Below are 104,340 nucleotides of genomic sequence, written 5' to 3' on the forward strand. Positions count from 1 at the left end.
TGCTCCACCAGGTGCTCGTGGACCAGTCGTTCAATCTTCGATTCCAGCGTCGCAGTGGGTTTCGTTTGCATCCGCCACGGGTTGCACACCGCGACGACGGCCTCAACACCACCCCTGAACGGTTACGGGGCGGTCGGTGAGTGAGATTGCCTATCTCCTGGGGTTCTCGGATGTGAGCACGTTCACCCGCGCGTTCCGGCGGTGGACCGGACAGCCTCCGAGCCGCTTCGGCACGCCGGCTCGAGCGCGCTCGGGTTCTTGAGCAGGACTCATTCGACGAAGGCCCCCTCCGTCGCGCGCAACGCGGCGAAGATGTCCCGCTGTACCTCCCGAAGCTCCTTCGGGACGCCACGGGCCATCGGCGCGAGGAGCCAGAGGGGTGGCCCTGCGTCGAGCTCCCTCTCGAACTGGAGCCGGGCGTCTCCGTGCGCGAGGAAGGCCGGGAGCGCGGCTCGTCCGAGGCCAGCGCAGCACGCGTCGCGCATGGCCAGCAGTGAGCTGCACGTCACGGCACCCGGGACGTCCTTGGGCACCTCGCGCCACCAGCTCATCGAGGCCCTGGCGCGCAGGTCCACGCTCGGTTGCAGCCAATCCTGCGCACCGCCTCGTGCGCGATAGACTCCGACCTTCAACCGTCCAAGCCGTCGACCGCGCAGCGCACCGCTCGGGTTTTGACCCGGACGCAGCGCGAGGTCGACCTGACCTGGCAGCAGTTCGAGTTCGTCGTCACTCACGAGCACCTCTACCGCCTGCACGGGCCTGGCCTTCGAGAGCGCGAGGAACAAGAGCGGAGCCAGCACGTCGCTCGTCGTGATGACCACGGTTCGTTCCCGGCCCCGTCTCTCGGCCCCTACGAAGTCCTCGATGTCCCTCGCGGCCATGCGCATGGTCGCGGCCCGCTCCGCGATTCGCAGCGTCAGCGCGCTGGGCACCAGGCGCGCGCCCCTGGCGAACAGCGCCGTGCCAAGGCGTGCCTCCAGCGCGGCAATCCGCCTCGACACCGAGGAGTGTCGAAGCGACAGCTCACGTCCTGCGGCTTCGACGCTGCCAGTGCGTACAAGCGCCTCGATGGTCTGAAGCTCGTCCCAGGAGATGTGCATTCACGCACATCTTCTGTGCGTCCATCTGGAGCTGTCAAACGAGTCGGGCCGGGCTAACTCTTCACCGCGCACCCCAGCGCGGGAGGAGACGAACATGGGCAGAGGGCCCGCCACATTCAAGACAAGGGCGTCGAGGCGCTCCTCCCGCTTGACGCCGACGACTCGCTTCTCGCCGCCGCTGGCGAGGCCGACGTCGTGAAGCTCTCACGTCGCACGTTCGTCGCCGGAAGCGCCGTGGCCCTCTCCGGTTGTCACACCGAAAGGAACCTGCCCATGCCGCGCCTCGAACACCGCACGCTCGCATCGCTGCCTCGCACCACGCTTTCGTGGCTCTCGCTCCGGGACCACTTCGTCGCGACGGTGGGACCCCACTCTGGCCAGGGTCGACCGCTGGGGCCGCTGCTTGTCCTCGCGGATGCGACGTTCGCGCCGAAATCGCGGTTCCCGCTTCACCCGCACGAGGAGATGGAGATCCTCAGCATCGTCGTGGACGGGACGCTCTCGCACCATGGAGACCAGGCTCACGGCGCGACGATGGAGCCACGGACCGCGCAGTTGATTTCGGCGCGGGACGGGATGATGCACGCCGAAGGAAACGACACGGACCGACCGACGCGGATGCTCCAGTTGTGGTTCCGGCCGCACACCTACGGTGGCCCCCCGGCCTACTACTCGCGCCAGCTCTCGGATGACGGGCGTCAGCTCATCGCGGGCGACGACGGGATGCCTCTGCGCGCCGATGTACGGGTCTGGTGGCTCCCGCTCGTCGCGGGCCGGCCCGAGCGGCTGACGCTCGACCGCGCCCGCAACGGATACCTGCTCGCGACGACGGGACCACTCCGGGTGGAGGCGCTCCAAGGTGGCTCGGGTGTGGACCTGGCGCTCGGCGAAGGCGCCGTGCTCGGTGAGGGTTCGGTCACGGTGACGGCGGACACCGCGAGCTCGGCGCTCTGGATTGACCTTCCTTGATGCGGTGGCTCTTCGGGCTCAGCGGGTTGGAAGCTCGCGGAACTTGAGGCCGTCCAGCTCCAGGCGGAGCACGGCGTCTTTGAAGCGCTCCGTGCCGACGACCATGGTGGCGAAGTTGCCCAGTCGGAACAGGTCCAGGTCCGTAGGCAGGGTGGCGGCGTCCAGAATGGGCTCGTCGGGCCGAGCGAAGCCAAACCGCCCGCAGGTCTGACACGGCGGCGGCGTGCCCGGGGGAATGCAGTCCGGGTGGAGCCTTCCTTCGAGGTCCACCTGGAGTTCCAGCAGCTCCGGCGGGTGCTTCTGCCGGAATCGCAAGGCCGTGGGATGACCTGTCAGGTGATTCACACCTTCTGCCTGGAGGCGCTCCATGGCTTCGCGGTGAACCAGCAGCACCGAAATCACCCAGGCGAACGCTGGCAGCTTCCCGAAAGATTTTCCCACCAGTGGCCCGAAGTGAGTACCCGGCGGAAGCATGACCTTCGGAGGTACCAACGGACGGACCAGCTCGCGCAGGCGCACGAACTCTGGAAACGGCTCGGGTCGGGCCTTCTCGAATTCTCGATGCTCCGGCAAGGATGACAGGTCGACACCAGGGTAGAAATGGCCGGTCCCCCCCCAGGTCACACCGCACGTGGGGCAGTTCTTCAAGCCGGGCAGCAGCCACCTGTGAACGCCCTCGACTTCCCCACCGTGCTTCGCCACCGCGGCGTTGTCCTCATCCACCCAGAAGAATCGACTCATGCGCCCTCACGCTCCAGGCTTCGAATAGTAGGGCTGGATGGGGCCACCGATGAGCTGGAAACGATAGATGAGTTCTCCTGCGTGCTTGAAAATGGCTTCTGGCGAAGCGTCGGGCTGTGCCAGTCGGAATTGGCGCCACGCCTCGTTCCACTCTCCTCCGCGTCCCCCCACTCTGTGAATGCGATGATGAAGTTCAACGGGAATGGGCATCGTGTAGTGGTGAATCTTGACGCCCTGAGTCTCGAACCACGCTCGCAGCACTGGGTCCTGGGGAAAGATGTGGTGCTTCTCCCAACGCCCTGGCGTGAGCTGGCGTGAAGGCGGGATGACGCGGTCCGGAGCACCGTTCCAGTTGGGGAACGTCATGATGGAACCCGGGGGCAGCTTCTGCGCTCCGCCCCAGTTTCTTCGAGGACCACTGCCCGGTGCCGCCGCGGCAGCGGGTGGGCGTGACGGCGGGAAGCGCGCCAGTTCCACTTCCGCGGGCGTGTCCTCGCAGCGATAGAAGCCGCAGGTGTCGCCCAGACACAGGAGGGTTACGCACTGGTCCTCCTCTGGAGCCTGACACTCCAGCTCGGCCTCTCCCCACACCTGCTGCGCGGAGGGCTTTTCAACCGTGGAGCAGCCCAGCCAGGACACCGCGACCAACGCAAGCCATTGGACGTGACGGATTCGCATGGGCCGAGCCCATCACGTCCGCGCCATCACCGGGAAGCGATTCGCTCCAGCGGGCAGTGAGAGATTGCGCACGAAGAGGTCCGCCTCCGTGTCCTCACCTTGAACCTCCGCACCAGGCCACCACCGCTCGGGCGTGAAGCCAAACTGGACTGTCTTCACTGGCTCTTCCACCAGCCGCGACAGATGCGGGCGCAAATCAAACCCCTCGCGCGCGAAGATGTCTTCGATGTAGAGCGTGCCGTCCTCCACTCCCGCGAAGACCCACGCATCCTCGCTCAACTTCCGCAGCGGCCGCGCGAAGTTCGCCGCCGCGTACCAGGTCGCGATGTGCCCGTGCCGCCGCGCTCCGAAGCGCTCCGTCACGGGCATGCCCTCCTCCGCCAGCTCGACCAGCCTTGCCCTCACCGACGCTTCGGACACGTCCAACACCGGCGCGGGCGCGCCTCCCGGCACCACGTCCCGCGTCACCCCGAACAACGTCTGCTCCCGGGGCACGAAGCCAAAGCGCGGATAGAAATCGAGCACCTTCTTGTTCGCGAACAACAACACCGGCGCATCTCCACACGCCTCCATCGCCGCCTCCATCGCCGCCCACGCCAGGCCCTGCCCCCGTCGCTCGGGCACGCAGCCCACCGCGCCGAGCTGATAGCCGACGACGTCCCTCCCCTCCACACGCAGGCACATCCGCATCACCGAGGCGTTCGCCACCACGCGGCCTTCCTCCACCACGCTGAACGCGCGGTAGTCGTCGGTCCACTCGCCCCACGCGCACCAGCGGCGGAAGTCCACCGTTCGGAAGACCTGGGGCACGTACTCGCAGAAGGCGGCTTGCAGCGCGGGAGCTCGGTGGTCGATGACCACGACCTGGGATGACTTCGACATGGGAGGCATGAACATCACGAACGCCCTCGTCTTGGGAAATTCCCGCATGGCGCCGCGTTTTTTCGGGACGCAGGCGCCTTCCGCGAGAACGCACGTCGTGGCCGCCCCACGTGCGATAGGCAACACGCCCGCCGAAGCCAGACCCGCGTGCGATTTCAACCCCCGGGATTCACTGACAGGACGTGGCTGGCGCGGCGACTGCAGAGGGCCGTCGCGCCAAACCCTCACAAGGAGCCGCCACATGTGCACCGACTTCCTCGTCGTCGCCTCGGACAAGACTGTCGTCAATGGCCGCAGCATGGAGTTCGGCGTCGACCTCGACTCGAAGCTCCTCGTCCGCGCCCCCGGTGAGAAGTTCATCTCCCCCTCCCCCAAGGGCCTCAATGGCCTGACGTGGACCTCCACCTACGGCTACGTCGGCCTCACCGCCAAGGGCAGCCTCCCCATCATGGTCGACGGACTCAACACCGCGGGCCTGTCCACCGGCAGCCTCTGGCTGCCCAACTCCCGCTACCCCAAGGTCACCGACAACTCCAAGGCCGTGTCCCTGGCGCTGTTCCCCGGCTGGGTGCTCGGCAACTTCGCCACCGTCGCCGAGGTGAAGACCGCCCTCCAGGAAGGCGCCGCCCAAATCTGGGAGAGCGACTGGCTGGCCCAGTACCTCCCCCTGCACTTCCCCATCCACGACGCCCAGGGCAACAGCCTGGTCGTCGAGTTCATCGACGGGGAGATGCACCTGCACGACAACCCCGTCGCCGTGCTCACCAACGCGCCGCCCTTCCCCGTGCAGCTCCAGAACCTCCGCGAATACGTGGGCCTGTCCCCCTGGGACGCCAAGGCCGTGGACCTGGGCAGCGAGACCTTCACCCAGCCCGGCCACGGCAGCGGCCTGCGCGGCCTGCCCGGCGACCCGATGCCGCCCTCCCGCTTCGTGCGCGCCGCGTACCTCAAGCAGTTCGCCCGCCCCGTCGCCAACGCCACCGAGGCCACCACCCTCGCCTTCCACCTGCTCAACACCGTCGACATCCCTCGCGGCACGGTCCGCTCGCTCGACGAGAAGTCCCTCAAGGAAGAGGACGACTACACCCAGTGGACCGTGGTCAAGGACCTCACCCACACCGTCCTCAACGTGCGCTTCTACGAGGACCTCCTCATCTACTCCGTGAATCTCAAGACGCTCGACTTCAAGGCCGCCAACGGAAAGACGTTCGCCGTGCCCACCAGCCCCACGTCCATCGACATCACCTCCAAGCTGACGACCTGAGCCCCACTCGCTCCTGACGGAGTCTCACGCTTCGAGACAGGCCCGTCCCTGGAGACTCCGGGGGCGGGCATTTTCGTGTCGGGAACGACTTCCGCCGGAGCCCCACTGCAGGGCCCCGGCGGTATGTCTCCGCGGGCATGTGCTTCGCCGCGCTTCAGTTGATGCGCAGGGCCAGCTTGCCCAGGTGGTGCTTGCCCACGTCCTCGTGCGCGCGGTTGACGTCATCCAGGCGGTAGACCTTGGAGACCTCGACGTGGAAGGACCCGGACTCGATGAGGCTGTTGAGGCGACCGAGCACCTTCGGGTTCGACTCGCCGTTGTAGGCGGTCGCCTTGACGCCCTCGGGGCCCTTGGGCGCGGGCTCGACGCCGTTGGGGAACGCGATGTGGCCGCCCTTCTTCACGGCGGTCTTGAGCAGGTCGTTCACCTTGTCTCCGCTCGCGAGCACCAGCGCCGCGTCGAGGCCGTCCGGAGCGAAGTCCCGCACCGCCTTCGCGACGTCGTCGGAGCGGCCGTCCACGGCCTTGTCAGCGCCGAGCTTCTTCATCAACTCCACGCCGTCCGCGCCTGACGCCACCGCGAGCACCTTCGCCCCGAGCCGCTTGGCGAGCTGCACCGCGAGGTGACCCACGCCGCCGCTCGCGCCGTAGACGAGCAGCGTGGTGCCCTGGCCGACCTTGAGGGTGTCCTCCACGCCTTGGAGGGCCGTGATTCCGTCCGCCGCCAGCACGCCCGCCTGCTCCGCGCTCAATCCCTTGGGAACGGGCGCGGTGTCCGCGGCCTTCACCGCGGTGTATTCCGCGTAGAAGCCTCCCTTGTCGTTCAGGAAGCCGAAGGCGTAGACCTTGTCGCCGACCTTGAGGTTCTTGACGCCTTCGCCCAGGGCCACGACGGTGCCCGCGCCATCCGTGCCGAGCACGTATGGGAAGGACGCCTTGCTCCCCGGCTTGTAGCCTTCCATCTCGCCCGCGCGCTCGGCGGGGTCCCACTGGCCGATGCCGGCGGTCTCCACCTGGATGAGCACCTCGCCGGGGCCTACCTGGGGGACGGGAATCGTCTTGGTGCCGAGTACTTCCGGTCCGCCGAAGCGGTCGATGGCGGCGGCCTTCATCTGAGAGGGAACGGAGGTCTTCATGGAAGTGGCTCCTCGCGGGTGGAGGCCCGCGTCGGACAGGGTTCCTCCGCAGGCTGGGCATGAGCGGGGCGGATTGCAGTCGGAGTGACGAAGCCCCGAGCCAGGGCACGGCCTCATGCTCGCCGTACAGGCACCGGAGGACACCAGGCTGGCGTACAGTCGAGCGGCGGATGTGACCTGACGGTTTCCGGAGGTGGAGATGTCGTCGCGAACGAAGCTGCGCTCGCTGCTCGTGAGTGGTGTCCTGTTGCTGTCCTCCACCGCCGGGAGCGCGAGTGCTCCGAGCGTGTCGCTGGGAGGAGTCGTGCTGCGGGTCTTCGACCGGCAGAAGGCCTCCATCGTCACGACGGACGAGGCCGCGGACCCGTATGGGATGAACGTGGACGCGCTGCTGCTGGTGAAGGTGCAGGGCACCTACGAGGGGGACAAGCCGCTGAAGCTGAAGCTCGTGGTGAGCGCGCCGAAGGAGGAGTCGGAGGCGGGCTCGCGGCGCGCGTGGAAGGTGACGCAGACGCGTGAACTGCATGCGCTCGCGGAGAAAGGCGAGACGACGGTGCCCTTCCTGCTGCCTTACGAGTGCTCCTCCTCCGTGAAGGTGGTCGTCACCCTGACGGGCCCGGGCATCAACGGGAGCAAGACGCTGGACACCGCGTTTCCTTGCGCGGAGTAGGCGCGTCCGCGCGTCCTCGAGGGTCTTTTTCCGAGGGGTATCCAAGACAACCCCTCGGATTGCCGCGTGTCAGACCGAACCGGTAGTTTGCACGCATGCCGGACATCCGACTGCCCGCCGAAGCGAAGTTCAAGACCGAGCTGGAAGCCCTCGCCGCCCATGACGACAAGCCCCGTCCTCCCGGATGGGCGCTGTCGCCTCGCGCCGTGGAGACGTACATCCTCGGCGCCTCCAAACCCGTGGGCGGCGTGACGATTACGCCCAAGTACGTCGGCGACAAGGGACTCATCCAGGTCTGCATCGCCACCCTCGCCTCGGACCGCGCGCTGATGCTCGTGGGCGAGCCCGGCACCGCGAAGAGCTGGCTGTCCGAACACCTGGCCGCCGCCGTCAGCGGCACCTCCGCCCTCATCGTCCAGGGCACCGCCGGCACCAGCGAGGACCACCTCAAGTACTCGTGGAACTACGCGCTGCTGCTCGCGCAGGGCCCCACCCCCGAGGCCCTCGTCCCCTCCCCCGTCCTGCGCGCCATGCGCACCGGCAAGTTCGCCCGCTTCGAGGAGGTCACCCGCACCTCCCCGGAGATTCAGGACGCGCTCATCTCCATCCTGTCGGAGAAGCAGGTCTCCATCCCCGAATTGGGCGAGGTGGTCAGCGCCCAGCGCGGCTTCAACCTCATCGCCACCGCGAACACGAGAGACCGAGGCGTCAACGAGATGAGCGCCGCCCTCAAGCGCCGCTTCAACTTCGTCACCGTTCCCGTCGTCGAGGACCTGGAGCAGGAAATCCAGATCGTGACGAAGCGCGAGGCGGAGCTGCGCAATGACTATCAGGTCGGCGTGCCCCCACCGGAGGAGCTGTCGCGAATCCTCCTGACGCTCTTCCAGGAGCTTCGCAAGGGCGTGACGAAGGACGGCAAGACGAAGGTCCGCACCCCGGGCGCCGTGCTGTCCACCGCGGAGGCCATCAGCGTGCTGTTCAACAGCTCCATCCTCGCGGAGCAGTTCGGCGGCGGGAAGGTCACTCCCCACGAGCTGGCCGCCTCGCTGGTGGGCGCCGTGGTGAAGGAGCAGGAGGACGACGTGAAGGCCCTGCGCGAATACATGGAGACCGTCGCCAAGGGCCGCACGGGTGCGTGGAAGGACCTCTACTCCGCCAGCAAGAAGCTCCTGAGGGGCTGATGGACCTGGACCTGCTCTCCCAGGTGCACCTGTTCCCGGTGCGCCACCACTCGCCGCGCACCACGGCGGTGCTCGGGCGCTGGCTGGAGCGCGTGAAGCCAGAGGTCGTCCTCATCGAGGGACCCTGTGATGCCTCCGACCTGATTGACGTGCTGTGTGACTCGGAGACGAAGCCACCCATCGCGCTGCTCGGCTATGGCACGGATGACACCCCGGGCTCGGCGCTGTGGCCCTTCGCTGACTACTCTCCCGAGTACGCGGCCCTGCGCTGGGCGAAGGTGAACCGCGCCCGCGCGTCGTTCATCGACATCCCCGTCGGCGTCAGCCTGGGCATGGACCGACACGCCGAGACGGCCGGCGTCGAGAGCGAGGATGTTCCGGAGGCCGAGCATCACGAGCACGTCCCTGACGAAGAGCCGCTCACCGAGCGCTTCGCTCGCGAGCAGGGCTACCGTTCCTTCGAGGAGCTCTGGGAGGCGCTGTTCGAGGCTCCCGACTGGACGCCCGAGGGCTTCCGTCCCGTGCTGCTCGCCTGGGCCGACGTGCTCAACGCGGGTCCCCGCCCGGACTACCACCGCTGGCGCGATGCCTTCATGGCTCGCAAGGTGCTGGAGGTGGTGGCCAGCGGAGTCGCGCCGGACAAGGTCGCAGTGGTGGCCGGCGCCGCGCACATCGCGGCCTTCCTGGCCCGCGACGTGGAGCCCGCGCTGGAGGCGAAGCTGCCCAAGGCCGTGCCCTGCGCGGTGACGGTGATTCCGTACAGCTTCCCCCGGCTGTCCGAGCAGCTCGGCTACGGCGCGGGCAATCGGGCGCCTCACTTCTACCAGAAGGCCCACGAGGCCCAGTGTGACTTCAAGCGCGCGACGCTGGAGGTGCTCATCGACTTCGCCGCGCACCTGCGCATGCGCGGCTTCACCGCGTCCCTGTCGGACGTGCTGGAGGCGTACCGGCTGGCGATGACACTGGCGGACCTGCGCGAGAAGAGCGCGCCAGGACTCGACGAACTGCGCGAGGCCACCGTGGCCACGCTGTGCCGCGGGGACGCGACGCATGTCGACTCCTTCCTGTGGAAGAGCGTCGTCGGTCATCAAGTGGGCCGGGTGGCCAGTCGCATCGGCAAGAACTCGCTCCAGGCGGAGTTCTGGCGGGAGCTGGACTCGCGCCGACTGCCGAGCACCGACAGCCCGGAGACCTTCACGCTGCGCTTGAACAACACCGTGGAGGTCGGCTCGTCGGTGTTCCTCCACCGCCTGCGCGTGGCTGGGATTCCGTATGCGACGCTGGCGGCCACGGGACAACAGCGCGCTTCCCCCGAAGAGGCCGGCGGACAGGCCGCGCTGACGCGGGTGCGCGAGTCCTGGCAGGCGCAGTGGACCCCGTCCACGGACGTGGCGCTGGTGGAGAAAATCGTCCTCGGCGACTCACTGGAAGCCGTGACGACCCGCGTCCTCCAGGAGCAACTGGACGCGGCGAAGACCACGGGCTCCGCCGCGGAGGTGCTGCTGGAGTCGGTGATTACCGGCTGCCCGCAGACGATGGCGTCGGCGCTGCGCGCCTGTGACACGCACGCGGCCACGGACGTGGACCTGCCGTCGCTCGCGTCGGCGGCGCGCGCGCTGTCCGGACTGGTGGCCTATGGCACCTCGCGCGCACACACGGACGCGGGCGACGAGGCGGTGACGGTGCTCTGCCAGAAGACCTTCTCCCGCGCGCTGCTGCGCGTGCGTGAGTCCTGCGACTGCGCTCCGGACGCCCTGCCTTCCGTGGTGGAGGCGCTGCGCACCCTGCACGAGGTGGCGCTGGCCCAGCCGCTCGCGGACAAGGCCGGGTGGCTGGCGGAGGCTCGCGAGCTGATGGGCAGCAGCACCGTGCACCCGGCGACGTCGGGCCTGGCCACGGGCCTGCTGTACCTGGCGCACGAGCTGAGCGAGGCGGAGGTGGCGACCATCGTCGGATTGCGGCTGTCGCTGGCGGTGGCTCCGGAGGAAGGCGCGTCCTGGCTGGAGGGCTTCCTGGGCGTCAACGCGCTGGTGCTGGTGAAGAACCGCGAGGTGGTGAAGGCCCTGGATGAATTCCTGACCAGCATCGACCCCGAGCGCTTCCGTCAGACCCTCCCGGTATTGAGACGGGCACTGGCCGTGCTGGGTACCACCGAGCGTCGCTACCTCATGGAGAACGTGGTGGCGGTGCGCCAGCTCGGAGAGAAGGGGCGGGCCGTGAAGACGGTGCTCGAGGAGAAGGACACGGCGAAGCTCAAGGACATGAGCGCCGAGCTGGGCAAGGCACTCGACGACCTGGATGACCTGCTATGAGCGTGGACCCCAAGGAGCTGGCGGAGAAGGACCGGGATGCGCTGCTGCGCTGGCGGCTCGCGCTGGGCCCGACGGCGGAGAAGACGGGGGCCTGTCCCTCGCTACGCGCCCTGGGCGCCCAGGCTGCCTCGGTGGGCGTGGGCCAGGGAGATTTGGAGGCGCTGGATGACGCGCTGTCCTTCGTCTACGGGGACAAGCGCGCGAGTTCGTCCGGCTCGCGCCCGTACATCCCCGAGTGGCTCGGCGCGCTGCGCGGCTTCTTCCGCGATGATGTGATTGCGCTCGTCCAGAAGGACGCCATCGAGAAGAAGGGGCTCACCCAGCTTCTGTTTGAGCCGGAGACGCTGCCCTTCCTCGACAAGAACGTGGAGCTGGTGACGACGCTGGTCAGCGCGCGCGGCCTCATCCCCGACGAGGCGAAGGCGATTGCCCGGCAGATTGTCCGCGAGGTGGTGGAGGAGCTGCGCAAGAAGCTGGAGTCCACCGTCCGCACGGCCGTGTTCGGCGCCCTGCGCAGGGACAGGACGAGCCCGCTGCCGATTGCACGCAACATCGACTGGAAGCGCACGATTCGGCAGAACCTGAAGGGCTGGGACGCGGAGCACAAGCGACTGGTGCCGGAGCGCTTCTACTTCTGGCCCAACCAGCGCCGTCACCATGAGTGGGACGTGACGCTGGTGGTGGACCAGTCCGGCTCCATGGCGCAGAGCGTGGTGTACAGCTCCGTCATGGCGGCCATCTTCGCGTCCCTGGATGTGCTGCGCACGCGCCTCATCCTGTTCGACACGGAGGTGGTGGACATGACGCCGCTCCTCACGGACCCGGTGGAGGTGCTGTTCACCGCGCAGCTCGGCGGCGGCACGGACATCAACCGCGCGGTGGCCTATGCGCAGGCGAACCACGTGCAACGGCCGGAGAAGACCCTCTTCCTGCTGATTACCGACCTCTATGAGGGCGGCGACGCGGAGGAGCTGGTGGCGCGGCTGCGCCAGCTCGTGGACTCGCGGGCAAAGGTGCTGTGCCTGCTGTCGCTGTCGGACGGGGGCCAGCCCACGTACGACCACGCGATGGCGGAGAGGCTCACCGCGCTGGGCATCCCCTGCTTCGGGTGCACGCCCAAGCGACTGGTGGAGGTGGTGGAGCGGGTGATGCGCAACCAGGACCTGACGCCGCTGCTGGCCGCACACAAGGAGTCTCGCCATGGCTGAGGTACGCAAGGTGGTGGCCAGCGTCGGAGGGCTGACCGAAATCATCGGGGACGCCTCCGAGGTGGCGAAAGGCTCGCGCATCTTCGATGACAAGCAACTCCTGCACCTGTCCCGCTTCGAGAACCGCCTGTTCGCGGACGCGCTGGGCTCGGGGGCCACGCCCTACAAGGTGTCGCTGGTGTTCGGGGACGGGCGTGAGGTGAAGGGGCGGTGCTCCTGCGTCGCCGCGCGCTCGCGGCCCTTCTGCAAGCACGCGGCGGCGCTGCTGGTGGCGTGGGCTCGCGCACCGGAGGCCTTCGTCACCACCGACTCGGCCCCGGCTGGCGCGGGAGGGCCCGCGAAGAAGAGCGTGAAGAAGGGGAAGACGGAGACGGGCGAGCTGATGAAGGCAGGCGTGGCGCAGGTGTCCACGCTGGTGCGGGAGCTGGGCCTGTCCGGCGTGGCGTCCCTCTCCGAGGACCGGGCCGAGCAGGTGCGGGCCCTCGCGGAGTCGCTGCGCGCCAACGGGCTGCGCCGGCTGGCGGCGCGCGCGGTGGAGGTGGCGGCCCTGCTGGAGCAGGCGGCGGCGCGCACGGGGACCTTCGAGCCGCCCGTCTTCACCGACCTGGTGGCGGACATGCTGCTCACCGCGCGCAAGGTGGAGAAGCACCTGGGCGGAGAGCCCCTGGAGGACCGCTACGTCGAGGAGCTGATTGGGAAGACGTGGACGAAGAAGGACCGCGCGCCCATCGAAGGACTGACGCTGGTGGAGTACGCGTTCACCACGCGCGTCACGCCCGACAACTTCCTCGTCCGGGAGAGCCGCTTCCTGGAGCTGGGCTCCGGGACACACTACACGGAGAAGCAGATCCTCCCCGCGTTCCTCAAGACGGTGGAGCCCAAGAAGAGCCACGCGGGCGTCGTCCTGGAGGAGGCCAAGGGCGGGCAGTACCCGGGCTTTCCTCCTCGACGATTGGATTTGGAGAGCACGAAGACGACGCATCCGCAGGATGACTCCGCGCTGCGGCAGTTGGTGAAGGCGGCGCTTCCGGACGTGGGTGCCGCGCTGGCGGCCTTCCAGGAGCATCGCAAGGACGTCTTCGCGCCGGACCTGCTGCCGGTGGCGCTGCGCGTGCAGACGCTCCTGGCGAGCGGACAGCGCTCACAGTTGGTGGACTCGGGCGAGCGCGGACTGTTCCTGCCGGCGGACCCGCGGCTGGAGGAGCCCTTCGCGGCGGCGCTGGAAGGGGCCACCCTGAAGGTGGTGCTGGGCGATGTGGGGCTGGAGGCGGCGCTCCCCACGCTGTTTCCGCTCGCGGTGGTGGTGGAGACTCCGGACGGGCTGGAGCTGCGCGGCCTGGGGCTGCGTGAAGCGCCGGAGGAGCCCACGCGGCGTCGGCGTCGGCGCGCGCGGCCGGAGGCGCCGGTGGCGGTGCCTCGCAGCGGGTGGGCGGAGGCGGCGCGCGCGGCGGGCGCGTCTCGCGCGGCCATCGCCCTGGCCGAAGTGCGGGACGAACTGGCGGAGAAGTTCTCCAACGGCCTGCCGTCACTGTCTCCTCGCGCGGTGGAGCCGCTGGTGGCTCGGATGCGAGAGCTGGGGCTGGAGAAGCCAGGTGCGCTGCTGGAGGCGCTGGCGCAGCGGCCCGACGCGGCGGAGCGACTGGACGACTTCATCAAGGTGTATCAGGTGCTCGGCATCGCCCTGGTGCGGCTGGCGGGCGCGGCACAGGTCCAGGCCGACACGCTGGAGCCGGTGCCCACGCACCCGAGCATCCACATCCGGAAGCCCGAGACACCGCTGCCTCCGGGCGAGGCGCTGCTGAAGCGGGCTCGAGGAGAGCTGTCGCGCTACGAGGCCACGGCCCATTCGGCGCACTACTACGCGAGCCTGGGCGCGGACTCGCTGCTGGAGTCGCTCTATCCAGCGTGGAGCGACGGAGCGGCGAGCACCGCCGTGGTCCGGGCGATGGCGTCATGCCCGAAGGAGCGCGTGCTGGAGGCGGCGCAACAGGCCCTGTCCGAGCATCACAGCCGGATGGTGCGCCGCACCGCCATGCAGGTGCTGGGACAGTTGGATGTCCATGCGGCGCGAGTGTTGCTGGACGGACTGACTCGCAAGGGCCACGACGCGGGATTGCGGCTCCATGCTCGCGAGGTGCTCAATGACATCCAGGCGCGGGAGACTGGCCCCGCGTCCGTGGCGGCGCTCGCGAAGGTGAGACATGGGCGAATCCGTCCGCTCGCGCAGCGGGCACTGTCGGAGCCGACCCGGGAGGCTCGACTGGCGGCGGTGGACCAGCTCGAGGGGCTGGGGCTGACGCAGGCCTGGCCGGTGCTGCGGCAGGTGTTCTACGGAGACCCGTCCAACGAGGTGCGGCGACGCGCGGCCATGGCCCTGGCGTGGCTGGGGGACGCGGAGGTGCTGGACAAGTACGTGCACAGCGTGGAGGCCCGCGACGCGGACGACGAGGAGGCGAAGACAGCGGTGTACGCGCTGGGCGTGCTGGGCGACGTGCGCGGGGCGGAGACGTTGCTGGCGGCGTTCGTCGACGGGTGGAAGCCGGGCGTCGTGTCCGACTCGCTCAAGACTTTCGGACTGGCGATGCTGGAGCCGGCCGTGCGACTGGCGGAGACCCGGCCGGAAGCGCTGGAGCGAAAGGCGCTGCTCAACCTGTTCGAGCGCTTCCCGGCGGACGCGCTCTCGAAGGTGCTGCTGGCCCATGTGGAGGCGGCGCGCTCGCACCCCGAGCGACTCACGCGCTTCGGGACGTACTTGAAGCTGGCGAACGAGAACATCCACGGCGCGGGCAAGGCGGTGGCGGCGGCGCTGCTCGACATCCCCGACGCGGCCGGGGACAAGACGCTCTCCCGCGCGGCGAAGAAGACGCTCGGGGTGAAGACCTAGGTTCGCCTCCGAGCGGGTTCCGCTCGCGCCTCAGACGCTCGCATCAGTCGCGAGCGTCGCCGGTGAGGACGGAGCGAGCCGCCAGCCTCATCGCGTCACCCCGCCCGCGAGGACGACACTGGCGGACTCACCCGCGACAGCCTCGCCGCTTCACCCCGCCTGCGTCGACGGCACGGGCGGACGCACCAGCGACTCCAGGAATGAGCCGAGCGCGGCGTTGACGAGCGCGGGCTCCTCCACCGTGGACGAGTGTCCCCCTCGTGGCAGCCGCGACAGCCGCGAGCCTGGAATCAACTGGTGGAGTCGTTCCGCCTTCGCCGGGACGGTGGCCACGTCCTCCTCCCCCACGACGATGAGCGTGGGCACGCGGATGTTCGGCACCTCGTGTGACACCGCGTTGCGGCGGATGACGCCGTTCACCGCGCGCCAGATGTCCCTCCGGTTCTCCAGGAGCCGCGCCCGCCACAGCGCCCGCTCCTCCGCGCGGTTCGGGTCCGACAGGAACGTCTTGCCGAACATGATGCGCATCACCGGGTCCACCACCGGCCGCAGCCCCGCCATCCGGGCGATGAGGTTCAGCAGCGTGTAGCGCGGCACGTTGGCCAGCGGCTCAGGGTCCGCCGACGTCTCCAGCAGGCTGAGCGAACGCAGGAGCTCCGGCCGGCGCGCGGCGATGCGCATGCCGATGAAGCCTCCCATCGACAGGCCGACGAAGTGACACGGGCCCAAATCCAACTTCTCCATCAACCCCACCGCGTCCAGGTACAGCGTCTCCATGTCGATGGTGCTCACCTCGGGCACCGCGCTGCGGCCCTGCCCCCGGTGGTCATACGCGATGCAGCGATAGCGCCCCCGCAGCGCATCCACCTGGGGGTCGAACAGCCGCGTGCTCCACAACAACCCATGGCTGAACAGGATGGGCTCTCCAGAGCCACCCGTATCCTCGTAATGCAACTCGGTTCCATTCACGGACAGCATCGGCATGGCGGTTCCCTCCCCACTCCCCGCAGGATAGGCCAGCCCGTGACGCGACATGGCAGCAGTCATGCCGCGGTGCGCCGGCTGTCGACTCGCGGACTCCCCCAGGAGAACGGACGTGCCCGGGTTACCAGAGCCCCTGGGCCTGGAGCAGGGCCCCCGTCTGACCAGGGGTGGAGGCGCTCGCGGTGAACAGTCGTTCGGCGGCCTCCGGCGACGGGTCCTCCCACGTCAACAGCCCCGTGGCCTCCTCGCGACGACACACCACCAGGCTCGCGCGCACGTGCTCGGCGGACTCGAAGACGAGCAGGTCCATCAACACGGGGCTCTGGCTGGTGAAGAAGCTCTGCCGCCCCTTGAGGGGCTCGACGCTGGCCCGCACCAGCTGAGGGTGGAGCGAGTGGGCGACCTCGTCCACGACGACAATGGCGCGCGCGCGGGCCAGGTAGTGCTGGAGGGCCAGCAGGCGCTTCTGGCCATGCCCCAGCTGACGCGCGGACACCCGCGTGCCCCCGGGCCCCAGGAAGTCCAGCTCCAGGCCCCCGAGCGTGAGGGACTCGTACTTGCCCTCGGGCGGGGCCTCCATGGGAACGAGGATGGCCTCCGCGGAGGTGAAGCCGAGCAGCCGTGCCGCGTCACCCAGGAAGGGCACCGCGTCCGACGGGACGACGTAGCGCGCGGAGCCCCACTGCGCCGCCGCCAGCCGACGCAGGCCGTCCAGCAGCGCCTCTGACGCGAGCCCCGTGCCCGTGGCCAGCACGCCCTCCGCCCTGCGGGAGAGGCGCAGCTCGACGTGATAGAGCTGCTCGAAGTAGGCCAGCCCCTCGTCGAAGCGGCGCAGCCCCGCCAGCGCGGACACCTCGCGGGCCATGGCCAAGAGCGGCTCCACCGTGGCCGCGCCCTCGCCCGTCTTCTCCACCCAGGCGATGCCTCCGGACATGAGGACCAGCCACAGCCGGCCGGCGACCTCGGGGGCCAGCCGCTCCTGGACGACGAGCGAGGTGTCACCCTCGCGGGAGACGGTGACTTGGAGCCCCTCGCGGCGGATGACCAGCGGCCAGGCCATGTCGCGCGGCGACACGACGATGTCCATGGACAGCCCCGCACCCGAAGGCCCGTCCTGGGGCGTCATGGGCACGTTGCGGACCCGCACCGTGATTCCGCCGGTGTCCGCGCTCAGCGCGTACTCCAGCTCGAAGGGCTCCTGCGCCATGGCCGTGAAGTCCGAGCTGGCGACGGCGGCGAGGAGGTCCAAGAGCAACGTCTTCCCCGTGCCGTTGCGGCCCAGCAACACGTTGAAGGACGGGCTGAACGTCAGCCGCGTGCCGGGCTTCACGGAGCGGTACTGGTGGACCTGGAGCCACTGGAGCTTGAGCATCGCCCGCGAGCCTCTCCCCCGGACACGCCAGGGTCAACCCCGCCTGTGACACAAAACGCCACTCCCGGAGAAGTCAATCAACACCCATTGTGAACAATTCCTGTGACAGTCAGGCTGCTGGTGCAACTCATTGACGGAGGTCACTCATGTTTCCTCAGCCGCGCCTGATTCGTTTCATGTCGAGGGTTTCATTGCTCGGGCTCCTGGCCACCCTGAGCGTCGTCACCTGGAGCACGCCGGCCCAGGCACGCAACATCGGTGGGGTCATCGGCTATGCAACCAACTCACATCAAGAACCGCCGAAGGGGTTCGAGTCGTGGTGCAAGTTCACGAAAAAGATTCCCTGCCATTGCCCGCCGCCCACCGTCACCAACTTCGACACCGCCATTGGCTGCTCCAACAAAGACCAGGAATGGGCGGACAAGGACGCGGAGAACACCTGTGACAACCTCTGCGCGCAGGCGGCCGAGAATTCGCCGCGGGCCGGGGGCAACAACAACACCGGCGGCGTCGTACGACCGGGGGGCTCGACGGGGGGCGGCGTGACGCTCACGGGCGCCGGCACCCTGGTCGGCCTGGAGGCGGGGGGCTATGTGGGGTTCGTCCCGTCCAGCCTCGAGCCGATTGGCCACGCCTCCGAGAAGGAGTGGCTGGCCGAGGTGCTCGTCCAGCACACCGCCGTACCCTGGGTCTTCCTCGAGGGCATGGGCGATTCCGTCCGGTGGGAGGACCCGAAGGGCCTGGCGGCCTTCATCCAGACCTATTGGAGTCACCAGGGCGCGCCAGCCCCTATCGGCCAGTGCCCCTACTCCGTCCAGCGCGCCTGTCCTCTCGAGGACGTGAAGGCCGGTGACAGCCTTCAGGTCTGCTCGGGCGAGAGCGAGGAGGACGCCCGGCACATCGCCAGGACGAGCTGTGCGCCGCTGCGCTACGACGCGCTGAGGCGCACCTGGGAGAGCTGGGCCGTCTACGGCATCCGGACGGAGGGCCCCTACCGGGCGCCTTCCGCGACCGTCCGCGCCGTGGGCCCCCAGCAATTCATCGGCTACGTGCCGTCCAGCCTGAAGGTCGTGGGCCCGCATGAGGACTGGGCCAAGCTGGCGGACGAGCTCCTGGAGAGCACGGCGGGCACCGCCGTGTGGCTCACGGGACCGGCGTCGTTCTACGAGCCCAAGGAGTAGCGACGCACCGCTCGCTCCCGCCCCGCTGCTCGCACGCGGGGCGGGGTGACGGACGGCCCGACCCGGGAGGACGGCTCAATCCCGCCATCCCTGGGAGCCCGGCTTGTCACGACAGGGCGCGACAGGCAGGCTCAAGGCACTTCCGACATGCGCCCCGCTCGTCCCGCCCTGCTCGCCCTCGTCCTCCTCGCTCTGCTTGGCACGGCCGCGGGAGTCACCTTCGCGCTGCGTACACCGGCTGCTCCGGCCACCGCGAGCGCCTCTACTCCCACGACTCCCAAGCCCGCTCCAGTGGCCCAGGCCACGCCGGCACCCGCGGAGGTGAAGGACGGGCACCCGCCGCGCGGTGTCTACGCCGGCGCCGAGGCGTGCGGTGAGTGCCACGAGGACGAGCACGCCGAATGGAGCAAGGGCTGGCACTCGCGCGCGCTGTCCCCCGCGACGTCGAAGTTCGTGGTGGGCGACTACCGGAAGAACACGCACTTCAAGGGAGACTCCAGCGAGGCGTGGATGCGCCGCGACGGTGAGCACCACTTCATGCGCACCAAGGGCGCGGACGGGCAGCTCGCGGAGTTCCCGGTGCAGTGGGTGGTGGGCGGCAAGCGCATGCAGGACCCCGTCACGGTGCTCGCCGACGGTCGCTGGCAGGTGCTGCCCGTCTACTACCACGTCACCGGCAAGAGCGAGTGGGTGGACTACTCGGAGACGAAGCAGGGCGCGCTCACGCCGGACCATCCGTTCTTCTGGGCCAACTTCCGTCGCAGCGCGCAGCACGCGTGTCTGGACTGTCACGTCACCGGGCTCGACGCGCGCCATGACCGCGCCACCCATACGTGGACCACGCGCTTCACCGACGCGGGCGTCGCGTGCGAGAGCTGCCACGGCCCCGGCGCGCGGCACGCCGACACGCAGGACCCGAAGGACATCGTCCAGCCGTCGAAGCTGTCCTCGGAGCTGGGCTTCGCGGTGTGCGCGCAGTGCCATGGCCCGCGCCGACCCCTCTTCCCCATCCTCGACGGCGCGCACCGCTTCCAGCCCGGCCAGAAGTACGAGGACTTCTACCAGCCCATCGTCCTCTTCGTGGGCAACGAGCGCTCCGGCGACTACTTCACCGACGGCCGCCCCAGCACCTCCAGCTTCGAGTACCAGGCCCTCATCCAGTCGCAGTGCCACCTCCAGGGCGGCGCCACCTGCCTCACCTGTCACACCGCGCCGCACGAGCCGCACGCGCCCAACGAGCTGAACCTCCCGGAGAAGACCGCCGCGAAGACCTCGGTGGGCTCGGCCACCTGTCAGCAATGCCACGCGGACCTGTTCGCCGCGGGCACGAAACACACCCAGCACACCGGGCGCGCCGCGCAGGACTGCCTGGCCTGTCACATGCCTCCTGTCGTCTCCGGCGTGCTCGACAAGTTCGCGGACCACGCGCTCGACGTGCCCGCGCCCAGGAACACCACGCGCCACGGCATCCCCAATGCCTGCAACACGTGTCACACGAAGCAGACACCCGAGGCCATGGACCAGGCCCTGGCGAAGCTGTGGCCGGACTCCGCGAAGCGACAGGAGCGGCGCGTGCGCCTGGCGGACGCCTTCGACGACAAGACGGCGGACACCGGCCGGCCCGCGCTGGAGGCCGTGCTCGCCGACACGAAGGAGGCGGCGTCGCTGCGCGGCGTGGCGGCGAAGGTGCTCGGGCGTCGTTACAAGAAGGAGGCCGTGCCGGCCCTGCGCGCCGCGCTGAAGGGGACACAGGACAGCCTGCTGCGCGCGGACATCATCGAGGCGCTGGGCGCCGTGGGCGGCAAGGAGGCCACGGAGGACCTGGCGGCGCTGCTCCAGGATGACTCCACGTGGGTGCGCCAGTCCGCGGCGCTGACGCTGGCGAGCTTCGGCGACGCGCGCGGCACCGCGGCCGTGGAGGCGCTGGCGTCGCGGCCGGAGACCTCCGGGCTGGTGCAGCCGCACATCATGCTGGGGCAGCTCGCCGTGCGCCGGAAGGACTTGCCCACCGCCATCCGCGAGTTCGAGCGAGCGTTGGATTTGCAGCCCTACAACGCCGACGCGCTCGTCCGTCTGGCCGACCTGTATGTCGTCCAGGGACAGGTGGAGAAGGGCAAGGAGCGGCTCGAGGACGCGCTGCGCTTCGACCCGCAGAGCCGCGCTGCGAAGCAGCGTCTGTCCATGCTCAAACAGGGTCGCTGAGCGGCAGCCACGCGGAGAACGCAAGCCCCGCGCGCTCCATTCACTGCTGAGCAGCCTCTCGCCCCTTCTGTCCGACAGGCGCGGACCCGCCCTGGGGTACGTGGCCGGTATCGGGTGCCTCCCCTACCTCAGGGCACCCGATATGAACGCCCTGCTGCTCGCCCTTCTTCTCTCGCACCCTGGCTCCGAGCCAGGGGTGCCGCTCGCCCAGGCCCGGCCGCCTACCGCCGTGCGACAGCGGACCCAGGGACACGGCGCGCCCAAGGTGCTGCCCATCCAGAATCCCGGCGCGCCCAGGCCGCCGTCGGCCCAAGGACAGGACACGCCCGCGAAGAACCCTGGAGCACCGTCACGTGCACCGAGCACGCCACGCCCCTCCGCGCAGGGGCAGGATGCTCCCGTCCAGGAGGCCGACGAAGCCACGGGGACAAGCGAGGAGCCACCCTCGCCTCCGCAGCCCGAGGTGTCGGACCCGCTCCTGACGCCCATGCCTCCCGCGCCCATCCAGGTGAAGTCCTGGGACGAGGCGCTGAACCTGGTGCGGCAGCGCTCCACCGACTTGAGGCAGGCGCTGGCCCAGGTGGAGTCCGCGGCGGGACAGGCGCGCATCGCCCTGGCGGGCCTGCTGCCCGTCATCAGCGGCACGGTGGGCGTGCAGTACAACGTGCTGGACCCCGACTCGACGACCTTCATCGGCGGCGGCGCGGGCGGAGGTATCGGCGGCGGCATCGGGGGTGGCGCGGGGACGGACAGCACCCCGACGCCCACGCAGCCCCCCGTCGCGGGAATCCTCTCCGCGTCAGTGCCGCTGTTCGACCTGCAGGCCATCGACGCGCGGCGCACGGCGCGCGAGGCCCAGCGCGCCGCGGGGTGGTCGCTCGCGGAGACGCGGCGTCAGCTCAGCGCCACGCTCGCCCGGGCGCTGGTGCAGGTGGCCGCGCAGGAGCGACTGGCCGAGGTCAACCGCGTCAACCTGCGCACCGCGCTGGAGCGGCTCGCCCTCGCACAGCGTCGGTTGGATTTGGGCGCGGGCACGAAGCTGGACGTGGTGCGCGTGAAGCAGGACGCGGAGTCCGCGCGCGCGCTCGTCGTGACGGGTGACGAGGATTTGCGACAGGCGCGCGAGGCGCTGGGGCTGGCCCTCGGCCTGCCGCAGGCGGTGGGCCTGGCCAAGGGCGTGCGCGTGGACGAGCTGCTCCAGAGCGCGAGGAAGGACTGTCGCCAGCTTCAGGAGCTGGAGGGGCGCTCGGACCTGGCGGCGGCGCGCTCGCGCTTCAAGGTGGCGCAGCGGCAGGTCAGCTCGGTGAAGGCGCAGTACGCGCCTTCGATATCCCTGACGAGCACGACGATTGCCCTCACGGTGGAGGACGACGTGGTGAATGTGCCCATCTGGAACATCGGCGCCAGCCTGCTCCTGCCCTTCTGGGACGGCGGCGCGCGCGAGGGGTTGCTGCGACAGTCCCGCGCGGAGGCGGAAATCGCGCGCCAGCAGGTGGTGGAGCTGGAGCGCTCCGTCACGGTGGAGGTCGCCCAGGCGCGGCGCGGGGTGGCGGTCTCCCAGGCCTCGCGGGACATCTCGTCGCAGGAGCGGGTGCTGGCCGAGGAGAACGACAGGCTCACCCGACGCAGTTTCGAGGTGGGCACGGGCACCAGCCTGGAGCTCATCCAGACGGCGGCGCAGCTGCGACAGGCGGAGCTGGCGCTGGTGGTGCGCGAGTTCCAGCTGGAGCAGGCGCGCGTCGAGGCATTCCTTGCGGAGGCGGCATGCGACTGGTGAGGACATGGGGCGCGGGGTGGGCGGTGGCCCTGGCGCTGGTGGGGTGCAAGGGTTCGAAGGACGCGGACGGTCCCCAGGGCGGACAGGCCGGCGCGGGCACCGCCCTGCCCGTGGAGACGCTCGCGCTGGCGCCCGGCGAGGTGCAGGACTCGAGCGAGTACGTGGGCACGCTCATCTCCCGCAGCAGCATCTCCATCTACCCCCAGGTCGCCGGCTACGTGCAGGCGATTCCGGTGCGGCCCGGCGCTCGCGCGCAGAACGGCGAGGTGCTGCTGGTGGTGGACCCCCGCCGGGAGGCGGCGGGGCTGCGCGCCACCCAGGCCCAGCGCGCGTCGGCGCTGGCGCAGCGAGAGTTCGCCCGGAGCACCCGCAAGCGCAGCGCACAGCTCCTCAAGGAGGGGCTCCAGAGCCGCCAGGACTATGACCAGGCGGTGGCTCAGGCGCAGCAGGCGGAGGCGAGCGCGCGGGCGATTGAAGCGCAAATCCAGTCGCAGCGCGTGCAGCTCGGCTTCTACGAGGTGAGCGCGCCCTTCGATGGCGTGGTGGGCGACATCCCGGTGAAGGTGGGCGACTACGTGACGCCGCAGACGCGGCTCACCTCGCTGGACCAGAGCAAGGTGCTGGAGCTCTCCGTGCAGGTGCCGGTGGACCGCGCCCAGCGCGTGCAGGTGGGGAAGACGCCGCTGGAGGTGCTGGACGCGGACGGCAAGGTGCTGGTGTCCGCGCCCGCCTTCTTCGTGGCGCCCACGCCCGCCTCGACGACGCAGCTGGTGGAGGTGAAGGCCGCCTTCGAGAACACGGAGCGGCTGCGCGCGGGACAGCTGGTGCGCGTGCGCGTGGTGTACGCGGCGCGCGAGGCCCTCACCGTCCCCACCGTCGCGGTGACGCAAATCAGCAGCCAGTCCTTCGTGTACGTGGTGGGCAGCGCCGACGGAGGCACCATCGCGCGCCGCACGCCGCTGGAGGTGGGTGACGTCACGGGCAACGACTACGAGGTGACGGGAGGGCTGGACGCGGGGGCTCAGGTGGTGGTGACGGGATTGCAAGTGCTGCGCGATGGCCAGCCCATCAAACCCACGCCCGCGAAGCCCGAGGGCCAGGGTGTGGGCGGCGCCTCCGACGCGGGCCAGTGAGAGGACGGCATGTTCACGGACTTCTTCATCCGCAGGCCCATCTTCGCCAGCGTGCTGTCCATCCTCATCACGCTGACGGGGGCCATCAGCATCCCGTCCCTGCCCATTGAACAGTATCCGGACCTGTCGCTGCCTGAAGTGCAGGTGACGTCGACGTACATCGGCGCGTCGGCGGAGACGGTGGAGAGCGCCGTGACGACGGTGCTGGAGCGCCAGCTCAACGGCGTCCAGGGGATGCGCTACATCTCCTCCACCAGCAGCAACACGGGGCAGAGCGCCATCACCGTGACGTTCGACCAGGACCGGGACTTGGACATCGCGGCGGTGGACGTGCAGAACCGCGTGGCCACCGCGTCGCCGCAGCTCCCCGCCGCCGTCAACGCGCTGGGCATCACCGTCAACAAGGCGCAGACGCAGCTGCTCATGGCCTTCGGTCTGTTCGACGCGGAGGGCCGCTACGACACGGGCTTCCTGAGCAACTACGCGGACGTCTACATCCGCGACGCGCTCCTGCGGGTGAAGGGCGTGGGCGACGTGCGCATCTTCGGCGAGCGGCGCTTCGCGATGCGGCTGTGGCTGGACCCGACGGAGCTGGCGCGGCGGCGCCTGCAGGCCTCGGACGTCGTGGCGGCGCTGAGCACGCAGAACGTGCAGGTGGGCGCGGGGAAGGTGGGCCAGGCGCCGGCGCCCGCCGGGCAGAACTACCAGTTCACGCTCCAGGTCCAGGGACAGCTCGCCACGCCGGAGCAGTTCGGGGCCATCGTCGTGCAGCGCGGCCAGGACGGCTCGCTGGTGCGGGTGCGGGACGTGGGCCGGGCGGAGCTGGGCGCGGAGGACTACTCGCAGCTGTTGCGCTTCAACGGCAAGGACGCCGTGGGCCTGGGCATCTTCCAGCTCCCGGGCTCCAACGCGCTGCAGGTGCGCGACGGCGTCGTCGCGGAGCTCAACCGCCTGAAGAAGAGCTTCCCTCCGGGCATGGACTACGAGCCCGCCTTCGACACCACCGTCGCGGTGCAGGCGTCGATTGAAGAGGTGCTCGTCACGCTGGGCGAGGCCGTGCTCCTCGTCGTGCTGGTCATCTTCATCTTCCTGCACGGCTGGCGCAGCGTGCTGGTGGTCGCCACCACGCTGCCGGTGTCGCTGATTGGCACCTTCCTCTTCGTCAACGCCTTCGGCTTCTCGCTCAACACCCTCACCCTCTTCGGCCTCACGCTGGCCACGGGGCTCGTCGTCGACGACGCCATCGTCGTCATCGAGAACGTGGAGCGCACCATGGAGGAGGGCTTCTCGCCGCGCGAGGCCACCCAGCGAGGCATGCGCCAGGTGGCGGGCGCCGTGGTGGCCATCGCCCTGGTGCTGTCCGCGGTGTTCGTCCCTGTGTCCTTCTTCCCGGGCACCACCGGCGCCATCTACCGCCAGTTCGCGCTCACCCTCGCCTTCTCCATCTGCCTCTCCGCGCTGGTGGCGCTGACGCTCTCCCCCGCCCTGTGCGCCCGGCTGCTCAAGCCCCAGGAGGGCCAGAAGTGGAAGGTGTTCCGCCAGTTCGACAAGGGCCTGGACCACTTCCGCGACGGCTACAGCCGGCTCCTCACGAAGCTCATCGGCCCCTTGAAGTGGCCGGTCATCGCGGTGTTCGGCCTGTGCCTCATCGGCACGGCGCTGGTGTACCGGGCCACCGCCTCCGGCTTCATCCCGGACGAGGACCAGGGCTACATCATCATCGCCGTGCAGGGCCCGGAGGGCACGTCGCTCGACTACACGCGGCGGGTGCTGCTCCAGACGGAGGACGTGCTGAAGAAGCAGCCCGAGGTGGTGGACATCTTCACCGTGGGCGGCTTCTCGCTGCTGGGCACCGGCGCCAACTACGGCACCCTCTTCGTCAACCTGAAGCCGTGGGACGAGCGCAAGACGCGCGAGTCGAGCGTGGCGGGCCTGGTGGAGCGGCTGCGCGGTCCGCTCATGGGCATTGGCGGCGCGCGCGTGCTGCCCTTCCAGCCGCCGGCCATCCGCGGCGTGGGCAGCGTGGGCGGCTTCGAGTTCATCCTGGAGGACCAGCAGGGCGGCCGCTCCCTGGCGGACCTGGCGAAGACGACGGAGGCGCTGGTGGGCAAAGCCAACCAGTCACCCGTGCTGCGCGGGGTGTTCTCCTCCTTCACCGCGAACACGCCGCTGCTCGATATCGAAGTGGACCGGGAGAAGGCCCTGTCGCTGGGGGTGCCCCTGGACTCACTTTTCTCTACGCTCCAGGTGTACCTGGGTAGCCAGTACGTCAACGACTTCACCTTCTCCAATCGCGTGTATCGCGTGTACGTGCAGGCGGCGATGCCCTTCCGCAGCGCGCCCAACGACATCGGCTCGCTGTACGTCCGCTCGGCGGGTGGGGAGATGGTGCCGCTGGAGGCCCTGGTGCGAATCAAACCCATCACCAGCGCGCAGAACATCCAGCACTACAACCTGTATCGCTCCGCGGAATTGAACGGGCAGGCGGCCCCCGGCTCCAGCAGCGGTCAGGCCCTGGATGCCATGGAGGGCGCGGCGCGAGAGGTGCTGGGGGAGGGGTACACCTTCGAGTGGACGGGCCTGTCGCTGGAGCAGAAGGAGGCGGGTGGGCGCGTGCTCCTCATCTTCGGGCTCGGCATCGTCTTCGTGTTCCTGGTCCTCTCCGCGCAGTACGAGAGCTTCGCCCTGCCCTTCGTCATCCTGCTCGGGGTGCCGGTGGCCATGCTGGGGGCGCTCGCGTTCCAGAACCTGCGCGGGCTGCAGAACGACGTCTTCTGCCAGGTGGGGCTGGTGATGCTGGTGGGCCTGTCCAGCAAGAACGCCATCCTCATCGTCGAGTTCGCCGAGCAATTGCGTCACGAGGGCAAGAGCGTGACGGAGTCCGCGATTGAGTCCGCGCGCACGCGCCTGCGCCCCATCTTGATGACGTCCATCGCCTTCCTCATGGGCGTGGTGCCGCTGGTGCTCGCCTCCGGCGCGGGCGCGGCGGCGCGCAAGTCGCTGGGGACCACCGTCTTCGGCGGCATGTTGCTGTCGACCTTCGTCAACCTCATCTTCATCCCCGTGCTGTACGCGGTGGTGGAGTCCGCGCGCTCCCGCCTTCTCAAGCGGCACGAACACGCACGGCCCGACGGCGGAGGAACACCACCGCCTGGCGAGCCGCCGCGTCCGCAGCCGGCCTGAGCCACGTGGCGGGGCCGATACGACCCAATATCCCAGACTGGAGGGTTCGCTATCCTCCGGTGATTCATGGCCCGCTCCATGCCCCTCGACGTCCAGCGTCGTCGGCTGTACGCACTCAAGCGCGCTCCCGCCCTGCGACACACCAGCAACACCGTCCTGCTCCAGATGCTGGATGTGGCGTGGGATGTCACATGGGCCAAGGACACGGTGCTGTGCGAGGAAGGCCAGGAGGCCCACGGCTTCTTCCTGCTGCTGGAAGGAGAGCTGGAGGCACACCGTGACGGCGAATTGCTGCTGACACTGCGCCCTGGAACACCGCTGGGGTTCGAGGCGCTGATGAGCGGCCGCTACTCCGTCACGGCGCGCGCGGCGACGTCCTGCAAGGGCCTCTTCTTTCCACGCGACGGCGTGTGGACGCTCGTCCAGGCCCGCGCGGGGCTGAGACAGGACCTGAAGCGGCTGTTGGCTCACGCCGAGCCACCGAAACAAGAGGACCCGCTGCCCAACGTGGAGGTGGTGACGTTCGCCAGCGAGGTGCGAGACGCGCCCCTGTCACGGCTCATCGAGCTGGTGGCCAAGGTCATCACCCACGACTTCAAGGACAGGGTGTTGCTGGTGCGCACCGCGGAGCCGGGCTCGGAGGAGCTGCCGGTGAAGGGCGCGGACGGCGTGCTGCGCGCCACGGTGCCAGCGCCCGAGCCAGGCGCGCCGGGACGCCTGAGCGGGGAGCGGCTGCGCCAGCTGGCGCGGGAGCACGACCCGCACTACGTCTTCCTCGACGGCTGCCGGGTGGAGCGCGACGCACCGCTGGTGGACAAGCACGTGCGGCTGGTGGCGCGCCACGAGGACACCCGCGTCTCGCGCTCCGGGAAGCACCGGGTGCTGCCCACGGTGGTCATCGACCCGAGACAGCCGACGCGAGAGGCCGAGCTGCGAGGCCAGGTGCACGAGGGCCGGCGCGAGGAGACCCACGTCCTGCCACCTTGTCGCCTGCGGGTGGACCTGCGACGGCTGGCCGCGCTGGAGGTGGATGCGAGGCCGCTGAAGGAGGTGGGCCTGAGCCCCGCCGAGCGGGACGCGCTGTCACGCTGGGCCCGCGCCATCACCCACCGTCGCGTGGGGCTGGCGCTCAGCGGCGGCGGCGTGTGGGGCTTCTACCACGTGCACATCTTGCGCTGGCTGGTGGAGCACCGCGTGCCGGTGGACTTCATCAGCGGCTCCAGCATGGGCTCGCTGGTGGGGGCGTACTTCTGCGGCACCGCGCTGGACGGCCACAGCGGCCTGGAGGGCCTGTACCGGCTGGAGGAGCGGGCCATGAGTCACCAGCTGTCGCTGGCGGCGATGGCGGCCGTCGTCACCACGTACTCGCTCGAGCACCTGGTGGCGCGGGACTTGGGCGACGTGGGGCTGGAGGAGCTGCCCATCCGCTTCCTGCCGGTGGCGACGGATTTGACGAGCGGCGAGTGCGTGGCGCTGGAGCGGGGCCCCGTGGCACGCGGAGTGCGCGCGAGTGGCTCCGCACCCGGACTCTGGGCCCCCACCCTGGTGCCTCCCGCACGCTATGTGGACGGCGCCTTCACCAGCATGGTGCCCGCGAGCGTGCTGGTGAGCGCGGGCGCGGACCTGGTGTTCTCCAGCAACATCTTCCCCTTCGGCCTGCGTGAAAAGGCCTGGATGCCGGAGACCAGCGTGGGCCGCTTCCTCGCGGGTCTCAATCCTGTCTCCAGGGCGCTGGACCTGATTGCCAGCGGTGTGTTGCTGTTGCATCACAGCGGTGACGCGGAGAGCTCGATGGCGGACGTGAGTTACGACATCCGGTCAGCGGACACACCGCTGCGGACGGCGATGGAGTTCAGCAAGGCGCGAGACATCCTGAAGCGCGCCGCGTCGGATGAAGCCCTGGCCTGGAAGCTCGAGGACCTCCACGCCCACTGGGAGCAGATGCGCCTGCACTGCGGTCCCCATGGGCGGCGCTGTGGAGGGCAGCAGGCCGCATGATTCCCGTGCGAATCCTGGGAACGGCGAGCCTGCAACCCGGCCCCGCGGTGACGACAGAGGCGCTGTGCGCGCGCGTGGGCCGAGACTCCACGGAGGTGCTGCGCAAGACGGGCATCCGCACGCGACACTTCGCGCCGCCGGGGACGAAGGCGGCGGACGTGGCGGCCCAGGTGCTGCGCGGCGCGCTGGAGGCGGCGGGGCTGGAGGCAAAGGCGCTGCGGCGCATCTTCTGCGTCTCGTCCATGGGCGGCGACGTCACCACGCCCGCCACGGCGAACCGGGTGGCGGCGGCGCTGGGCCTGTCGGGGAGCTGCGACGCGATGGACCTGAGCAACGCGTGCATGGGCTTCCTGAGCGCGTTCGACCTCGCGGCGCGCTCGGTGGCGACGGGGCTGGGGCCGGTGGGCATCGTCTCCGTGGAGCTGCTGTCGCGCACGACGACGCCTGAAGACCCCCGGCCCTACCTGGTGCTGGGAGACGCCGCCGCGGCCGCGGTGCTCGGGGCCGGACGGCCGGGCGAAGGCGTGCTGGGCGTGGCGCTGGGCAACGACGGCACGCTGCCCACGGACGTGGTGCTGGAGAACCCTCACGTGACGGGCAAGCCGGAGCGGATGCGCTTCCTGACGCCCAACAAGGCCATGACGCGCGTGGCGCTGGACGCGCTCTTGCGCGCGGCTCGCACGGTCCTCGAAGAAGCGCGGGTGGAGCTGCGCGACGTGGAGTGGGTGCTGACGCATCAGCCCAACGGGAGGATGTTGGAGGTCGTCCTGGACGCGATGGGCGTGGAGGAGGAGCGCGGGGTGCGCGTGGTGGACACGGTGGGGAGCGTGGGCTCCGCGTCGCTGCCCACGAGCCTGGACCGACTGCTGCGCACCCGTCCGGTGAAGGCCGGCGACCGCATCCTCATGGTGGGCGTGGGCGCGGGCGTGGCGCACGGCGCGGTGCTGTACCAGGTGGGGAGATGAAGCGCGCGGGCGGACTGCCGCTCGCCGCGTGGCTGGGCGTCTTCGGGTGGCTGCGGCGCTACCACCGCTACGAGGTGGTGAACCTGGAGCCGCTGCTGCGGCCGGGGGCCAAGCTCATCGTCGGCTATCACGGGCGGCCCCTCGCGGTGGACCTGTGCATGCTGACGGTGACGCTGCACGAGCACCTGGGCTACCTGCCGCACGGCGTGGCGCATGGCGCATTCGAGCGCATCCCCGGCATGCGCGCGGTGGTGGATGGCCTGGGCTTCGTCACCGGAGACGACCCTCGGCTCGCGGAGGCGGTGGCGCGAGGTGAGCACGTGTTGCTGCAACCCGGTGGCACGCGCGAGGGCTGTCGCAGCTATCGGCATCGCTACCGGGTGGATTGGGGCGAGCGGCTGGGCTACCTGCGGCTGGCGGTGCGCCACCGGCTGCCGATTGTCCCCGTGGGGGGCAGCGGCATGGATGACGCCTACGTGGGCCTCAATGACGGGTACGCGCTGGGGCGACGCGTGGGGATGCCGGCGCGGCTGCCGCTGTGGCTGGGGTTGGGCGCGACGGGGGTGTGGCCGCTGTCGCTGCCCTTCCCCGTGAAGATGACGCAGTGGGTGGGAGAGCCGCTGACGCGTCACCTGGAGCCGGGCTTCGACGCGGGCGACAGGGAGTCGATGTTGGGAGCACACCGGGAAGTGGCAGGGGCCGTGCAAGCACTGCTGGACCGGGCACGCGGCCGGCGGCCCGGGACGATGGACTGAGCGAAGCAGGGAAGGCAGAGGAGCGATGGGCGACTCGGAGGAGGAGAGAGGCACCGGAGGGCGGCAGTGGGCGCTCATCCTGGGGGCCTCGTCGGGCACGGGCGCGGCGATTGCCAATGCGGTGGCGCGCAAGCCCGGGCTGGACGTGTTCGGAGTGCACCGGGGCCGCTACGTGGACAGCGCGGCGCAGGTGGAGCGTCAGGTGCGGGAGGCCGGCCGGCGCGCGCTCCTGTGGCAGGCGGACGCCTCCACCCCAGAGGCGGCGGAGGCGGGCGTGCAAGCCTTGCGCGAGGTGGCGGGGCCGCGCTCGGTGAAGCTCTTCGTCCACTCGATTGCAGGTGCCTCCGTGGGGCGCTTCCTGTCGGAGGGCGAGGACCGGCTCCACGCGCGGCGCATGCGCAGGACGTTCGACACCATGGCGCACTCGTTCGTGTACTGGGCGCAGGCGCTGGTGGCCGGGGACATGCTGGCGCCGGACGCGCGGCTGCTCGGGTTGCAGAACTCGCTGGACGAGACGCACCTGTCGAACACGGCGCTCATCAGCGCGTCGAAGGCGGCGCTGGAGATGTACGTGCGCTACCTGGCGATGGAGCTGGGCGGCAAGGGCCACCGGGTGAACCTGCTCAAGTTCGGCACGGTGCTCACGCCCGCGCTGAAGCACGTGTACTCACCGGAGGCCCTGGCGCGGCTGGAGGCCGCCCACGCGCGGATGAACCCCGCCGGACGCATGTGCACGCTGGAAGAGGTGGCGACCTTCGTCAGCGTGCTCACCGGCGACGAGGCCGGCTGGTTCAACGGCGCCACCATCGACTACTCGGGGGGCATGACGCTGCGCCTGTTGGATTTGGTGCTCAACCCGTGACGGGTGCCACCCCGAGGTCCGGCATCCGGAAGCGCAGACAGTAGAAGAACGGCGACACCTGCTCCTCCAGCACGTCCGTCGCGCGGGAGGGCAAGAGCTCCCGGGGACAGTGCGCGTCGCGCGTGTAGAAGGTTATCGCGCGGAACGCGGCGCGCTGGAGGAGCGAGGGCCGTTGGGCCGCATCCATCTGCTCGTCCACCACCACCACGGGCGTGCCCGGCTTCGCCACGCGCGCCAGCTCCCGCAGGCCCGCGGCCGGGTCGCGATAGCCGCCAATGCCTCCCACGCTCAGCACCCGGTCGAACATGGCCGAGGGGAATGGCAGCGTGTGCCCGTCCGCCATCATCAGCCGCACGCCCGGATAGCTCCCCTTGCGCAGCCGGCGCTGGCAGCGCCCCAGCATCCCCTCGCTCAGGTCCACGCCCCAGACCTCCACCTCCTGGCCCGTGGCCAGCTCGCGGCGGATGAGCGGCAGGTTCGCTCCCGCGCCCACGCCCACCTCCAGGATGCGCAAGGGCGTGCCATCCTCGGAGGGACGCAAGGCGCCCAGCTCCAGGCGGCGCAGGTAGCCCGCGCGCATCTTCGACTCGGTGACGGACTGGAGCAGCGGCGTCAGCACCGTCGTCAATGGGTCATGCAGCGCCGGGAGCCCGTCGTAGATGACGCGCATCAGCCGGTCCGTGCCGCGCACGGCCTCCTCGCGATACAGCCGCGCCAGGCCCCGCTTCACCGGCCACGCCTCGCCACAGCCTCCGCAGCGCAGCCAGCCCCAGGCCAGGCGACCGTCCTCCTGCTGACCGTGAAACACCAGCGTCCCCGTGCAGGCCGGGCAGGCCAGCAACGCGACGTCCCCTGCTTCCAATCCGCTACGCACCCGGACTTTGTAGCACCCTCGCCTGGGCCAGGTCGTCTCGCGCGCCCATCTGTTCGAAGCGCTCCAGCGCGCGTGTCAGATGCAGACGTCGCGCCGGGTCCTCGGAGGGCAGGCGTCGGGCCAGCTCGAACCGCGCGCGAGCCTCCTCGTACGCCGTCTCCTTCGCTGTCGCCACGGCGACACACTCGCGCCACGCCTCATATGCGCGGGGGGCGTCACCCGACAGCCACGCCTCGCACCCGCGCCACAGCTTCGCCGCGGGCTCCGCGAAGGTGAACACCCGCGCGAAGTTCTCCACCGCACGACACGCCGCCCGCGCGTTCTCCATCAGCGACACGTCGCGGCCCCCCTCGCGCTCCCACAGCGTGAGCAGCACCTCCGCCACCGCCGTGACGGGGAAGTAGATGAAGTGCGCCACCGACTTGCCCGCCACCAGCTTCGCCAGGGCCTTCTCCGCCGCCACCCGCGCGCCCGTCGCATCGCCCTCGCGCAGCCGCAAGAGCGCCAGCGTGCCGTCCAGGATGATGCGGTCCGTGAGGCCGCCCTGCGCCTCCGTCCAGGCCACCGTCTGCTCCAGGGACGCGCGCGAGCGCGCGTGCTCCCCCAACCTCAGGTGGATGTAGCCCTGGTAGTGCAGCGCCCAGTGCTGCGTCTGGAGCGCCCCGCGACGGCGCGCCGAGTGCTCCAGCCAGTCCATCAGCGGCAGGCCCTTGTGGAACTTCCCCTGGTAGCAGGACACCACGGTGAGGAGCGCGCGGCACTCCTCCGCCAGCCGCATGTCGCCGACGGAGTCGACGATGCCGATGGCCCGCTCCAGCCACGCCTCCACCTCCGCCCACCGCGCCATGTACGTCGAGTACACGGCGTTGCGACACAGCACGTAGGCCAGGTCCGCGGGGTTGCCCATGCGCTCGGCCACGTCCCGCGCGCGCCCCACCCACGCCTCCGCCACCGGGCGCACCGGCACCGTGCCCGCCACCACCGCCATGTTGGTGTAGCCGCGCGCCAGCTCCGACGACGCGCCCGCCGGCTCGCACAGGTTGAGCATGCGCAGGCCCGCCCAGAGCACCGGCAGCGCCTCCTGCCCGTAGATGAACGCGTCCGTCAGCCGCATCAACAGCCGGCCCGCGACGCGCCGCACCCGCCGGCGCTCCTCCGTCTCCACGTCGTACGCATCCGGCCGCGCGCTCTGCGCCAGCCGCAGCCCCACCTGCACCAGCGTGCCCACGGCCCAGCCCATGCGCGTGGTGGGCACCGGCCAGCCGAAGTGCCGCAGCGCCCGCTCCGCGTGTCCCCGGAACGCGGCCAGCTCCCCCAACTGGAAGCGCGCCTCCGCCAGCAGCGCCTCCAGGTGGCCCAGGTGCAGCGAGTCGCGCGCGGGCACCCGCTCCAGCGCGCGCGTGAGGAAGGGCAGCGCTTCGCGACAGGCGCCGACGCGCAGGGCCTCTTCGCCCGCGCGCTGCGCATACGCCGCCTCGCGCGCGGAGTCGCCCGCCTCGCCCCAGTGGTAGCAGAGCGCCGCCGTCCGCTCGGAGCCATCGCGGTACGCCGCCTCCATCGCCTCCGCCACCCGGCGGTGCAACAGGGGCCGCTCCGCCGCGGCCAGCTCCTCCAGCACGCCCTCGCGCAGCTTGTCGTGCGCGAAGCGCCAGTGCCCGTCCGCCACGTCCAGCACCGCCGCCGCCGCGCAGTACGACAGCCAGCGCTCCACGTCCACGCCGGGCGCCGCGTGCCTGAGCAGCGTCACGTCCACCTGACGCCCGACGATGGCGGCCACGCGCAGCAAGTCGCGCGAGCTGGCGGACACCTTCTCCAGCCGCCGCCGCACCAGTCGCCGCACGCCACCGGCGAACACGCGCTCCGGCAGCGGCATGTCGCCCAGCCTGTCCAACCCGCCCGCCTCCTCCGCGAGCGCGCGCGCCACCTCCACCAGGAAGAACGGATTGCCCTCCGTCTCGCGGCGAAGCAGCTCCACCAGGTGCGGCCTGCTGCCCGCCGGCCCAATCATCGACTCGCTGAGGACGGAGATCTCCACCGCGTCCAACCGGGGCAGCCGCAGCACGTCCAGCCCGGGCAGCTGCGTGGGCAGCGTGGGGGCCTCGTCGTCGCGGAAGCTGCCCAGCAACAGCAACGGCAACCCGGTGGCGCGAGCGGCGAGCCGCGACAACAACAGCAGCGACTCCGCGTGGGCCCAGTGCAAGTCCTCCAGGAGCACCACCGTGGGCTGCGTCAGCCGCGCGAAGATGTCCTCCACCACTTGCAGCAGGCGCGCCTGCGCCATCTCCGCGCCCAGCTCCGCGGGGTCCTGCACCGCGCGCCCCAGGATGAGCTCCAGGTCCGGCACCAGCGGCTTGAGGACGCTGGCCTCGCGGTCATCCAGCGGCGTGAGGATGGACAGCCAGCGCAGCACCGGCCGCCACTCCTGATACGGACTGCCGCCCGCGGCCACCGCCTGGCCGCGCAACACCACCGCGCCGCGCACCAGCGCCAGGGGCCGCAATTCGTCGAGCAGGCGCGACTTGCCCACCCCGCTCTCTCCGCCCACCAGGAGCCCGCCGCCGCGTCCCAGCAGCGCCGCGTCCAGCACGGAGGACAACAGCGACAGCTCGCGCGCGCGTCCCACGTAGCGCGCGGCCTGGAGGAAGCTCTCGCGCGTGGTGACGGACTCGGACGGCACGGGGCGACGGGTGGCGGCGCACAGCGCGGCAATCACCTCGTCCGCGCTGCGAGGACGGCGCCGCGAGTCCTTGGAGACCAGCCGCTCCAGCACCTCGTGGAGCGCCTCCGGGAAGTCCGGGGGAGCGGGCGGAGCCTTCCCGTCGAAGGGCAGCCGTCCGAAAATCATCTGGCACGCCATGGCGCCCACGCTGAAGAGGTCCGTCACCTCGGAGGGCGGCTGGTCCTCGAACAGCTCCGGGGCCAGGTAGCCCGGCGTGCCGCCCGGCTGCGCGCTGTGCACCTGCTCGCGCCCCACGGCGAGCCCGAAATCGAGCACCTTCACCTGCCCGCGCGCGACCAACACATTGGCGGGCTTGAGGTCGCGGTGGATGATGCCTCGGCGGTGCAGGTACGCGAGCGCCTGGAGCGTCTGCACCAGCAAATCCACCTGCACGTCGAGCGGCTGATTCGTGCCCGCCTGCACCAGGTGCCGCGCATCCTCCAGCAGGTCCATGGCCAGGTACGGCCGGTGCTCGGCGTCGAAGCCGTAGTCGAGCACGCTGATGACATGCGGATGTCTCACCGAGGCCAGCGTCTGGAACTCGTGAGCCAGGGACAGCGCCAGCTCATGGCGCGCGGCGGACGACGGAGTGTTCTCACCCGGCGGCGCCTTCACCAGGTCTTCCACCGTCTTGTGCAGCCGTTTGATTGCGACGGGACCGTTCAGCAGGTCCTGCGCCCGCCACACCGTGCCCGCGCCGCCCCGCCCCAGGAAGTCGGAGATGCGGTAGCGCCCACCCACGACCTCGCCGTCGAAGAGACGGCGTGCCGGGTCCTCGAGCCGAGGCTGTGTCGCATCCAGTGGGATTGAACGCATGTGCGGGGGGCCGCCCGCCGTCATGATAACGAAGATTCAGGTTATCCGGGGGGTTGCTTTCCCCTGGCTGATACACGGGGTGTTACACACCCGGCACGAGACGACCTTCCCACCACCCTCCAGGGTAGGAGGGCCCGCCTGCTGGAATGTTCAGCGGCCGATGAGGCTCGCCAGTCCCCGGCCTCCCTGGACGGCGCCGAAGATGAGCGCGCCGAAGTAGCCGATGGTGCCCAGCGTCATGCCGTGGCCCGCCAGGATGGCGTAACCGTCCCGCTGGAGAATGCCGATGGCGAAGAACAGCGCGGCCAGCGCGGGCAGGGTATTGCTGAACGGAATCAGGCCGAACGGCGCCATCAGCAGCACGCCTGCGACGAACAGCATGAAGCCGTTGAAGCGGTTGGTGCTGGCGCCGTGGGTGAGCACGAGCAGCCGCGGCTTGCTCAGGCGGTCCACCTTGGTGAAGACGTCCGCGCCCTTCTCCAGCGCGGGCTGGAGCGACGCGCGTGCCAGCTTCTTCTCCAAGAGCTTGCGAGGCAGCCACGGCACGCGGTTGAACGTCACACCCACGCCGATGAGGACGATGAGCGCGCCGAACACGGTGGAGACGCCGGGCACGGACACCGGCAGGAGGAAGGGGAAGGTGAGGATGCAGCAGAAGAGCAGCAGGCCCTGTTCTCCACACGCCTGCATCAGCTCGCGCACGGTGAGCGACTCGGGCAGCCGCGCGGCCAGGGCCCGCAGCGTGGCGGACAGCTGGGTCTGGGTGTCGGAGAACTGAGCGGAGGGCGAGGACGACGAGGGCGTGGACATGGACGCCCGCTGACTACCACGGCCGGGCGGCCCGTGGTCAGCTCCAGGCGATGTCGTACACCGCTTCCTCGCCCTGCCGACGGACCACCTGCACGGAGGGGTGACGAGCGCCGCTCGCCTCCAGTCCCGCGAGGAACAGTCCCACGTAGAAGCCCGCCACCACGACGGGCCGGCAGGTGAGCGCGTAGTGCCCGGGCCCCCGAGGCTCCAGCGTGGCCTCCAGGTAGTTGGTGCCCGTGCGCAGGTTGCGCGTCATGCGCGCCAGCATCCGTTCAGGTCCCAACAGGCGCACGGTGGTGAGCAGCGCGCTGCCGATGAGCGTGGAGCCGAAGCCCTCCACGAAGCGGCGGCCCACGACGACGGCGCCCTCCTCCAGCGGCATCTGCGGCGCCAGCGTGTCGGCGGCCACCTTCAGCGCGCCCAGCCACACGTCCAGCGGGTACGCGGGCGCCAGGCGCCCCTTCGTGTCGATGCCCACCTGCTTGAGCCGGCCGACACAGCGCTCATCGAGCTGGTCTCCCAGCGCGCGGATGAGGCCTTCAAAGCTCTGGGGGAAGACGAGAGGCTCGCGGGTGTCCAAGGCGGGCGGATGCTACGCACAGGACAGCGCGCTCCGCATCCGGCAGGTTGACGAATTCGCGGCGGATTGAAACATCCACCGGTGAACATCTGTCTCGTCCTCCGGGATGACCCAGGGGGTGCGCGTGCCTATCTCGAAGGCGCATGCGCGGGTGGGTGGCCTTGATGGTGGCGGCGTCGGTGCTGACGGGCTGTCCCGTCGCGTGCACGAAGGAGCGGTCGAAGCCGTTCCAGCTCACGGGTGAGGTGGGCTCGCACGGGCCGGACTTCGCGGTGGCGCTGTATCAGACGGTGGGCGTGCGCATGGCGCCGGGCAACCGGCTGACGTGGGCCAACAACGGCGCCGTCTTCGACGTCATGGTGGAGGAGATTGGCCGCGCGCGCTCCTCCGTGCACCTGGTCATGTTCATCTGGCGACCGGGACGCGCATCGGACCGGCTGGTGGAGGCCATGGCCGAGCGGGCGCGCGCGGGGGTGGCGTGTCGCGTGCTGGTGGACCCGCTGGGCAGCGCGGGCTTCGAGACGAGCGTGAAGCCTCGCCTGGAGGCCGCGGGCTGCCGGGCGCACCTGTTCCGGCCGCTGCCCGCGGACGAGAACCTGGCGCGCAACCACCGCAAGCTGCTCGTCGTGGATGGACGCGTGGGCGTCACCGGAGGACTGGCCATTCAGGACGAGTGGCTGGGCGAGGGCCTGCGCGAGGAGGAGTGGCGCGACACGAACGCGCGCGTGGTGGGCCCGGTGGTGGAGCAGATGCAGCAGGCGTTCGCGGAGAACTGGCAGGAGACGACGGGGGAGCTGCTGCCGGTGAGCGACTTCCCGACGCTCGCGCAGCCGGTGCCCGGGCTGGACGACGCGGGCGCGGGCTGGGCGGCCTTCGTGGGCAGCACGGCGAACCCGGAGGTGACGCGCGCGGAGCGGCTGACGCAGCTGATGGTGCGCGCGGCGACGAAGCGGCTGTGGATTGCCCAGTCGTACTTCACGCCGAACGGGCCCTTGTCGGAGCTGCTGCAGGAGCGGGCGCGCGCGGGCGTGGACGTGCGCGTGCTGGCGCCGGGGGACCTCAACGACCAGGGCATCATCACCGTGGCGCAGCGGGCGTCGTATGCGGCGCTGCTGGAGGCGGGCGTGCGCGTGTGGGAGTACCAGCCGTCGATGATGCACGCGAAGACGATGCTCGTGGATGACCGGCTCGTCCTGGTGGGCTCCATCAACTACGACCCGCTGTCCTTCAACGTGCTGGAGGAGGGCTCGCTGGTGCTGGAGGATATCAACGCGGCGAAGCAGATGGAGGCCTTCTTCCTGGAGGACCTGTCGCACGCGCGCGAGGTGGGCGACACCGGACAGGCGCGGCGCTGAGTTCGACGGGCGGACTGGGCAGCCACCCGCCAGTGTGCTGAAGAGGGCCCTCTCTTCCCAACGCTGGAGCCGCCGCCATGACGCAGCCGTCCCGCCTTCTCTTCGTCGCCGGAGCCACGGGCGCCACGGGGCGCAACGTGGTGAAGCAGGCCCTGGCGCGCGACGTGCCGTTGATTGCGCACGTGCGCCCCAAGAGCGCGGACACCGAGCCCGCGAAGAGCTGGCCTCGCAAGGCCGTCGTCGAGCTGGCGCGCGGCGAGTCCCTGGCGGAGGCCATGAAGGGCAGCACCACGGTGCTCCAGCTCATCGGGACGATGCGCAAGCGCTTCGCATCGGGAGACACCTACGAGACGAGCGACATCGGCACCACGCGGCAGCTCGTGGAGGCGGCGAAGCAGGTGGGGGTGGACCACCTGGTGCTGCTCAGCTCGGTGGGCGCGGGCCGGCCCGTGGGGGCGTACTTGAAGGCGAAGGCGGAGGCGGAGCGGCTGGTGCGCGAGAGCGGCATCCCCTGGACGGTGGTGCGCCCGCCCGCGTTCGAGGGCGAGTATCACCACCCGCCCGCGCTGCTGCGCACGCTCTCCAAGCTGCCGCTGCTGGGCGGACTGCGCCCCATCCACCTGGACCAGCTCGCCGCGGTGCTGCTGCACGTGGCGGTGAAGCGAGCACCGCTGAACACGGTGCTCGAAGGGGCAAGCTTGTGGAGCGAGGTCGCGGCGAGCGGGACGTGAGCCCGGTCGACGCGAAGTCCCCCCGGGCTCGAGTCCCGGGAGGACCTGCTCAGCGCGCCGGGGCGCCGCTTACGATGCGGCGCTCTGCGAGTTCTGCTTGAGCGCCTCTTGAAGCAGGTGCCGCAGCTCCGGCCCCTCCACGAGCTCGGAGGCGGACAGCCGACCGAAGTTCAGGCGGGTGAGCACCCACGTCTCCTTGCCCTTCAGGTCCGGCGGGCCCGCCTCGGTGAACTCGGGAGGAAGGTCATCCGGTCCCTCCGCACGGTAGGCCAGGAAGACATCCGGGACGGTCATCCCCTTGCCCTGCGGAGAGAACCGCTCGGCGAGCGTCTCCGCGGGTGAGCGCCCGGTGATTTTCCCGAAGGAGAGCGCATAGCCGAGGAAATCACTGATGACCTTCTTCGGGTCCTCACTGACGTCGAGAATCGTTCCTGCTGGGCGAACGGTGCGCATGTCGGCTCTAGCTAGCATGGGTTGGCCTCACCTCAACGCGCGAGCTGGGGGTTGTTGAGGTTGTCCTCGGACACCCACCAGCTCTTGATCTTCCCGATGCCCGCGCCCGAGGGGTCCGGGTCGCGCGCGACAATCACCTTGACCGTGGTGGGATTGCCCGACGCATCCACGACGGGCACATCCACGGGAATCAAGCGGTCATTGGGACCGGCGGTCTTCAGGGCATCCGACGCGTGCTGGTAGAGGTCCTGCTCGAAGCGGGCGAGCGCTTCCGACCCGGGCCCCTCGAAGATGGTCTTCGGCACCGCGACGTCCTGGCCGTCGTACTGGTAGTTGATGACGCTGACGTCGATGTCGCTCGTCTCACCCGGCAGACGGAAGCCGAGCCTGCGCTCCGGAGAGGGCGTCATCCTGTCGCCGTACGTGGCGAGCGTCTCGTTCCAGGCCTCGCGGGTGTGGCCGCCCGAGAACCCGTTCTCTCGGAAGGGCCTCGAGGACCGGATGTCGAGCCGGTAGCCGGGAGGCGGCTCCTCTCCGGGCGTCCACTCGAAGCTCTTGCCGTCGCTCGTCGTGACGCGGACCCGAGGCGCGGGCTGCGGCTCCGACGGCAGCAGGAAGCCGTCCTTCGGATTGTATTTGATCTTCCCCAGCGGGGTGCCGTCGGCGTTGAGCACCTCGACCTTGGTCTTGTTGTCGAGGGGCGGCGTCCCTGGCATCGCCTGCAGCGCGACCACGGCGGTGGTCGGGTCCACCTTCTTGCCGTTGGTCAGGTTGACCGGCGCCGCCTGATTGACGTTGGCGCGGTCCTGGAAGTTCGTGCTCGCCAGGTGCTCACGCGCGTCCTGCATGCCCGTGGTCGTCGCGTTCAGGCGCGAGACGTCATCCAGCATGGCCACGAAGCCACGGCCCTTGTCGACCGAGTCCACCTGCCCCGCGTGCTGCGTGAGCTGGCGCTCGACGCTGGCGATGCGCGCCTCCAGGTCCTTGAGCTGTTCGGCCGTCGCGGGCGTCGTCCTGCCCGCCGCGCCGGAGACCGCCTCGTTGAGGCTGGCCTGCGCGGCCTCCAGGTTCTTGAGGATGCCGGAGAGCTTCTGCACCTCCAGGTTGGACTCGAAGCCCTGCGTGCCGTAGCCGGGCATGCCGGTGATGGCCTGCTTCACCTTGTCGATGAGCTGGCGCACCTTGCCCATGGTGCCCTCGTAGCGCTGGAGGACGCGCGCCGTCTCCATGTGCGCCTGGATGTCCTCCTTCGTCGCGTCCGGGCCCGCCTCGATGTGCACCTTGCCGTTGTCGTAGCGCACCTGCGTCGTGCGGCCCTGGAGCTCCGGGTTGCGCACCACGGGCACGGGAGGACGTCCTGTGTTGTCGGTGCCCACCTCGGGCCGCGTGGGAGCCGCAGTCGGAGGCAGGGGGATGAGCTGTCCCGTCGCCGGGTTCACCCGGTACTCGGTCGGAGTCGTGGGCCTGTTTTCCACCCGGTTCTGGGGAGGACGCCCGGTCTGCTCGGGTCCACCCGTCGGAGCGCCCGTGCGAGTATCGGTACCGGGGCTCGTCGTCGTGGTGCCCGGCTTCGGCTTGTTCGTACCGTTGGTGCCGTTCGTACCGTTGGTGCCGTTCGTACCGTTGGTGCCGTTCGAGCCATTGGTACCGTTCGAGCCGTTGCTGCCATTCGACCCGTCGCTGCCGTGGCGTCGGCGTCCGCCGAGGCTGACGGTGGTGCCGGCGCCGCCATTGCCGCCCTCGGCCGTGACGTCGCGGTGCCGCCCGTTGAGCTCGAAGTCGACGACGCCCAGCTTCGCGCCCACGCCCAGCTCGCGGTCCGTGAACGAGCCGGTGGTGAACCGCGCATCCACGTCCACGCCTTCGAAGGCGGTGTCGAACTTCCCGTCCATCAGGTTCTTCGTCACCTGTTGGAGCTGCTCACCCTTCAGCCCGCTGATCTCCGCGGTGAAGAACTGTCCCTTCGGCCCCGCGTCCACCGAGCCCTCCACGGAGATGCTCGTCTCCGCGGGCCCCGCGAACGGGGCGGTGCCCGGGCTCGCCAGGAACGCCAGCACGTCCTTGGCGTCCAGCTTGCTCGCGTCCAGCGGGATGCTGGTCTCCAGGCTCACGGAGCCGGTGATTTCTCCGCCGAGGTTGAGGCCCGCCGCGCCCTTGAGTCCGCCGGCGATGCTCGCCGCGCCGGAGCCCTCGATTTCGAGCGAGCGCACCAGGTTGGTGGGCTTGCCCTTCTCGAACTCCACCCGGAAGCTCGTCGTCGCGCCGATGCTCGCGGACAGCTCCGCGCTGGCCGGGCCGAACTTCCCGCCGAGGCCGGCCTCCGCCTCCGCGCCGATGTTCACCTCCATGGCCGACAGGTGGTCGAGGAGGAACTTGTGGTCCTCGCCTCCGGACGCCAGCGCCGCGGGGCCCTTGCCCAGGATGACGGCCGCCTTGGCCGCCTCCTCCGGCGTATCGAACGTCATCTCCATGCGGCCACCGGCCGACACGGACGCCGAGCCCACCAGGCCCACGCCCACGTCACCCGTCACTTCGGCGGAGAGCTGGTACTTGCCGTCGGCGGTCTTCTCGACCTCGACCTCGCCCTCGATGCCCGCCTTGAGGCCGACCTTGACGTCCAGGTTGCCGCTCAACGTCAGCGTGTCGCCCGCGCTGTTGAGCTTCTTGATTTCGTCCGCCACCGCGTCTTCGATGGGCGCGGTCACCTGGTCGATGACGTAATCAATCGGCTTGAGCACCACGTCCTTGGCGAAGCCCAGCGCGTCCTTGGCGAAGTCGCCCGCGATGCCCGCCAGGTCACTCAGGCCCTCGGTGACGAAGTCCTTCGCGTCCTGGTACCAGGGGAGCTGGCGCTCCTTGTCGAGCTCCTTGGGCTTCGCGCCCGACGCCACCTTGCCGTCAGCGCCCGTCTCGAACTCGACGTGGTCGTACTTCCACCGGTTGTCGTCCGCCTCCTGGAGGCTCTTCACCTCCGTGGGCTCGTGCTTCATCTGAAGCTGGCCGTCGGGGCCCACCGTGCCGGAGGACTTCGACACCGTCTGCGTCCGGTTCGCGTAGCCCTCGTCGAAGCGGCTGCCGTCCGGGTCATACCCCGTCACGGTGGTGTTGCTGGTGATGTTGCCCTGCGCCTGTCGGGTGAGCGCGGGCAGCGAGTCCGTGGACGCGGCGTCCTTGGGCCCGTACGTGACTTCCTGCTGGCTGCGCGCCACCTGCACGCCGTTGCCGTTCTTGTCCGACGCGAGCGGCTGCGTGGACACCGACTCCGTCTTCTGGGTGGAGGTCGCGGGCTCGCCCTTCGCGTTGAAGCGAATCTCCTCCGTCGTCGTGAGGCTGGACTCGCCGGGCTTGAGGGAGGTGGGGTCCCGGTTCGTGTCGTGGTGGTCTTCGCCCTTGGAGGCGTCGTTCAGGGCCTTGCCCTGCTTCGCCTCGAAGTCGCTGATGGCGTTGGCGTCGAAGCCCGGCGTGTGAATCTCCGTCTTCTTCACCTGCTTGGCGGGCAGGCCCTGCGCGTTGAACTCCGTGTCCGTCGTCACCGTCGTCGGGCCCTGGGGCGTGCCGGGCCGTCCCACCAGCGCCGCCGAGGCCTTCTCCATCCGCACTTCATCGGAGCGCGACTGGGGTACTGACGTAGCGGGGTTGTACTTCGTGGTGGACGTGGAGGTGGTGAGGCCCGTCTCCGGGCTCTGCGTCGTCTGGCTCTTGCGCGACTCGAGGCTGGTCGTCTTCCCCTTCGCGTCCGCGGACTTCGTCCACGTCGTCTCGCGCGTTCCACCTTCCTTCGGTGACTCCTTCGCCGTCACCGTGGACGTGTAGCTGCCGTCCGGCTTGATGGTGACGGTGTTGCCGCTCTTCGCGTCGGAGAGCTGCGTCTCGCCGGTGAGGGCGTTCTTCTTCACGTCGTACGTCGCGCCGGAGGACGGGTCCTTGAACTTCTGGCCGTCCTTCAGCTTCGTCGCGTCCTGCACGTCCTTGGCGTCCACCGCGTCGAGCGCCTCGGGAGGCCTCTCGCCCGCGACGGGCTGCTGCGCGGGGGCCTCGGCCTTCGGCGGCGCGGTGGTGCCGAGCAGCTTCTCCAGCTCCGCCTTGCGGCTGGTGCCCTCGAAGGCGGAGACCAGCTCGTTCTTCTTCGGCTTGACGCTGTCGATGTCCTTCTGCGTGTAGGGCTGAGGCTTCTTCTCCTCGGTGGCGGCGGTGTTCGCCTTGCCCATGGCCTCTTCGGCCTTCTTCGCGGTGAGGGCGACCTTCTCCTCGGCGGCCTGGAGCTGCTTCTCCGCGGCGGCGGACTTCTGCGCGGCGGCCTGCTTCGCCTTCTCCGCGTTGGCGGCCTCCGTCTTCGTCCGCTGCGCCTCCTCGGGCTTCTGGCCGGGCTTCTGCGCGTTCTTCTGGGCGTCGGCGGCGGCCTTCTGCGCGGCGGCTTGCTGTCGCTTCGCGGCCTCCGCGGCCTGACGAGCGGCTTCAGCGGCCTTGCGTGCGGCCTCCGCGGCCTTGCGTGCGGCCTCCGCGGCCTTGCGCGCTGCTTCCGCTCGCTGGCGAGCTTCCTCGGCGCGACGTGCTGCTTCCGCTGCTGCTGCCGCGCCTGAAGCTCCTGAACCACCACCCGTGGGTGACAGACCGCCCATGGAACAATCCCCTTTTCGTCAGAACTGACACCCTATTATCGAGAAGGCGGGCCTAGGGTTACGTCCCGGCTTCCGTGGATCTACGAATAGTTGCCGAATGGGTGCTATCTGGAAACAGGCGCTTGGGACCGACAGCCTTGCCTGGTTGGGTGCCAAGGACAGGCATGGACCCGGCGCAACTGCTTGCAGCCACGCCGGGTGAAGCCTGTCTTGCCCGCACCGCATCCGGGTGGGGAGCTCGCAGGATGGCCTCACCAGAATTCTGGGAGCCTCACCGGAACCCACCAGGTCGTCACTTTCGCTGTGCGGAACGTGGGGTGGTGAACAGCGGCCCGGGGCATCGGGGACGCGGTAGTTTGGGGTCCTTGTTCATTCTTCGCCCGAGACACCCCATGCATCGTTTCCTCGTCGCCGCCCTGCTCACGCTGTCCCTCGCTGCCTGCTCGGATGACCCGGACCCGGTACCGCCGGCGACGGATGGAGGCGCGGACGCGGGCACTCCCGACGGCACGGATGGGGGTTCGGATGCCGGGGTGGATGCGGGCTCGGACGCGGGGACGGAGCCCTTCCCGGATGCGGGCAGCTCGCACGGGACGGGGAAGCTGCCATGTGACAGCACGGGCACGGTGGTGTCCGACAACCAGACCTATACGTTCTGCGTCGCGCAGGTGGCGGGCGTCGAGTTGAAGATTGTCGAGCCTCGCACGGGCATCGTCGCCGTGCCGTTGAACCTGGCCATCTACCTGCATGGGGATGGGGCGCGGGCGCACACGGGGAACACGGCGCCGCGCCTGCAGTCTCCGTGGGCGTTCGAGCACGACACGCTCTATGTGTCAGCGCTCGCGCCGAACAAGTGTGCGTGGTGGACGAAGCCCACGTTGACGACGTGCACGGACACGGCGACGGAGGCGGACCGGGATATCTCGGGGGACAACGCGCGGGCGCTGGCGGAGGTCATCGATACGTTGCGCAAGCGCTGGGACCTCAACAACGAGCCCATCCTGTTCGGCGGGTCCTCGGGTGGCGCGGTGCTCCTCACGGCGAGCTTCCTGCCGAAGTATGGCAATCGCTATCGCGGTGTCTATGCATTGGGGTGCGGTGGAGAGGCGCCGTGGAGCGGCTCGCTGGACTGGGACAGCACGCGGCCCGAGCTGAGAGGACCCACGAAGCTGTTCTATTCGTACGGCGACCAGGATGAGTACCTCACGGACATCCGGGCCAGTGTGACGGCGTACCGAGGGTTCTCGGTGCCGCTGGAGGAGAACGTCATCGCGGGAGCCGCGCACTGCGCGTTCGACCATATCGGCGGCGTGAAGGACATCTGGGCCGGAGCGCTGGACGCGCGGTAGTCGCGGGCGGAGGGCCCGGCCGCCCATCTGGGTGGCCGGGGCGCGCATTGCATCCTGTCGGCCTCCTGTCGCACGAGCCCTGCATTCTGGAAGGAGTCTCTTCTGGATTGATGACACGGAGCGGTTCTCGCGTCGAAGACCCTACCTCGTGGATGTCAGAACCATGCACTACCTTTCAAGTAGACCATGGGACCCTACTTCGACCTCGTGCTTCGTCGCCTGGTGCAGAACCATCCGGAACATCTGCTCCTGCTCCTCTTTGGCGCTGACGCACCGACCTTCGTGCACGCCGCCGACACCAGCCTTCCTCAGTCTGAGCGCCGCGCGGACGCCATCCTGGTCGTGGAGGCCCCCACGGAGCGCTTCGCCGTGGAGCTGGAGATTCAGGCGCAGGCCGACCCCGACTTCGTCCGGAGGTTCCTGGATTACACGGTGCGCATCCATCTGCGTGAAGGACTGCCGGTGTTGCCCGTGGTCCTCCTGGTCGTCCCGGAAGCAGAAGGTGTTCGTCCGCCCTACCTTGTCCACTGTCGAGGCCGCCAGGTGCTTGCCTTTGATTTCTTGGTTGTCAGGCTTTGGGAGGTGGATTTCTCCCAGCCGGCCCTCCAGGCGGCCACCGGACTCGTGCCGCTCTCGGTTTTGGATGCACGAGCGGGGCCCGAGCGCGCGACCTGGGCCGAAGAACGCTTGCGACAAGCCAAGGACCTCTCGTCGCAAGAGAGACTGGATTTGCTCATCGTCCTGGGTACCCTTACGTCACGCCGCTTCGGAAGCGAGCGGCTCAGCCAGTCCTTGAGGAACATCATGATCGACTCACCCTTCTGGGAAGAACTGCGCGCACTGGAGCGGAGTCGCGTTTGTGCCCAGACCCTCGTCACCTTCGCGCGAACCCGAGAGCTCACGGTGTCCCCCGAGGAGGAACAGCGCCTCGCGGCCATGGACGAATCGGAACTGGCGCGACTCATCACCCTTGCCTTCACCTCCCCAGATGCGGCCCTCCGAGCAGTTCGCGAGGCCATTGGCCTCCCGACAAGTCGTCACTGAGGGCCCGACGAGGTTCCAGACTTCAAGCGCTCAGCGGGAGCAGGCGCCCTCGCAAGAGCCCACCCAGCGTCACGACAGCGGGAAGCAGGGCCTCGGCAAGCAAGAGGCCCAGGTACGTCCGTGCTTCGGATGAAGAGAGCTCGGCCTGGAGGACGGGGCCGACGTCCGCGCTGAAGAAGTCGTTCTGAAACCAGACGACGGCCCAGAGAACCGAGAGCGCGCAGGCAACGCGCCACAGCCCGCCTCGGCGCCACAGCACGAGCAGGGCACAGAGCATGCACACAGCGAGGGTCGCCAGAACTGGAGCGGGCGCCCAGGGAGCCTGCTGTTTGTCCAGCACCTCCGCCCGGCACAGGCCAGGGAACATCATGAAGCCCAGCGCGACCCGGTATGCGTATCTGCCCATGGATGTGGCTCCTCGGCCTCGGTCATCGACTGGTTGCAAGGAGTCCGCCAATGCCAGCATGGGCGCCCCACTCTTCCGCGACGGCAACCGCCTACCTCCTTGAGTTCCAGCGTTCGAGGAAACCTCGACGCCGTGACTGGCGCTTGCGCAGGGCCTCATCCTTGCGCGCCTTCACCAACCGACGCACATGCGCGATTCCCCGCAGCTCGCCATGGAAAGCACGTCCCAGTTCGGCTCCCAGTGACAGGGCTGCCTCCGCCACCGCGCGAAGGAGCCACACCCCGCCTACTCCTTCACCGCCCCCGCCGTGAGTCCCGACACAATCCTCCGCTGGAACAACACGGTGAGCACCACCAGAGGCAGCGTGGCCACCACGGAGGCGGCGGCAATCTCCCCCCACGGTTCACGGTACTCGCTGGCGAACAGGCTGATGGCCACCGGCACCGTGCGCTTCTCCGGCGTCGTCAAGAACGTCAGCGCGAACAGGAACTCGTTCCACGCGAAGATGAAGACCAGGATCGCCGTCGTCGCCAGGCCCGGCGCCGCCAGGGGCAACAACACGCGGCGGAACGCCTGGAACGGCGTGCAGCCATCCACCCGCGCCGCCCGATACAGCTCGTCCGGGAGCTGCCGGAAGAACGACGTCAGCACCCACAGCGTCAACGGCATCGCGAACGTCGCATAGGGCAACGCCAGTCCCACCAGACTGTCCCGCAGCCCCACCGCCCGCAGGATGAGATACAGCGGGCTCACCGTCGCAATCGGCGGAAACATGCTCACCGCCAGCGCCGCGCTCAACAGCAGGCCCTTGCCTCGAAACTCCAGCTTCGCCAGCGCGAACGCCGCCGCCGAGCCAATCACCAGACAGAACACCGTCGTCAGCGCCGCCACCACCAGCGAGTTCAACACCACCCGCAGGAACGGCCGCCCCCACAGCACACTCACGTAGCTCTCCAACGTCAGGTGCGAAGGCCACGAACGGGTCAGCTCGCCATCCGGCCACAGGCTCGTCAGCACCTGCCAGAAGAACGGCCCCAGGAAGAACGTGAGGAACGCCACCACCGCCAGCGCCGTCCCCAAGCCCGCGCGCTGTCTCATCGCGCCTCCTCCTGCCGCCCCAGCAAGCGCAGCCACACCGCCGCCAGCACGACGACGCACAGGAACGTCGCCACCGACAGCGTGCTCCCGTACCCGAAGTCCCCCGAGCGCATCAGCGTCTTGTACGCGTAGATGCTCAGCGTCTCCGTCGTGTTCGCCGGCCCTCCCTCCGTCAGCACGTAGATGGCGTCGAACACCCGGAACGCATCCAACGAGCGGAACAACACCGCCAGCAGCAACGCCGGCTTCAGCAACGGCAAGGTGATGGAGCGGAACGTCCGCCACGGTGACGCGCCATCCACTCGCGCCGCCTTGTAGAGGTCCTCCGGAATGCCTTGCAGCCCCGCCAGCACCAGCAGCGCCACGAAGGGCGTCGTCTTCCACACGTCCACCAGGATGGCCGCGTGCAACGCATACCCGGGCGCACCCAGCCAGTTGATGTCACTCCCCAGGAGCAACCGATTGATGAGCCCATAGTCCGGATTGAACATCCACGCCCACAGCCTCGCGCTCACCACGGTGGGAATCGCCCACGGCACCAGCACCGCCGCGCGCAACAACCCTCGCCCCGGAAACGCGCGCTGTAACAACAGCGCCAACGGCACCGCGAGCAACAGCTCCACCCCCACCGCCACCACCGTGAAGTACGCGGTGTTCCCCAGCGCCGACCAGAACCGCGCGTCCCCGAGCAGGTACGCGTAGTTCCCCAACCCCACGAAGCGCCGCTCACCGAAGACGAGGATGAAGCGGTGCAGGCTCAGCCACACCGCCGCGAGAATCGGATACAGCGCCACCGCCGCGAGCACCAGCACCGCGGGCGCCACCAGCCAGTACGCCTGTCTGCGCTCCCGCTCCAGCGAGCCTCGCGCACGCCCCGGACCCACCGTCATCGCCCCTCCCCCATCAAATGGTCCACCTGCTTCTGCGCGCGCTTGAGCGACTCCTCGGGCGAGCGCAGGCCCGCCACCGCCGCGGAGAACTCGCTCTGCAACACATCTGAAATCAGGTTGTAGTACGGCGTCACCGGCCTGGGCTTCGCGCGCTCCGCCATCTCCCGCAGGCCCGCGATGAACGGCGAGCTCTCCTTCAACCTCGCATCGTCATACACCGCCGCCCTGGGCGGATTGCGCGCGTAGTGCACCGCCAGCACCAGGTTCGCCTCCGGCGACGTCAGATGCGAGATGAGCTTCGCCGCCAGCTTCCGCCGCTCCGGCGACACATGCGCATTCACGGCGAGCTGATATCCGCCCAGCGTCCCAAAGCCCGGCTCGCCACTCACCGTGGGCAGCGGCGCCATCCCCACCTTGCCGCGAATGGGCGAGCCCTCCTTCTGCGCCTCGCTCCACGCATACGGCCAGTTGCGCATGAACACCGCGCGCCCCTCCTGGAAGATGCGCCGCGCCTCCTCCTCGCCAAAGCCCATCACCGTCTCCGGCGACACCCCGCTCACCAGCAACCCGCGCAGATACGCGAGCGCCTCGCGCCCGGCCTCCGTCTCCAGCAACACGCGCCCGTTCTCCCCCATCGCGTGTCCGCCGTGCCCCCACAGCGCTTCAAAGACATTGCAGCTCAAGCCCTCGTACTGGCGGCCCTGCCACACATAGCCCTGGATGCCCGGCACCTTCGCCTTCGCGTCCAACGCGAAGCGCTCCAGCTCCGCGTACGTGCGCGGCGCCCGGGGCACCAGGTCCGTGCGGTAGTACAAGACGCCCACGTCCAGGTACCAGGGCACCGCGTACGTCCGCCCCTCCACGACGACGGCCTCCACCGGCCCCGGCAGGAACTCCTCGCGCAGCCGCTCCGGAGGGAACTCCGCCGACAGGTCCGCTATCCACCCCGCCCGCGCGAACTCCGGCACCCACACCACGTCCGCCACCAGCACGTCGAAGTCCTTCGCCCCACCCTCCAACGACGTGAGGAAGAACTGGTGCGCCAGGTCCGACGAGTTCGGCAGCGCCTCGGTGACGAGCGTCACCCCGGGGTTGTCCCGCTCGAAGCCCGCCAACAGCTCCCGGAAGGGCTCCGGCGGCCCCCACAGCGGCTGATACTTCAGCACCAGCCGTGTGGACCCCGCCCCGTCACGCCCATCCTCCGAGCCCGAGCCGCCGCCCCGCCGGCACCCCGCCGACAGCACCGAGACACCCAACACGAGCACGACGAAGAACGAGCGGACCATGGGTGCCGGCAGTCTCCAGCCCCCCACCCCACCGTCAACCCGCGCCCACGCCCACGGTTCTCACCCCAACACCCTGTTTCTCCTCGCGGCGTGGGCCACACCGGGCAATTCGGGCCCATCTGGAGAAAAACGTCCCTCTGGAACTCCGGGGACCAAACCCAGGACGTCCGTTTGCCTTCACCCCGGGAACGGGCGTTATCCTTCCGACAGAGCGGCAGCAGGACCTCTGGGTGGGGGATGCAATGGCGGAGAAGGCTCGGGAGTGGAAGTACGGCGCGCATCGGGTTCGCATCGAGCCGCCAGACATCGCGGTGGCGACCTTCGAGGGTCCCATCACCATGGACGACGTGAAGCGCACCTCCGAAATCTACAAGGAGGTCTACGAGCACATCGGCCCCTACTACATCCTCGCGGAAATCGGCCGCTCCCAGATTGAGGCCGCCGGCCGCCGCTACCTCTCCGAGAACAACCGCTCCGAGTGGTTCAAGGGCTGCGTCTACGTCGGCGCCGACATCGTCCAGCAGACCTTCGGCAAGGCCATCTCCCTCGCCATGCTCTTCACCGGCAAGTCCAGCTTCGAGACCACCTTCGTCAAGACGCTCGACGACGCCCGCGCCTGGGTCCTCCAGAACCGCGCCCGCTCCCAGCGCAAGGCCGGCTGAGACGCGTCCCACCGCCGTGTGAAGTCCGATCCCCTCTGTCTCCTTCCAGACCCGGACCCCGTCTGAAAGTCCTGGTTTGGGAGGGAAGACTGGATTCTCGCTCCCGGTGGCCCTGGGCGGTATGCTCGCGCCGTCAGCCCAAGGGAGCGCCCATGCAGCAACAGGAATGGAAGTTCGGTGCCCACCAGATTCGCCACGAGGCCCCGGACCTGGTCGTCGCCGTGTTCAGCGGCATGCTGAACCTGGAGGACATGAAGCGGGCCGTTGAAATCTACGGCGAGGTCGCCAAGAGCGGCGGCTATTACATGATTGCCGATATCGGCAACTCGCAGCTCCAGGCGGAAGCGCGCCGGTACCTGTCCGACAACAGCAAGGCGGAGTGGTTCAAGGGCTGCGTCTACGTCGGCGCGGACATGGTCCAGCAGACCTTCGGCAAGGTCATCTCGCTGGGCATGTTCCTGACGGGCAAGTCCGAGTTCAAGACGGAGTTCGTCAAGACGATGGCGGAAGCCCACGCCTGGGTGGAGCAGCAGCGCCGCGCCAACGTCCGCAAGAGCGGCTGAGCGGCCCCACGCTTCAACCGTCGCGGTGGCCCCTCCCAGGGGCCCCGCCGCCCCCCGTGTGTAACCGGGTTGAGCCCTTCCAAGGCGCTCCCCGCACACCAGGTGCCCGCCGGAGTTCCCACAGTCCGAGCCGATGAGACTTTTTCCGCCTCCGGCCAACCCCCTGGAATCACGTCCGTCCCACCAGGGCCGAGCCGCTCCAGTGACGCACAAGGCCAGTTTCACTGAAAAAATCGCACTCCACTGGCGCGATAACTGGAAATTGATGTATAGGCGGTCATTCTGGAGCCCCCATCGCGCCCGGTTTATCCAGTCGGGCTCCGGAACCGGCTGTGCCCCATGCCTCAACCAACCCTTGTCCGAGCAGTGAGCTGGGGGGGCCCGCGCTCGAACTGCCGAGTGACTCCATGCCCGTAACGGTTCAGAAGCAGGAAGAGACCGGTGTTCCGGCCCATGCCCCCGCGGCGCCGCGCTGCCCTCACCTGGGCGCGCAGTACAACCCCTTCGCGGGCCCCCACGTCGACAACCCTCACCCCTTCTTCGAGAAGCTGCGCAAGGAGGAGCCGGTCAGCTTCAACCCGATGCTGGGCATGTGGCTGGTGAGCCGCAACGACGACATCCTCCAGGTGCTCAAGGACACGGCGCGCTTCTCCAACCGGGACATGCTGTTCAGCGGGACGACGCTGACGGACGAGGCGAAGGCCATCCTCGGGCAGGGCTTTCCGCTGGCCCACGTGCTGTTGGGCATGGACCCGCCGGACCACACCCGGCTGCGCAGGCTGATGAACCGGGGCTTCACCGCGCAGCGCATCGCCGGCATGGCGCCCTTCATCGAGAAGCTGGCGCGAGAGATGGTGGGCCGCTTCGCCCAGGACGGCCACGCGGACTTGGTGGAGCAGTTGGCGTACCCGCTGCCCGCCCACGTCATCCTCGGCGTCATGGGCGTGCCGCAGGAGGACGTCTGGAAGATCAAGCGCTGGAGCGCGGACTGGCAGCAGCTCACCTTCGAGCACGTGCCGCCGGAGAAGCAGCCGGAGCTGGCGCGCGGGGTGATTGAGTTCCAGAAGTACTGCGTCCAGCTCATCGAGGAGCGCCGCAAGGAGCCCCGCGAGGACCTCACCAGCTACCTCGTCGAGGTCGAGGCGGACGGCGAGGCGCTGACGGTGCACGAGCTGGTGATGGCCATTGGCGCGTCCTTCCTGTCCGCCGGCCATGAGTCCACCACGGCGATGATGGCGAACACCTGGAAGCTCGCGCTGGAGCACGGCCTGTGGAAGCGCCTGCGCGACAACCGGGAGCTCGTCCCCAAGTTCATCGAGGAGGGCTGCCGCTTCGACTCCGTCCAGCACGCCATGATTCGCACCGCCCTGGAGGACGTGGAGGTCGGCGGCGTCAAGCTGCCCGCCGGCTCGCGGCTCCTCATGCTGTACGCCGCCGGCAGCCGGGACGAGTCGCTCTGCCCGCACTCCAACAAGCTCGACGTGGACCGCGAGAAGCCGCCCCAGCACCTCACCTACGGCCGTGGCACGCACTTCTGCCTGGGCGCGCCCCTGGCCCGGCTCCAGGCGCAAATCACCACCAACGTCCTCCTGGACGCCCTGGAGGACCCGCGCATGGTGCCGGGACAGGACCATGGCACCTGGCAGAGCATCGTCCTGCGCCAGATGCGCCACCTGAAGGTCGAGTGGACGCCGTCCACTCCCAAGCCTTAGTCGCCCGCGCGCGGCATTCGGCGCTTCCCGCGCACCCACATCCATGTCATGAGCCGGGCCCTGGAGACCTTCATTGTCTCCAGGGCCCTTCGCATGTCTGGGGCCTGACTTCAGTGGACCCGACCCGCCCACAGGCGGTCCACTCGCACCCGGCTTCCGGCCAGAGTCGGAGTCAGTGTCGACACCCATGGGGTTTCGGCCGACTTCACTTGGCTGTTTGAAACGGGCGTGCGTACGTTACAGAGAGAAATTTCTTGCCATACTGGCCGTTTTCGCGAGAAAGAGTCCTGGATTACCCCGCTTGCTCGTAAAGACGAAGGAGCCCCCTCATGTACGCCGAAGTCGTTGACGAAGCGGATGTGCAGTTTGCGCGACGCGTCGACAGGCAGGCCCTGGCAAAAATGACCCGGGAGATGTCCCGGGTGAGCAATGTGCGGGCGCTGTGCGCGCTCGGCACTCAGTGGCTCGTCATCGTGGCCGCGTTCACCGCGGTGGTGTGGGTGGACCGGTGGTGGGCGTGGCCCATCGCCGCGCTGGTCATCGCCACGCGGCAGCACGCGATGCTCGCGCTGATGCACGAGGCGGCGCACTACCACTTCCTGTCGAACCGGAAGGTGGGCGACGTGGTGGCCGACTTCCTGTGCGCCTTCCCGCTCAACATGACGACGGCGGGCTACCGGCACCAGCACATGGAGCACCACCGGTACGTGAATACGGAGAAGGACCCGTACTGGGCCTCCATGCAGCAGGACCCGTCCTGGCACTTCCCGCGCACGCCGGTGAAGGCGGCGGCGGTGTTCCTGGGCGACGCGCTGGGCCTGTACGCGCCGAGCCACCTCAAGGTGGTGCTGCCCTGGACGTACTGGGGTCGGCTCCTCGGTGGCGCGAAGCCCAAGGTGTCCGCCGCCGAGCACGTGCGCTACGTCCTCTACGTCACCGCGCTCATCACCGTGCTGGTGACGACGGGCGCGTGGCTGCACTGGCTGCTCCTGTGGGTGCTGCCGACGACGACGGTGATGATGGCCTTCTTCCGGATGCGCGCGCTGGGCGAGCACCCGCTGGACGCCGAAATCAAGGGCGACGAGACGCGCGAGACGCGCGACGTGAAGGGCACGCTGCTGGAGAACTTCTTCGTGGCGCCGCTCAACTGCAACTACCACCTCACGCACCACGCGTTTCCTTCCGTGCCCTTCTACAACCTGCCCATCATGCACGAGGAGCTGGACAAGGCGGGCATGCTCGAGGACGGCGTGAATCGCTTCGACACGTACCTGGGCAAGCACAACAGCCTGGTGAAGTACCTCACGCGCAAGCCCGAGGGCACCAGCAGCGAAGCGCTGCCCACCACCACGCCGCCGCCGTCGCAGGGCGTGCGGATGCCGCTGCACTCGTAGGGAAGCAACGACGCGCGCATCGCCCTGGCGAGCGAGGCGTCGGTACCTGTCAGTGAGCGTCGGGGTGGGGGCCCCGGGGCGAACGACGGACCGACGGCACGCCTCACGGGAAGCGGCGCAGCGACGTCCACGGGAAGGGCTTCCAGAAGGGCGTCGTCACCGCGTCGGAATCGAGCGGGAACCAGGGCCCCACGGAGGTGTCTCCCGAGGAGAGGACATGGAAGTCCTGGGCGGGCATGAAGCCTTGACCCAGCAGTGCCACGCGGCGGCCCCCCGCGTCGGCCGCCAGGTCCAGCACCAGCACCGTGTGCCCCGGGCTGCCGCCCAGCACGAAGAAGTCCCCGGGACGCAGGGCGTCTCGCGCGGGACGACTCTTGGCGCCCTCCAGCGACAACGTGCCCGCGTAGGTGAAGACCAGGTCCAGATACGAACGGAACGCCGCGCGTGAGCTGTCCGCCGCCGCGCTCCGCGCCCACGTCACCTTCGAGCCGGCGATTCTCGCCCTGTCCCCCGCCGCGTACTTCGGCCACGAGGCCAGGTGTCCGCTGGTGAAGCGGTAGGCGATGTCCTCGCGCCGCTGGCTGGACCACTGCCACTCCGCATGCAGCCGGATGATGGAGTCCGCGCACTGCTGCAGGTTGGCGGAGCCGATATCCAGCTCCGCCACCGCCGCCAGCCGCGCATCGTCTCCGGGCAACACCTCTCCGCCCCGGAAGTGCAGCACGGGCGTACCTTCCGCGCGCAGCGGCAGGCCGCGAAGCCACGCGCCGAACGAGCCCTCCTCCAATGTCACCCGCGTGTAGCCCTCCGGTGCGGGGATGGCGGCGTCCAGCGGACGGACCCGGGCGCCCTTCGACAGCCAGGCGTAGCGCGCCAGCTCCTCGCGCGTGGCGGCGCGCGGCTCCACGGGCACCGCCTGCTCGGGAGCCCGTGAGGCTACCGTCGCGAGCACCCTGGCCCGCGGGCGCATCTCCAGCGGGGCAGCGCCCGAGACGCCCGGCCACAGCAGCGCCAGCAGACAGGCATGGACAGGCCAGCGCGGTGGGGAGGACGGATGGCGGAGCGGACACTCGGGCGCAATCACGACGGGGAGACTCCAGGCAGGTGGGAGCGACGCTCCGGATGGGAGGATTGTCGCCGCCCGAAGGTTCCCTCGTGCAGTCCGTTTCGGGAAGGTCGCGCGCGCATGGTCGCCTGCCCTGCCGACGCGGCGATGACCGACGACTCGACGACACCCCGTCCCCCGCGGCAGGTGCGTGATGACGGCCGAGCACTACCTTCAAGAGAAGATGCGCCGCCAGGCGAGCCTCGTGCTGCTCAACATCCTGTCCCTGTCCCGCCTGCCCATGGCGGTGGCCTTCATCGTCGAGTCCGACGTGAGGGTGCGCGCGGCGCTCGTCATGCTGGCGGCCTTCACCGACTTCCTCGACGGCTGGATTGCGCGACACAAGGGCCTGGCCACGCGCCTGGGCGCGCTCATCGACCCGGTGGCGGACCGCGCCTTCATGGTGACGGCCATCTTCGTCTGCTACCTGGACGGCCTCATCGCCCTGCCGGAGGTGCTGCTGCTCCTGGTGCGGGACATCGGCACCGCGGTGGGCTTCATCGTCACCCGGCTGGTGCCGAAGCTGCGGCGGGCGGAGCTCAAGGCGCGGATGCTCGGCAAGGTGGTCACCACGCTGCAACTGGTGACGCTGCTGTGCGTGCTGCTGTTTCCCCCCGCCGTGCGCCCGCTCGTCGCGCTCATCGCCGTGCTGTCGCTCGCGTCGGTGGTGGACTACACGCTCGCGGTGCTGCGCTCTCGGAAGGTGCCCCGGAGTGTCGAGCCTGTCTCGCGGCGCCCTGACGAGCACGGGCCGCGAGGCACGCCCGTGCCCACGGCCCGCGAGTAATCCTCTCAAGTGAACTTCATCCCGGCGGCGGCGCGGAGTCCTGCGACTCCGAGAGCCCCAGGGCCCTGTCTCGCTCGGGGGATGCGGCGGCGCGCTCACCCTCGCTCATCTCCGACCAGACATCATCCAGGTCGTCCAGCAAGGCATCCTCCTCCGGTGAGCCACCTTCTGGATGCCGCGCACGCACATTCTCGAACTTGCGCAGCAACGCGCGGTATCGGTCAAAGGCCGTCATGACGGGAACCTCCCTTCGAGCGACGACGAACCTGAACGGGAGCGACTGACGCGCCGCTCCCACGCCTCACTTGTTCGGGTCCTCCTTCCGGAGCACCGAGATTTCCACCGTCTCGTGCTCACCCACCATGTCCACCACCGCGTTGACCCTGTCTCCCGGGTCCAAATCCCTCACGCCAATGCTCTTGCCATCCCTCAGCACCCGGGTGCGCGGAGTCACGTCCAGTGTCAGCGCCTCGCCGTTGTCCTGCGCGAGGACGAGCTCGGGCGGCTCCACCGAGCGCACCGTCCCCGTGAAGGTGGCCATCACCACCGCCGTCCCCGTCGGCGCGGGGACATTCGTGCCCGCGGGCGGCACGTCGTTCTCCACCTGCCGTGTCCCCGCCCCCGCCACGCCCGAGCCTCCCGTGCCGCGCGCCGGGGCCTCCGAGCCGTTCGGCTCCTGCTGAGCCTGGGTGTTCGTCCCCGCGCCGCCCGTGCCCCGCTGGGCCTGTTGCGCGGGAGCGTTCACCTGCGCCCGCAGCTTCGCGACCTCCTGCTTGAGCTGGCGCACCTCCGCGCGCAGTCCGGACACGCTGTTCCACAGCTCGGACACCTCGGCGGGTGTCGGCGTCTGTGTGGGTGCCTTCGCCGCTTTCGGCGCCTCCTGCTCCGACTGGGCCTGCGCCGTGCAGCCCTGCGCGCACAGCATCAGCGACAGGCTCGCGACCACGACCGCCATCCAGGCAACCTTCCCTCGCATGTGTCACGGCCTCCCTTCGTCTCCCCAAAGGTGGGGCCTGCCCGCTCATGGACAACCGGCACGGCGGCGGGCAAGCGCCCCAGGAGCAGGCCAGCGGGCCAGCGCCAGGCGGCTCGCCTTTCCGGGCCGTCCGAAAATCACGCTGAAACTTTCGGAGGCCTGGCCGCACTCCGTCCGGTCATCTTTCCAGGAGTCGTGTGTGAGCAAGCCGTCCGTCTGGGTGAGCCTCGTGGTGGGGCTCGTGTTGGGTTTCGTGGGAGGCCGCACCACGTCCGCGCCCGCGACCGCCTCCGCCGCTGTCGCCAAGGGGGCTCCGGCGCCCACCGCCGCGGCCCAGCCGCCCGCGCGCCAGCGCCCGCCCATCTCTCCCGTCGTCTACAAGGTGCCGGTGGATGGCTCGTTCATCCACGGTGAGGAGACGGCGCTCGTCACGCTGGTGGAGTTCTCCGACTACGAGTGCCCCTTCTGCGCTCGCGGCCACGCCACGGTGAAGCAGCTCCAGGAGCAGTATGGCGCCAAGCTGCGCGTGGTGATGAAGCACCACCCGCTGGTGGACATGCACCCGCGCGCGAAGCCCGCCGCGCTCGCGGCCCTGGCGGCCGGAGAGCAGGGGAAGTTCTGGGAGTACCACGACGTCCTCTTCGCCAACCCGCGGGCCCAGTCCGACTCGGACCTGGAGCGCTACGCGAAGGAGCTGAGGCTGGACGTCGCGCGCTGGAAGCAGGACCTGGAGGCCCCGAAGCTGGTCGACCGCATCCGCAAGGATGACGCGCTGGCGATGCAGCTCGGCGCCACCGGGACGCCGGGCTTCTTCGTCAACGGCCGCTTCATCAACGGCGCCCAGCCGTTCGAGGTCTTCAGCAAGGTGGTGGACGAGGAGCTGAACAAGGCGGAGGCGCTGGTGAAGGGCGGCGTGCCCAAGGCGGAGGTCTACGCGCGCACCATCGAGCGCGGCGTGGAGCGCCCGCCCCCGCCCCCCGCTCCGGCGGAGCTGCCCCGACAGCAGGTGGAGGTGGGCACGGCGCCCTCGCGCGGCCCCGCCAACGCGCCCGTCACCGTCATCGCGTGGTCCGACTTCGAGTGCCCCTTCTGCTCCCGCGCGGTGCCCACGCTGAAGACGCTGGAGAAGGAGTACGAGGGCAAGCTGCGCCTGGCCTTCAAGCACCAGCCGCTGCCCAACCATCCCCACGCGAAGCTGGCCGCCGCCGCGTCACTCGCCGCGCATGAGCAGGGGAAGTTCTGGGAGTTTCACGACCTGCTCTTCGCCAACCAGCGACAGTTGGACCGGGAGTCGATGGAGGGCTACGCGAAGCAGGTCGGCCTGGATGTGACGCGCTTCAAGCAGGCGCTCGACTCCGGGAAGTTCGACGCGCGCATCGAAGAGGATTCGAAGGAGGGCACGCGCGTGGGCGCGGGAGGCACTCCCACGTTCTTCGTCAACGGGCGCCCCGTCGTCGGCGCGATGCCCGTGGACCACTTCCGTCGCATCATCGACGAAGAGCTGAAGAAGGCGGGCGTGGCCCAGCGCTGAGCCACGCTTGTGGGCCTCGCGTCACCGGGCGGCTTCGGCCACCGGGACGCGGGGCTTGGGGACGAGGAAGAGCAGCCGGCCCTTCTGCTTCATCATGCCGGCGGCCAGCTCCGCCTCGGGGCCTCGGCCCCAGAAGACATCCACTCGCCCCGCGCCCTTGATGGCCCCGCCCGTGTCCTGGTTGAACACGAAGCGCGACAGCGGCCTCCACTGCACGGAGCCATCCGCCATCTTCACCGGGTGGTCCGTGTGGATGAAGGCCAGGCCGCCCTTGGGGAACAGGCGCGCGTCCGTGGCGATGGAGCGCCCCGGCGTCACCTCGCGCCCCAGCGAGCCCACCGCCGCGCCGGGCAGGAAGCGGAAGAAGACATACGACTCGTTGTAGTCCAGCACGCGGTCCTGTTCGGTGGGGTTCGCGGCCAGCCACGCGCGCAGCGCCTGCATGGACATCTGCTCGCGGGGGATGACGCCCTCCTGGATGAGCAGCGCGCCGATGCTCCGGTAGGGCCTGCCATTCGACGCGGCGTAGCCCACGCGTCGCTCACCGCCGTCACTCAGTCGGAGCGTGCCACTGCCCTGCACCTCCATGAAGAAGAGCGACACCGGGTCCTTCACCCACGCCAGCTCCAGCTTGCGCGGGCTCAGCTTGCCGCCGCGAATCTCCGCGCGGTTCCAGTAGGGCACAAGCCGCTTGCCCTCCAGTCGCCCGAAGACGCGCTCCGAGGCGAAGCGCTCCGCGAAGGGCTCCAGCGGCACCTCGATGAGGTCATCCGGCGCGGACAGCACAGGGACGCGGTACTCGTCGGTCCGAGTCAGGCTCCCTTCGAGCACGGGCTCGTAATAGCCCGTGAAGAGCACCGTGCCGTCCTCGCCTCCGGCGGACTCCAGCAGCTCGAAGTCCTCCAGCACCGCCTTCGACACGTCCAGGGACGACATGCCGTCGGTGAGGCGCGCTCGCAGTCGCTCCAGCGCGGACACCAGCGCTCCCGCCGTCACCTCGCGCGGGCCGTAGACGAAGCGGTGGTCCGCAGGCCGCGTGCGCAGCCAGATGAGGCTCTGGTCGAGGGCGACTCGCAGCGACGCGGACTCGCCGTCATCCACGAGTTGCACATTGCTGGAGAGCTCCACCAGCGCGTCCTGCGGACGGGTGACCGCCGGACGCGGCGCGTGCGCGCAGGAGGCACCAACGAGGAGGAGCAACGTGAGACCGACGCGTCGAGCGGACCAGGAGGACATGGCCCCTCGTACCTACTCCAGCCTCCGCCCACGTGACAGTCTCAGCGCGGCGGCGCGGCCACCGGGGCCGGCTGTGCTCCCCGTGCATCCACCACCACCTGGCCGTCCTTCATCACGAAGCGCACCTGTCGCAGCGCCTTGAGGTCCTTCAGCGGGTCGCCCTTCACCGCGACCAGGTCCGCGAGCTTGCCCGCCTCGAGCGTGCCCACCTGGTCCTGCATGCGCAGCAACTCCGCCGCGTTCGCGGTCATCGAGCGCAGCACGTCCACGGGCGGGACGCCTGCTTCACCATGGGCACTGAGCGCGCGCACCGTGGTCTCGCCACGCGTCAGCCCCGGCACCGCGATGTACATGTCCGAGCCCGCCGCCAGTCGCACGCCCGCTGCCACCGCTCGACGGATCCGCTCATAACCCTTCGCCACGAGCTTCCGGCAGCGCTCCGACATGGCACGACGCGCCTCCGCATCACCTGATTCCGGGGGGAATTCGTCACAGACCTCCAGCGGTCCCACCGTGGGCACCAGGAAGATGCGCTTGCGCACCATCGGCGCCAGCACGTCATCCGGCATCGAATATCCATGCTCGATGGAGTCCACGCCCGCCTCCACCGCCGCGCGGATGCTGTCGTCCTTCGTCGTGTGCGCGGCCACCGGGCGCTTCACGCGGTGCGCCTCCTCGACGATGACCTTCAGCTCCTCCACGGAGAGGAGGTTGTAGCCATTGTCGACGATGACCTTGATGCAGTCCGCGCCGTCATACACAGCCTGACGCACGGCGCGCCGCGCCTCGTCCACGCCCGTCACCGTCACGTATTCCTGGTCGATGAGCCCCTGCACCGGCTGCTGAATCACCCCGAACTGGCCTCCGTGCGCCGCGAGCGCGCGCGTGCACGCGGACATGCGCGGCCCCTCCACCCAGCCTCGCTGGATGGCATTGCGCAGCGCCACATCCCCATTCAGCCCGGAGTTGCCCACGTCCCGCACCGTGGTGACGCCCGCCTCCAGCAACTCGCGCCCCATCTTCGCGCCCAGCAAGGCCCGCTCGGCCGTGCTCAGCCGCGCCACCTGCATCTCCATGCTCGCCCCTTCCCCGCCGTTCCCGAACTCGATGTTCAGGAGCAGGTGCGAATGGGCGTCGATGAGCCCCGGCAGCAGGGTGACGTCTCCCAGGTCCAGCACCCGCGTGCCCTCGGGAATGGCCAGATGGGAACCCACCGCCTGGATGCGATTGCCCTCCAGGAGCACCACCGCGTTCGCCAGGGGCTTGGCGCTCTTGCCATCGAACAGCCGCGCCGCGCGCACGGCGACCTTCGCCGGACCAGGAGCCTGCGCCCTCGCGGGAGCAGCCAGGCCTGAAGACAGCAGGACACTCACGACCAGCCACAACGAACGCCAGGAACCGAGGGGCATCGCGCTTCGCTCCGGAGTGACAGGGAAGCCGCACGCTCGCCTTGCCTGAGTGCGAAGGCAAGCACTGGCCCTTCCCGAAGTCCTTTCCCAGGGCGACGGGCTCCATGGCCTGCCTCCAGGCAGGCGCCTTCGCGAGCCATCCGGCACGCCCCTCCCCATCCTTCCCAGACACACCAGGCACGGCCCTGGAGGCCGGCCATTGCCCTGAGGAGAAACAGATGGATGCAAGGAAGCTCGCGAAGGCACTCGGATGGCTGAGCCTTGGATTGGGGTTGAGTGAGCTGGTGGCGCCCGGAGCACTGGCCCGCTTCCTGGGGGTGCGCAAGGGCGTCGGTCTGCTGCGGGCTTATGGCCTGCGGGAGATTGGCGCGGGCGTCGGCATCCTGACCCGGTCCAATCCCACGCCCTGGGTCTGGGCCCGGGTGGGTGGAGACGTGCTGGACCTCGCGAGCCTGGCACCCGCGCTCCGACAGAGTCCTCGCAAGGGAAACATCGCGGCTGCGGCCGCCTTCGTCCTGGGCGCCACCGCCATGGATGTCTATTGCGCCAGTCGCCTCCAGCAACGGTCCGCGTGAGGTGAACGTCCGGGTCAGCGGGGCCGTGACAACCTGAAGTCAGCCCTGCTGACAGATGGGAGGCTGGCGCTCATGACCGCGCCGCCTCCCGATGACGCGACTCGGACCGCCCCCGCGCGCGCCGCGCCTCACGCGTAGGGGTTGTAGAACTTCGCGAACGTCGCGCGCGCGAAGTCGCCGAACGTCATGCCCGGCTGGAAGGCGCCCACGCGCAGCTCCGCCGGGTCCGTCCCCTCGGGCGGGCGCAGGCGCTCCTCGTTGTCGGGCTGCATGAAGACGGCGAACGTCGAGCGGGAGATGTTGCGGCTCGCCGGGTGCGCCAGCGCCTGCACCGCGTGCGGCGTCGAGCGCAGCAGTCCACCCGTGACAATCTGCGCGCTCTCACCAATCTGGAACGCGAGGCAGTCCTTGGGGATGACGACCTTGCGCTCCTCTCCGCCGCGCGTGCGCACGTAGAGCCCCGCCTCCGGGTCCGGCACCGCGATGTCCTGCCGCGTCGGCTCCGAAGCGCCAGGCTCCGCGTCGAAGTACATGGCCGGACACAGCCCCGTCAGCGAGCCATGGTCGCTGTGCCAGCCGCACCAGGAGTCGCGCGTGCGCGGCGTCGCATCCTCGTTGATGGCGAAGTAGTAGAGCAGCCGCGCCTTGCACGCGCGGGACTCGCGGATGGTGCGCTCCAGCTGCGCATCCGGAGAGAGCCGTGCGCCCAGCCGCGCCGTCACGTACCGGTCGCACTGCGCCGCCACGAGCAGCCCCACGTCGACCATCTTCCGCCCCAGGGCCTGGAAGGCCGGGCGCAGCGCGGGGAAGTCCGGGTCCGGCCACACGTTGGGGAGGTAGTTCTCCGGGTACTTCTCCACCAGCGCCGCGTCCACCTGGGGCGAGTCGTACTGGGGATTGTTGTAGTAGGAGCCCTTGAACTCGTCGAACTGGCCGGGCTTGAGCACTTCCTTGCCGTGGCTCCAGCCGAAGGAATAGCTGCTGCGCTCGTGGACGTAGCGGTCCTTCACCTCATTGGGCAGCGCGGCGAACCGGAAGCCCAGCGGCAACAAGCCCTGACGCAGCTCCACCAGCCCGGGGATGCCCCGGACGATGAGCAGGCCAATGCCGTCATACCCATACGCGCGCTCGATGTCGGCGGACAGGTCAGCGCCGTCCACCAGCTTCGCGTAATCGAGCACCACCACTCCGTCCTTCGCTCCAGCCACTTCGCCGCTCATCTCGAACGCCTCGTCTCTTCTCCCCCAGGCCGCGTGGGAGGGGAGGCGGCGCGCGCCGTGCCCCTCCAGGGCCATGCGGAGGCTTCCCAGCATAGCCGACGCCGGGCCCCGTCGCGCGCTCGGCGGGGTGCGTCAGTTCGAGGGGCTCGAACCCAGGCGCTTGAGCAGCGCGCCCAGCGCCGCGAAGTCGATGGGCTTCACCAGGTGCGCGTCGAAGCCCGCCTCCTTCGAGCGCTGCCGGTCTGACTCCTGGCCGTAGCCGGTCACCGCCACCAGCTGGAGCCCTCCCTCCGGCCGCTGGGTGCGCAGATTGCGCGCCAGCTCGTAGCCATCCATGACAGGAAGGCCGATGTCCAGCAGCGCCAGCTCCGGGCGGAAGGACGGCGCCACCTGGAGCGCGCTCGGGCCGTCGTAGGTGACGCGCGTCTCGCAGCCGAGCATGTCCAGCGCCTCGGCCAGCACGTCAGCCGCGTCGCGGTTGTCATCGACAATCAACACCCGGTGCGGCACCGGCGCGGACTCCCGCACCTCCTCCTCGCTCTCGGGGGCTTCTCTCGCCACGGTGAGCTGCGTCTCCACCGCGGGCAGGCGCACGGTGAAGGTGCTGCCCTGGCCCCGGCCATCGCTGTGGGCCTGGATGGTGCCGTCATGCTGGTTCGCCAGGCTCCGGGCAATCGCGAGTCCCAGCCCCAGCCCGCCCTGCGAGCGGTCCAGCTCCTGCCGCTCCTGGAAGAACAGGTCGAAGATGCGCGGCAGCATCTCCGGGGTGATGCCGCTGCCGTTGTCGCTCACGGAGGCCACGACTTCGTCACCCTCGCGCGCGCCGGTGATGGTGATGCTCCCTCCGGGCTCCGTGTACTTCGCGGCGTTCGTGAGGAGGTTGGAGAACACCTGCCCCAGGCGCGTCGCGTCCGCGTCCAGCAGCAGGCCGTGGCGGGGCACCTCCACGGACAGGTGTTGGCCGCGTTGCTCCAGGAGCGGACTGGCCTGCTCGATGGCCTTCGCCACCACCTCCGCCAGCTCCACGCGCTCGCGGCGCAGGACGACCTTGCCACGCGTCACACGGGACACGTCGAGCAGGTCGTCCACCAGACGCACCAGGTGGTGCACCTGTCGCTCGATGACGGTGCGCTCGCGCTCCGCGCCGTCGCCGCCGCGCAGCCGCATCAACTGGAGCGCGGTGAGGATGGGCGCCAGCGGGTTGCGCAGCTCATGGCCGAGCATCGCCAGGAACTCGTCCTTGGCGCGGCTGGCGGACTCCGCCTCGCGGCGCGCGTTGGACAGGTCCGTCACGTCGAAGGCCACGACGACGATGGAGTCCACCCGGCCCTCGTCATCCAGCATCGGCTGGTAGACGAAGTCGAAGAACACCTCGCGCGGAGGCCCCGCCTCACCGGACACCATCATCAATCGCACCGAGCGGCCGATGTACGGCTCGCCCGTGGCGATGACCTTGTCCAGCAGCTCGAAGATGCCCTGGCCCTGCAGCTCCGGCAGCGCCTTCGCGATGGGCTGGCCGACGACAGGGCGGTTGGCGACGAGCCGCAGGTAGTTCGCATTGGCGAACTCGAAGACGTGCTCGGGCCCGCGCAGGATGCAGATTCCCACCGGGGCGTAGGTGAAGACGCGCGTCAGGAGCCGCGCATGGGCCTCCTGGATGGACTGCAATCGCGCCTTGGTGAGCTGCGTCTCCACCCGTGCCAGCAGCTCCCGGGCGGAGAAGGGCTTCACCAGGTAGTCGTCGACGCCAGCGCGCAGCCCCTCGATGCGCGCTTCCTCGCCGGCTCGCGCGGAGAGGATGGTGACGGGGACTCGCCGCGTGCGCTCGTCGGCGCGCAGCTCGCGCAGCAGGCCAAAGCCATCCAGCCCCGGCATCATCACGTCCGTCAACACCAGGTCCGGGGGCCGGGCGCGCGCGGACTCCAGGGCCGCGAGGCCGTCCGCCACCGCCTCCACCTCCCAGGTCCGCGACAAGAGCGACGTCAGGTACGCGCGCATGTCGGCGTTGTCGTCCGCCAGGAGGATGCGCGCGCCCTTGGCCACGTTCTCCAGCTCGGGCACCTCGGCCCCCAGCTCCAGCGATTTCACCTCCAGCCCGCCCGGCAGCCAGCGCAGCGCCTCGTTCACATAGGGCGCGGCGCCCTGCGCCGTGACGGACCGCGAGTCGCGCGCGCCGACATGGTCCTTGGGCAGGTGGTCCGCGCCGGAAGGGATGCGCAAGGTGAAGGTCGTCCCCTCGCCCTCCTTGCTCGTCACGGCCAGCGCGCCGCCGTGGAGGCGGACCAGCTCGTGCACGAGCGCCAGGCCGATGCCGGAGCCCTCGTGCGTGCGGGCCCGCGCGCCCTGGACGCGGTGGAAGCGCTCGAAGACGCGGGGCAGCTCCTCCTCGGGGATGCCGATGCCCGTGTCGGAGACCTGGAGCTCGACCTGACCCTGCACCCACCGCTGGGAGATGCGGACGGTGCCCTCGAAGGTGAACTTCAGCGCATTGGAAAGGAGGTTGAGGACAATCTTCTCCCACATGTCCTGGTCGACGTAGATGGCCTCGGGCAGCGGCGCGCAGTCGACCTCGAAGCGCAGGCCCGCGCGGTCCATCGCGGAGCGGAAGGCGCTCGCCAGGCCCGCGGTGAGGGTGGAGAGGTCCACCGGCTCGTACCGGGCCTGGATGCGCCCCGCCTCCAGGCGGGAGAAGTCGAGCAGCGAGTTGACCAGCTTCAAGAGCCGCTGCGAGTTGCGATGAACGGTCTCCAGTTCCTCACCGGAGAGGGTGCGCGAGGGCGAGGCCAGCGCGTCCTCGGTGGGGCCGAGCATCAGCGTCAACGGCGTGCGGAACTCGTGGCTGACGTTGTTGAAGAAGGCCGTCTTCGAGCGGTCGATGGCCGCGAGGGCCTCGGCGCGCTGGCGCTCCTCATCGTAGGCGCGGGCATTGGCGATGGCCGTCACCACCGGGTCCGCGGTGAGGCGGAAGAGGCCCAGGTAGCGGTCATCCAGGATGCGGCGCGGGCTGACGCCGGCCACGAGGAAGCCATACGGGTGGGCCTGTCCCGAGCGCGCCAGCGGCAGCACCACCGCGCGAGTCGGCGCCGTGCCCCAGCGGCCCTGGGGCAGCTCCCCGAAGCGAGCGGCCAGGTCCTCGACGAGGACCTCCTTGCCGGTGCGCGCCGCCTCGGCGAAGGGCCACGCGTCGGGCGCATCCAGGGACAGGGGGAAGGGAGCGCGCTCGGGCTTCGCGGGGCCCGCGTAGCCGTCCAGGCCGCTGGAGCCAACGCAGCGGACCTCGGTGGCATCGTCGGAGAGCAGGTAGAGCAGCGTGAAGGGCAGGTCTTCGTCGTAGCCCGAGAAGATGCTGGCGGCCGTCTGACAGGCCGCCTCGGCGGTCTTCGCGGCGGCGGAGCTGGTGGCCAGCTCTCCCAGCATCTTGAGCTGGCGGTGGTCCTGCACCTGGGGGGTGGTCTCCTGCACCGTCACCAGGACGCCGCCGACCTGGTCCGCCTCGTCGTACACGGGGCTATAGGAGAAGGTGTGGAAGGTCTCCTCGATGAAGCCCCGGCTGTTGATGAAGAGCTGGAGGTGCTCGCTCCACGTCGCGGGGCCGCCATTCAACACGCCCTGGGCCATGGGGCCGATGACGTCCCAGATTTCGGCCCACATGGTGGCGGCGGGAGCGCCGAGCGAGCCCGGGTGTTTCAGGCCGAGCACGGGCCGGTAGCCGTCGTTGTAGATTTGGAGCATCTGGGGTCCCCACCAGAGGAGCATGGGGAAGCGGTTGCCCAGCACCACGCCCACCATGGTCTTCAAGCTGGTGGGCCACCCCGCGAGGGGGCCGAGCGGCGTCGCGGACCAGTCCTTGGTACGGACCAGCTCCGCCATCTCGCCGCCTCCTCCGAGGAGGCCCTCCTGGAAGCCAGTGTTTCGCGGTGTGAGAAGGTCCGACGCGGAGGACATCTGGGCTCGTTGGAAAAATGGAAGTGACCTGGGCTTCTAGTGTCGCGTCCACAAGCACGCAATCACCTCGGCAGGGACCCTCTTCTCCCGAACATTTTACCGGTGGTCCGGCACACCCCAGGGCAGGCGGGCTCGCCGTCAGCGGAGCAACCGACTCACGACTTCTTGCCTCGGCCCCGGGCCCTGGACTCAAGCTGCTTCGCCTTCTCCACGGCCCGGTCGAAGTCGGAGGTCGGCAGGCTCGACTCCAGCTTCCGCTGAGTCTCGCGATACCTGTCAAACTCGGACTCCGCATGAGCCGTCGCCAGCTCGTGACTGACCCGCCCCGCGTGAGACAGGACATCGCGCTCGTTGAATTGCAGGAAGCCATCCAGCTTCGCCACCCAGCTCTCCATTGTCATCGGGCGCCGTCGTCGGGCCTGGTCCTCCGCGTAGTCCAGATACATCGTGACGACGCGACTGAGTTCTCGCAGCTCGGGCTCCGTGAGGTAGTTCTTCGCCACCGTCACATCTGACTTCCGGATGGGGCCTTCGGGGGCGTTCTTCCAAGTCGCGAGTCCCATGTGGGGCTGCCCCGCGTCGGCCCGCTCACGAATCAGCTCGGCCGCCGTGTGCCCATGAATGGCCCAGTGAAGCTTGTTCTGCACCGTCGCGTAGAACGTCTGGGTGATTTCTGATTGAGCGTCATAGTCGACGCTGCACTGAGCATAGATGTCGGTCAGCTTTTGATAGAATCTCCGCTCCGACGCTCGAATCTCCCGGATCCGCTCCAGGAGTTCGTCGAAGTAGTCCGCCCCCAACTGAGGGGCGGCTTGGAGCCGGGCATCGTCGAGCACGAAGCCCTTCACCAGGTACTCATCTAGAAGGGCCGTGGCCCACTGCCGGAACCGCGTTCCCTGGGTGGAGCGGACCCGGTAGCCGACCGCGAGAATCGCGGGCAGGCAGCAGTGCTCCACCAGCCTCGCGACTTCCCGGGTGCCCTCGGTTTGAACTATCCGGAATTTCCGGAGGGTTGCCGCCGGGTCGAGTTCTCCCTCCTCGTGGATGTTCTGGAGATGCTCGTTGACCGTCCGCACGTCCTTGCCGAAGAGCTCGGCCAGCTGCTTCTGGGTCAGCCAGACGGTGCCCTCGGCGAGCCGCACGTGCACCTTCGAGACACCGTCATCGCCCACGTAGACCAGGAACTCTCCTGGACCGGGGCCTCCCTGTTTGGCGTCACCGCTCATCCAGGCGACTCCTCGCGACACCCGACAACACACTCCGCTCGGACTCCCACGCCATCTCCCCAACCTCCTCGCCTTGGGCCCATGCCGGAGGACTCGACGCACGGCCCACGCCTCCGCACCGGAAGCATGGGCCGTACCAACTCCTCGCGCTCAGATGAAGTAGTCGGGGAACAGCTCCGCGCCGGGCACGGATTGATACTTGTCGAAGTCCGTCACGCCGTCCGCGCGCAGGACGTCCTCGTCGATGCAGAAGTTGCCGGTGAAGCTCTTGCTCGGCTTGGTGAGGATGGCGTACGCCGCGTCGGCCATGATGTCCGGCGTGCGGCTGCCGCGAATCGTCTCTTCTCCGCCCAGCAGGTTCTGCACCGCCGCCGTCGCGATGACCGTGCGCGGCCACAGCGCATTCACCGCGATTCCCTCCGAGCGCAGCTCGTCCGCCATCCCCAGCACGCACATGCTCATGCCGTACTTCGCCATCGTGTACGCGACGTGCGGCGAGAACCAGCGCGCCTCCATGTTCAGCGGCGGCGAGTTGTTGAGGATGTGCGGATTGCTGGAGCGCTTGAGGTGCGGAATGCAGGCCTGCGAGCAGGCGAACGTTCCGCGCGTGTTGATGCCGTGCATCAGGTCATAGCGCTTCATCGGCGTGTCTTCCGTGCCGGTGAGGCTGATGGCGCTCGCGTTGTTGATGAGGATGTCGATGCCGCCGAACGTCTCCACCGCCTTCTCCACCGCCGCGGCGATCTGCTTCTCGTCGCGGATGTCCACCGCGAAGGGGAGCGCCCGTCCGCCCGCCTTCTCGATTTCCTCCGCCGCCGTGTAGATGGTGCCCGGCAGCTTGGGGTGCGGCTCCGTCGTCTTCGCGGCGATGACGATGTTGGCGCCGTCGCGCGCCGCTCGGAGGGCAATCGCCTTGCCGATTCCTCGGCTGGCCCCGGTGATGAAAAGCGTCTTCCCCTTGAGTGTCGTCATGCGGCCGGTCTCCCTGGGTGCCACGTAAGGTCTGCTTAAGAACTCCCTGGGTATAGCGATTCTCGGCCCCAAGAACACGGGCGACATGGACCGGCCCCTCCCAACTCGCACCGGCCCAAGGAGAGGACTCGCGATGAGCGACCACGACAGGAAGGGCACCCTCACCTCGGTGATGTCCCGCCGGAGGGTGCTGCGCGGCATGGGCCTGACGCTGGCGGCGATACCGCTGGTACAGGTCCTCGCCTGCGGCCCGGATGACTCGGGCACTCCGAACACCGAGGGTGACTCCGACTCGGGAACCAACCCCGACTCCGGCACGGCCGCCACCGACTGGGCCACCGGCGGCACCGCGGCCATGACGGGCGACTACGCCAACCCCTTCACCGACGACAGCGGCACCACCTGCGCCCTCACCTGCGCCGCCACCCTGGGGCCCTGCTACGCGGAGACCCTCGTCCGCAAGGACATCAGCGAGGGCCACGACGGCCTGCCCGTGCGGCTCGCCTTCCGCGTGCTGAACGAGGCGTGCGAGCCCATCCAGGGCGCCTCCGTCGACATCTGGCACGCCGCTCCCGAGGGCCTCTACTCAGGTGAGGACGCGAGCACCTTCTGCACCGGGGACGACCCGACGGCCACGTCCGCCCGGTGGTTCCGAGGGGTGCAACCAACGGACGCGGACGGCCGCGCGGACTTCGATACCTGCTTCCCCGGCTGGTACAACAGCCGCACCGTCCACATCCACTTCACCATTCGCGTGGGCGACGCGGAGTACGTGACGTCCCAGCTCTTCTTCGACGACACGCTCAACGACGACGTCATCAACCACCAGCCGCTCTACAACACGCGCGGACCGCGAGACACGACGAACGCCAACGACAACGTCGTCTCCGCCGAGTCCGTGGGCAACTACCTCTTCCAGACCTCGCGCCAGGCGGACGGCGCCATGCTCGCGTGGAAGACGCTCATCATCCGCTCCTCGCTCGACACCGCGCAGTGCCAGATTCCAGGCGGCGGAGGAGGCGGTGGTGGTCCGGGCGGTCCTCCGCCGGGCGGCGACGGCGGCCCCGGTGGCCCTCCGCCGGGCTGGGACGGCGGCCTGCCTCCCATGCCGTAACCGACTGCTTCAACGAGCGCGCGAGGTCAGCGAGGCTTCGCGCGCTCAAACTCCTCCACCAGCAGCTCCGACACCTTGCGCACGCGAGGGATGTCCAGCGCCGACTTCGCGCAGATGAGGTGGAGCTGGCTCTTCTTGTACGGCCCCAGGTCGACATCGAGCGGCACCAGGTTTCGCTCCCGCTGCTGACTGAAGCGGTGCGGGGTATTCGCCAGCGCAATCGCACCCACGCCCGCCTCCGCCGCCGCCAGCAGCACCAGGAAGTTGTCGGCGGTGAAGACGGGGGCGAAGTTCGGGATGAGCGACTCGAGCTGGGGATTGGGCGGCATCGCCTCGAACGGCGGAGCCCACGCCACCCACGGCAGCTCCTGGAGCGTCGGCCGCTTCGGCAGCGTCGCCTTGAGCGCCTTGGAGACGAAGACCCCCGTCTCCACCTCCAGCGTGTACACGCGGGTCAGGTCCGCGTGCCGCGTGGACTTCGTGCGCAGCGCGAGGTCCGCCTCCCCGCGCCCCAGGTCCGCGTAGTTCACCGACGACTGCACCTCCAGCCGCAGCCCCGGATGCTTGCGCGCCACATGGCCCGCGAAGGGCGCCAGGAAGTCGAAGCTCACGAAGGGGCTCGCCGTCACGCGCACCAGTCCTTGCGGAGACGAGTCCGCGGACTCGGCGGCGCGCTGAAGCTCTCCGGCCCACTCCGCCATCTTCCGGGTGGCGGGGAGCAGCCGCTCTCCCGCGGACGTCAGCGTCGCGCCGTCCACGCTCCGCCGGAACAGCTTCGCCCCCACCTCGTACTCCAGCGCCGCCAGCCTGCGACTCACCGTCGGCTGGCCGATGCGCAGCCGCTTCGCCGCCGCGCTGAAGCTGCCCGTCTCCGCGATGGCCAGGAACAGGCGGGCGTCATCCCAGGGAATATCCATATTCGGATGGCTTCATACCAAAATGGCCATTTTCCATGCACCCGCGTATCGGTACCTTGGCACCCATGAAGAACGCCAAGCGCATCAGCCTCGCCGTCCTGTCCGCCGCCGTCCTCGGTGCCGTCGTCCTGGGAGTCGTCGGCGTGGCGACCACCTCACACCCCCACCAGCCGTCCTCGCTCGGCGCGGCGCGGCCCGTGAATGACCTGCTCGCGGTGTTGGACCAGCCCGGCCCCGTGGAGCTGGAGTCCGTGGCGTCCTCCGACTGGGCCGTGGACCGCAGTGGCCTCATCAACCTGAAGCACCCCACCGCGAAGGCGGCGAAGCTGGAGGACGGGGACGAGCCCATCCAGGTCTTCTTCCACGCGCTGCGCCACCCGACGAAGGGGCTCTTCATCGTCGACACGGGCATCGAGACAGCCCTGCGCGACGCGCCGGAGAAGGCGGCCATGCAGGGCATCGTCGCCAGCGCCATGAAGCTGGAGAAGCTCAAGGTGCACCAGCCGCTGGGCGAGTGGCTCGCGAAGCAGCCTCAGCCCCTGGCCGGCGTCTTCCTCACGCACCTGCACCTGGACCACGTCACCGGCATGGCGGACGTGCCCGCGGGCACGCCCGTCTACACCGGCCCGGGCGAGGCGGAGGCCCGTGCCTTCCTCAACGTGCTGCTCAAGCCCAACACGGACCGCGCGCTGGCGGGCAAGGCCGCGCTGTCCGAGTGGACCTACGCCGCCGAGGCGAGCGGCCTCTTCGAAGGCGCGGTGGACATCTTCGGCGACGGCTCCGTGTGGGCGCTCTGGGTGCCGGGCCACACGCCGGGCAGCACCGCATACCTGGTGCGCTCGACGAAGGGCCCCGTGCTGCTCACGGGCGACGCCAGCCACACCCGCTGGGGCTGGGAGCACGACGTGGAGCCGGGCACCTTCACCGCTGACGGACCGCGCGGCGTGGACAGCTTCAAGAAGCTGCGCGCCTTCGCCGCCGCGCACCCGAACGTCACGGTGCGCTTCGGCCACCAGCACTGATGCGGAACAGCCCGCGCTCCCCTTCCAGCAGCGAGGAGCGCGGGTGGAAGCAATGGCTACGGCAGGTCGAGCGCGTGCTGCTTGAAGAAGTCCCACATGAACGTGGTGGCGTCGGGACCGGCGGGGTCGGCGAAGGGATAGCTCGCATTGCCTCCCGGCCACGCGTGGTCCATGCCGCGAATCTCGTACTTCTGAGCCACCAGCTCACCGCCGTAGACGTAGTCCTTCACGACGTAGGTGCGGCCACCGGGGACGCTCAAGGTCCTCGTGCTCGTCGGCGTGCCCTTGATGCTGTCATTGGCCACGCCGTCATCGCCGTAGTCGCTCGTCTGGAGGAACTGCTTCACCGCCTGCTCACCGTTGAGCGGGTTGACGACGCTGTCCTCGGTGCCGTGCACCACGAGCACCGGCACCGTGCGACGCGGCCGGCCCGAGCAGACCCACGCGTCCCTCCCCTTGTCGTCCGGCGAGTAGATGCTGCCGAAGAGCATGGCGAAGGCCGTGCCCGACACCGTCGTCGCCGCCTTGTACATGGCGCCCGCGCCCACCATGCCCGCGGCGAACACGTCCGAGTAGCAGGACATCAGCGTCGTCGTGAGCACGCCACCCGCGGACACGCCGCCCACGTACACGCGGCGCGCGTCCACCGAGTAGCGCTGCTTCATCAAATCCACCATGCCGACGATGAGCGAAGGCTCGCCCGTGCCGCGCTCCTGGTTGTTGCCGAGCATGAAGTTCCAGCACTGCGTCGCGTTCACGAACGTCGCCTGGTTTGGATAGAGGACGAGGAAGCCTTCGGCATCGGCCTTCTCGTTCAGGCGCGTCAGGCCCGCGAACTGGTCCGGGTTCTGGAGACAGCCGTGTAGCGCCACCAGCAGGGGGCGCGGTGTCCCCGGTTGGTAGCCGGTGGGGACCCAGAGCTGGTAGCCCCGGGCTCCCCAGGCGCCCACATAGTTGCCATGGACCCACGAGCCGGCGTACGCGGGGGCTCCCGTGGAGAGCACCAGCCACATCGTGAGCAGGAACAGCGACCGCGAGAGTGCGACACCACGTCGATGCATCGACATCGTCCAGCCTCCTGGGTTGTGGAGCTCGGGTTCGCGGCTCGGCTCAGGCGCCGAGCGAGCTGCCGGGTGCATCGCTGTCGACGGCGCGGAGGAAGTCCTCCACGGCGTCGGTGAGCGGACCGGGCTGGTCCAGCGGAGCGGCATGGCCGGAGTCCGCCAGGACCTGGAGCCGCGCGTGGGACAGCAGGTCGACATAGGCCTGCTTCGCGGACCGGGGCGTGTAGTCGCGCTCGGAGTGGAGCACGAGCACCGGACAGGTGATGTCCTTCAGCCGCGCCATGACGCTCCAGCCCAAGAGCCCCCGCGTCGAGCGCAGGTACGCATCCGGGTCATTGGCGGAGAACGTGGCGATGGCGCGCTGGCGCAGCGCTTCCTGCTCCGGCTTGGGGAACAGCTTGGGCGCCAGCACCTTGGCCAGGGCCTTGGGCCCCAGGAAGCGCAGGAGGAAGAGCCGCAGCGCGAAGTCGAACTTGCGGCGCGCCGTGCGGGCGACGAGCTCCGGGCCGCTGTTGACGATGACCAGGCTGCGCACCAGGTCCGGCCGGTCCACCGCGAGTTGGAAGCCCATCATCCCGCCCATCGACAGGCCGATGACGTGCACCTGCTTCAAACCCAGCGCGTCGCAGAGCGCGGCCACGTCCTTCGCGAAGAGCGGCACCCCATACGCACCCGCCGGCCGACCGCTGCGCCCATGGCCCCGCGCATCCGGGACGACGACGCGATAAGCGCTCGCCAGCCGTGGCGTCACGAGCTCCCAGTCGATTCCAGAGGAGCCGAGCCCGTGAAGCAGCAACACCGGAATGCCCCGCCCCGACTCTTCGTAGTGGAGAGTGAAGCCTTCGAGCTGCAACGTGGACATCCTCGAACCCCAGGCGCGGAAGTGACGTAGGCCCACCCTATCTGAACGAACGTTCGTTTAACAAAACCCACATGAGCACACCCCCTCTCTCCCGGCTTCGCGCCCAGCCGGCGAGCCTTCCGCCGTCAGCACCGTCGGATGGCACCCGGCGTCGCATCCTGGAGACGGCCCTCCAGCTCTTCGCGAGTCGCGGCTACCACGACACGTCGATTCGGGACCTGGCCAAGGTGTTGGAGTTGCAGCCGAGCGCGCTGTACGCGCACTTCTCCTCGAAGGAGCACGTGCTCGCGGAGCTGGTGCGCATTGGCCATGAGGCCCACCACGAGGCGCTCCAGACGGCGCTGAAGGAGTCCGCGCCCGAGCCCAGGCAGCAGGTCCAGGCGCTGGTGCGCGCGCACACGCGCACGCACGCGATGCACCCCCAGCTCGCGGTGGTGGTGAACGAGGAGTTGTACGCGCTGACGCCGGAGCTGGCCGCGCCGGCGGTGGCCCTGCGGGACAAGTCCGCCGCGCTGCTGGCGGAGGTCATCGAGCGCGGAGTGGCGCAGAAGAGCTTTTCTCCGCCCCATCCCCGCGTCACCGCCGCAGCCATCTCCGCGATGGGTGTGCGCCTGCCCTATTGGTACGACCCCCGCAGCGCGCTCGACGTGGAGACGCTCGCGGATGTCCACGCGGAGCTGGCGCTGCGCATGCTGGGAGCGACCTCGGAACGGTGAGGCTTCACCCTCGCGGAGCTGGCGCCGCGAGAGGCCATGAAGCGATGAGGTTTCACGAAGGTGCCGAGCTCGCGGCCGTCAGTCGCGCGGAAGCGCCGTGGCGTCGCGGATTCACCTGCTCCACCGACGTCGGGATCTTCATCGAACGCACCGCGCGTCAGGCGCGGTGGAGCACGTCGGCTCAGTCCAGCAGGTGCGGATTGCGGACGATGAGCAGCCCGGCCTGCACGGTGGCCACATAGTCATTGAGGTGGCCGCCCGCGATGAGCGCTGACACGTCTCGGCTGCCACCCTCGGCCAGGGCCTGGTCCACCTTCTTCTCCCCCTGGTTGTACGCCGCGAGCGCCAGTCGCCAGTCGCCGTAGCGCGTGTGCAAGTCTGACAGCAGGGCCGCGGCGGCCTGCGTCTCGCGCGCCACGTCCAGCCGCTCGTCGCGAGCCTCGCTCACTTCCAGCCCGTAGCGACGCGCCGTCTCCGGGATGAACATCCACACGCCCGCGCCCCTCATGCCCGGAGCGAGTGACGGCCGACCATCCGTCTCCGGCATGTTCGTCACCGCGGACTCCACCACCGCCACCGCGAGCAGGCCCTCGGGCAGGCCCTTCGCCTTCAGCGTCGACGCCAGCGCATCACGGTGCGTGCCCAGGTTCGTCAGCGCTCGCTTCATGAACGCGCGGCCCTTGTCGGTGCCGACGAGGCGATTGAGCTGCTCCAACACCTTCGCATCCACCACGACGGACAGGTCTCCCTTGGGCTGGCTCGTCCGGGCGAGCGCCTCCGCATCGGCTTGCGTCACCGTGCGTCCACGCGCCGCGCCTTGCGCGAGCACGGCCACGGGGAGCAGGAGCAACGACAGCGCGGCGAGCAGCGCGGGGACGGCATGGGTGCGACGGGGACGCGGCTGGAACAGCATGTGAATCCTCCTCTGCGTGGGATGAGACATGCCGGTGGCACCGGCGGGCACGGGCGGAGCGCCCGGGAGTCGAAGCGCCGCCTGGAGCAGACAGCGCGCATACGCATGGGCCTGGGCACGGCCACTCGAGACCAGCGCCTCGTCACAGGCCAGTTCCTGGAGCGACGCGAGCCACGCCGACAGGCCATGCGCCGCCGGATGCCAGAAGAAGGCCCCCGTGAGCACCAGTCGCCCCAGGGCCAGGTGCGTGTCGCGCTGCCGGTGGTGCTGAAGCTCATGCAGCACGGTGAGCCGGAACGCCTCCGAGTCCTCCAGCAGCGCGGGAGGAACCACCACCCACGCGGACGGACGCTGTCCCCAGCGAGGGAACCACGCGGAGAACGCCGGAGTCCCCTCCTCGCCCAGCGCCACCACCACGCGCCCCACCGTGCGGACCCGAGGCAGCGCCTCCAGTCGACGCAAGAGCCGCCGATGCAGCACGAGCGCCCGCCCGATGAAGAACCCTGCGCCCACAATCCAACCCAGTGACAACAGCACTCCAATGGACACAGGCACGGACACGGCCCCGGGACTCGCGGGCTTGGAGACACTCGCCCCACCCGTCCACACGGAGGAGGGGAGCCGCTCCGCCTGTCTCGCCACCGAGCGCTCGAAGGTGAACAGCGGCCCCGCCGGAGTCAGCGCCCGCGCGCCCATCGCCAGCAGCGGCAACAGGAACACCAGGGCCAGCGCCCCGCGCCCCACTCGCAAGGCCTGCCGAGAGGACAGCGCCAGGCCCAGCCGCGCCAGGAGCGCGAGCGCGCCCCACGCGAGCAGCAACGCCACGGGCAGGAGCAGCGCCACCGCGAGATAGAACGACACCAGCCCGCTCATGGCTTGCCACCCTTCGCCTTGAGCAGCTTGCGAATCTGCTCCACCTCGTCGGGCGCCAGCGGCACCGCCTCCACCAGTCGCGCCACCAGCGCGGACGGCGTGCCATCGAAGACGGTGTCCACCAGGTGGCGCAGGCTCTGGGCCTCGTACGTCTCACGCGGCAGCGTGGCCGAGTACAGGTGTCCCCTCCCCTGCTTGCGGCTCACCACCACGCTCTTCTGCTCCAGGATGCGCAGCACCGTGGAGACGGACGTGTACGCCAGCGCGCGCTCCGGCGGCAGCGCGGCCAGCACATCCGCCACGCTCACCTCGCCCTGCTTCCACACGATGTGCATCAGCTCGAGCTCCACCGGCGTCAACGGCCGGGGCGCCTCGGGCTCGGGTTGTCTGGCCATGGAGGTCCTCCGTGGCCAGCATTACTACTAAGACCTTAGTTCTTCGTCAACTAAGCCCTTAGTTCTAGTGTCCACCACCGCGCCGGCGGGTGGCGCGCTTCACCAGGGACAAGAGCTCTCGCAGGCGCGGGTCTTCCACCGGCTCCACCAGCTCCACGGAGTGTCGCCGCGTCCCCTCCTCCACGGTGAGGGTGTAGCGGCGCTGGTCGGCGCCCTTGGACGCGGAGCCACCGCCGACAACGGCCGGCAGCTCACGGAAGCGCGCGTCGCGCAGGCCGTGCTCAATCGCCTCGGCCTGCTCGGCGGGAAGCTCGCTCAGCTCCACGCTCCTCGGGCGGGCGAGCCCCGGGAAGGCTGCGAGCCCGCCCTCCTGCGAGAGCTGGATGCGGACGCTGTCTCGAGACACGGCTCAGGCCCCCGGCTGGACACTGCCCCACTGCGGCACGGACACCCTGTCTCGCGAGACGCGGATGCCCACCTCCTCCCAGGCCTCCTTCACGGCCGCCTCCTCTTCGCCAGGGCCGTACAGCCGGGTGGCGGACATGACGGTGATGCGCGCGAAGTCGGAGAAGTTGGTGTCCGGCATGATGCGCGGGTCCCTCACGGCCTCGTACCAGATGCGGCCCGCGCGCTCCCATGCGCTGCCTCCCAGTCGCGTCGCCGTCATGCAGAAGGCGCGGTTGGGGATGCCGGAGTTGATGTGCACGCCGCCGTTGTCCTCCCACGTCGTCACGTAGTCGCGCATGTGGCCGGGCTGCGGGTCCTTGCCCAGCACGTCGTCATCGAACGCCGTCCCCGGCTCCTTCATGGAGCGCAGCGCCTGGCCTTCGACTTCGTCCGCCAGCAGCCCCGCGCCGATGAGCCAGTCCGCCTGGTCCGCCGTGTGTCCGAGCAGCCGCTGCTTCACCAGTGAGCCGAAGACATCCGACATCGACTCGTTCAGCGCGCCCGCCTGCTGGAAGTACCAGAGCGGCCCCTCGTCCTCCGTCACGCCGTGGGCCAGCTCGTGCGCGATGACGTCCAGGGCGATGGTGAAGCGGTTGAACAGCTCCCCATCCCCGTCGCCGAACACCATGCGGCGCCCGTCCCAGAAGGCGTTGTCGTAATCCCGCCCGTAATGGACATACGCCTGCAAGGGCATTCCATCCCCGTCGATGGAATTGCGCCCCATGACTTCCCAGAAGAAGTCATACGTGGCGCCCAGGCCGTCGAAGGCCTCGTCGGCCGCGAGGTCTCCGCACGGCCCCTGCCCCTCCGAGCGCACCAGCGTCCCGGGGAAGGCCTCCTCGCCCTTCAAGTCGTAGATGCTTCGCTGCCGCTGGGACTCCACCATCATCGCCGGCAGCCGGCGAACGGATGAGGAAGACGCGGCCACCCGACCTCCGGCGAAGCGCAGGGCCCGGAAGGTGCTGTCCGTGGACACCGTGCGCAGGGCCTTCACGCGCTGCTGGGGCGTGCCGTTCTCCGCGATGGAGCGCAGGAGATACGGAGGCAGGATGCAATGAATGGAATGAACGTGCCGTCTTCGCCGCGTCAGCATGGGTGTCCCCCTCGAGAGCTGTCAGTCCTCGAGGTGGAGCCACTTTCACCGCGATATGACACCCGACACCGGGGCTCGCTCGCCCCGCCAACGACAGACGTCACGCCTCACCGTGTCCCCGGGGACCGAGGGGCCCGAGCGCCCCTCGGATATCCACGAGGCCCTCGGGCGAGGGGTCCGTCAGACCCCCAACGCGTCACGAAGCTCCGGCAGCCGCTCTGCCTTCACCGCGCCGAAAACGAAGCGGTCCGGCCGCAACACCACCACATCCGAGTCATGCCGCGAGAACCAGTCGCCCAGCTTCCCGGTGATATCCTCCACCGCCGGCACGTCGCCGCCGTCCGCGCCCGTCGACTGGACGGCGAGCAGCCGCCCACCCAGGGCCTCCGCCAGCCCGCGCGCCGCCGCCATCTGCGCGGCCGGAGCGTTGGCCCGGCACAGCACCGCGAAGTCATTGCCGATGGCGTCGTCCAGGAGCACCTCCTGGCCCGTCGGCAACCGCACCTTGGGCTGGATGAAGAACGTGCCCTCCGGCGACTCCGAGGTGTGTCCGCCGCCCAGGTAGTAGCCGCGCTCGTGCATCGGCGGCTGCTTGAACTCGAAGTTCTGGATGAAGCGGCGCACCCGGGGGATGCGCTGCAGCGCGCGCATCACCATGTCGCGGGCGCCGGCCACCCAGCTGTTGCGCGCGAGGAACAGGTGCCCCACTCGCACGCACAGCTTCTGCACCGCCTCCACGTGCGGACGACGCTCCTCCTCGTAGGTGTCCAGGAGCGACTCCGGCGCCAGGCCCCGGACGACGCGCTGAATCTTCCACGCCAGGTTCGACGCGTCGCGCATGCCGGACACCAGGCCCTGGCCCATGAAGGGCGGCATGGTGTGCGCCGCGTCACCCAGCAGGAACACGTTGCCGTCGCGCCAGCGCGCCGCGTTGAGGCAGTGGAACGTGTAGACCTGCGCGCGCTCCACGTGGACGCGCTCGGGGTCGATGTAGGGCGCCAGGAGCTTCTTGATGGTCTCCGGCCGCTCCATCTCCTCGCGCGTCTCGCCCGGCATCAGCATGAACTCCCACCGGAACTGGCCCACCGCGCCCGTCGCGACGAAGGCCGGACGCTTGGGGTCGCACACGAAGCGGCACAGCTCCGGCGCGTCACCCGCCACCCGTCCGGACACCGCCAGCCAGGGCTCCCCGTAGGCCTTCCCCGACATCTTGATGCCCAGCGCCTTGCGCACGCCGCTGCGCGCCCCGTCGCACGCCAGCAGATACCGCCCGCGCACCGTGCGCACCTCGCCCGTCTGCAGGAGCCGGTAGCGCACCGTCACCCCGGAGGCGTCCTGCTCCAGCGCCTCCACGCCCGCTCCCACCTGGAGCTTCACGTGGGGGAAGCGCGCCATGCCGTCGCGCAGCACGCCCTCCACCAGCGGCTGGTGGAAGAACCACAGCGGCGAGTAGCCGAAGCCGAAGTCCGCCGTGCCGGTGTGCACCTCCGCGAAGCGCTTGCCCGTCTCGCCCACGTACTCGGCGAAGCGGTTCTCCCGCATGTCCTTCTGGAGCTCCGGGCCCAGCCCCGTGGCCTGGTAGATGCGCAGCGCCTCGTCATCGCAGGAGAAGGCGCGCGGCTGTCCATGCGGCGCCAGGTCCTGCTCCAACACCAGCGTCCGCACTCCCAGGGAGCCCAGCAGATTGCATGTCAGGGCTCCCACGGGACCGCAGCCGCTGATGATGACATCAACCTCCATGTCGGCCTGCTGCTTGTCACAAACCATGAGAGCCCCCGGGTTCATTTTCAGTCTGGAGCAATCAATAACGAATGAGGTGTGACCAGGGTGTGACCGCACGAAAGGTTTCGCAACGTCGTCCGTTCGTGACGGCGAGCTGCCGTGTCCTGGAAATTCGAGAGGGAAAGCGGCCGGTACCTCGGACCCCGCCTGGGGTCATCCCTACCCGCGAGGGAGCATCGGGTGCGGCGTGTTACGTTACGCGAAACGCGCTCTCTCATTCTTGGAACCCCGGAGGCCATGGCAGGCGACGACGCGGTAGGGACGCAAGTCTTTCACCTGGAGCTGCTCGGCGAAGCGCGCCTGCGGCACGACGGCGCACACCTGCCCTTGGAGCGCCGCACCGCCGCGGTGCTGGCATGGCTGGCATTGGAAGGCCCCCATCCGAAGTACCGCCTCGCGGGCCTCTTGTGGGCCGAGTCCAGCGAGGTCACCGCCCGAAACAACATGCGACAGCTCTTGCGCCGGCTGCGCCTGTTGACGGGCGCGGAGCTGGTGCAGGGCGGGGATGTCCTGTCGCTGGCGGAGGGAATCACGGTGGACGCCTCGCAGCTCCAGGCCCACGCGCTGGCCGGGCGCCACTCGCAGGTGCTGGAGCTGGAGGGCGTGCTGCTGTCCTCGCTGGAGTTCGACGACTGCCCGGAGTTCCACGCGTGGCTGGAGAGCGCGCGGGAGCGGCTGGACAAGCTGCGTCGACGCGCCGCGTCCGCGGAGTCGGAGGCGCGCGAGCGCGCGGGGGACTTGTCCGGCGCGCTCGTGCTGGCGGAGAAGCTCCTGGGCATGGACCCGTACTCGGAGGAGGCGTGGCGCCGGCTGATGCGGCTGCACTACGTGTCCGGAGACCGGGGGTCCGCGCTCAACGCCTTCGAGCGCTGCCGCCGCCTCTTGCGCGAGGAATTGGACACCCAGCCCCTGCCGCAGACAGTGGCGCTGGCGCGGGAAATCGAGCGGGGCACCACGTCGTCGCACGCCCCGCGCGTACAGCCGGCGAAGCTGCCCCTGTCCGTGCTGCGTCCCCCGGTGCTGGTGGGGCGCGAGCGGGAGTGGGCGCGGATGGAGGAGGCCTGGGAGGCGGGGCTGACCATCTTCCTCAGCGGCGAGCCCGGGGTGGGCAAGACGCGGCTGGCGCATGACTTCGCCGCCTCGCGCGGCAGCCACCTCACCCTGGAGTCGCGCCCCGGGGAGATGCACGTGGCCTATTCCTCTCATGTGCGGCTCTTGCGACAGCTCCTGGCCCAGCGTCCGGACTGCAAGCTGGAGCCGTGGGTGCGCCGGGAGCTGGCGCGGCTGATGCCGGACATGGCCGGCCCGGAGGGCCTCCCCCCGCCCATGGTGGACGAGGCGGACCGCAGCCGCTTCCTGGAGGCCAACTGTCTGGCTGTCTACCAATTGTGCGCGGGGCTGGATGCCATCGTCGCGGATGACTTGCATTACATGGACGCGGCCACCGCGGAGTTCGCGCTGCTCATGCTGTCGCGTCGCCACGACACGCAGCCGGGCGGTGCCTTCCCCCACTTCGTGGACACCTTTCGCAAGGGCGAGCTGACTCCGGTGGCCATCGGCTGCATCCAGCAGCTCGTGGAGGCGGGGCTCGCCGTCGTCATCGAGCTGGAGCCGCTCCAGACGGACTCGGTGGGCGCGCTGCTGGGGAGCCTGGAGCTGGCGGGCGCGGAGCAGCTGACGGACAACGTGATGCGCTACACGGGGGGCAATCCCCTGTTCATCATGGAGGCGCTGCGTCACCTGCTGGAGTCGGGCGGGCTGGAGCGGGGCTGGCCCGAGCATGTCCACCCCTCTGGCCGGGGCCGGGACTTGATTCAGCAGCGGCTGGAGCGGCTGTCGCCCCAGGCGCTCCAGGTCGCCCGGCTGGCGGCGCTCGCGAAGACGTCCTTCCAGTTGGAGCTGGCCGTCGAGGTGCTGGAGATGACGCCGCTGACGCTCGCCCAGCACGTCTCTGAACTGGAGGCCGCGCACGTGCTGCGCGGAGAGCGTTTCACGCATGACCTGCTCTTCGAGGTGGTGCGGGAGACGATTCCCCCCTCCCTGATTCCCCTGCTCCATCGCAGGCTGGCCAGCGCGCTGGAGCAGCGCAAGGCCGCTCCTGTCGTCGTCGCGCAGCACTGGCTGGAGGGCAAGGAGCCGGAGCGCGCCGCGCCGCACCTCGTCGCCGCCGCCAACGCGGAGGCCTCCGCCTTCCGGCACATGGAGGCCGCGCTGCTCTACTTCCGCGCCGCCACCGCGCTGGAGGAGGCCGGCGCCTTCGAGGAGGCCGCCCGCGTCAGGGCCCGCGCCCGAGGCATCCCCAGCGCCTGACCTCCCGCCGTCCTAACGGGCGCGCGGAGTCCGCGAGGTGGAGCCCGCCCCCGGCCGCGTCTCCGTGCGGGCCTCCGGCGCCCGCAGCTCCGCCGTGACTTCGCGCGCCACGTCCACGAAGGCGCGGAACGCGGGGGACACGCGGGAGCGGCTGGGAAAGTAGAGGAAGAAGCCGTCCACGTGGGCCGCGTAGGGCTCCAGGACGATGCGCAGCGCGCCCCGCTTCACCCGGTCCGCGATTTCCGGCTCGAAGGCATACATCAAGCCCACGCCCGACTCGGCCAGCTCCATCATCGCGTGGTGGCTGGAGGTGACCAGCGGCCCTCGCACCGGGACGCGCCAGCTCCGCGCGCCGCGCTCCAGCTCCCACTGGTAGAGCGCCCCGGTGGTGCCGGAGCGGATGCAAAGACAGTCATGCGCCAGCAAGTCCCGCGGCTTCTCCGGAGCCCCTCGGCGCTTGAGGTAGGCGGGCGAGCCCACCACCACGAAGCGGAAGCCCTCCGACAGGCGCACCTGCACCATGTCGCGCTCCAGCGACTCCGAGAAGCGGATGCCCCCGTCCAGCTCCTCGGAGACGATATCCACCATGGAGTCCTCCACCCGCAGCTCCACCTCCACGCGGGGGTGGAGGGCCAGAAAGCGCGTCAACACGGGCGCGACGACGGAGGACACGGACACCGTGGGCACGGTGAGCCTCACCAGACCCGTCACCTCGCCCGGCTGGGCCGCCGCCACCTTCAGCGCCGCCAGCGCCTGGTCCACCGACGGGCCCGCGCCTTCGAGCAGCCGACGGCCCGGCTCCGTGAGCGCCACGCTTCGGGTGGTGCGCGTCAGCAGCGGCACGCCCAGCCGCGCCTCGAGCTGGCGGACGGACTGGCTCAACGAGGACGCGGAGACGCCCAGGTCCTCCGCCGCCGAGGCGAAGCTGCGCCGGCGCGCCACGGCGAGGAACGCGTTCAGCGCATTGAGCGGAGTGAAGGCCATTGCGAAGTTTTTCTACATGCCGCGTTCGGATTCCATCTGTTTCGCGCACGAGGGCGCCTGCGCATATTCCACGCGTTCACCCACCCCCCATCAAGGACCTGCCCATGATTTCCGCACGTGGCTACGCCGCCCAGGACGCCAAGTCCCCGCTGGCCCCCTTCAACTTCGAGCGCCGCGAGCCCGGCCCCGACGACGTCCAGTTCGACGTCCAGTACTGCGGCATCTGCCACTCCGACCTCCACCAGGCCCGCGACGAGTGGGGCGGCTCCATCTTCCCCATGGTCCCCGGCCACGAAATCATCGGCCGCGTCACCCGCGTCGGCGCCAACGTGACGAAGTTCAAGGTCGGCGACTCCGTCGGCGTCGGCTGCATGGTCGACACCTGCCGCACCTGCCAGCCCTGCAAGCAGGGCCTGGAGCAGTACTGCGAGCGAGGGCCGACCTACACGTACAACTCGCGGGAGCGCGAGAGCCAGCAGCCGACCCAGGGCGGCTACTCCAGCGTGCTCGTCGTCGACCAGGCCTACGTCCTGCGCGTCCCGGCGAACCTGGACCCGGCCGCCGCCGCGCCGCTCCTGTGCGCGGGCATCACCACGTACTCACCGCTGAAGCACTGGAACGTGAAGGCCGGCCAGCGCGTGGGCGTCGTCGGCCTGGGCGGCCTGGGCCACATGGGCGTGAAGTTCGCGCGGGCCTTCGGCGCGCACGTCATCGTCTTCAGCCACACGGACAAGAAGAAGCAGGACGCGCTGCGCCTGGGCGCCCATGAAGTCGTCGTCTCCTCCAACGAGGCGGAGATGAAGGCCCACGAGGGCAAGCTCGACTTCGTGCTCGACACCGTCTCCGCGCCCCACGACATCAACGCGTACCTGCGCCTCTTGCGCATCGACGGCAGCCTCGTCCTCGTCGGCGTCCCGGAGAAGCCGCTGCCCGTCCAGCCCTTCGCCCTCATCGGCCAGCGCCGGAACTTCTCGGGCTCCAGCATCGGCGGCATCCAGGAAACCCAGGACATGCTCGATTTCTGCGGCCAGCACGGCGTCGTCTCCGACGTGGAGGTGATTCCCATCCAGCAGGTGAATGACGCCTACACCCGGCTTCTCAAGGGTGACGTGAAATACCGGTTTGTCATCGACATGAAGAGCCTGAAGTAAAGCCTGACGCGGCGCACAGAAATCGCATCGTCCGGAAGTTTCCGCTCTGGGCGGCTCCTGGGCGCCGCGTGCTCGCTACAAGACAGACACCTGCCCGAGTGGACAGGTGCCTGCTCGGCGCTCGGTTCACATTCTCAATGCATGACTACGACACTTGAGCATGCCGGTTACAACAAGATGACGGTGCTGTATCCCGAAGAGCACGAGCTGCTGACGCCCGGGCAGTCGCTGAAGGACCCTCACGCGGCGGCCAAGCTGCGCCTCCAGGCGAGCCTCTGGCTCAGCCGTGCGCAGCGCGAGCTGCATGACGCCATCTTCCTGCGAGACGGCTCCGACGAGAGCATGGACCGCTACTGCAGCGCCCGCGCGGAGCTGGACTCCGCCGAGGCGTGGGCCCTGATGGTGGCCAAGGCGCTCATCCAGCCGGACTGACGGCGCGCACGACGGCGCGCGGGACGCATCAAGCCTCCCGCGCGCGTGTCGACGCTTCAGCTCGCGGCGCCCGGAGAGCCGCTCGGGGCAGGCGCGGGAGCCGGAGTCGGAGCCGGGCGCTCGCTGTACGGGAAGTAGTCCTTGAGCTTGAGGAAGTGCTTCTCGAAGAGGTTCCAGCTCACCAGGGCGATGCCCAGCGAGAGCGACGCGGCCACGACGTAGAAGAGCAGCTGCACGGGGAAGTCGGAGCCTCCCACCTGCATCAGCGGCGTCTTCAGCACGGTGCGCCGGAGGATGGCGTCCAGCGGCGAGTGCACCAGATAGATGGCATAGCTGTACTTGCCGTACATCAGGAGCACGCGGTTGGAGAAGAAGCGGTGCAGGAGCGTGCCCGGCTTCGCGGCCACCACGCGGTACACCAGCACCGTGTAGAGGATGCCCACCGCCGTGTAGCCGCCGGTGCGCAGCACCGTCTTGAACGCGGGGCCCATCGGCAGCGCAATCAAAGCCACGACCACGGGCAATGCCAGCCACGGCGCCCAGCGCATCCACGGGAAGGCGGATATCCCCTTGCCCTCCGGATGCCGCAGCGCCAGGGACAACAGCGCCCCCAGCGCGAGCGAGTCCACGCGGCACAACGTCACCACGTAGGTGCTCTCCTCGCTGGCGCCGTACAGCGTGAGGCCCACCCGCACCGCCACCGCCAGGGCGATGGTGCCCAGGCACAGGCGGATGGCGCCCTTGTACGAGACGGCGGCGATGAGGAAGGGCCAGACGATGTAGAACTGCTCTTCAATCGCCAGCGACCACACCACGCCCAGGATGGGGTGCGTGGTGTCTGTCCACAGCTGGTAGAAGTTGGAGAGGTAGAGCAGATACCAGACGGCGCCCTCCGTGGTGATGCGCTCGTCCAGGTTCAGCCGCCCCACCAGCGACGGCAGCACGAGGAACGAGACGGCCAGCGCCGCGTAGTACAGCGGGAAGATGCGCAGCACGCGGCGCGCGTAGAAGTTGCGGAAGTAGTACGTCTGCCCCTTCGCCTCCCACAGGATGCCGGTGATGAGGAAGCCGGAGAGGACGAAGAACAGGTCCACGCCCGACCAGCCCGCACCGGCCAGCCACCAGGTGGCACGCCCCGCGGCGCTCTGGTCGCTCAGGTGCGTGGTGTGGAAGAAGACGACCAGCAGGACCGCGAGGCCCCGCACACCGTCGAGCACGGGGAGGTGGCCGTGCAGACGCGGAGCGTGCGCCACCGGAGCCGCGTCCGGGCGCGCGTAATCGGAAGACATGGGATTCTCATACCAACAACGCCAACTTCCCAACAAGGTTGGCTCCCGGCCCTTGGGAGAAGACCAGGCGGGCATCCCCTGACACCCCTCCGCCAGGGATTCGACAGGGCCGCTGAAACTCCCGGGCCTCTCGTGACACGGTAGGGCCGTGGCTCTTCTCTCCGCCGTGAAGATGGTCCTGGTGGGTACGCCTCCATCCGACACGGATGGGGAGCGCGGCCTGCTGCGCCGGGCGCGCACGGGGGACCCCGCCGCGTTCCGCGTGATTTTCGAGCGGCACTCCCCCGCCGTCTGGCGTTTCTTGAGAGACCTCTTGCGCGACGAGGCCGCCGCGGACGAGGCCACGCAGGAGACCTTCGTGCGGGCCCATTCGCGACTGGGCGCGCTGCGCGACGAGGACCGGGTGGGCTCGTGGCTGCTGGGCATTGCCCGGCATGTCTATCTGGAGTCCCGCCGCACCCGGGGGGTCCACGTGGATGTGGCGGACGAGGAGCACGCGCACCAGGTGGAGGCGGTGTTGCCCACGCCGTCGCCGGAGGACCTGTTGTTGGACCAGGAGCTGGCGGGGCTTTTGACGGAGGCCTTGGGGATGTTGCACGCGGAGCGCCGGGCGGCGCTGCTGCTGCGCATCGACCATGGGCTCGCCTATGAGGAGATTGCCTCGGTGATGGGCTGGTCGCTGCCGAAGGTGAAGAACGAAATCCACCGCGCGCGCCTGCGCCTGCGCGAGCAACTGGCCGCCCACGTCGGAGGAGGACGCCCATGAGCACCTGCCGCGAGAGCGAGCTGGACGCGCTGCTGGCCGGAGAGCTGGCACCCGAGGACGCCTCGAGGGTGCGCGCGCACGCGGAAGGCTGCGCCGCCTGCAAGCATGCGCTGGCGTGGCAGCGGCTGGAGCGCGGGTGGATGACCCAGCGCGCGCGCCGTGAGCTGGTCCGCCCCGCGCTGAGCTTCTCCGCGCTGGAGGCCCGGCTCGCCGTCGCCCAGAAGGCCCCGGCGCCCGTGCGTCACGCGCGGCGCGAGGGACAGTGGCGGCACTGGGGGAAGATGGCGATGGCCGCCGCGGCGGCCGTGGCCTTCGTGGGCCTCAGCCTTCCTCGGGGCGGCGCCGGTGTCGGCGTGGGCGTGGGCGTCGGGACGGAGGAGCCGTGGAGCCGCGAGCTCATCGTCGCCACCGGCGTGGAGGCGTGCGAGGACGCCGCCGCCGCGCTGGAGGCCCGGGTGGGCGCGTGCCTCATCGCCTCACCCGTGCTGGCCCTGCGCGCGGATTGATTCGCGCGGTTACGGCGCGGGCGTCGGGCAGCGCTGCTTCGCCAGGTCCACGGCGGCCTTGGCCTGCACCACGCCGTAGCCGAACTTCTGGTCCTTGGGGGAGCCGGGGCCATTCGGGTGCTTCGCGCTCTCCTGGAGCACCGCGCGCACCTGGTCGTTGGTGAGCGCGGGGCACGCGCTCCACACCACCGCGGCCACTCCGGCCACGTGAGGCGTGGCCATGGACGTGCCCGACTGGCGCAGGTAGTCCAGGCCGGTGACGTCCACCGTCGCGTCCTGTCCCGCCAGGCCCTTGAGGGTGTTGGTGGAGGCGAGCGTCACGGACGTCGTCGGCACCCAGCGGTCGGAGGGCGTGGTGAGCGTGAAGTTGCCCGCGCCGTCCTCGGTGGTGTTGTTGCCGACGATGATGGCCCTGGCGCCCGCGCGGATGGCGTTGCGCGCCTTCTCCTCGAACAGGATGCCGCCACCCCGGTCCACCAGCGCCACGAAGCCCTCACAGGTGGCGCCCACGCCACAGGAGGCCACGCGCTCGCCCAGGCCGCAGTACACCATCTTCCCCGTGTAGACGCCGACGCCGGTGTACTCCAGCGGCTCTGAGGCGTAGCGCGTACCGGAGACCTGGACGTCGCCATACGGCGCGCCACCGACGATGGTCGCGCTCAGCACGCCCACGCCCGGCGCCACCAGCGACACGAAGTCGCCGTACTGCGAGAAGGGCGCCCACGCGCTGTTGTTGTCCACCGCGCCCACGGCAATCACCGTGTCGTAGCCGGCGGGAAAGGACGTCTCGTTCGTGCCGCGGTTGCCCGTGGCCGCGATGGCCACCATGCCCTCGTCGTGCGCCTTCTTGAACGCGAGCTCCTCCGCATCCGATTTGACCGTCGAGCCCAGCGACAGGGAGGCGATGTTCGCGCCCTGCTCCATGCACCACTCCATGGCGGCGATGACGTTGCCGGTGTTGCCGTCACCGTTGACGTTCAGCACGCGGGCCACGAGCAGCGACACGGTGGGCGCCACGCCCGCCACGCCATTGGGCTCCTCACCGGGGCGCACGCGCGCGCCCGCGCCGAGCTGCGCGGCGATGGTGGCCGCCGTGTGCGTGCCATGGCCGCCGCCCCACTGCAGCACGCCGTCCACCGTGCCCCGGTCCAGCGGCTCCCCATCGTCGTCGAGGAAGTCCTTGCCGCCGATGTACGCCGCCGCCAGCTCCGGGTGCCGGTTGTCCCAGCCGCTGTCGATGATGCAGACCTTGATGTTCGTGCCCGACGGAGCGCCGACGTCCAGTTCGCCATCGTTGTTCGCGTCCCAGACCAGGGGCGCCTGCACGGCCTTCAGGCCGTCGGTGTATTCACCGGTGGAGCCGCGGGTGTTGGGCAGCGCGGCCTGCCAGAGCGAGGGAGACAGGCTCGGCATGGAGAACGCGTGCACGGGGCGGTCGGGCTCCACGCGCAGGACGTCCGGGTTGCTCGCGAGCGCCGCGCGCGCCTCGGGCGTCACCTTCGCGACCACGGTGTTCAGCCGGGGGAAGCGCCGGGTGACCTGGGCGCCTACGCGTCGCGCGTCCTCGGCGAAGGCGTCGGTGCTCGCCATGGCACTGGCGGACACGCGGGGGCGGAAGGTGATGAGCACCGACTCCGAGCCATCCGCCTCCGCGACGAGAGACGACTGCGCGCGCGAGGGCAGCGACATCTCCTCCGTGCCGGGACAGACGTCCTCGGTCTCCACGGGGGGACGGTCTGGCACCTTGGTGCACGCCACGGCCCCACCGAGCAACCCGAGCCAGACCCAACGCTTCATCGTCATTCTCCTTGAGCATCCCGGCCAGCGGATAGGTACGTCACCTGCGCCGGCGTGGATCCACGGCCGGGGCGAACGAGAGCACATCGCTTCCCGTCCCCCACGTGCAAGTTAAGCACGCTGGCCGTCCGTCTGCTCGCGGGCCTGTCAGGCGGAGGACGACTCTCTCAGGAGGTGAGACATGCGGGCGTAAGCAGGCGAACGCTGGGCGCGGGCTTTCGACCGGCTCAGGACTCCGCGCTGTCGATGCCGAAGATACGCAGCGCGTCGGAGGCATAGGTGTCGAGTTGTCGCTGTGTCTCGGCGGCATCCCACCCCACGCGGGGTGCGATGACCTCGGCGGCCACCTGGGCGGCACTTCGGCCCAGGTCGCGTGTCTCGAAGGCGACCTTGAGCCGGCGGATGAGCAGGTCGGAGAGCGAGTGGACGAACTCGTGGGTGACGCCCCACACGGCCTCGGCGGCGCGGTACGGCAGGCCCTCGGCGAGCGGACGGGCCAGCGAGGCGTCCTCGCGCGTGAGGGCCCAGACCTGGCGCCAGCGGCTGCCGTAGGCGCGCACCAGGTGAGCGGCGGTGGCCGCGTCGCCCACCGTCTCGCGGGCGGCGGCCAGCTCCGCGTCCATGCTGGGAATGTCTCCGCCAGGCAGCGGCAGCGTCTCGGTGGGCGACTTGCGACGAGGCTGCCCGAGCTGACGCTCCACGGCGTCCACGACATCGCGGGCCATGACGCGGTAGGTGGTGAGCTTTCCGCCGCTGATGGCGAGCACGCCGGTGGGGCTCACGTCGATGTGGTGCTCGCGGCTGGCGCTGCCCGGGTCGGCCTGGGTGCCATGGTAGCCGGTGGCGGAGAGCGGGCGGATGCCGGCCCAGGCGCTGACGACATCGGCGCGGGTGAGGTGGGCCTCGGGGAAGAAGGCGTTCGCGGACTCGAGGAGGTACGCGACGTCGGTCTCACTGGCGCGCACCTCGGCCGGGTGGGCGCGCGTGTTGGTCTCCGTGGTGCCGATGATGGTGAAGCCGTCGGCGGGGAGCACGAACATGACGCGGCCGTCCTTGGGGGACAGGAGGGTGAGGGCATCGCGGTTGCCCAGCCGCTCGCGAGGGACGGCGATGTGGACGCCCTTGCTGCCGCGCACCGCGTGCACGTTGCCGCCGGAGGCATCGAGCTTGCGAATCTCATCGCTCCACGGGCCGGTGGCGTTGACGATGGCGCGAGCGCGCACCGTGATTTCCTGGCCGGTGAGGTGGTCGACGACGACGGCGGCGCGAGCGTGTCCGTCCTCGACGATGAGGCGCTGCACGGAGGCGTGGTTGAGGACGACGGCGCCTGCTTCGGCGGCGCCCAGGGCGTTGGCCAGGGTGAGGCGGGCGTCGTCGGTGGCGGCGTCGTAGTAGCGGGCGCCGCCCTTGAGGGCGTCGGTGCGCAGGGCGGGCTCGGCCGCGTGGAGCTGCTCGCGGTTGAGGCGCTTGTAGCCCTTCACGTTCCGGAAGAGGGAGAGGGCGTCGTAGAGCATGAGGCCCGCGTTGAGCTTCCAGCGAGGCACACGAGCGCCGGCATAGACGGGCCACACGAAGGCGAGCGGGCGGACCAGGTGAGGCGCGAGTCGGAGCAGGCGCTGGCGCTCGATGCTGGACTCGAAGACGAGGCCCAGGTGGCCGTGCTCCAGGTAGCGCAGGCCGCCGTGGATGAGGCGGGACGAGCGGCTGGACGTACCGCTGGCGAAGTCCTCGCGCTCGACGAGCGCCACCTTGAGTCCTCGCAGGACGGCGTCGCGCGCGGAGCCTGCGCCGGTGACTCCGCCGCCGATGATGAGGACATCGAACTCCTCGGTGGCCAGGGACTTCAGCCGCTCGGAGCGAGGCTTCGTCGGTGGGATTTCCCCTTCGGAGGACGACTGGCGGAGCGCTGCGGATTCAGAACGCACACGCTGATTGTAATGACGGACCGCCCTGGGTGACACGGGAATCAATGCGCCGCGTCAAGCGGGCTACAGCACCCACATCCCCGAGGGGGGACTGGTGGGCAACCTCCTGGGTGGAGTGACGAGGCGAAGGCGGGACGCTCGTCCCCCAGGGAGGTCGGGCAGCGGGGCCAAAGGAGCCCAGGGACCGTGGAGTCGACCTCAGGCGGGCACACCGGGGCACAGTGGGCAAGACGAGCCCCATGGGCGAGGTGAGCGCACGACACGCGAGCAACACGGCTCCACGCTGAGGTGAGCGCGTACGCGGGCCATGGACCTTCCAGACAGTGAATTCACGCGTGGGCCAACGCGGGCCACACATCCGGACAGCGGGCCCTGTCCGTATAGAACGCCGACATGGGTCCATCAGCACGGGCAGAGCACCGGGACGACCACTCCCGGGCAGCGACATCAAGACGTCATCGTCGCGAGCGGCCCATCGACGTCTGCGCCGCATCACGAGCGACCCGCGCCGGCGGCTCTCCGACTCCAGTGGCCTGGCGAATCACGCCAGCGCCGTCATCCGAACTCCCTGGTCCGGAGAAACGGTGCGAGGAAGCCGCGCGGTCCGAGCACGAGACTCGACTGCTGAGTCCTCGAGTGAATCGGCTTCCACGCCACGAAGCCACCCGGGTGCACCTGAGCGAACGTGCCTGCATGTCATTGATTGCAGTGACTCGTGGACACCTGGACCGGGGTTGTCTTGCGTGCACGGAGGAAGCCGGGTAGGAGGCGGCCACCGTCCCCTGCTCCCGCTGACCGCGCCTTGCTGAATCCCCACGACCGACGAGACCTCGCGAGCCTGGGCCTGATGGTCCTGGTGTACGGGCTTGCCGTCGCGCCGGTGTTGCACGCGGTGGTGGGCCATGCGGGTGGGCTGGGTGGCTCGGCGCATGTCCACCGTCATGGCGGAAAGGCCCACTCGCACGAGGCCCGAGCCGAGACGTCTTCCCTGTCGCCAGAGCAGCCTCGGAAGACCGACGGTCAGCAGAACGAGCGACACGGTCAGGAGGGGCACAAGCACCTGACAGGCTCGGTGGAGCACCTGAGCGCGGTCGCGACGACGTGGGCCGTAGTCCATGTGCCCGCGGTGCGCTGGGTCTCCTGGACGACCGAAGTCGCACGCGGGCCCGCTGTCGCGCCCGGAGCGTCGCCAAGACCAACGGCGATGCCACAGGGCCCTTAGTCCAGGGCCCGCCACCACCCGAATCCATCGAGCGTGAGCCGAGTGCTCTCCCGCACGTGTGCGCGGAGTGAGCACGAGGTTGTTCACGCGTCATCGCACATCGCTTCCCGTCTCCACGACGGTGGGCTGTCACGGCGATGCGCCAGCGGTGTCACGCGAGCAGTCCGCGTGAACGAGGGCGCAAGAGCGTGAGCAGACCCTCCGTGGGTGCCTCCATGTCCGTGCGTGTCCTGGCAGTGCTGTCGACATGTCTTCTCGCGTGGTGCCTGCCCTGCGTCGCCCTGGCGCAAGAGGCCGACGCGCGTCCGGAGCCCCCACCGACTGTCGAGCCTTCCCGTGAGCCGGACGACACGGAAGCCACCCGCACCCTCCACGCGGAGCAAGACAGCGCGTCCTCAGCAAACCCGGGCAAGGCCACCACCACCGAGGTCTCGCAAGACAACCCCAGCCCCACCGCGGACGCGCCGCTCCCCCCGGAATCACAGCCCACGGGGAACACGGTGGTCAAAGGCACGAGGACCCCGCGAAGCGCCTCGGAAGTCACGCTCGGCCGAGACATCCTGGACGCGGCCCCGCGCAGCAGCGCCGTCGACCTGTTGCGCGCCGTCCCGGGGATGGTCGCCTCGCAGCACAGCGGTGAAGGCAAGGCCCACCAGCTCTTCCTGCGCGGCTTCGATGCACTGCACGGCCAGGATGTGGAGCTGGACGTCGCGGGCCTGCCGGTGAACGAGGTGAGCCACATCCACGCGTTGGGCTACGCGGACACCAACTTCGTCATCCCGGAGGTCGTCCAGTCGATTGAAGTCACGGAGGGCTCGTATCGCGCGTCGCAGGGTGACTTCGCGGTCGCCGGCACGGTGCGGATGGACCTGGGTGTGAAGGAGCAGGGCGTCCACTTCGCGGGCACGCTGGGGCAGTACCGTCAGCGTCGCCTCGTGGCCACGGTGCGACCGGGAGACGACCCGGGAACCTTCGCGGCGGTGGAGCTCGGCGAGGGCAAGGGCTACGGCTCGCAGCGAGGCCATGGCCGGGCGTCACTGCTCGCGCAGGCGACGGCGCGACTCGGAGACGGGCTCACCGTGCGAGCGCTCGGCGGCAGCTACGTCACGCGCTTCGACTCGCCGGGAGTCGTGCGAGAGGACGACCTGCTCACGGGCAGCAGCGACTTCTTCTCCGCGTCCACGCCGCGCCAGGGCGGCACGGTGTCGCGGCACCAGCTCCTGCTCGGAGTGGACCTCCCACGAGCAGGCAAGGGCCGCACGAAGCTGGAGCTCTTCGGCGTCATCTCCGACCTGCGCCTGCGCAACAACTTCACGGGCTATCGGGTGGACGACCGGGGCGACGGCCTGGAGCAGACGAATGACGCCACGGTGCTGGGAGCGCGAGCGGAGCACCGTCGCAACGTGACGGCGTTCGGCCGCCCCGTGACACTGGAACTCGGCCTGGGCGCCCGGCGGGACGGAGTGGAGCAGTCGCAGCGTCGCTATCGCGAGTCGGACGGCACGTTCTTCTCCGACGAAATCGACGCGCGCTTCACGCAGACGAACGTCTGGGGCTGGGCGGAAGGAAGGATGTCGCTCGGCCGATGGGCGCTCCGATTGGGCGGCCGAGCGGACGCGCTGGGCGTGGAGGTCTTCGACGCGCTCGCGTTCCGGGACCCACGTTTCTACGACGGGCAGGGCTACTCGCGCAGTGCCTTCGGCGTGCACCTGGGCGCGAAGGCGGGCCTGGAGTACGCGCTGTCCGACAACGCGGAGGCCTGGAGATTGTTCGCCAGCTATGGCGACGGCTTCCGTTCTCCCCAGGCGCGCAGCCTGTCCGAAGGAGAGCGAGCCCCCTTCGTCTCCGTGCACGGCGCGGAAGTCGGAGCGAGGAAGGACGGCGAGCGCTGGGCCGTGCAGCTCAGCGCCTTCGGCTCGCAGGTGGAGAACGACTTCTTCTTCGACCACACCGTGGGCACCACCGTGTACACGGGAGAGACGCTGCGCTCGGGAGTGACGGCGTCGCTCCAGGCGCGTCCCCTGCCCGGCTTCGTCGCGGCGCTGAGCGGCACCGTGGCGCACGCCTACGTGACGGCGACGGACACGCTCTTGCCCTACTTCGCGCCGCTCGTCGCCAGAGCGGATGTGGGCTGGGAGCGACCGGTGGAGTGGCTGGGAGGCGAAGGCTCCGTGTTCTCCATCGGCACGGGCCTGACGTTCCTGGGTCCACGTCCCCTGCCCTTTGACGAGCGCAGCCAGGCGGTGTTCCTCGCGGACGCTGAAATGGCACTGCGTCGAGGGGAGCTGGGCTTGCGGCTGGAGGTGAGAAACCTCCTCGACTCGCGCTGGAGGGACGGCGAGTTCGTCTACAGCTCGCGCTTCAACCCGAGCGCACCGGCCAGCCTCGTGCCGGCCAGACATTTCACCGCGGGGTCGCCTCGGATGGCCTCGCTCACCTTGGAGGTCCATCTATGAAGCTCGGACACCTGTTGAAAGGCGCGGTGGCCGTGGCCGCCGCGTCATCCCTCTCATTCGGCTGTGGCAGCGAAGCGGAGCGGCGCGCCTTCCCCGTGGAGGTGACAGCCGCGACGCTGTCGGAGGAGCGCAACGAGCGAGGCTGGCGAATCGCCCTCGACTCCGCGCACGTCTCCGTGGGCCCTGTGCGTTTCTTCGAAGGCCGCGTGTTGCTGTCGAACCGCGCCACGCCGCGCTTCTTCGACTGGTACTCGATCATCGGAGGCACGGCACACGCGCACCCGGGCCACTACGTGCCAGGCGACGCGCTGGGCGAGCTGCTGGAGACGCACACGGTGGACCTGCTCGGCGGAGTCAGCGCCCTGGGCACGGCGAGCGCGGTGACGGGAGAGTACGGCTCACTGGAGCTGACGCTCGCGACGCCCACGGAGGCGCAGGGCGCACTGCAAGGGCACGCGGTGCGAGTGGTCGGCACGGCGACGAATCCGGATGGAGGCCAGGTGCGTTTCGATGTGAACGCGGACCTGCCCAAGCCGGTGGCCGGCGTGCGCTTCGAGAAGTCCCTGGGGACGGAGGCGGGCCGGGTGCGCATCACCGTGGACCTGAGGAAGTGGCTGGACCGCATCGACTTCGCCACCGCGACCGACCCGGACGCGGATGGCGTCTACACCTTCCCCGCCGACAGTCAGGCGCGCAACGCGCTGCTGCGCGGCGTGGAAGACACAACCGCCTACGTGGTGACGTGGGAAGAAGGAGCCGTGCAATGAAGAACTGGATGCTGGGGTTGTCGTGCCTGGGGCTCGTCGCATGCAGCGACGGCACGGGCAACGTGACGTTCACCACCTACGGCGAGGACTTCATCGAGAAGGAGATTCCCGCCGCGGTGGGCAACGAGGCGGGCTTCGTCGATGGCTGGACGGTGCGCTTCGAGAAGTTCGTCGTGGTGCTGAGCGAGGTGAAGGTGGAGTCGCGCGACGAGGTGGCCGCGCAGCAGACGCAGGCCCGCGTATTCGACGTGCACAAGCCGGGCCCCGTGGTGGTGGAGTCCTTCAAGGACCTGGACGCGAAGGAGTGGGACGAAATCAGCTACGCGATTGCGCCGGTGACGAGCGCGGTGACGGGCAACGCGGACGCGGCGGACGTCGAGCGGATGAAGACGGAGGGCCTCAGCGTGCTCGTGGTGGGCACGGCGACGAAGGGCGGCGTGACGAAGGAGTTCGACTGGGGCTTCAAGACGAACACCCTCTACGAGCGCTGCGAGAGCCCGGAGCTGGGCGCGGGCGTGACGGTGCCCAAGGATGGCGAGGAGACGGTGCAGCTCACCATCCACGGCGACCACCTCTTCTTCGACGACCTGCAGTCGCCGGACGCGAAGATGCGCTTCGACGCGATGGCGGCGGCGGACAAGCTGGGAATCGCCGGGGCTGACGGCGTGGTGACGCTGGAGGAGCTGGCGGCGGTGGACCTCACGGAACTGCCGGCGGAGCAGTACGGCACGGGGGGCGCGGGCAACGTGCGCAACCTGCGCGACTTCGTCACGGCACTGGTGCGCACGGCCGGCCACTTCCGAGGCGAGGGCGAGTGCTCGCCCAAGGCGCGCTGAGCTGAGCTTCCGTCATTCCATCTCCGGTGCGCTGGTCCGGCCGGAGATGGGATGACGCCCTTGCGAAAACGAGCTTCAGTGCTTCGAGGGGTCCGGACGTCCACCGCCACTGGACGAGCCACCCGGAGGGGTGGACGGCGGGCTCTTGCTGCCTCCGTGGTTCGGGTTCATCTGATTGGAGCGGTTGTCCTGCGCGGACTTCTGCGAGGGGTTGTTGGGATTCTTCGAGTCGGAGCGCTGGTCATTCGCGCTCGGCGTCTTGCCACTTCCCTTGTTGCCCATGGGCGAGTCCTCCAGAGGCTCGAGTAAGCAGTGCTCGAGCGGGACGCACCGTAGAGAGAGGCTCGCGAGGGAGCACTCGACCGGAGGGCTCGCCACGCTGTCCTGAAGCGTACGTCCGCGTGGTGGGTGCCCCGCGTTGCGGGCCTCCGTTCGCACGTGCGGGGATGGCGATGCGCGCCCGAGTGCCTACCTCCCACCCACGGAGGTGATGGGCGTGATGAGGACAATGACTTATGAGCGCAGCGGCCGGACGAACACGGCGGCCCAGGCACTGAGGGTGGAGGGGCTCAAGCACCTGTGGGTCCTGGAGCAGGGCGAGGTGTTATCGGAGAGGGACTTGACGCCTCAAGAGGCGCGGAGCCTGGCGCCTCTGCTAGAGGAAGCAACGCGGCAGCCGGCGCCCGCGGTGCTGGTCCCCCAGGCGGGAGGGCCGGACGGTCTCGCGGTGACGCTCGCGTTCGAGGACGAGGAATCCCCTCGGGTGCGACTGGCCGCGGAGCAACTGCCCGCGCGCGGAGCGGGACCCCACTACGACGCGCTGCTCGGCGAGTTGGACGCGCTGCTGACAAGGGAGCTGCACGTCCGGGCCCCACGGCACGCGCACGTGGTGCTGCCGCACCAACTCCGTCAGGAGGAGTAGCGCCTCACGCGGAGGCGTCGGCGGTGACGGCGCTCTCCAGGGGCAACCGGACGATGAAGGAGGAGCCGGCGTTGGGTCGGCTCTCCACGCGGATGTCGCCGTGGAGGGCCTCGACAATCTGCCGGACAATCCAGAGGCCCAGACCGAAGCCGCTGTAGTGGCGTTGGGACACGGCGCGCTCGAAGCGCTGGAAGATGCGGGCCTGGTCCTCGGGAGCGATGCCGATTCCGTGGTCCTTCACGCACAGCCGCGCGAAGTCACCTTCGCGGGTGACCTGGACCTCCACGGGCCGCTGCGCGCCGTACTTGAAGGCATTGGAGAGCAGGTTGGTGATGACCTGCTCCACGCGTACGCGGTCCCAGGAGCCCACCAGGGGTTCCTCCACCATGAGCCGCAGCGGGCATCGCGCACCCGCGGCATCCTCCTGGACGCGGGAGACCAGGTCCTGCGTGAGGGAGGACAGGTCCACCGGCTCGCGACGCAGGTCCAACCGCCCCGCGCGGATGCGAGACACGTCGAGCAACGTCGAGACGAGCTGATGGAGCTGGGTCATGGAGCGCAGCGTGCTCTCGACGCGGCGGTGCACGAGCGACACGGCGCCCTCGGAGTCCGTCGCGGGAGCCGCGCGAAGGAGGAACTGGAGCTGGAGCTGCACGGAGGTGATGGGCGTGCGCAGCTCATGGCTGGCGATGGAGAGGAACTCGTCACGGGCCTGGACGGCCTCGCGCAAATCACGAGCCAGGTCCTCCGCCGCGCGTCGAGCCACCACCAGCCCGGTGACCTCCACGGCCACGGCCATGACGCCCTGGATGACTCCGCGCGCATCGCGCCATGGCTGCCAGGTGAAGTCATGGAACCGCTGCTGTCGGGAGAGCGCGGGCGTGACGTAGGGAGAGGTCGACGCCAGGGGCACTTCACGTCCGGAGAAGGGCCGCCCTTCGCGGTAGACCTCATCGAGGAGGCTCAGCATGCCCGGGTCCATGGCCGTCTGGACGTCGCGCAGGGGCTTGCCGATGGCGTCACCGTCGACATCCAGCAGGGCGCGCGCCTGGGGGTTGAGCAGCGAACAGACGTGGTCGGGTCCCTGGAAGACGGCGATGGCGGCGGGGGTCTGCGTGAAGAGGGACTCCATGCGCTCGCGCTGGGCCTGGGCTTCGCCCAAGGCGGCGTGCTCTCGTTCGAGCAACCGTGAGCGCTCGAGCTCCAACTGCCGGCGCGACGTCGCATCGCGGAACATCCACACCGCGCCAGGGTCCTCGCCGTCACGGCCCTTGAGCGGAGCGATGCACTCCTCGATGGGCAGCTCTCCCCCGTCACGTCGCTTCAGGGCGCGGGGCCATTGGGACCAGGTCGCGAGCGGCGTCGGGTGTCGGATGGTGGGGAAGGAGCCGGACTCGGGCCGGGAGCGCAGCACCTGGGTCAGCGGCGCGCCGATGGCTTCTTGTTCCGGACACTGGAGCAGCTGAGCGGCGGCGGGATTGAGGTAGCGCACGACTCCGTGGGCATCCGTGGCGAGGACCGCGTCGCCAAGGCTTCGCAGCAGGCGGGCCTCCAGCGGCTCTGCGGCAGGGGCGGCGGCTCCATTCGAACGCCGCCCCGCCAGGAGGGCGACGAGCCCACCGACGGCGAGGAACAGGACCATCTCCAGGACGGCGGTGGCTGCGGCACTCGCGAAGGTTTGAGAGGCGACGGCGAACGAGCCCAGCAGCGTGGCCACCCAGGCGGAGCCGGAGCCGCCGACGAGCGCGGCCGCGAGGACCGCGGCGATGGAGAGGAGAACGCCCAGGGACGCGGGAAGGGGCCCCAGCAGCCATGGGAGGCCCCAGGCGACGCCCGCGCAGAGCACGGCCACGCCGTGTCGAGCCCACACCGGGCGCGTCAAGGCGGACGGACGGATATGGAGAGCGTGCGCACGCATCGGACGGCGTCTCGCTTCCTGGACAAAGGCTTCACACACCGGATGACAGGAGCGGGGGGAGACTCTGGAGCCGACAGTCTGTCAGTGCTGATCTTCACCTGGACGCGCGGTGAAAGGCAAACATGGGGGAGGCGGGGGATCTGCTTCGGCGCGACTTGTGACAAAGCATGAACAATAAGCAGACGAGCAGGCAGCGGTGAGTGGAGGCACGAGCAGGAAGGCAGGTGTGGTTGCCGAGCGCCCTGCGTTCTGTGAAGAGAGAGACATGACGCGAGTGCGGTTCTCCGTGCACCGCACGGTGGGAGAGGCGCGGTTGCTGGCGGGAACGCTGGAAGCCGAGGGAATGTCCGTGGAGGTGCGTGGCGAGGCCCTCGTCCCGCTGAGCGGAGAGATTCCGAGCGGTGAGACGTGGGTGGAGCTATGGCTGATGCCCGGCGACGTGGAGCACGCCCAGGGCGTGGTGGCGGAGCTGAAGAAGGACGAGGAGGAAGCGTCGCGCACGGTGGAGTGCCCCGGCTGTCGTGAAGAGAACCCCGGCAACTTCGAGCTGTGCTGGAGCTGCGGGGTAGAGCTGCCGAGGGGCCTTCGGACGAGACTTCGCGCGGTGTGAGCGGCGACGGCTGCGCGGGGAGACGAGAGGTGCGGAGGATGGAAGCCGAGCAGCCAGCGCCCGTAGACGACGCGCGCGAGGGGCGAGTGGACAACTCCGCCAGACCGTCGCCCAGGCGTCATCGGGGTCTGCGCGGCATGGGGATTGTCTGCGCCGTGGCGGTCCTGCTCCACCTCATCCCGCTCCTGTTGCCCAGGAACATGCCGGAGCAGGAGCTGGCCATCGCGCGCGTGACGCAGGGCGTGGAGGCACGGGTGAAGCTGCTGCTGCCGCTGCGAGCACACCCGAAGGCGACGCCCGCCGAACTGCGTGAAGCAGCGGAACTGCTCCTGGCCGGAGCGCCTGCGGAGGCGCGTGAGCTGGCGCAGGAGGCGGAGCGACGCGAGCCGGCGGCAGTGGAGACCCAGTTGTTGCTCGCGCGCATCTGCGATGCGGAGCGGATGGAGCGGTGTGTCCGCACCTCGCTGGAGCGGGCCACGCAGGTGGCACCGGGAGACCCGAGGCCGGAGGTCCTGCGAGCGGAGCTGAGGGAGAAGAGTGGAGACATGGTGGGAGCCGCGGAGGCAATGGGCGTCGCATATGGCAAGGCGCCGGCGGACCCGCTCATCGGCTTGCGTTATGTGCGGCTCTTGAGCGCGGCCGAGCGCCCGTCGGAGGCCCTGTCTGTGCTCACCGCGTTGCAGGGGAAGGTGCCGCGAGCGAGGCTGCTGGTGGAGCAGGGGCTGGTGTTGAGCGCGGACCGGAAGGACACGGAGGCGGTGGCGGTGTTCCGCAAGGCCACGCAGGAGGACCCGAGGCTCTCGTTGGCGCACTACGAGCTGGGTCTGGCTTTGTTCCGCGTGGGGGACGTGGAGGCCGCGCAGGAAGCCTTGAGACAGGCGGACCGGTTGGACCTGGCGAGCCCCAAGTCCCTCGCGGCGCTCTGTGCGCTTCAGCTCCAGGCCAGGCTCATCGACGAAGCCCGACTGACGCGGATGGACCTGGAGCGACGCTTCTCGGGGCGGATGGAGCTGATCCGCCAGTCGTGCAGCATCCCCTGAGCCGATATCTCGAGCCCGTTACCGAGGCTCGGTTCCCCGAATCTGCCGAAGCATCCGAGCGGAGGCCTTGACCTCGGAGTCCACCGCGCCGTCGACACGCTCGGTGCGGACGACGGCCTGGAGGTAGGCAAGCGCCTCATCGTCGCGCTGTTGCTGGAAGAGGAACTCTCCGAGCGCGAAGCGGGCCCGCGTCAGCAGGATGAGGTCATCCGCGGCAACGGAGGCGTCGATGGCATCGCCAAGAGCGGACTCCGCCAGCTCGGGTTGCCCGCGAGCGAGGAGGTCTTGAGCCCGCTGGAGGTGTTCCTGGACGTTCATGGCGAGACGGGAGCGTGTGGCGAGGGGGGACGACGAGGGCTTCTCCAGGGTAAGGGTAGGCCCCATGGACGAGAAGCGCATCGCCGAGCTGGAGATTCGCTACATGCAGCAGCAGGAGACGCTGCAGGAGCTGAGCGACGTGCTCTATCAGCAGCAGCGTGTCATCGAGGCGCTGCGGGTGGAGCTGGACATGCTGAAGAAGAAGCTGGAGGCGGAGCCCGGGCTGGTGGATTCCCGGCAGCACGAGCGTCCGCCCCACTACTGAGGCCTCAGAACTTATAGCCCAGGCGCAGGCCGATGACGGGGTCGGGGTCCAGGTAGCCCACCTCGACGCCGATGCTGGCCGCCTTGCCCTGGAGGCCGAAGCCGAAGGCCGCGTGGGCTCGGAGTGCGTCTCCCCGGCCCATGACAATCCAGGGGCCCACGAGGCCCTCTACGTAGACCTTGGCGCTGGTGATGTTGGCGCGAATGACCAGGTCCAGCGGAATGCCCACGTCATTGCCATCCGTGATGAGCGACGCGCCGAAGCGGGCACCGATGGAGACAGGGCCCGCGATTCGGCCTTCCACGCCGAGCAGGAAGCTGAAGGCCGCGCTCTGGTCAATCCAATAGTCGGCTCCGAGCCCGACGCGAACCGTGGTCGCTTCCGAGCTCATGGGCGCGAGGAAGAATCCGGCCGCGAGCAGGACACCGAGCGAAGGACGAAGCAGCTTCATGCGGGAGGTTCCTCTCCGTGAGGGGGGAGCCACCACTCAAGCAAGCCAGGCGGAGTGAGGCCAGTCACACGAGAGGTTCCTCCCGTCCTTCCGTCGCATTTTCCGCGCACTGAACCACCGTCAGCGGAACACCGACAGCCTCAACGGACCTGCCGTCACGTGGGCGGAATGCACGAAGCCACCGTCACGAGTCGCGGCCCGGAGCGCCGCGCCGAGAGAGAGCAGCGGCATGAAGCAAGGTCCGCCGTTAGGAGGCTCCGCATGAAAGCCATTCGCTATCACGAGGTAGGAGGGCCGGAGGTCCTGCGCCTGGACGACGTGCCCGAGCCGACGCCAGGCCCTGGAGAGGTCCGCATTCGGGTGAAGGCCGCGGGGGTGAACTTCGCGGACACGGAGCGTCGGCGCGGCCTGTACGACGCGAAGTCGCCGTTGCCCAGGATTCTGGGGAGCGAGGCCGCGGGAGTCGTCGACGCGGTGGGGCCGGGGGTCGACGCGAAGTGGGTCGGTCGCCGGGTGGTGGCCCTCGCGCTCCAGAGCTATGCGGAGTTCGCGACGACATCGGAACAGGAGCTGCTGGAGCTCCCCGAACATGTCTCATTCGAGGAGGCGGCGGGGCTTCTGGTGCAGGGGCTCACGGCCTGGCACCTGATTCACACCTCGTCTCAGCTCCGGCCCGGACAGCGAGTCCTGATTCACGCAGCGGCGGGAGGCGTCGGGCTCCTCGCGATACAGCTCGCGAAACAAGCAGGAGCGACAGTGCTCGGAACAGTCTCCACCGAGGAGAAGGCCAGACTCGCGCGCGAGGCCGGCGCCGACGACGTCTTCGTCTACGGAGGAACCAGCTCCGTGGCGGAGTGGGTTCGCAAGCTCACGTCAGGAAGCGGAGTCGATGTGGTGCTGGATTCCGTGGGTGCCAGCACCTGGGAAAGCAGCCTCGAGTCTCTCGCGCCCTTCGGTCACCTGGTGGCTTACGGAAGCGCGAGTGGACACCCGCCCCCGGTGGACGTCGAGGCGCTGTACGCCAAATCCTTGAAGATCAGTGCCTACTGGCTGCGCACGCCGCACCCGCCGGCCTTGCAGCGCCAGGCGCGAGAGGCCCTGGGCGATGCCTTGGCGAAAGGGCAGCTGCGGGTGAGGGTGGGGCTGGTGGTGGGGCTGGGAGAGGCGGCGCGGGCGCACCAGCAGCTCGAGTCCCGTGCGACGGTGGGCAAGGTGGTGCTGCGGGTGCCCTGAAGGCCCGCGCGGGCCTGGGGCCCCTCACCGCCGAGGCGGGGGGCGCCCTGGCCCGCAAAAGGAAAAGCCCCCGTCGCACGAGGCGACGAGGGCTTCTCTCAAAAAGAATCCGGCAGCGACCTACTCTCCCACGCGGTTTCCCGCGGAGTACCATCGGCTCTGGAG

General features: G+C 69.5%; 87 protein-coding genes. 45 read left to right on the forward strand and 42 right to left on the reverse strand.

Annotation, left to right across the window (positions count from 1 at the left end; genetic code table 11):
• Positions 1-136 precede the first annotated feature (136 nt).
• Complete coding sequence (locus LZ199_RS47045) at positions 137-262, forward strand: helix-turn-helix domain-containing protein (RefSeq protein WP_407667335.1); 126 nt, start codon at positions 137-139, stop codon at positions 260-262.
• Between the two features lie 7 nt (positions 263-269).
• On the opposite strand, the gene LZ199_RS41240 is transcribed toward LZ199_RS47045, so the two are convergent.
• Positions 270-1,100 carry a LysR family transcriptional regulator gene (locus LZ199_RS41240; protein ID WP_253999295.1) on the reverse strand — a complete coding sequence of 277 codons (831 nt, stop codon included), beginning with the start codon at positions 1,098-1,100 and terminating at the stop codon, positions 270-272.
• 273 nt (positions 1,101-1,373) lie between these two features.
• On the opposite strand from LZ199_RS41240, the gene LZ199_RS41245 reads away from it, so the two are divergent.
• Positions 1,374-2,069, forward strand: coding sequence for a pirin family protein (locus LZ199_RS41245; protein WP_253999296.1), 696 nt, complete (start codon positions 1,374-1,376; stop codon positions 2,067-2,069).
• Positions 2,070-2,087: 18 nt separating this feature from the next.
• Here LZ199_RS41245 and sitI6 read toward each other — a convergent pair whose 3' ends face one another.
• The 3 genes from sitI6 to LZ199_RS46555 are packed head-to-tail and all read right to left on the reverse strand — an operon-like array spanning position 2,088 to position 4,370.
• Positions 2,088-2,810, reverse strand: coding sequence for a SitI6 family double-CXXCG motif immunity protein (gene sitI6, locus LZ199_RS41250; protein ID WP_253999297.1), 723 nt, complete (start codon positions 2,808-2,810; stop codon positions 2,088-2,090).
• Positions 2,811-2,816: 6 nt separating this feature from the next.
• On the reverse strand, positions 2,817-3,488 hold the full coding sequence (gene sitA6 / locus LZ199_RS41255) for a SitA6 family polymorphic toxin lipoprotein (protein ID WP_253999298.1): 672 nt from the start codon (positions 3,486-3,488) through the stop codon (positions 2,817-2,819).
• A 12-nt stretch (positions 3,489-3,500) separates the two neighbouring features.
• Complete coding sequence (locus LZ199_RS46555) at positions 3,501-4,370, reverse strand: GNAT family N-acetyltransferase (protein ID WP_267145179.1); 870 nt, start codon at positions 4,368-4,370, stop codon at positions 3,501-3,503.
• 241 nt (positions 4,371-4,611) lie between these two features.
• Between LZ199_RS46555 and LZ199_RS41270 the strand changes: the two genes are divergently transcribed.
• Positions 4,612-5,634 (forward strand): linear amide C-N hydrolase, encoded by a 1,023-nt coding sequence (locus LZ199_RS41270; protein ID WP_253999299.1) that lies wholly within the window; start codon positions 4,612-4,614, stop codon positions 5,632-5,634.
• Positions 5,635-5,788: 154 nt separating this feature from the next.
• On the opposite strand, the gene LZ199_RS41275 is transcribed toward LZ199_RS41270, so the two are convergent.
• Positions 5,789-6,769, reverse strand: a complete 981-nt coding sequence (locus LZ199_RS41275; protein WP_253999300.1) for an NADP-dependent oxidoreductase — start codon at positions 6,767-6,769, stop codon at positions 5,789-5,791.
• Positions 6,770-6,968: 199 nt separating this feature from the next.
• Between LZ199_RS41275 and LZ199_RS41280 the strand changes: the two genes are divergently transcribed.
• The 5 genes from LZ199_RS41280 to LZ199_RS46560 all read left to right on the forward strand — a co-directional run bounded on the left by LZ199_RS41280 (position 6,969) and on the right by LZ199_RS46560 (position 15,024).
• Positions 6,969-7,439 (forward strand): hypothetical protein, encoded by a 471-nt coding sequence (locus LZ199_RS41280; protein WP_176436451.1) that lies wholly within the window; start codon positions 6,969-6,971, stop codon positions 7,437-7,439.
• A 95-nt stretch (positions 7,440-7,534) separates the two neighbouring features.
• Positions 7,535-8,620 (forward strand): ATP-binding protein, encoded by a 1,086-nt coding sequence (locus tag LZ199_RS41285; RefSeq protein WP_253999301.1) that lies wholly within the window; start codon positions 7,535-7,537, stop codon positions 8,618-8,620.
• Positions 8,620-10,932, forward strand: coding sequence for a DUF5682 family protein (locus tag LZ199_RS41290; protein WP_253999302.1), 2,313 nt, complete (start codon positions 8,620-8,622; stop codon positions 10,930-10,932). Before LZ199_RS41285 ends, LZ199_RS41290 begins: the two co-directional genes overlap by 1 nt.
• Positions 10,929-12,140, forward strand: coding sequence for a VWA domain-containing protein (locus LZ199_RS41295; RefSeq protein WP_253999303.1), 1,212 nt, complete (start codon positions 10,929-10,931; stop codon positions 12,138-12,140). Before LZ199_RS41290 ends, LZ199_RS41295 begins: the two co-directional genes overlap by 4 nt.
• On the forward strand, positions 12,133-15,024 hold the full coding sequence (locus LZ199_RS46560; RefSeq protein WP_267145180.1) for a HEAT repeat domain-containing protein: 2,892 nt from the start codon (positions 12,133-12,135) through the stop codon (positions 15,022-15,024). Before LZ199_RS41295 ends, LZ199_RS46560 begins: the two co-directional genes overlap by 8 nt.
• 150 nt (positions 15,025-15,174) lie before the next feature.
• On the opposite strand, the gene LZ199_RS41305 is transcribed toward LZ199_RS46560, so the two are convergent.
• Complete coding sequence (locus tag LZ199_RS41305; RefSeq protein WP_253999304.1) at positions 15,175-16,008, reverse strand: alpha/beta fold hydrolase; 834 nt, start codon at positions 16,006-16,008, stop codon at positions 15,175-15,177.
• Between the two features lie 121 nt (positions 16,009-16,129).
• A complete protein-coding gene (locus LZ199_RS41310) occupies positions 16,130-17,380 on the reverse strand; it encodes an AAA family ATPase (RefSeq protein WP_253999305.1) in 1,251 nt (416 codons plus the stop codon).
• A gap of 176 nt (positions 17,381-17,556) precedes the next feature.
• On the opposite strand from LZ199_RS41310, the gene LZ199_RS41315 reads away from it, so the two are divergent.
• From LZ199_RS41315 to LZ199_RS41355, 9 genes are all read left to right on the forward strand, one after another.
• Entirely contained in the window at positions 17,557-18,561 is a 1,005-nt protein-coding gene (locus LZ199_RS41315) for a hypothetical protein (protein ID WP_253999306.1), read from the forward strand.
• A gap of 147 nt (positions 18,562-18,708) precedes the next feature.
• Positions 18,709-20,763 (forward strand): HEAT repeat domain-containing protein, encoded by a 2,055-nt coding sequence (locus LZ199_RS41320; RefSeq protein ID WP_253999307.1) that lies wholly within the window; start codon positions 18,709-18,711, stop codon positions 20,761-20,763.
• A 142-nt stretch (positions 20,764-20,905) separates the two neighbouring features.
• A complete protein-coding gene (locus LZ199_RS41325) occupies positions 20,906-22,540 on the forward strand; it encodes a TolC family protein (RefSeq protein WP_253999308.1) in 1,635 nt (544 codons plus the stop codon).
• A complete protein-coding gene (locus tag LZ199_RS41330; RefSeq protein ID WP_253999309.1) occupies positions 22,528-23,673 on the forward strand; it encodes an efflux RND transporter periplasmic adaptor subunit in 1,146 nt (381 codons plus the stop codon). Before LZ199_RS41325 ends, LZ199_RS41330 begins: the two co-directional genes overlap by 13 nt.
• Positions 23,674-23,682: 9 nt before the next feature.
• Complete coding sequence (locus LZ199_RS41335; RefSeq protein WP_253999310.1) at positions 23,683-26,856, forward strand: efflux RND transporter permease subunit; 3,174 nt, start codon at positions 23,683-23,685, stop codon at positions 26,854-26,856.
• Between the two features lie 78 nt (positions 26,857-26,934).
• Positions 26,935-28,854, forward strand: a complete 1,920-nt coding sequence (locus LZ199_RS41340; protein ID WP_253999311.1) for a patatin-like phospholipase family protein — start codon at positions 26,935-26,937, stop codon at positions 28,852-28,854.
• On the forward strand, positions 28,851-29,819 hold the full coding sequence (locus LZ199_RS41345; protein ID WP_253999312.1) for a 3-oxoacyl-ACP synthase III family protein: 969 nt from the start codon (positions 28,851-28,853) through the stop codon (positions 29,817-29,819). The genes LZ199_RS41340 and LZ199_RS41345 overlap by 4 nt, the downstream gene beginning before the upstream one ends.
• The gene (locus LZ199_RS41350; RefSeq protein WP_253999313.1) at positions 29,816-30,574 is read left to right on the forward strand and encodes a lysophospholipid acyltransferase family protein; all 759 of its coding nucleotides are present in this window, start codon (positions 29,816-29,818) and stop codon (positions 30,572-30,574) included. Before LZ199_RS41345 ends, LZ199_RS41350 begins: the two co-directional genes overlap by 4 nt.
• Positions 30,575-30,599: 25 nt before the next feature.
• Positions 30,600-31,436 (forward strand): SDR family oxidoreductase, encoded by an 837-nt coding sequence (locus tag LZ199_RS41355; protein WP_253999314.1) that lies wholly within the window; start codon positions 30,600-30,602, stop codon positions 31,434-31,436.
• Here the strand turns inward: LZ199_RS41355 and LZ199_RS41360 are convergent.
• The 4 genes from LZ199_RS41360 to LZ199_RS41375 form a co-directional block, all read right to left on the reverse strand.
• A complete protein-coding gene (locus LZ199_RS41360; protein WP_253999315.1) occupies positions 31,426-32,310 on the reverse strand; it encodes a methyltransferase domain-containing protein in 885 nt (294 codons plus the stop codon). The two genes, LZ199_RS41355 and LZ199_RS41360, sit on opposite strands and share 11 nt — an antisense overlap.
• The gene (locus LZ199_RS41365; RefSeq protein WP_253999316.1) at positions 32,303-35,845 is read right to left on the reverse strand and encodes a serine/threonine-protein kinase; all 3,543 of its coding nucleotides are present in this window, start codon (positions 35,843-35,845) and stop codon (positions 32,303-32,305) included. The genes LZ199_RS41360 and LZ199_RS41365 overlap by 8 nt, the downstream gene beginning before the upstream one ends.
• A 150-nt stretch (positions 35,846-35,995) precedes the next feature.
• A complete protein-coding gene (locus LZ199_RS41370) occupies positions 35,996-36,655 on the reverse strand; it encodes an exopolysaccharide biosynthesis protein (RefSeq protein WP_253999317.1) in 660 nt (219 codons plus the stop codon).
• A 37-nt stretch (positions 36,656-36,692) separates the two neighbouring features.
• Positions 36,693-37,235: a DUF2378 family protein gene (locus LZ199_RS41375; RefSeq protein WP_253999318.1), complete on the reverse strand. Its 543-nt coding sequence runs from the start codon at positions 37,233-37,235 to the stop codon at positions 36,693-36,695.
• 143 nt (positions 37,236-37,378) lie between these two features.
• On the opposite strand from LZ199_RS41375, the gene LZ199_RS41380 reads away from it, so the two are divergent.
• On the forward strand, positions 37,379-38,590 hold the full coding sequence (locus tag LZ199_RS41380; protein ID WP_253999319.1) for a phospholipase D-like domain-containing protein: 1,212 nt from the start codon (positions 37,379-37,381) through the stop codon (positions 38,588-38,590).
• Positions 38,591-38,667: 77 nt separating this feature from the next.
• Positions 38,668-39,321, forward strand: a complete 654-nt coding sequence (locus tag LZ199_RS41385; protein ID WP_253999320.1) for an SDR family oxidoreductase — start codon at positions 38,668-38,670, stop codon at positions 39,319-39,321.
• 69 nt (positions 39,322-39,390) lie between these two features.
• Here LZ199_RS41385 and LZ199_RS41390 read toward each other — a convergent pair whose 3' ends face one another.
• Positions 39,391-39,774, reverse strand: coding sequence for a hypothetical protein (locus LZ199_RS41390; RefSeq protein ID WP_253999321.1), 384 nt, complete (start codon positions 39,772-39,774; stop codon positions 39,391-39,393).
• 32 nt (positions 39,775-39,806) lie between these two features.
• On the reverse strand, positions 39,807-44,393 hold the full coding sequence (locus LZ199_RS41395; RefSeq protein WP_253999322.1) for a translocation/assembly module TamB domain-containing protein: 4,587 nt from the start codon (positions 44,391-44,393) through the stop codon (positions 39,807-39,809).
• 392 nt (positions 44,394-44,785) lie between these two features.
• Here LZ199_RS41395 and LZ199_RS41400 point away from each other — a divergent pair, with 392 nt between their 5' ends.
• Together LZ199_RS41400 and LZ199_RS41405 are read left to right on the forward strand one after the other, a co-directional pair.
• Positions 44,786-45,742 carry a hypothetical protein gene (locus LZ199_RS41400; RefSeq protein WP_253999323.1) on the forward strand — a complete coding sequence of 319 codons (957 nt, stop codon included), beginning with the start codon at positions 44,786-44,788 and terminating at the stop codon, positions 45,740-45,742.
• Between the two features lie 369 nt (positions 45,743-46,111).
• Positions 46,112-46,786, forward strand: coding sequence for an RpnC/YadD family protein (locus LZ199_RS41405; protein WP_253999324.1), 675 nt, complete (start codon positions 46,112-46,114; stop codon positions 46,784-46,786).
• Positions 46,787-46,808: 22 nt separating this feature from the next.
• Here LZ199_RS41405 and LZ199_RS41410 read toward each other — a convergent pair whose 3' ends face one another.
• From LZ199_RS41410 to LZ199_RS41425, 4 genes are all read right to left on the reverse strand, one after another.
• A complete protein-coding gene (locus tag LZ199_RS41410) occupies positions 46,809-47,192 on the reverse strand; it encodes a hypothetical protein (RefSeq protein WP_253999325.1) in 384 nt (127 codons plus the stop codon).
• Positions 47,193-47,477: 285 nt separating this feature from the next.
• On the reverse strand, positions 47,478-48,290 hold the full coding sequence (locus tag LZ199_RS41415) for a carbohydrate ABC transporter permease (RefSeq protein WP_253999326.1): 813 nt from the start codon (positions 48,288-48,290) through the stop codon (positions 47,478-47,480).
• On the reverse strand, positions 48,287-49,180 hold the full coding sequence (locus LZ199_RS41420; RefSeq protein ID WP_253999327.1) for a carbohydrate ABC transporter permease: 894 nt from the start codon (positions 49,178-49,180) through the stop codon (positions 48,287-48,289). The genes LZ199_RS41415 and LZ199_RS41420 overlap by 4 nt, the downstream gene beginning before the upstream one ends.
• Entirely contained in the window at positions 49,177-50,466 is a 1,290-nt protein-coding gene (locus LZ199_RS41425) for an ABC transporter substrate-binding protein (protein ID WP_253999328.1), read from the reverse strand. Before LZ199_RS41425 ends, LZ199_RS41420 begins: the two co-directional genes overlap by 4 nt.
• A gap of 242 nt (positions 50,467-50,708) precedes the next feature.
• On the opposite strand from LZ199_RS41425, the gene LZ199_RS41430 reads away from it, so the two are divergent.
• The 4 genes from LZ199_RS41430 to LZ199_RS41445 all read left to right on the forward strand — a co-directional run bounded on the left by LZ199_RS41430 (position 50,709) and on the right by LZ199_RS41445 (position 54,797).
• Complete coding sequence (locus LZ199_RS41430; RefSeq protein ID WP_253999329.1) at positions 50,709-51,128, forward strand: SpoIIAA family protein; 420 nt, start codon at positions 50,709-50,711, stop codon at positions 51,126-51,128.
• A 152-nt stretch (positions 51,129-51,280) separates the two neighbouring features.
• Positions 51,281-51,691 carry an STAS/SEC14 domain-containing protein gene (locus LZ199_RS41435; protein WP_253999330.1) on the forward strand — a complete coding sequence of 137 codons (411 nt, stop codon included), beginning with the start codon at positions 51,281-51,283 and terminating at the stop codon, positions 51,689-51,691.
• 407 nt (positions 51,692-52,098) lie between these two features.
• A complete protein-coding gene (locus LZ199_RS41440) occupies positions 52,099-53,403 on the forward strand; it encodes a cytochrome P450 (protein ID WP_253999331.1) in 1,305 nt (434 codons plus the stop codon).
• Between the two features lie 413 nt (positions 53,404-53,816).
• Entirely contained in the window at positions 53,817-54,797 is a 981-nt protein-coding gene (locus tag LZ199_RS41445) for a fatty acid desaturase family protein (RefSeq protein ID WP_253999373.1), read from the forward strand.
• 103 nt (positions 54,798-54,900) lie between these two features.
• On the opposite strand, the gene LZ199_RS41450 is transcribed toward LZ199_RS41445, so the two are convergent.
• Positions 54,901-55,881 carry a DUF4846 domain-containing protein gene (locus LZ199_RS41450; RefSeq protein WP_253999332.1) on the reverse strand — a complete coding sequence of 327 codons (981 nt, stop codon included), beginning with the start codon at positions 55,879-55,881 and terminating at the stop codon, positions 54,901-54,903.
• A gap of 205 nt (positions 55,882-56,086) precedes the next feature.
• Here LZ199_RS41450 and LZ199_RS41455 point away from each other — a divergent pair, with 205 nt between their 5' ends.
• Complete coding sequence (locus tag LZ199_RS41455; RefSeq protein WP_253999374.1) at positions 56,087-56,689, forward strand: CDP-alcohol phosphatidyltransferase family protein; 603 nt, start codon at positions 56,087-56,089, stop codon at positions 56,687-56,689.
• Positions 56,690-56,705: 16 nt separating this feature from the next.
• Here the strand turns inward: LZ199_RS41455 and LZ199_RS41460 are convergent, their stop codons facing one another.
• Positions 56,706-56,924 carry a hypothetical protein gene (locus LZ199_RS41460; RefSeq protein ID WP_253999333.1) on the reverse strand — a complete coding sequence of 73 codons (219 nt, stop codon included), beginning with the start codon at positions 56,922-56,924 and terminating at the stop codon, positions 56,706-56,708.
• Positions 56,925-56,990: 66 nt separating this feature from the next.
• On the reverse strand, positions 56,991-57,644 hold the full coding sequence (locus LZ199_RS41465; protein ID WP_253999334.1) for a hypothetical protein: 654 nt from the start codon (positions 57,642-57,644) through the stop codon (positions 56,991-56,993).
• 220 nt (positions 57,645-57,864) lie between these two features.
• On the opposite strand from LZ199_RS41465, the gene LZ199_RS41470 reads away from it, so the two are divergent.
• Positions 57,865-59,196 (forward strand): DsbA family protein, encoded by a 1,332-nt coding sequence (locus LZ199_RS41470; protein WP_253999335.1) that lies wholly within the window; start codon positions 57,865-57,867, stop codon positions 59,194-59,196.
• Positions 59,197-59,217: 21 nt separating this feature from the next.
• Here LZ199_RS41470 and mltA read toward each other — a convergent pair whose 3' ends face one another.
• Both mltA and LZ199_RS41480 read right to left on the reverse strand, forming a co-directional pair.
• Positions 59,218-60,432: a murein transglycosylase A gene (mltA, locus tag LZ199_RS41475; RefSeq protein WP_253999336.1), complete on the reverse strand. Its 1,215-nt coding sequence runs from the start codon at positions 60,430-60,432 to the stop codon at positions 59,218-59,220.
• 41 nt (positions 60,433-60,473) lie between these two features.
• A complete protein-coding gene (locus LZ199_RS41480) occupies positions 60,474-61,805 on the reverse strand; it encodes an amidohydrolase family protein (protein ID WP_253999337.1) in 1,332 nt (443 codons plus the stop codon).
• A gap of 254 nt (positions 61,806-62,059) precedes the next feature.
• Between LZ199_RS41480 and LZ199_RS41485 the strand changes: the two genes are divergently transcribed.
• Positions 62,060-62,416, forward strand: coding sequence for a hypothetical protein (locus LZ199_RS41485; RefSeq protein WP_253999338.1), 357 nt, complete (start codon positions 62,060-62,062; stop codon positions 62,414-62,416).
• 128 nt (positions 62,417-62,544) lie between these two features.
• Here the strand turns inward: LZ199_RS41485 and LZ199_RS41490 are convergent, their stop codons facing one another.
• The 4 genes from LZ199_RS41490 to LZ199_RS41505 all read right to left on the reverse strand — a co-directional run bounded on the left by LZ199_RS41490 (position 62,545) and on the right by LZ199_RS41505 (position 69,779).
• Positions 62,545-63,636, reverse strand: coding sequence for an isopenicillin N synthase family oxygenase (locus LZ199_RS41490; protein WP_253999339.1), 1,092 nt, complete (start codon positions 63,634-63,636; stop codon positions 62,545-62,547).
• A gap of 132 nt (positions 63,637-63,768) precedes the next feature.
• Positions 63,769-67,506, reverse strand: a complete 3,738-nt coding sequence (locus tag LZ199_RS41495; RefSeq protein ID WP_253999340.1) for an ATP-binding protein — start codon at positions 67,504-67,506, stop codon at positions 63,769-63,771.
• Between the two features lie 230 nt (positions 67,507-67,736).
• On the reverse strand, positions 67,737-68,807 hold the full coding sequence (locus tag LZ199_RS41500; RefSeq protein ID WP_253999341.1) for a virulence RhuM family protein: 1,071 nt from the start codon (positions 68,805-68,807) through the stop codon (positions 67,737-67,739).
• Between the two features lie 150 nt (positions 68,808-68,957).
• A complete protein-coding gene (locus tag LZ199_RS41505; protein WP_253999342.1) occupies positions 68,958-69,779 on the reverse strand; it encodes an SDR family oxidoreductase in 822 nt (273 codons plus the stop codon).
• A 133-nt stretch (positions 69,780-69,912) separates the two neighbouring features.
• Here LZ199_RS41505 and LZ199_RS41510 point away from each other — a divergent pair, with 133 nt between their 5' ends.
• Positions 69,913-70,893, forward strand: coding sequence for a dioxygenase family protein (locus LZ199_RS41510; RefSeq protein ID WP_253999343.1), 981 nt, complete (start codon positions 69,913-69,915; stop codon positions 70,891-70,893).
• Positions 70,894-70,919: 26 nt separating this feature from the next.
• Here the strand turns inward: LZ199_RS41510 and LZ199_RS41515 are convergent, their stop codons facing one another.
• On the reverse strand, positions 70,920-71,810 hold the full coding sequence (locus LZ199_RS41515; RefSeq protein ID WP_253999344.1) for a LysR family transcriptional regulator: 891 nt from the start codon (positions 71,808-71,810) through the stop codon (positions 70,920-70,922).
• Between the two features lie 65 nt (positions 71,811-71,875).
• Between LZ199_RS41515 and LZ199_RS41520 the strand changes: the two genes are divergently transcribed.
• On the forward strand, positions 71,876-72,832 hold the full coding sequence (locus LZ199_RS41520; protein ID WP_253999345.1) for an MBL fold metallo-hydrolase: 957 nt from the start codon (positions 71,876-71,878) through the stop codon (positions 72,830-72,832).
• 56 nt (positions 72,833-72,888) lie between these two features.
• On the opposite strand, the gene LZ199_RS41525 is transcribed toward LZ199_RS41520, so the two are convergent.
• Positions 72,889-73,893: an extracellular catalytic domain type 1 short-chain-length polyhydroxyalkanoate depolymerase gene (locus tag LZ199_RS41525; RefSeq protein ID WP_253999346.1), complete on the reverse strand. Its 1,005-nt coding sequence runs from the start codon at positions 73,891-73,893 to the stop codon at positions 72,889-72,891.
• A 49-nt stretch (positions 73,894-73,942) separates the two neighbouring features.
• The gene (locus LZ199_RS41530) at positions 73,943-74,758 is read right to left on the reverse strand and encodes an alpha/beta fold hydrolase (RefSeq protein WP_253999347.1); all 816 of its coding nucleotides are present in this window, start codon (positions 74,756-74,758) and stop codon (positions 73,943-73,945) included.
• A 71-nt stretch (positions 74,759-74,829) separates the two neighbouring features.
• On the opposite strand from LZ199_RS41530, the gene LZ199_RS41535 reads away from it, so the two are divergent.
• On the forward strand, positions 74,830-75,474 hold the full coding sequence (locus LZ199_RS41535; protein WP_253999348.1) for a TetR/AcrR family transcriptional regulator: 645 nt from the start codon (positions 74,830-74,832) through the stop codon (positions 75,472-75,474).
• A gap of 181 nt (positions 75,475-75,655) precedes the next feature.
• Here the strand turns inward: LZ199_RS41535 and LZ199_RS41540 are convergent, their stop codons facing one another.
• The 5 genes from LZ199_RS41540 to mhpA form a co-directional block, all read right to left on the reverse strand.
• The gene (locus tag LZ199_RS41540; RefSeq protein WP_253999349.1) at positions 75,656-77,260 is read right to left on the reverse strand and encodes a M56 and MltD domain-containing protein; all 1,605 of its coding nucleotides are present in this window, start codon (positions 77,258-77,260) and stop codon (positions 75,656-75,658) included.
• A complete protein-coding gene (locus tag LZ199_RS41545) occupies positions 77,257-77,655 on the reverse strand; it encodes a BlaI/MecI/CopY family transcriptional regulator (RefSeq protein WP_253999350.1) in 399 nt (132 codons plus the stop codon). Before LZ199_RS41545 ends, LZ199_RS41540 begins: the two co-directional genes overlap by 4 nt.
• 64 nt (positions 77,656-77,719) lie before the next feature.
• Positions 77,720-78,061: a protealysin inhibitor emfourin gene (locus LZ199_RS41550; RefSeq protein WP_253999351.1), complete on the reverse strand. Its 342-nt coding sequence runs from the start codon at positions 78,059-78,061 to the stop codon at positions 77,720-77,722.
• A 3-nt stretch (positions 78,062-78,064) separates the two neighbouring features.
• Positions 78,065-79,195 (reverse strand): M4 family metallopeptidase, encoded by a 1,131-nt coding sequence (locus LZ199_RS41555; protein WP_253999352.1) that lies wholly within the window; start codon positions 79,193-79,195, stop codon positions 78,065-78,067.
• A 180-nt stretch (positions 79,196-79,375) separates the two neighbouring features.
• Positions 79,376-80,962 carry a bifunctional 3-(3-hydroxy-phenyl)propionate/3-hydroxycinnamic acid hydroxylase MhpA gene (gene mhpA / locus LZ199_RS41560; RefSeq protein ID WP_253999353.1) on the reverse strand — a complete coding sequence of 529 codons (1,587 nt, stop codon included), beginning with the start codon at positions 80,960-80,962 and terminating at the stop codon, positions 79,376-79,378.
• Between the two features lie 252 nt (positions 80,963-81,214).
• Between mhpA and LZ199_RS41565 the strand changes: the two genes are divergently transcribed.
• Positions 81,215-83,287 carry a BTAD domain-containing putative transcriptional regulator gene (locus LZ199_RS41565; RefSeq protein ID WP_253999354.1) on the forward strand — a complete coding sequence of 691 codons (2,073 nt, stop codon included), beginning with the start codon at positions 81,215-81,217 and terminating at the stop codon, positions 83,285-83,287.
• 12 nt (positions 83,288-83,299) lie between these two features.
• Here the strand turns inward: LZ199_RS41565 and LZ199_RS41570 are convergent, their stop codons facing one another.
• Positions 83,300-84,271 carry a LysR family transcriptional regulator gene (locus tag LZ199_RS41570; RefSeq protein WP_253999355.1) on the reverse strand — a complete coding sequence of 324 codons (972 nt, stop codon included), beginning with the start codon at positions 84,269-84,271 and terminating at the stop codon, positions 83,300-83,302.
• Between the two features lie 104 nt (positions 84,272-84,375).
• On the opposite strand from LZ199_RS41570, the gene LZ199_RS41575 reads away from it, so the two are divergent.
• Positions 84,376-85,422 carry an NAD(P)-dependent alcohol dehydrogenase gene (locus LZ199_RS41575; protein ID WP_253999356.1) on the forward strand — a complete coding sequence of 349 codons (1,047 nt, stop codon included), beginning with the start codon at positions 84,376-84,378 and terminating at the stop codon, positions 85,420-85,422.
• A gap of 141 nt (positions 85,423-85,563) precedes the next feature.
• A complete protein-coding gene (locus LZ199_RS41580) occupies positions 85,564-85,854 on the forward strand; it encodes a FruA-associating protein, FapA (RefSeq protein WP_163865902.1) in 291 nt (96 codons plus the stop codon).
• Positions 85,855-85,910: 56 nt separating this feature from the next.
• Here the strand turns inward: LZ199_RS41580 and LZ199_RS41585 are convergent, their stop codons facing one another.
• Positions 85,911-87,143, reverse strand: coding sequence for an acyltransferase family protein (locus tag LZ199_RS41585; protein WP_253999357.1), 1,233 nt, complete (start codon positions 87,141-87,143; stop codon positions 85,911-85,913).
• Between the two features lie 148 nt (positions 87,144-87,291).
• On the opposite strand from LZ199_RS41585, the gene LZ199_RS41590 reads away from it, so the two are divergent.
• Complete coding sequence (locus LZ199_RS41590) at positions 87,292-87,909, forward strand: RNA polymerase sigma factor (RefSeq protein ID WP_163865900.1); 618 nt, start codon at positions 87,292-87,294, stop codon at positions 87,907-87,909.
• The gene (locus LZ199_RS41595) at positions 87,906-88,415 is read left to right on the forward strand and encodes a zf-HC2 domain-containing protein (RefSeq protein WP_253999358.1); all 510 of its coding nucleotides are present in this window, start codon (positions 87,906-87,908) and stop codon (positions 88,413-88,415) included. The genes LZ199_RS41590 and LZ199_RS41595 overlap by 4 nt, the downstream gene beginning before the upstream one ends.
• Positions 88,416-88,424: 9 nt before the next feature.
• On the opposite strand, the gene LZ199_RS41600 is transcribed toward LZ199_RS41595, so the two are convergent.
• Both LZ199_RS41600 and glpD read right to left on the reverse strand, forming a co-directional pair.
• Positions 88,425-90,212 (reverse strand): S8 family serine peptidase, encoded by a 1,788-nt coding sequence (locus LZ199_RS41600; RefSeq protein WP_253999359.1) that lies wholly within the window; start codon positions 90,210-90,212, stop codon positions 88,425-88,427.
• Between the two features lie 227 nt (positions 90,213-90,439).
• On the reverse strand, positions 90,440-92,137 hold the full coding sequence (gene glpD / locus LZ199_RS41605) for a glycerol-3-phosphate dehydrogenase (RefSeq protein WP_253999360.1): 1,698 nt from the start codon (positions 92,135-92,137) through the stop codon (positions 90,440-90,442).
• 802 nt (positions 92,138-92,939) lie between these two features.
• On the opposite strand from glpD, the gene LZ199_RS41610 reads away from it, so the two are divergent.
• From LZ199_RS41610 to LZ199_RS41625, 4 genes are all read left to right on the forward strand, one after another.
• Positions 92,940-93,359: a hypothetical protein gene (locus LZ199_RS41610; RefSeq protein ID WP_253999361.1), complete on the forward strand. Its 420-nt coding sequence runs from the start codon at positions 92,940-92,942 to the stop codon at positions 93,357-93,359.
• A 215-nt stretch (positions 93,360-93,574) separates the two neighbouring features.
• Positions 93,575-95,815, forward strand: a complete 2,241-nt coding sequence (locus tag LZ199_RS41615; protein WP_253999375.1) for a TonB-dependent receptor — start codon at positions 93,575-93,577, stop codon at positions 95,813-95,815.
• Positions 95,812-96,582: a hypothetical protein gene (locus tag LZ199_RS41620; RefSeq protein WP_253999362.1), complete on the forward strand. Its 771-nt coding sequence runs from the start codon at positions 95,812-95,814 to the stop codon at positions 96,580-96,582. The genes LZ199_RS41615 and LZ199_RS41620 overlap by 4 nt, the downstream gene beginning before the upstream one ends.
• Positions 96,579-97,418 (forward strand): hypothetical protein, encoded by an 840-nt coding sequence (locus LZ199_RS41625; protein WP_253999363.1) that lies wholly within the window; start codon positions 96,579-96,581, stop codon positions 97,416-97,418. The genes LZ199_RS41620 and LZ199_RS41625 overlap by 4 nt, the downstream gene beginning before the upstream one ends.
• Before the next feature lie 75 nt (positions 97,419-97,493).
• Here LZ199_RS41625 and LZ199_RS41630 read toward each other — a convergent pair whose 3' ends face one another.
• On the reverse strand, positions 97,494-97,700 hold the full coding sequence (locus LZ199_RS41630) for a hypothetical protein (protein WP_253999364.1): 207 nt from the start codon (positions 97,698-97,700) through the stop codon (positions 97,494-97,496).
• A gap of 217 nt (positions 97,701-97,917) precedes the next feature.
• Between LZ199_RS41630 and LZ199_RS41635 the strand changes: the two genes are divergently transcribed.
• Positions 97,918-98,340, forward strand: coding sequence for a hypothetical protein (locus tag LZ199_RS41635; RefSeq protein ID WP_253999365.1), 423 nt, complete (start codon positions 97,918-97,920; stop codon positions 98,338-98,340).
• Positions 98,341-98,344: 4 nt separating this feature from the next.
• On the opposite strand, the gene LZ199_RS41640 is transcribed toward LZ199_RS41635, so the two are convergent.
• Positions 98,345-100,258: a sensor histidine kinase gene (locus LZ199_RS41640; protein ID WP_253999366.1), complete on the reverse strand. Its 1,914-nt coding sequence runs from the start codon at positions 100,256-100,258 to the stop codon at positions 98,345-98,347.
• A 265-nt stretch (positions 100,259-100,523) separates the two neighbouring features.
• On the opposite strand from LZ199_RS41640, the gene LZ199_RS41645 reads away from it, so the two are divergent.
• Positions 100,524-100,868 (forward strand): hypothetical protein, encoded by a 345-nt coding sequence (locus LZ199_RS41645; RefSeq protein WP_253999367.1) that lies wholly within the window; start codon positions 100,524-100,526, stop codon positions 100,866-100,868.
• 155 nt (positions 100,869-101,023) lie between these two features.
• Complete coding sequence (locus tag LZ199_RS41650; RefSeq protein ID WP_253999368.1) at positions 101,024-101,908, forward strand: tetratricopeptide repeat protein; 885 nt, start codon at positions 101,024-101,026, stop codon at positions 101,906-101,908.
• 18 nt (positions 101,909-101,926) lie between these two features.
• Here LZ199_RS41650 and LZ199_RS41655 read toward each other — a convergent pair whose 3' ends face one another.
• On the reverse strand, positions 101,927-102,226 hold the full coding sequence (locus LZ199_RS41655; protein WP_253999369.1) for a hypothetical protein: 300 nt from the start codon (positions 102,224-102,226) through the stop codon (positions 101,927-101,929).
• Positions 102,227-102,290: 64 nt separating this feature from the next.
• Between LZ199_RS41655 and LZ199_RS41660 the strand changes: the two genes are divergently transcribed.
• Positions 102,291-102,491, forward strand: coding sequence for a SlyX family protein (locus LZ199_RS41660; RefSeq protein ID WP_253999370.1), 201 nt, complete (start codon positions 102,291-102,293; stop codon positions 102,489-102,491).
• 4 nt (positions 102,492-102,495) lie between these two features.
• Here the strand turns inward: LZ199_RS41660 and LZ199_RS41665 are convergent, their stop codons facing one another.
• Positions 102,496-102,942 carry a hypothetical protein gene (locus LZ199_RS41665; RefSeq protein ID WP_253999371.1) on the reverse strand — a complete coding sequence of 149 codons (447 nt, stop codon included), beginning with the start codon at positions 102,940-102,942 and terminating at the stop codon, positions 102,496-102,498.
• Positions 102,943-103,203: 261 nt separating this feature from the next.
• Here LZ199_RS41665 and LZ199_RS41670 point away from each other — a divergent pair, with 261 nt between their 5' ends.
• Positions 103,204-104,175: a quinone oxidoreductase family protein gene (locus tag LZ199_RS41670; protein WP_253999372.1), complete on the forward strand. Its 972-nt coding sequence runs from the start codon at positions 103,204-103,206 to the stop codon at positions 104,173-104,175.
• The last annotated feature ends 165 nt before the right edge of the window (positions 104,176-104,340 follow it).

The organism is Myxococcus qinghaiensis (genome assembly GCF_024198215.1).
Taxonomy (GTDB): Bacteria; Myxococcota; Myxococcia; order Myxococcales; family Myxococcaceae; genus Myxococcus; species Myxococcus qinghaiensis.

Bases quoted from the DNA above. Each gene is read 5' to 3' on its own strand.
- LZ199_RS41545 (WP_253999350.1), bottom strand. From the start codon at position 77,655: ATGGCCAGACAACCCGAGCCCGAGGCGCCCCGGCCGTTGACGCCGGTG.
- LZ199_RS41420 (WP_253999327.1), bottom strand. From the start codon at position 49,180: ATGACGGTGGGTCCGGGGCGTGCGCGAGGCTCGCTGGAGCGGGAGCGC.
- LZ199_RS41600 (WP_253999359.1), bottom strand. From the start codon at position 90,212: ATGAAGCGTTGGGTCTGGCTCGGGTTGCTCGGTGGGGCCGTGGCGTGC.
- LZ199_RS41370 (WP_253999317.1), bottom strand. From the start codon at position 36,655: ATGTCCACGCCCTCGTCGTCCTCGCCCTCCGCTCAGTTCTCCGACACC.
- LZ199_RS41275 (WP_253999300.1), bottom strand. From the start codon at position 6,769: ATGAAGACCTCCGTTCCCTCTCAGATGAAGGCCGCCGCCATCGACCGC.
- mhpA (WP_253999353.1), bottom strand. From the start codon at position 80,962: ATGGTTTGTGACAAGCAGCAGGCCGACATGGAGGTTGATGTCATCATC.
- LZ199_RS41660 (WP_253999370.1), top strand. From the start codon at position 102,291: ATGGACGAGAAGCGCATCGCCGAGCTGGAGATTCGCTACATGCAGCAG.
- LZ199_RS41325 (WP_253999308.1), top strand. From the start codon at position 20,906: ATGAACGCCCTGCTGCTCGCCCTTCTTCTCTCGCACCCTGGCTCCGAG.
- LZ199_RS41295 (WP_253999303.1), top strand. From the start codon at position 10,929: ATGAGCGTGGACCCCAAGGAGCTGGCGGAGAAGGACCGGGATGCGCTG.
- LZ199_RS41330 (WP_253999309.1), top strand. From the start codon at position 22,528: ATGCGACTGGTGAGGACATGGGGCGCGGGGTGGGCGGTGGCCCTGGCG.
- LZ199_RS41625 (WP_253999363.1), top strand. From the start codon at position 96,579: ATGAAGAACTGGATGCTGGGGTTGTCGTGCCTGGGGCTCGTCGCATGC.
- LZ199_RS41585 (WP_253999357.1), bottom strand. From the start codon at position 87,143: ATGTCTTCCGATTACGCGCGCCCGGACGCGGCTCCGGTGGCGCACGCT.
- LZ199_RS41530 (WP_253999347.1), bottom strand. From the start codon at position 74,758: ATGTCCACGTTGCAGCTCGAAGGCTTCACTCTCCACTACGAAGAGTCG.
- LZ199_RS41415 (WP_253999326.1), bottom strand. From the start codon at position 48,290: ATGAGACAGCGCGCGGGCTTGGGGACGGCGCTGGCGGTGGTGGCGTTC.
- LZ199_RS41355 (WP_253999314.1), top strand. From the start codon at position 30,600: ATGGGCGACTCGGAGGAGGAGAGAGGCACCGGAGGGCGGCAGTGGGCG.
- LZ199_RS41620 (WP_253999362.1), top strand. From the start codon at position 95,812: ATGAAGCTCGGACACCTGTTGAAAGGCGCGGTGGCCGTGGCCGCCGCG.
- LZ199_RS41320 (WP_253999307.1), top strand. From the start codon at position 18,709: ATGCGCCCCGCTCGTCCCGCCCTGCTCGCCCTCGTCCTCCTCGCTCTG.
- LZ199_RS41655 (WP_253999369.1), bottom strand. From the start codon at position 102,226: ATGAACGTCCAGGAACACCTCCAGCGGGCTCAAGACCTCCTCGCTCGC.
- LZ199_RS41240 (WP_253999295.1), bottom strand. From the start codon at position 1,100: ATGCACATCTCCTGGGACGAGCTTCAGACCATCGAGGCGCTTGTACGC.
- LZ199_RS41440 (WP_253999331.1), top strand. From the start codon at position 52,099: ATGCCCGTAACGGTTCAGAAGCAGGAAGAGACCGGTGTTCCGGCCCAT.
- LZ199_RS41515 (WP_253999344.1), bottom strand. From the start codon at position 71,810: ATGGATATTCCCTGGGATGACGCCCGCCTGTTCCTGGCCATCGCGGAG.
- LZ199_RS41430 (WP_253999329.1), top strand. From the start codon at position 50,709: ATGGCGGAGAAGGCTCGGGAGTGGAAGTACGGCGCGCATCGGGTTCGC.
- LZ199_RS41410 (WP_253999325.1), bottom strand. From the start codon at position 47,192: ATGGGCAGATACGCATACCGGGTCGCGCTGGGCTTCATGATGTTCCCT.
- LZ199_RS41595 (WP_253999358.1), top strand. From the start codon at position 87,906: ATGAGCACCTGCCGCGAGAGCGAGCTGGACGCGCTGCTGGCCGGAGAG.
- LZ199_RS46560 (WP_267145180.1), top strand. From the start codon at position 12,133: ATGGCTGAGGTACGCAAGGTGGTGGCCAGCGTCGGAGGGCTGACCGAA.
- LZ199_RS41435 (WP_253999330.1), top strand. From the start codon at position 51,281: ATGCAGCAACAGGAATGGAAGTTCGGTGCCCACCAGATTCGCCACGAG.
- LZ199_RS41395 (WP_253999322.1), bottom strand. From the start codon at position 44,393: ATGGGCGGTCTGTCACCCACGGGTGGTGGTTCAGGAGCTTCAGGCGCG.
- LZ199_RS41485 (WP_253999338.1), top strand. From the start codon at position 62,060: ATGGATGCAAGGAAGCTCGCGAAGGCACTCGGATGGCTGAGCCTTGGA.
- LZ199_RS41305 (WP_253999304.1), bottom strand. From the start codon at position 16,008: ATGCCGATGCTGTCCGTGAATGGAACCGAGTTGCATTACGAGGATACG.
- LZ199_RS41510 (WP_253999343.1), top strand. From the start codon at position 69,913: ATGAGCGACCACGACAGGAAGGGCACCCTCACCTCGGTGATGTCCCGC.
- LZ199_RS41520 (WP_253999345.1), top strand. From the start codon at position 71,876: ATGAAGAACGCCAAGCGCATCAGCCTCGCCGTCCTGTCCGCCGCCGTC.
- LZ199_RS41495 (WP_253999340.1), bottom strand. From the start codon at position 67,506: ATGGCGGAGCTGGTCCGTACCAAGGACTGGTCCGCGACGCCGCTCGGC.
- LZ199_RS41465 (WP_253999334.1), bottom strand. From the start codon at position 57,644: ATGGCGGTCGTGGTCGCGAGCCTGTCGCTGATGCTGTGCGCGCAGGGC.
- LZ199_RS41540 (WP_253999349.1), bottom strand. From the start codon at position 77,260: ATGAGCGGGCTGGTGTCGTTCTATCTCGCGGTGGCGCTGCTCCTGCCC.
- LZ199_RS41665 (WP_253999371.1), bottom strand. From the start codon at position 102,942: ATGAAGCTGCTTCGTCCTTCGCTCGGTGTCCTGCTCGCGGCCGGATTC.
- LZ199_RS41425 (WP_253999328.1), bottom strand. From the start codon at position 50,466: ATGGTCCGCTCGTTCTTCGTCGTGCTCGTGTTGGGTGTCTCGGTGCTG.
- LZ199_RS41280 (WP_176436451.1), top strand. From the start codon at position 6,969: ATGTCGTCGCGAACGAAGCTGCGCTCGCTGCTCGTGAGTGGTGTCCTG.
- LZ199_RS41615 (WP_253999375.1), top strand. From the start codon at position 93,575: ATGTCCGTGCGTGTCCTGGCAGTGCTGTCGACATGTCTTCTCGCGTGG.
- LZ199_RS41345 (WP_253999312.1), top strand. From the start codon at position 28,851: ATGATTCCCGTGCGAATCCTGGGAACGGCGAGCCTGCAACCCGGCCCC.
- LZ199_RS41630 (WP_253999364.1), bottom strand. From the start codon at position 97,700: ATGGGCAACAAGGGAAGTGGCAAGACGCCGAGCGCGAATGACCAGCGC.
- LZ199_RS41315 (WP_253999306.1), top strand. From the start codon at position 17,557: ATGTCGAGGGTTTCATTGCTCGGGCTCCTGGCCACCCTGAGCGTCGTC.
- LZ199_RS41455 (WP_253999374.1), top strand. From the start codon at position 56,087: ATGCGCCGCCAGGCGAGCCTCGTGCTGCTCAACATCCTGTCCCTGTCC.
- LZ199_RS41670 (WP_253999372.1), top strand. From the start codon at position 103,204: ATGAAAGCCATTCGCTATCACGAGGTAGGAGGGCCGGAGGTCCTGCGC.
- LZ199_RS41285 (WP_253999301.1), top strand. From the start codon at position 7,535: ATGCCGGACATCCGACTGCCCGCCGAAGCGAAGTTCAAGACCGAGCTG.
- LZ199_RS41535 (WP_253999348.1), top strand. From the start codon at position 74,830: ATGAGCACACCCCCTCTCTCCCGGCTTCGCGCCCAGCCGGCGAGCCTT.
- LZ199_RS41335 (WP_253999310.1), top strand. From the start codon at position 23,683: ATGTTCACGGACTTCTTCATCCGCAGGCCCATCTTCGCCAGCGTGCTG.
- sitA6 (WP_253999298.1), bottom strand. From the start codon at position 3,488: ATGCGAATCCGTCACGTCCAATGGCTTGCGTTGGTCGCGGTGTCCTGG.
- LZ199_RS41310 (WP_253999305.1), bottom strand. From the start codon at position 17,380: ATGCTCAAGCTCCAGTGGCTCCAGGTCCACCAGTACCGCTCCGTGAAG.
- LZ199_RS41340 (WP_253999311.1), top strand. From the start codon at position 26,935: ATGCCCCTCGACGTCCAGCGTCGTCGGCTGTACGCACTCAAGCGCGCT.
- LZ199_RS41635 (WP_253999365.1), top strand. From the start codon at position 97,918: ATGAGGACAATGACTTATGAGCGCAGCGGCCGGACGAACACGGCGGCC.
- LZ199_RS41460 (WP_253999333.1), bottom strand. From the start codon at position 56,924: ATGACGGCCTTTGACCGATACCGCGCGTTGCTGCGCAAGTTCGAGAAT.
- LZ199_RS41580 (WP_163865902.1), top strand. From the start codon at position 85,564: ATGACTACGACACTTGAGCATGCCGGTTACAACAAGATGACGGTGCTG.
- LZ199_RS41245 (WP_253999296.1), top strand. From the start codon at position 1,374: ATGCCGCGCCTCGAACACCGCACGCTCGCATCGCTGCCTCGCACCACG.
- LZ199_RS41390 (WP_253999321.1), bottom strand. From the start codon at position 39,774: ATGCGCACCGTTCGCCCAGCAGGAACGATTCTCGACGTCAGTGAGGAC.
- LZ199_RS41525 (WP_253999346.1), bottom strand. From the start codon at position 73,893: ATGCATCGACGTGGTGTCGCACTCTCGCGGTCGCTGTTCCTGCTCACG.
- LZ199_RS41490 (WP_253999339.1), bottom strand. From the start codon at position 63,636: ATGAGCGGCGAAGTGGCTGGAGCGAAGGACGGAGTGGTGGTGCTCGAT.
- LZ199_RS41570 (WP_253999355.1), bottom strand. From the start codon at position 84,271: ATGGCCTTCACTCCGCTCAATGCGCTGAACGCGTTCCTCGCCGTGGCG.
- LZ199_RS41350 (WP_253999313.1), top strand. From the start codon at position 29,816: ATGAAGCGCGCGGGCGGACTGCCGCTCGCCGCGTGGCTGGGCGTCTTC.
- LZ199_RS46555 (WP_267145179.1), bottom strand. From the start codon at position 4,370: ATGTCGAAGTCATCCCAGGTCGTGGTCATCGACCACCGAGCTCCCGCG.
- LZ199_RS41575 (WP_253999356.1), top strand. From the start codon at position 84,376: ATGATTTCCGCACGTGGCTACGCCGCCCAGGACGCCAAGTCCCCGCTG.
- LZ199_RS41270 (WP_253999299.1), top strand. From the start codon at position 4,612: ATGTGCACCGACTTCCTCGTCGTCGCCTCGGACAAGACTGTCGTCAAT.
- LZ199_RS41385 (WP_253999320.1), top strand. From the start codon at position 38,668: ATGACGCAGCCGTCCCGCCTTCTCTTCGTCGCCGGAGCCACGGGCGCC.
- LZ199_RS41500 (WP_253999341.1), bottom strand. From the start codon at position 68,807: ATGAGCGGTGACGCCAAACAGGGAGGCCCCGGTCCAGGAGAGTTCCTG.
- LZ199_RS41505 (WP_253999342.1), bottom strand. From the start codon at position 69,779: ATGACGACACTCAAGGGGAAGACGCTTTTCATCACCGGGGCCAGCCGA.
- LZ199_RS41365 (WP_253999316.1), bottom strand. From the start codon at position 35,845: ATGCGTTCAATCCCACTGGATGCGACACAGCCTCGGCTCGAGGACCCG.
- mltA (WP_253999336.1), bottom strand. From the start codon at position 60,432: ATGTCCTCCTGGTCCGCTCGACGCGTCGGTCTCACGTTGCTCCTCCTC.
- LZ199_RS41400 (WP_253999323.1), top strand. From the start codon at position 44,786: ATGCATCGTTTCCTCGTCGCCGCCCTGCTCACGCTGTCCCTCGCTGCC.
- LZ199_RS41565 (WP_253999354.1), top strand. From the start codon at position 81,215: ATGGCAGGCGACGACGCGGTAGGGACGCAAGTCTTTCACCTGGAGCTG.
- LZ199_RS41290 (WP_253999302.1), top strand. From the start codon at position 8,620: ATGGACCTGGACCTGCTCTCCCAGGTGCACCTGTTCCCGGTGCGCCAC.
- LZ199_RS41555 (WP_253999352.1), bottom strand. From the start codon at position 79,195: ATGCTGACGCGGCGAAGACGGCACGTTCATTCCATTCATTGCATCCTG.
- LZ199_RS41640 (WP_253999366.1), bottom strand. From the start codon at position 100,258: ATGCGTGCGCACGCTCTCCATATCCGTCCGTCCGCCTTGACGCGCCCG.
- LZ199_RS41445 (WP_253999373.1), top strand. From the start codon at position 53,817: ATGTCCCGGGTGAGCAATGTGCGGGCGCTGTGCGCGCTCGGCACTCAG.
- LZ199_RS41645 (WP_253999367.1), top strand. From the start codon at position 100,524: ATGACGCGAGTGCGGTTCTCCGTGCACCGCACGGTGGGAGAGGCGCGG.
- LZ199_RS41380 (WP_253999319.1), top strand. From the start codon at position 37,379: ATGCGCGGGTGGGTGGCCTTGATGGTGGCGGCGTCGGTGCTGACGGGC.
- sitI6 (WP_253999297.1), bottom strand. From the start codon at position 2,810: ATGAGTCGATTCTTCTGGGTGGATGAGGACAACGCCGCGGTGGCGAAG.